We start from the raw sequence: 110,076 nt of genomic DNA, 5'->3' as shown, positions 1-110,076 counted from the left end.
GGGCGGTGCGCCGGGGGAGGCGGTCACCCTGAAGGCTGGAGCCACCCCCACTGAGCCGGTCACGGTAATAGTTGACGGCCAATATCAGATGAATATTGACAAGGGCAATCAGGCACAAGGGGGGAAAGACGCTTTCGCCCTAGGCAACATTGCCGGTACAAATACGGATTGCGATCAGCCAAGGTTTGAGTCGAAAACCTTGACAAGTACTGCTTCACTCAAAGCCAGGAGTGACTCACAGGGAGCCCTGTGGCTTATATTTGGCATTGATTCTGGGTTTGAGGCGGCGAGCGAAGTTTATTATCGGTCCGCAACCATTACGGCATCTCCAGCCAGCAATTAAAGACGGCTAGAGCCAGCGGACCAAGAACATAGATAGACAGTCCAGAACAGTTTGAGATCAATCGAATGGATCTCCAATTGATTTGGTGTGTTAGATGCAGAAGTTTGCGACAGCAGGGTTATCAGGCGCTGTCGCTCCAGTTTTTTACTTTCGTACCGGGTGCTTGAAGAAGGTCGCTTGCTAACATGCCGTCGGCTCGTTCAATCAATAACAGCAGCATCGCCATTATTGGAGCTGGTTTGGTTGGTGGCGCCATAATGCACGAGGTTGTTCTGGGATGGGTTCATGCTAACGGTGGAGCGAGCACGCTTTGGCAGCCGAGCAAAGTAAGACCAGCTGAACACCTGGGACTTGAAACAATCTTTTTCACTGCCACGGGTGAGGCTGGTGTAGCGGTCCAATTGCAAAAGCTCAAGGATATTCTCGGCCCGCTACCAGAAGTCCGCGTCACGCATCAGGCCCCGCTGGTTTTTATTGTGCGCTGTGGGGATACATCGCTTCGCATCGAGGCCGAGTCACTCGATATCCTCCCAGACGGACTTACGGTAGCCAACGTCGACGATGAGACATTCCGGAAACAGTCCGCATTCCATAGCTACATTGAGAAGAAGCAGCCGAGGTTTCTGGTGATCGGAGCGAACCTCGCCTCCATGATGGCTTACGGGATGCGGTCGGCGCAGGATCAGGCGCTGGTGCTCCCGTGGCTATTGACGACGCTAAAACGTGCGGCTGATACAGCGGGTGTCGAAGCGGTTGCGGTTATAGGGACTACGGCTTTGGGGGGTCAGGGCACCAATTTGGTTTGGACGCATCAGAGCCACAAGGAGATGGATGTACACCAGGTGGCAAAGGTCCTGGCGGCATACGGAATTTTGGGGGTATTGGACCGGGCGTCAAGCGATACTGACTCCAAAGTTCGTTACATTCTTCTGACCCCTGGAAGTCTGTTGGGCTGCGATCAGGTGGATTTTGGTCCGGTGAGATACTTTTTGGTTCCGCGTGGAATGCCGCCGGCTATTGAAGATGTTATTCGCGCTCATGACTTTTTTGTGCCCTTATATGAACCCGTCAAGGTAAATCTGCAACATCTCTCCGACGAGGTGATCGACTGGGAGAAGCGGCGAGCAGCAGAGGCGTTTTTGGTGGGCGCAAAAGTGAAGTGCGGGGAAACTGGCGATACTGCCCCCTTGCAATTTGCCTGTATATCCCATGCATTTCAGATGGGGTTTAATGCCGACAGCTACATCGCGAAGATTGCCATTGATGAACTGACTGGCAGAGCCACGGGCTACAACCAGGTGCCGCTTGGCAGCGGAAAGATCATAGAGCCTTCAGCCCAAGGGCAGAATGAACGTACTTGGGTCTTACAGAGGCTGGCTGCTTTGGAAACCCAGCACGGCAAGCGCTCCTGTCCGGTCTATCCAGCACTAGGCTCCGCTCGCGCGCAAAAAGAGATTGTCCTGGCCTATGTGATCCATGCGTTACTGGCAAAACAATTTGGTGAAGCAACTGTGCAGCAGTTGGCAGACTACAGCGCCGAGGTGCTTGCAAATCAACTGTGGGAGCATCTTCAGACTGATCGGCAACTGCTTGCGGAGATCACGGCGAGCATTCCGGTCATATCTCCGATCGGCGAAATTTATACCGGGCCTTCTCTTCCTTATTTGGGGAAAGGGGTTGTTCGAACGGCAGACTTGTCCGAATTAACCGATGTGGCACGTTTCGGGGAATTTGCCGCAGTCGGAGCGGTGGATCTTCGGCCGGTTCGGGACGTAGCGGGTGGCAACGGAAAAGTCTACGAGACCGGCGTAGGCGTTTTGATTGACCGCGCCCGGTTTATCCGTGATGAATGCGTAAACCGCTACCAAGCGGCTTCAGTCGACAAATGCGGCACTGTCCTGGATGCACGAATCCGCTTCTGGATAGCGCTTACTTCGGATTCAAAGACGTTTTTTGATCCAGCGCTGTTTGTCGTCCAGTTCTTGGGCGGAGAGCAGGCCTATCTTTGACGCGGACAGTTCAATCAGCGTGCACAGCACTACCATTGCCGCTCGCGCGATTTGATCGCGCTCATCAAAGCGGACAGCCACACCAGCGACGTGAAGAATCTCCGGTAAATCGTCAGCCGTCTTTACGAGATGACGCATGCACCCCTGGATCGCCGCCGCCTCGTATGGTGACCTTCCAGTCATGGGAATGGAAAGCGGCGGGCATGATCAATCAAATTTTGCCTCTTTGATCTTTACGCTGGTTCGTTTTTAAGTATCATGAATAATATTAAATAGCGGACCGAAGCCCAATCCATTAAAGCCCGACAAGGCATATTGGAATAAATTATGTTGGTAATAGCTCACCGGGGTTATCACGCCGCGGTTCCTCAAAATACGCTGGCGGCTTTCCAGGCGGCGGTAATGGTTGGTGCGAGCGGTATTGAAACCGACGTGCGCATTAGCCGTGATGGCTTGCCGATACTGATCCATGACCGTGTTACCGCATCAGGCCAGGCAGTGGCAGATCTTACCCGAAGCGAAATTGAGCAAATTGCGGGTTATGAGGTGCCGACCCTGGACGAGGCGCTGGAGCAATTCCCCGGCATCCTGTGGAATGTCGAGGTCAAGACCATGAAAGCATTACCTGCCGTGATGAGCGTTCTTGAAAAGCATCAGGCCGGCCACCGCATTGTGGTTACCTCCTTTCGTCACGATCTGGTCGCGATCTGCGCATCATCCCTTAAAATTAATTGTGGCATATTGGTAGCACATCGACCTCGAACACTAAGTTCACTATTGGCCGACTTTAACTGTAATGGCAATCCCCGGATCAATCATATTGTGTGGGATTACGAGGTACTGGATGGCGTCCTGCTGAAGCAGGCCGCGATAGACGGGTTCCGTAACCTTGTATATGGCGCGATAACCAAAGCCGAGCATGACGATTGCCGGCAACAGGGCGCTGATGGCGTGATTACCGATTATCCACTTCTGATGCAAACCGCATAACCGTTTCCACGGGACGCCAAATGCGGCGTTACCTGATAATTTTGATGATTTGGCCGGAAACCGGTTCGCCCTCGGGATACTGCCCATTGAGCAGGCGCAAGTAATTCTCGGCATTCACGCCCAAGGGGGATGTTCTGGCCAGTTCCGCATAGCTCAAGCCTTTCGTAGCAGTGATAGTTCCGATCTCGAGCGCCTTGATGGATTCTTTCTCCGTGTCTGAAAGCGCGCGAAAACTTTCTATTGCGCTGGAAATTGCCGAACGATGGCGGTCGAACGCAGCAGGGGAGTCGCCACGTCCGGCCAGGAGGTATGCCTTGTTGTCGTGATAAATCACGCCCGCCTTGAATGGCATTCCTTCCTGGGTAGTGGAGGTGACAATGGCAACGGGCAAGCCATTGTTGGTCGTTGAAGAGGCTTCACTTGAGAGTCCAAGACGGAAGCGTTCACGGGCAAGATCAGCAGGCGAACCGCGGACGCTATCAAAAAGGCTCAACACCATCAGTGCGTCTCCATCAGGGCTTATCGCTACAACTTCATCGGGTTTGTTGCGTATACGCCACTCAGGCGGAAACGATAACGTAAATCGCAATTCCTTGTGTTGAAATGTATTGTCTCGAACGATCCCTTGATCGGCGCTATCGCCAAAAATCATGCCTTTGGTGTGGCGCAGGAATTCCTTCCGTCCATCATCCACGGCGCCTGGCTGAACATATTGCTTCGCTTCGCCAACCACCTCCTGCAAGCGCGTATCATTATCGGGGTGAGTGGCAAAAATGCCATGATACCGGTGGGGCTCACGCCCTTCCTGCTTGGCAACCTCAATATCGAACAGTTCCTGGTTTTTGAGCACGCCGATAACTTTGATCATCGCTTGCGGATCGTAGCCGCTTCGCGCCAGATATTCCGCGCCAAGACGGTCCGCCTCCAGTTCGTGGCTGCGGCCATAGCCTGAAAGGAGAGCACTGCCCGTAATCCCTAAAAGGCTTTGAACGCCTTGCGCCACTTGTCCGCCCATTTGCGGCATGAATATTCCTGCCACCAGACCGCCAATAGTGGCGGCAACATTGGCGGCAGTGGCGGCGCTGTATTGTTGTACGCTATGACGCGCCGTGACGTGACCGATTTCATGGCCCAGTACAGCCGCGAGTTCGGCTTCGGAATTAAGGTATGCCAGGATGCCGCGTGTGACGTAAATATAACCGCCGGGCAGGGCAAACGCGTTTACCTGGGGACTATCCACCACTGTGAAATGGTAATCAAGCTCCGGCCGGTGGCTTTCCTTGGCGAGTTTCTGTCCAACCTCATTAACGTAATTTTGCAGCGTGGGAAAATTGTAAACGCCATATGCTTTACTGACCTCGGCAGCAGCGTCGCGTCCCTTACGCATTTCATCGGCTTCAGACATGAGGGTGAAGTTCTGGCTGCCCGTAACCGGATTGACAGCGCAACCGCCGAGCAGATATACACAGCCAAGCGCAGCGATGAATTGAAATGCAGCCATAGTCCTCATGGATTTATTTTAACTGCTGAAAATAAAAAATGCAGACGAAAAAAAAGGCAGCTTGAGCTGCCCTTTTTTGTCTGCCAACCTTGATCAGAACTTAGAAATCAATTCCTAAGCTGCCGGTTGTTTTTCCGCCTTTTTGCCGTATTTCTGGCGGAATTTTTCTACCCGCCCGGCGGTATCAACGATCTTTTGCTTGCCGGTATAGAAGGGATGACAAACCGAGCATACTTCGACATGCAAGGGCTTGCCCATGGTGGAACGGGTCTGGAACGTATTGCCGCAACTACATGTCACGGTGATTTCCTGATAATTGGGATGAATATCTGCTTTCATGGCATGTGTCCTTGAGCTGTGTCCGCCCGGCATGATTGGAGCGGAAAGCCGGGTATTATCCTCTAGTCTGAAGGGGGATGCAACATACGTTCGGTGGAAAGAATTGCGATGAATCTCTGCTAGACCCGCCGCATCGAATCGAAGAAATCCGCATTGTTTTTTGTGGCTTTGATCTTGTCGAGCAGGAATTCCATTGCGTCCATGTCGTCCATCGGGTAGAGCAGTTTGCGCAGCACCCAGATTTTCTGCAATACGTCGGGCTTGATGAGCAGCTCCTCCTTGCGGGTACCGGAGCGATTTACATTGATTGCGGGGTAAATGCGTTTTTCCGCCATGCGCCGGTCGAGATGGATTTCCATATTGCCGGTACCCTTGAATTCCTCATAGATCACATCATCCATGCGCGAGCCGGTGTCGACCAGCGCGGTAGCGATAATGGTAAGCGAGCCGCCTTCTTCGATGTTTCGCGCAGCACCAAAAAAACGTTTGGGACGCTGCAATGCGTTGGCGTCAACGCCACCGGTCAGTACTTTGCCGGAAGCCGGTACCACCGTATTGTATGCGCGTGCCAGTCGTGTAATCGAGTCCAGCAGTATCACTACATCTTTTTTATGCTCTACCAGGCGCTTCGCTTTTTCGATCACCATATCGGCCACTTGCACGTGGCGCACCGCGGGCTCGTCAAAAGTGGAAGAAACCACTTCGCCCCTGACTGAACGAATCATCTCTGTGACTTCTTCAGGGCGCTCATCTATCAGCAATACCATCAGGATAACATCGGGATGATTAGCTGCGATCGCATGGGCAATATGTTGAAGCATGACGGTTTTGCCCGACTTCGGGCTTGCCACCAGCAAGGCGCGTTGTCCTTTGCCAATCGGGGCAATGAGATCGATGATGCGGCTGGTGACGTTTTCTTCGGCTTTGATGTCGCGTTCAAGCAACAATCGTTCGGTGGGGAATAGCGGGGTGAGGTTTTCAAACAGTATCTTGTGCTTGGCCTGTTCCGGCGGCTCGCTATTGACCTTGTCCACCTTGACCAGCGCGAAATAGCGCTCGCCATCCTTGGGAGTGCGAATTTCTCCTTCAATCGAATCGCCGGTATGCAGGTTGAAGCGTCTTATCTGACTGGGAGAGACATAGATGTCATCGGGTCCCGCCAGATATGAAGTATCCGGAGAGCGCAGAAAGCCGAAACCATCCTGCAAAACCTCCAGAGTGCCCTCGCCGAAAATACTTTCGCCCTTGCGCGCCTGGTTTTTCAGTAGCGCGAAAATCAGATCCTGTTTTCGCAGACGGTTGGCGCCGTCTATTTCATTGGCGATAGCCATCTCTACCAGTTCAGTAACATGGAAGTTTTTGAGGTCGGATAAGTGCATTGAATGGAGCTCGTGGGTGAAGAACAGGGACGTAAAGCGTCAGCAAACGTTGGGAAAAACTGATGGGGCCGAACGAGAATTAAGCGGTGAATCTAATCGAACCGGAATCTAATCGGAGCGCTTGGGGAGGCGGATAGTTATCAGATTAGCTGTTTTAGATATGACTGTCAATAAAAGCGGTGAGCTGGGATTTTGATAAAGCGCCAACCTTGGTTGCCTCGATATTACCATTCTTGAACAGCATAAGAGTGGGGATACCGCGAATGCCATATTTTGGTGGCGTAGCCTGATTTTCGTCAATGTTCAGTTTTGCTATTTTCAGCCGGTCTCCATATTCCTTTGCAACCTCATCAAGAATCGGCGCTATCATCTTGCATGGCCCGCACCACTCCGCCCAGTAGTCAACTAGCACAGGCACGGCTGACTGCAATACTTCGGCTTCAAATGTTCCATCGGAAACGTAATGGATATGCTGGCTCATGGGGCTCTCATTCAAGTTGAGTATAATTCGGCTAATGCCCGCGAGGGCAGGGTTGCATTGATGCGACAGATTGGAAAACCAAAACAGTTGAGGTAGGTATGCAAAAATACCAGAAATTATATGTTTTTGCTATGCCGCGCGTCTGATATCCGCGTATTTTTTACTTTTACTATGCTAGCGAAAAAATGTGTGAAAGGGAAGCGTATTTTAAAGGAAATTCGCTACATCGAATTCGTATGATAGTACCTAAAACAGAAAATGGAGTAAAAGTGTTGCGTAATACCCCCGGTTCCGTGCTGCAAAATCGGCCATCATAAAGTTTTTCCCCATGAATCCCTTAGTGTTACCGCACGATTGAATACCGGCTTTCCCGATTTTGTATCCTTGAGGTCCACGATGAAATAACCGTGGCGCTCGAATTGGAAGCGATCCTCCGGTTGAGCCCGAGTGAGTGATGGCTCCACATGAGCGGTGATAATTTTCTTCGAATGTGGATTTAGGGACGCCTTGTAGTCCTGCCCGCCCGCGTCAGGATGGGCATGGCTAAACAAACGGTCATAAAGCCGCACTTCGGCCTGGTGGGCGTAGTTCGCCGAGAGCCAATGAATATTACCCTTGATCTTACGTTTGTCGGCTCCCGCCGTCCCGCTCTTGCTGCCCGGATCATAGGTACAGTGAATTTCCACGACTTCCCCGTTGGCGTCTTTCACGACCTCGACACACTTTACGATATACGCATAACGCAACCTGACTTCCGCGCCGGGCGAAAGACGGAAGTAGCCCTTGGAGGGGGTTTCCATGAAATCGCTGCGTTCGATATAGAGTACTTTCGACAGGGGCAAAATGCGATTGCCCAGCTCCGGCTTTTGCGGATGGTTGGGAGCGAGGCAGTCCTCTTCTCGATTTTCCGGATAATTATCGATAACGACCTTCAATGGCTCCAGAACGGCCACACGCCGGTGGGCACGTTCGTTCAGGTCTTCGCGTAGGCAGTCTTCCAGTACGTTCATGTCTATCCATGAATCGGCTTTGCTGACACCGATGCGTTCGGCAAAAAGGCGGATGGATTCTGGCGTGTAGCCCCTGCGCCGGACTCCGGCCAGCGTATTCATGCGTGGATCATCCCAGCCATCGACGAAATCGCCCTCAACCAATTCGTTCAGCTTGCGCTTGCTCATGACAGTATAGGTGAGATTCAACCGTGCAAATTCGATCTGCTGGGGGTGGCAGCGAACAATGTCCGCCAATTGATTCAATGTCCAGTCGTAGAGCGGACGGTGATCCTCGAATTCCAGTGTGCAAAGGGAGTGGGTGATTTTCTCCAGCGCATCGGAAATGCAATGCGTGTAGTCGTACATTGGGTAAATACACCATTTATTGCCCGTACGGTGATGATAAGCATGACGGATACGGTATATGACGGGGTCGCGCAGATTAATGTTGGGAGAAGTCATGTCGATCTTGGCGCGCAGAACGTGAGCGCCGTCAGGAAACTCTCCCGATTTCATGCGACGGAACAGGTCAAGATTTTCGTCGATAGAGCGTTCGCGGTAGGGGCTGTTCTCGCCCGCCTCGATTAACGTGCCGCGCAACGCGCGGATTTCCTCGGCAGTGAGGCTGTCCACGTATGCTTTCCCCTGTTTGATGAGGTACTCGGCAAACTCGTATAATTTATCGAAATAGTCGGAAGCATAATGAAGGTGCTCGCCCCAATCAAAACCAAGCCATCTCACCGATTCAAGTATTGAATCGACATATTCCTGTTCTTCTTTTTCGGGATTTGTGTCATCGAAGCGCAGATGGCAAATGCCGTTATAATCGCGGGCAAGGCCAAAATTGAGGCAAATGCTTTTGGCATGGCCAATGTGCAGATAGCCGTTGGGTTCAGGTGGAAAACGGGTTTCCACGCGCCCATTCCATTTGCCGGACTGGTTGTCTTCCTCGATGATGCTGCGGATAAAGTTGGAAGCGGTTGGCGCGTTGGAACCAGTTGCAGGGTTTTCTTTCAAGTTAGCCTCTCCAGATGTTATTCGTTATGCTTAGCTGCGATTCGCCTTATTATAGTGGCAATAGTGTATCAGGCTAAATCCGGTAAAATGCCGCGCGCCGGGTGAACAGTATGAGCTGTAGCATGGGCCAATGTATTTGCACTACACTGAATAACATGAAGCCGCTTGCTTTTTCCATTTTGCGTCTATTGAGTGCTAACGAATTCCTGTCGGGCGCAACCATTGCGCAGACTCTGGGGGTCTCGCGCGCGAGCGTGTCCAATGCACTTCGAGACATGGATGAAGTCGGTTTGACAGTGCATAAAGTTCAGGGGCGCGGCTATCGCCTGCTCGATCCGGTGCAATGGCTGGGGAAGGATATCATCCTGAAGCATTTGGGCGACGAGGCGAACAAATTTAATCTTGCCGTGCTGGATACGATCGATTCAACCAATAGCTTTTTGCTGCGGGAAACCGCAAACGGATCGGATTCAGGCAACCTCAGAATTCACGCGGCGGCTGCGGAGCTGCAAACGGTCGGACGCGGTCGGCGCGGCCGGCAATGGCATTCCGGTCTCGGGGACGGCCTTGCCTTTTCTCTATCATGGCGATTCCAGCAGGGAGCGGGTTTTCTGTCCGGTTTGAGCCTGGCGATTGGGGTGGCAATCATACGTGCGCTCGAAGCTTCCGGAATCGAAGGAGCGGTGTTGAAGTGGCCGAACGATGTGATGTTCAACTTTTGCAAACTGGCGGGCATATTGATCGAATTGCAAGGAGACATGCTTGGCCCAACCGTTGCGGTGATCGGGGTCGGCATGAACCTGAAATTGTCCAGTAATGTGCAGGCGCGCATAGACCAGGGTGCAACAGACGTGTTTTCCATTAGCGGCGACATGCCTGACCGTAATAAATTGCTGGCTGCGCTACTGATTAATCTTGCATCGGCATTAAGGGAATTTGAGCAAAAAGGCTTTGCGCCCTTCAAGGGCGAATGGATGGACCGTCATGCTTGCGCTAGCAAAGCAGTCATACTCAGGTTGGCGGACGGCTCAGGCCAGCAGGGCATGGTGTCCGGGGTGGCGGATGACGGATCGCTGCTGCTACAAACCGCAGCGGGTATTCGCAGTTACAGCGGCGGCGAGATCACCTTGTGCAGGATGGCGTGAATGAAGCCGCTTTTACTCGCGATTGATTCAGGCAACACCCAGGTTAAGTGGGGGTTGCATGACGGACGCAACTGGCTGAAACAAGGGACAGTGATCCAGGGAAAAAAGGCATTGCTGGAGCGGGAATGGTGGGATTTACGGGAGCCGTCTCGTGTAGTGATATCCAACGTCGCCGGTACGCAGATTGCAGCCGATCTGTCCGAGGTATTTACGCGATGGAAAGCCGAGCCGCAATGGATCACCGCTGTTGCGTACCAGTGTGGCGTGCGCAATTACTACACACACCCGGCACAGCTTGGCAGCGACCGCTGGGCAGCGCTGATTGCAGCATGGGGATTGCAGGGGCAGGGTTGTCTTGTGGTGGATGCGGGTACCGCCATGACAGTTGACGCGCTCTCTGACACTGGAGAATTTCTTGGGGGAATCATCACCCCCGGTATTGATCTGATGTTGAGAATACCGATAGGAGACATCGCACCCCTGGAACCCGCGGATGGAAAATTTTGCGATTATCCTGATAATACGGCTGACGCCATATACAGCGGAGCAGTGCAGGCAATGGCGGGTGCTGTCGAGCGCATGGCCGCGCTGCTTGCCAGCACGCTAGGCCATATGCCCGACTGTATCCTCAGCGGTGGCGCGGCGCAGCAGTTGCAACCTCAGCTTAATATAAATGCCAAAGTGATGGATAATCTGGTATTGGAAGGCCTGCTGGCTATTGCCCGGGAGAATTCGGAAACACTGCTGTAGACGGGTTTTTTCGAAATACAGCAATGGAATTTTATTTTTTTCCTGTACGTTTACGGATCTGGGTTGGAATATGTCGCTTTTTCAGCATGCGGTCTTTTATACCACTGTCAATCAAATACGCGACTTACCCCCGCCTGACGGGGTGGAAATAGCGTTTGCCGGCCGATCCAATGCCGGCAAGTCCAGTGCTATCAACTCGCTGGCCAATCGCGGCCGTCTTGCTTTTGTCAGCAAAACGCCGGGGCGCACTCAACATCTGAATTTTTTTCAACTGGGAAACGGTCGTTTTCTGGTCGATCTTCCGGGTTATGGTTATGCGAAAGTACCATTCGAAGTGCGCCAGCATTGGGAGCATCTGCTTAGCACTTATCTACAGACGCGGGAATCCCTGCACGGTATGGTGCTTATCATGGATGTGCGGCACCCTTTGACCCCGCTTGACCGGCAAATGCTGACCTGGTTCGGGTCAACAGGAAAACCAGTGCATGTGCTGCTCACGAAATCGGATAAGCTTGCCAGACAGCATGCGCAGAAGGTTCTCAAGGATGTGCTGGCTTTTTTGCGTGAAACTTATCCGCAATGCAGCGTACAATTATTTTCCAGTTTCACCAAGGAAGGTGTCGAAGAGGCCACAGCCTTGCTTGGCAAGTGGCTGGAAGGGGAAGGATTGGAAAGGGACCTGGTTCACGAACCAAATGCGGTTCCCAGACAAAATGGCAAGGTGAAAATAAAGGACCCCCGGTTAAAGGGAATAAAAACCGGGGGCAAAACAAACCCGCTCAGGGGAGGAAAAGCGGGAGAGACACAAGCACTAACAAAAACAAAAATAAAAAACCCCCGGTTAAAGGGGAATAAAACCGGGGGCAAACTACCTTAATAGGGATTAAGGTACCCGCTCAGGGAGGAAAAGCGGGAGACAAATAAACAACGTCTGCAAGTAAGATATAAAATTTGCCAACAAGTTCCCAAATTTTAATTTTTATCGATTTTTTTTCTTTTTAAGGTCGGTTCATGCCAGCTTTAAGCCAATTTCCACAGAACAGGATGCGCCGCATGCGCCGCGATGGGTTTTCGCGCCGCCTGATGCGCGAGAATCATTTGTATTCGGACGACCTGATTTATCCGGTATTTGTGCTGGACGGAAAAAAACGGGAGGAAGCAGTCTCCTCAATGCCGGGTGTTGTGCGTCAAAGCCTGGACGTGCTGCTGTATCAGGCTGAGAAATGCCTGCAGCTCGGTATACCGGCTCTTGCAATCTTCCCGGTTATCGAGTCCGACCTGAAAAATCTTACTGCATCTGAGGCAATCAACCCCACGGGACTTGTACCACGCGTAGTAAGCGAACTGAAGAGCCGGTTTCCCGAGCTTGGCATTATTACCGATATCGCGCTCGACCCCTACACGAGTCATGGTCAGGATGGCCTGATTGACGCCAACGGGTATGTGATGAACGATGAAACGGTGGGGATGCTGGCGCAACAGTCGCTTGTGCATGCCCAAGCCGGTGCCGACGTGGTGGCGCCATCCGATATGATGGACGGGCGCATCGCAGCAATTCGCGGCGCGCTGGAGGACAAAAAGTACATTCATACTCGCATTCTTGCTTACTCGGCGAAATATGCTTCGAGTTTTTACGGCCCTTTTCGCGATGCAGTGGGTTCCGCTGCCAATCTGGGTACAGGAAATAAATATACGTATCAGATGGACCCAGGTAATTCGGACGAGGCACTGCGGGAAGTAGGGCTGGATTTGGAAGAAGGCGCCGATATGGTGATGATAAAGCCCGGCTTGCCTTATCTCGATATTGTGCGGCGCGTCAAAGAGCGGTTCGGTGCACCGACGTTTGTCTATCAGGTAAGCGGTGAATATGCCATGCTCAAGGCCGCTGCGCAAAATGGCTGGCTTGATGAAAAAGCTTGCGTTCTTGAAGCATTGCTGGCCTTCAAGCGTGCGGGTGCGGATGGCATTCTGACTTATTATGCCCTGGATGTAGCGGAGTGGCTAAAGCAGGAAAAGGAAGGGCAGGAAAAATAGGAAGGGAGAAAAAACAGGAAGACATGGGGGACCCATCATGATTCTACTGCGAGAATAACTCTTTTATTATGTCTATCGCCTGATCTGCAGGTGTCTCCACCTTCTCCTCGGCCTCGGGCGGTAACTGCTCCTCAAGAAAATATTCGGTCAGCGTACCGTCGGCTTCCCTCAAACCGGTTTCGGGGTTGATTTTGGCCGTCGTGATACCCGCGGGGGGCGTATAGGTTGCCACCGGGGTACCTTTCAGTACCTTTCCCATATAACTCATCCACATCGGCAAGGCAGCGTGGCCTCCGGTTTCGTTGTTTCCCAATGATTTCGGATTGTCGAAGCCAATCCAGGCAATGGCGACCAGATCAGCCTGATAGCCGCAAAACCATGCATCGACGTAATTGCTGGTGGTGCCGGTTTTTCCGGCCAGATCGGTACGGCCCAACTGCTTTGCTCTGGTGGCGGTTCCTCGCTGCACCACATCCTGCATCATGCTGGTCATAAGAAACGCATTACGCGGGTCTATGATCTGCTTGGCACTTTCGCCTGCCACTGCGGGTTGTGATTGTTCCAGTACATTGCCTTTCACATCTTCTATGCGTTGAATGAAGTAGGGTGATACGCGAAACCCGCCATTGGCGAACGCTGCATAACCCACCGCCATCTGTAGCGGGGTCACCGATCCGGCGCCCAGTGCCATCGGCAGGTAGGCCGGGTGCTGCTTGGGGTCGAAACCGAAGCGGGCGACGTAATCCTGCGCATATTGAACGTCGATGGCCTGAAGAATGCGGATGGACACCAGATTCTTGGACTTGGCAAGCGCCTGGCGCATGCGCACTGGTCCCTCATAGCTTCCCTCAAAATTTCGAGGGTCCCACTGATCACTGCCCGTCTCCTCCGCGGTAAAGGAAAGCGGCGCATCGTTGATGACGGTTGCAGGCGTAAAACCCTTTTCCAGCGAGGCGGAATAAATGAACGGTTTGAAACTGGAACCGGGCTGACGCCAGGCCTGCATAACGTGGTTGAATTGACTGCGGTTGAAGTCAAATCCCCCTACCATTGCGCGAATTGCGCCGTCTCCTGGATTTATGGCAATTAGCGACGCCTCGACCTGAGGAAGCTGTACAATTTGCCATGCGCCTTTTTCACTCTTCCGTATACGGATTAACGAGCCTGGGCGAATAAGCTGCTGGCCGGCGCCAGCTTTGCCGGAAAGGAATTTTTGGGCGAACTTGAGGCCATCACCGCTAATCTCGATAATTTCTCCGCCCTTGCGATACGCCTTGACCAGCTTCGGATCGACAGCCAGCGCGACCGCAGCAAGAATATCATCGCTATCGGATACCTCCTGCAGCGCATCTTCCAGTATCTCCTCCCGCTCCAGATCATTTTCCGGCAACTTGATCGCTGCCTCCGGGCCGCGATATCCGTGGCGTCTGTCATAGTCCACCACGCCCTGCCGCACTGCCTTATATGCTGCTTCCTGATCGAGTCGCCGCACCGTGGTATAGACCTTAAAGCCTTTCGTGTAGGTATCTTCGTTATAGCGTTCATATACGGCCTGGCGCGCCATTTCCGCAACGTAGTCGGCGCGTACGAGGTATTCCTGCGATTCGCGCTTGACCTGCATCGGCTGTTTTTCCGCTGCCTTGAACTCCGGGTCGGTGATATAGCCCAGGTCGTGCATGCGCCGGAGCACATAGAGTTGCCGTGCTTTGGCCCGCTTGAGATTGACCACCGGATTAAAGCGCGAGGGTGCTTTGGGAAGGCCTGCAAGCATCGCGGCTTCGGCGAGGTTGATATCCTGCAGCGGCTTGCCAAAATAAACCTCAGAGGCAGCGGCAAAGCCATAAGCGCGCTGTCCGAGATAAATCTGGTTGAAGTAGAGTTCGAGAATTTCGTCCTTGCTCAAGCTGTGTTCAATCTTGAAAGCGAGCAAAGCCTCGCTGAATTTTCGAGTCAGCGTCTTTTCCTTGGTGAGGAAGAAATTCCGCGCAACCTGCATCGTAATGGTGCTTGCACCTTGCCGTACGCCGCCGGAAGTGAAATTGGAATAGGCGGCGCGCAATATGCCAAGATAATCAACTCCCCCATGATGATAGAACCGGTCATCCTCGGCGGCGACAATGGCTTGTTTAAGACGCTCCGGCGCGGCACTTATTTTGACTACCCTGCGTCGTTCTTCGCCAAATTCGCCGATCAGGACGCCTTCTGCGCTGTAGACCCGTAGCGGAATTTTCGGGCGATAGTCGGTCAACGCTTCCAGCGACGGCAGTGTGGGAATCGTAACCAGCGCCGCAAAACCGATCAGCAAGACGCCGATGAGACCCATCGCGGAAATTGCGGCAAGCGGGTAAACCCACCAACGCCAATGCGTTAGCATGTGAGAGGATTTTCGAAAAAAGGGTTCAAAATGAACATATGCAATTATACGGAGAATATTGCGTTGAACGCCATGCGAGGGAATACGCTGCCGAGATTGCTGGCAGCAAAATTGAAGTGGTTGTCAAAAAGCGTGAAGGCCGGATTCTGTCTGTTTATGATGTAAAGAAAAATACTGCCGGGTTTTTAGTCACGGCGACCAGTACGATATAAAGAAAGACCAGTTGAGCTGCAACCCATGCGGAGATTCTTGTTTTACGCGTCTTTCCGAATTTCAACGCCATCATGCCGAGACCGATGTAAACCAGCAGACCCACGACTTTGGCGCCGAGCCATGAATCATGTAGCGGATCCTGCTGAATCCTGATGGCCAGTGCAATGGCGCTCATCAGCAATACGGTATCCACGACGTGTGGCGTAACTTTTATCCAACGCCGTTGCAGGGCCGCGGAGCCCTGCATCTTCCAGGCACTGCGCAAAGAAAACAACAGGTAGCTGATTATAACGCTCGTGACATGGATCATTTTCAGAGCAGCATAACTCATGCTTATTCTCCCTGCAGCATCCAGCCGTGGCTGCCGGCCACTGCACCAGCAATGGTGACGAGGCTCAAGCTCAATAGTATCCAGTGCATGCGGTGAGCCAGCGCAAAACGCTTCGCTGGGTCGCTCGGTGCCGTGTTTGCGGGCTGCTTGCGCAGCACCAATGGTTCCACGACAAACAGCATCAGGGTAAAGATCAGCCATACGAGAACCATGGCGTGCATCCACCAGAAGCGCAGTTCGGTGAAACGGCTCCATGCATCGAGGATATGCACCATGTAGAAGCCGCTCAAGCCGACGATCAGCGTGGTTACGCGCGCCTGGGGAGCGAAGCGGCTTTCGATACGGCCGAAGAATTCTGTTCGTTCGGCCGCTGATTTTAATTGTGCCATGGCGGGAAACAGCACAATGGTGACCATTGCTACGCCGCCGATCCATAACACGATCCCCAGCACATGCAGTACCCTGGCAAATGCGAATTCGTTCATGATCCCCTCTGATGCTGGTGCTTGAAGCTGTTATGCAGGGATATTTCCAATGCATTACCGCAATTCATCGAAGCCATCCAAGTAACAGAAATTTTTTTCATACTCATCATGGCTGCTCTCAAGCAAGCCGACTGCCTTTTCTTCCATGAATATCAGCGCCGACGAGCAATCTCACACTTATTGACATACAGGGCCCTCCGATACTTGTGTTTGAGTTTGGCAGGCTGATCGCGAAAATGTTCCAGCAAGTTACAGATAAAGGTGCCGGCCGAATATCAACGTTTCCGTAGAAAATCTTTGCCGAATGCTTTTCGGTAAGGCGGTCGACACCGCTCACGAAACACATTCTTCCATTCGGTTTGTGAAACCATTCCCAACCGGCCGCAGCGCTAACCCATCGCTACACTGATAACTAATATTAGTAATCGGGGATACACCCAGTCAGGGGCAAAGTTCAATCAGCATTAATCCAGTGCCTCGGCATCGAAAGCGTCGCAGCCGGCCAAGTCGGATTCGCCGCAGGTGGGAAGCTGCCGTGAGAGATCGCGCAAAGCCGTGCGCAAGCCTTCTTCCAGGACAGGATGGTAAAACGGCAGTCGCAGCATATCATGCACGGTGAGCGAACGCCCCAGGGCTAATGCCAGCAAATGTGCCATATGCTCCGCAGCGGGCGCGCACATTTCGGCGCCAAGCAGACGGCCGCTTTCCGGTTCGGCATAAATGCGCAGGATGCCCTTGTTGCGCTGACCCGCAACGGCGCGGCCCTGGTGTTTGAACTGCACTTCTCCCGTCAGCGTTTTGTCCCCGTCGAGCGAGTTGAAGGGTCTGCCTACAGTTACGATACCGGGGTCTGCAAAAACTATCGCAAGCGGAGTGCGGCGGGGGAAACGGGACGGCGTAGGGCATGTGGCGTTGATTCCTGCAATGTGCCCGTCATCGGCCGCCTCATGCAGTAACGGTGTATGATCATTGATATCGCCCGCCATGAAAATAGGGAGATCAGCTATTTGCATAGTATGGGGATTGACCGGCGGCAAACCGTGCGCATCGAGTTCGATACCTAATGTTTCGAGCCCGAGGCCGTCAATATTAGGCTGACGGCCGAGGCTGACGAGAACGCTGTCAACCACGATTCCTTTAACATTGGTACGTACTTGCATCCCGCCATCGACTACGTCCAGATCAGCCTTTTCTCCCAGATACAAGGGGAATTCATGGTTCAGAAGATCTGTCGCGACGGTATTCACGTGCGGATCGCTCAATCCCCCAATAGTGGAGCGCTCACCAAACGCCACCACATCCACCCCGAGCCGGGACAGCGCCTGGGCCATCTCGACCCCGATGGGGCCAAGGCCTACTACGGCCATGCGGGAAGGCAGGGTTTTCTGCTCGAATAACGTGTCCGTGGTGAGCAATTTCTCGCCGAATGCGCGCCAGGGCGCAGGCACAACCGGGCGTGACCCCGTGGCAATGATGATGTTGTGCGCGCGGAGTTCCTTGCCGTTTACTTCCAGTCTCCCTGTCCCGAGCAGGCGAGCGCGGCCGGAAATCGCGCGGTCGCCCAGCGCTTCGGTAGTTTTCAATGTGCTGGCAACGAATTGGTCGCGCAGTCGGCGTACACGCCGCAGCGCAGCGGCAATATCGAGTGTTAGCGAGCCCGCGCCCCGGATACCGAATTCTTCAAACGTGTTGCGGCGGTGAAAAGCATTCGCTGCTTCGATTAAAGTCTTGGATGGCATGCAGCCCACCCGGGCACAGACTGTCCCCCATGGCCCGTCGTTGATGAGGAGGAAATTTCCTGTCCTTTTTTTTACTTCCCGCAACGCAGCCAGGCCTGCGGTGCCGGCCCCGATAATAATGACATCAAATGTTCCATTCATGACATTTCTCCGGAGATGTGTTTGTACGGAATACCTGGATGAGCAAGCAACTAGAGTCTGTCGCTACAAACACTAGAGTCTGTCGCTGCAAACATTGGATCAATCAGCTAAGCAGCAATGTGCAAATTTTCGCAGTGCTGCAAAAACTTGCAACGTTATGTGACTCCGAGACGGGAGTAAGGAACCGGAGAATATCCCCGCCGCAATCCGCTGATGTTCTTAGAATTACTGTCTGTCATGCAGAGGTAAGGCGGCCGCGTAGGATGCCGCGTTATGTGTCGGTGCTGACAACGCTTCTGGCTCAGCCTGATCAGAGCCGTTATTCATCGTTTTAGGCTTGGGTCGCGCGGCGAGCCACTCGCGAGAAATTTTTTGTGCTTGCGCAAGTTGTTTGGTGCTGAGAGAGCGCATGACTTCATCCCGAACCGTCACAGCTTCCTGGACGCCTGCAGCTGCCGCCAGATTTAGCCACACGTAACTCTGCACCTGATCAACAGCAAGACCATATCCGGTGCGATAGATGAGGCCCAGCTCATACTGTGCAAGCCCATAGCCTTGTTCCGCCGACAATTTAATCCATTTCGCAGCCTCTGCGAAATCCTGAAGAGCGCCATTTCCTGTCAGGTACAACAGGCCGAGTTTGTACTGCGCATCGCTATCCCCATTTTCCGCATTCTCCTGATACAGTCGCACTGCAAAGCGGTGATCGTCGGTGGCACTTTGCTGCGGAGAAGGGGTTGGCTTTGTCCCGGGACTTGATTGCGCGTTGCTGGAAGATTTGACGTCAGTTGTCGTCGTGTTTAAATGGTCTCCCTGGTTGCCTGCAAGTTTGCCAACGCTGGAAGCGGCGGGTTTCTCCGGCTCTATTTCTGATACTGGCGCGACGTACTGCTCAGCCATGTTCTGTTCTATGATCAGCCAGACCATTACGACCAGTAGCACACTGATGGTCAGGGCGCCTCCCAAGGCAAGATAGGCATTCGGATTTCTCACCCAGAAGCGTTCTCTGCATTCACGGCAGCGTATTGGCCGGAGAAACAGCATGGAGATGGTGCGTTCGCCCGGCCGCACACGAGAGCTGTGCGTTTTCTCACTCCCGCACTTGATGCATTTCGCGTACATAGTATCCGGTATCGTTGCTGTTCTGCTTTAAAAGCATTTTTTTGTAATTTTCCACACAGTCTAAGTATTGGCCGGCTGAGCGTCAACCCGACCGGCGCGCGCCGGGAGAATTTACCGCGCAATTCGGGCCACGGGGTTTCCTATTCCGCTGGCTTGAAGCCGGGTCTGAAAAGATGCGCCCCAGCCAATATAGTCCAGATACGGTGGCCACAGCATCAAGTGATGATACCGACGACTGGAATACCCGTCCTAGATTCCCGCGCCGCCATCAAATACTTCATTGCGTATCTGCGCCTGCGAGATAATGCTGCGGGGAGGAACGCTGCGCGTGAGCCACACATTGCCACCGATAGTCGAACCACGTCCGATGGTAATGCGTCCAAGAATGGTGGCGCCAGCGTAAATGACGACATCATCCTCGACAATGGGATGCCGTATATTGCCTTTTACCAGGGCCCCATGCTCATCCACCGGGAACCGCTTGGCGCCGAGCGTCACTGCCTGATACAAGCGCACGTGCTCGCCAATGATAGCGGTTTCGCCGATGACTACGCCAGTGCCGTGATCAATAAAAAAACTGCCGCCAATGCTTGCCCCCGGATGGATCTCGATACCGGTGGCGGAATGGGCAATTTCGGATATCATCCGCGCAATCAGTGGCGCGCCCAGACAATGCAATTCGTGGGCGAGCCGATAATGCGTAATGGCTGTTATTCCCGGATAACAGACGAGGACTTCGTCGATGCTTCGGGCAGCCGGATCCCCCTCGTAAGCGGCCTGAATGTCGCTTTCCAGCAGGGTGCGTATATGCGGCAATCGTTGCGCAAATGCCTGGGTAATGGCACCAGCCTGCTCCCGATCCGCAGTGCCCGGGGTTTCGATGCCGGATGTAAAGCGCAATTCACGCCGCACTTGCACCAGTAATTCGCGAAGTGTTACATCCAGCGTATGTCCCACGTAATAATCGACGCTCTCATTGGTGAGCTCCGGTAAACCCAGACGGTTGGGAAACAATACGGCGCTCAATCCGTCGGCGATCGCGACCAATACCTTGCGCGAAGGGAGCTTGGGCGGTCTATCGCGTCTTTGCCGGTTTTCCAGCGATTTCACACGCAATGCGCGTAACTCGGCAACAACCGAATCGATTTCCAGCCCTTTTCCTTTCAATGATGAGTGTCCCATTTTTTTTAATTTTGTCATCATTGCACCGGTTCTTGAGCGTCAAACACGTCCTCGAAGAGGATGGAGCTCAAGTAACGTTCCCCCGAATCCGGCAGAATGACGACAATCGTTTTGCCGGCGTTTTCAGGACGCTTGGCATAACGCACTGCCACTGCCACAGCAGCCCCGCATGAGATCCCCGAGATAATACCTTCTTCGCGTGCGAGGCGCCGCGCATACCGTATTGCGTCGTCATTACTGACCTGTTCGATATCATCCACCAGCGACAGGTCCAAATTTTCCGGAACGAACCCTGCCCCGATACCAGGGATCTTGTGCGGGCCGGGTCTCAGCGGTTCGCCTGCGCGTTGCTGGGCGAGTACGGGGCTCGCGGACGGTTCAACAGCGACTGAAACGATCGCTTTTCCTTTCGTCGTTTTAATGTAGCGCGAAACACCTGTTATGGTACCGCCTGTACCTACACCGGAAACAAAAATATCGATCGCGCCATCAGTATCGTTCCAGATTTCCGGACCAGTGGTGCTGTGGTGGATGGCCGGGTTGGCCGGGTTGGAAAATTGCTGAAGCAACACGTACCGGTCAGGATCGGAAGCGACAATTTCTTCAGCTTTCGCCACCGCGCCTTTCATCCCGCGCGCACCTTCTGTCAGGGTCAATTTTGCGCCATAGGCCACAAGCAGTTTTCGGCGCTCCAGCCCCATGGTTTCCGGCATGGTCAAGGTCAATGGTATGCCGCGAGCGGCTGCCACAGACGCCAGGGCAACGCCCGTATTGCCGCTGGTAGGTTCCACCAGTTCTTTTCCAGGCTGGAGCAATCCGCGATATTCCGCATCCTCGATCATTGCCGTGCCAATTCGACATTTTACAGAATAGGCAGGATTACGTCCCTCGATCTTGGCAAGCACCGTTGCCGGCGCACCGTCGGTGATGCGGTTGAGCCGGACCAGCGGAGTATGGCCGACGGACTGTGAACTATCTTTGAACCAATGCGACATTCTGGTGCTTCCTTCTGTATGAATTATCGCGCCCTTCCGTATGAATTATCGTGTTCGATTGCCGAGTATAAGAAGTATACGGAATCAACCTCTGGGCACGTATCCGTATTTTAAGAAAAGGTTCTTTGGCCCGAGATGATCGCGGAGAGCTATGGCAACCCCACGCTATTGTTGAGTCCTCGACTCAGGCGCTCAAAACAGTGAGCGCCTGATTTTATCGCAACCCGAGTGGCGGTGGCAGGTATGTAGCGGTCTCGGGGAAAGTTTGTTGTCAGGCTCCCAGGAAAGTGGAAACAAGGGAATGAACGATATGCGCCTCATTCTCACTCTCCGCGCGTTGCTCGCACATAACGAGGAAGCCGCGGCGGACCCTGCTGAGCAACGCCGGGAGTTATTCAGGTCTCTAGCAGGTGCCACAGTGCCCCGTGCAGGTCTCTTAGCCCATCTGAAGAAGCTACCGGCGGGGAAATTGCTCAGACTGGATTATAATGGGGCCCCGTCACGTATCGACATATTGTGAAGCTCATCCGCAAGGCAGAGTGTGAATTTTATTGATCTCCCGGCAGTCAAGGTTGCTCAGGGCACGGTGCGTTTGCCTGGCTCCAAGAGTATTTCCAATCGAATTCTGTTGCTTGCCGCGTTGTCCCATGGCGCCACAGACATACGCGATTTGCTTATTTCCGATGACACGGAACGAATGCTGGAAGCGCTTAAGACTTTAGGTGTGCCCATCGTTCAGATCAGTGAAAATCATTATCGTGTGCAGGGTGTGGGTGGACAGTTTCCCTTGCGTTTCCCGATCGGCGAAGCCGATTTATTTCTGGGCAACGCGGGCACCGCTTTCCGTCCATTGACCGCCGTGCTGGCGCTATCTCATGGATATTACCGGTTGTCCGGTGTGCCACGTATGCACGAGCGTCCCATCGGCGATCTGGTGGATGCGCTACGGCAGTTGGGCGCCGATATCACCTATCTCGGCAAGGAAGGGTTCCCGCCGCTTCAAATCAAGCCTGCTGGAAGTGGGGCAAAAGAGATAACCGTAAAAGGCGATGTATCGAGCCAGTTCCTGACCGGTTTGCTGATGGCGTTGCCTTTATTTGCGTCAGGTTCTTCTGGTGAAACGGCGGCGATAACGGTGATGGGGGAATTGATTTCGCGGCCTTACATTGAGCTGACGCTTGCATTGATGGCCCGTTTCGGCGTTCAAGTGGAGCGCGAGGAATGGCGGCGCTTCATTATGCGTCCAGATCAGCATTATGGCAGTCCGGGCGAGATATTCGTGGAGGGCGATGCATCCTCTGCTTCTTATTTCCTTGCCGCGGGTGCTATCGGTGCCGGTCCGGTACGAGTGGAAGGCATAGGGCATGACAGCCTTCAGGGAGATGTTCGTTTTGCTGAAGCACTGGAAGAAATGGGTGCGAAGATCAGGATGGGCGATAACTGGATCGAGGCGAGCGCACCTGAACGTGATTATCTGCGGGCAATTGATATGGACTGCAATCATATCCCGGATGCCGCAATGACACTTGCGGTGGCCGCGTTGTTTGCCAGCGGCGCCACCACGCTCAGGAATATCGCAAGCTGGCGGGTGAAGGAAACCGACCGCCTTGAGGCAATGGCGAATGAGTTGCGCAAGTTGGGCGCCGATGTGGAGGAGGGTGCAGATTTTCTGCGCATCACACCGCCCGCGAGGGGCCTTACCGCGCACGCGGTGATTGATACGTATGACGATCACAGGATGGCCATGTGCTTCTCTCTGGCGTCATTTGGCGCGCCTGTGCGTATCAATGATCCCGGTTGCGTAACGAAGACTTTTCCCGATTATTTCGAGAAGTTCGCGTCAATAATTCGTACCGACCGGGGCGAATCTCCAGTTGAAATTTATTGAGGTATTTTTCATGAATACTAATCACATTCCGGTGATCACGATCGATGGTCCCTCTGCCTCCGGCAAGGGTACCGTGGCGCAAAAGGTGGCGGCAAAGCTGGGGTTTCATTATCTCGACAGCGGCGCGCTCTATCGACTGGTGGCACTGGCGGCAATGCGGTCGGAAGTCGATCTGGGTGATGAAAAGACACTAAGTGAAGTCGCTGCACGGCTCAATGTCGTCTTTAAAGATACAGAAATTCGAATGGGCGATGAAAATGTGGCCGACGCGATTCGCTCGGAAGCATGCGGTAACTCGGCTTCCAGAATAGCTGCATATCCGCTGGTCAGAACGGCGCTATTAGCCCGGCAGCGCGCATTTTGCCAGCTTCCGGGCCTTGTGGCGGACGGGCGGGACATGGGGTCGGTGGTTTTTCCTGAAGCCGCTCTTAAAATATTTCTTACCGCAAGTGCCGAAACTCGCGCGGAAAGGCGGCATAAGCAGTTGATGGAAAAAGGGGTAGATGCTAATATTGCCACCCTTTTGCAGGATATACGGGAACGCGATGCCCGTGATTGCAATCGCAGCGTGGCACCGTTGCAATTAGGCGCAGATACGAATTTATTGGACACAACTTCGCTCGACATCACTCAGGCGGTAAATTGCGTACTCCAGCAGTATGCTGAGATTTGTGCAAAAGGGCATGTTTGAAAAATCGAAGATGCAGCCTGTTGATCCGCCCGATGGCTGGTCCTGGTTGGTCTTAAACCAGACTTAATCGGTCTTGATCATCGTCCAGGGTGGTCGGAAGTGATAAAGCGCGAACGAGAAATGCCGGTGCTCCCGTCGTCGTGATACGATATCGGCATTTCTGGCCGGCGCGTATATTACAGGCAAAGCGGCTTACTTGTGGCAAAATAGTTTCTTTGGAATCAGGAAACGCCAGTTGAAATAGATAGTTCAGGACAGTTAATACAATAGCATGCGTGTGCTGCCTCATCGCCCTCTTGCCCGAAGCGGAAAGAAGACGGTGTTATCAGGCAGTTATGACTAACCTTTAACCCCGTCAGAATTCATTTTTTGATGGGATCCCAAATCAGGTGTTTTTATAATGGCCACTGCTTCCCCCGCTGTAGATTCTTCCGAAAGTTTTGCAGCGTTATTTGAAGAAAGTCTTTCCCGCCAGGAAATGCGTGTCGGTGAAGTCATCACCGCTCAGGTTGTTCGTGTTGATTACAACATTGTGGTTGTAAACGCTGGACTGAAATCGGAAAGTTTCATTCCTGTCGAAGAATTCAAGAATGACAAAGGCGAAATCGAAGTCAAGCCCGGCGATTTCGTCAGCGTCGCCATCGAAGCCCTTGAAGATGGCTACGGCGAGACCCGCCTGTCGCGCGACAAGGCCAAGCGCCTTACGGCCTGGCATGATCTGGAAGCTGCCATGGAAAGCGGCGCCATTGTGGCCGGCGTGGTAAGTGGCAAGGTCAAGGGCGGCCTCACTGCCATGATTAACGGCATTCGGGCTTTTCTGCCTGGTTCGCTGGTGGATATCCGCCCAGTCAAGGATACAACCCCTTACGAAAACAAGGAGATGGAATTCAAGGTCATCAAACTTGATCGCAAGCGTAACAACGTGGTTGTATCCCGTCGCGCAGTTCTTGAAGAAAGCCAGGGTGCCGATCGACAGACTTTGCTTGCAAATCTGACGGAAGGCGCCGTGGTCAAGGGAATTGTCAAGAATATCACGGACTACGGCGCATTCGTGGATCTGGGCGGCATAGACGGGCTGTTGCATATCACTGACCTGGCGTGGCGTCGGGTGAAACACCCCTCCGAGGTCATCAGCGTTGGCGATGAAGTAACCGCCAAGGTGCTCAAGTTCGATCAGGAGAAGAATCGCGTATCGCTGGGTATGAAGCAACTGAGCGAAGACCCATGGGTAGGACTTTCCCGGCGTTATCCGCCTCATACCCGTTTGTTCGGCAAGGTCAGCAATCTGACGGATTACGGTGCATTTGTCGAGATCGAACAAGGTATTGAAGGACTGGTACATGTGTCTGAAATGGATTGGACCAACAAGAACGTATATCCCTCCAAGATCGTGCAGTTGGGCGATGAAGTGGAAGTGATGATTCTGGAAATCGATGAGGATCGGCGTCGCATTTCGCTCGGCATGAAGCAATGCAAGGTTAATCCGTGGGAAGACTTCGCCATGAATCATCAAAAAGGTGACAAGGTGCGCGGACAAATCAAATCCATCACCGATTTCGGTGTTTTCATCGGCTTGCAAGGCGGCATAGACGGCTTGGTGCATCTGTCCGATCTTTCCTGGAACCAGCCAGGCGAAGAAGCGGTTCGCAACTACAAGAAAGGCGATGAAGTTGAGGCCGTCGTGCTATCCATCGATGTCGAGCGGGAGCGTATTTCGCTGGGCATCAAGCAATTGGAAGGTGATCCATTCAACAGCTTCGTATCGGTAAATGACAAGAACAGCATCGTCAAAGGTACTGTCAAGTCAATTGATGCCAAGGGTGCGGTAATTGCACTGGAGAATGAGGTAGAAGGTTATCTGCGCGCGTCCGAAGTATCGCGCGACAGGGTGGAGGACATTCGTTCGCACTTGAAGGAAGGCGATACGGTTCAGGCGATGATCATTAATGTTGATCGTAAGAACCGGAGCATTAATCTTTCGATCAAGGCCAAGGATACGGCAGAGGAATCTGATACCCTTCAGAAGGTTGCGGCGGATAGCGCTGCCAGCGCGGGAACCACCAGCCTGGGCGCGCTGCTTAAGGCCAAGATGGATGTCAAGAATACTGAACAATAATAAGGGCGACATGACGAAGTCTGAACTGATCTCAAGGCTTGCAGCGCGTTATCCACAATTAGGAGCGAAGGATGCTGAACTTGCGGTCAAGGTGATACTTGATGCCATGGCCAAGAGCTTGTCACAGGGACAGCGCATTGAAATTCGCGGATTCGGCAGCTTCGATCTGAACTACCGGCCGCCGCGTATCGGGCGCAACCCGAAATCGGGAGAGAAGGTTCAGGTTCCCGAAAAGTATGTTCCTCATTTCAAGGCAGGGAAAGAAATGCGCGAACGGGTGGATCAGAAAAGCTAAAAATTCATATAGATGGATAGGTACGAGGCGGCAGGTCGCAGGATCATGCCGCTTTTTTTTCACTTAAGACTGAGGCAACTCGACCTGATAGGGAAGGCGATTGGTGTGTTCCTGTCGAGGTCATGTCCTGGCGTATGTTTGGCCCCTTCTGAAAAGGAATCATGCGTTATCTGAAATGGTTCTTGCGCATCGTGCTGTTTCTGTTGCTGCTCGGCTTTACCGTGAGGAACGCCGAAACGGTGACGCTGCATTATTATTTCGGCTACCAGTGGCATGCGCCGCTGGTATTGATAATATTGTTGTTTTTCGCCGTGGGGGTGGCGGTTGGTGTCGGGTCCTGCCTCGGCAAGATATTCAGGCAACGGCGGGAAATTGCTGCATACAGAAAAAAATATCCCGTACAGGGTGAACATGGATAAACACGGCGGTTATTCAAATACCTGTTTAGCCTTGGTGAAAAGACACTATGAGTGATCCCCGGATTATCGTTGCTCTGGATTTTCCCGCTGCGAAACAGGCATTAGAGCTTACGGCGAAGCTTGACCCAAAGTGGTGCAGGGTAAAAGTGGGCAAGGAGCTTTTTACCGCTGCCGGTCCGCAGTTGGTAGAAAAATTGATGGGGAGAGGATTCGAAGTTTTCCTCGATTTGAAATTTCACGATATTCCCAACACAGTAGCGAATGCGTGCAAGGCTGCAGCCGGCCTGGGTGTATGGATGATGAATATTCACGCCCTCGGGGGGAGAAGAATGCTATCGGCGGCGCGGGAGGCGGTGCCGACTGGCTTGAGCAAGCTAATCGCCGTCACTCTGCTTACCAGCATGGAACGCAGCGACCTGAACGAGATCGGCCTGAATGGCGATCCGCAGGATGTGGTACAGCGTCTGGCCTTGCTTGCGCACGATTGTGGAATGGATGGAGTAGTATGTTCCGCGCTTGAGGCACCGAGCCTCAGGAAAATGATGGGCAAGGATTTTTGCCTGGTCACGCCTGGAATACGCCCGGCTGATGCTTCCCTGAACGAGCAGAAACGGGTGTCAACCCCGCGCCAGGCAATCCAAAATGGTGTGGATTACCTTGTCATTGGCCGACCCGTCACGCAGGCGTGCGACCCGGTATCCATGTTGTGGCGATTGAATGAGGAAATCGAAGGAACGAAGAATGAGCAGGAACCAGGAATAGAACCCCCTCAACTTTCTCAGGAATAAGGTCTGACGTCCCGTTTTTTCTTGTTTCGATCCCGGTTATTTTCAGTATCGCCCCAAAATTTATTTTTATTCATTTTTGTGTGCTTGAATATTTTTGTCGTAGTCGTCTCAATCCAGTTATCAAATTCGGCAGGATTAAGATCAGACATATTTCGATATAATTTTTTCATATTGCACCCTCTATAAGAAATCCGGAGACAATCTTCCACAGTTTCAGTTGTCGCCTCTGTTCGTTTTCCCACATAACACCGAATCGAAAATGACCGTCAAAACCCTTGTGTTCACTACCGCCGAGACCGCAAGCCAGGGGCCCCTTATCGCCGCGATGCTGCTTGGCAGAAAGGAATTCAATGACTGGTAGATCGGCCTGGCGAGAATTTAATAGGATTTGATAAGTGCCCTTGCGGGCTCGAGATGGCGCAATGGATGGGCCTCCAATTGCATTGCGTAAGCGGTCTGCTTCTCTGGCTTTCGTCAGACTTTTGTCGGAAAAATCGGCTCTTCACGTTGCTGCTCCCCTCTCCCTTGGCCCCCTTGCTTTTGAGCATTCCAGCCCTAAAAGCCGACGTCGTGCCTGCTGATAATCCTGCAGACTAGTTGCAGAGGTTTCCTTGTTGGTCGCGAAAGTCGTATTGACCCTTCATTGTGGTGAGCGTAGAGTTTGATCGAGGAATGCTTGAACTTTATTTTGTCGAGTTCGGGTGTATTCCGCTTAACGCCGGAGGATAATGCCATGCCCGACTATCACCTCCTTCCCGCACAGCGTCTCACAGGTACTGTCCGGGTAGTTTTCTCCGCTCCGCCCAAACCTGTAACGCTGACGTCGCCCGCCCTTGATGTGATGACCGACCTGCGGAACATCCATGCCGCCATAATCGGTCCGCATATGACGATGGAGTCCGCTAACGCATACATGATGCAACGCGGCGTACGGTCCTTGCTCGTATTAGACCAGGATAAGCTTCTCTGCGGTATTATCACCGCAACCGATATTCTCGGTGAAAAGCCCCTGCGCTTCATCCAGGAGCGGTGTGTAAAGCATAATGAGATTCTGGTTTCCGATATCATGACCCCCCTAGACCGACTGGAAGCTATTCCTATCCAGGAAGTTCAGGGCGCCAAGGTTGGAAATGTCATTGCCAGTTTGCGGGATATGGGACGGCAACATACGTTGGTGATAGAGAAAGATGTAGACGGCACGTCAGCGGTATGCGGCATTTTTTCACTGACGCAAATCGAGAAGCAGCTCGGCGCCACAATTTCGTCCATGGAAATTGCCAAGACTTTTACTGAAATCGAGGCGGCATTAATCGCGGGGTAGTCTGGGACAATTGCAATTCCGCGATCACCACGTAGCGGTTTTCGGATCCGTAATTGTTTGTTCTCCTCGTAGAGCACTCTTGCCATTCCCGGTTCGGGAATGGCAAATCTCTGTCCTCGTTCCCCTCGCCAGGACGGTGAGCCCAATGACTTCGGGGAATTCGAGTCGCCTGCGCGCCCTATACCGATTTCGATTTCCGTTCGATGCGCACCCCCACTCTTTTCACACCGCGTATCACGCTGAGTTTCGCCACGCTAACTTTGACCCATGGCGATTTGAATTCCGTCAGGATGATCTGCGCAATGTGTTCGGCCAAGGCTTCCAGCAGGGAGAAATGTTTCTGCGCAAGCGTATCGTTGATGCGTTGGACAATAGCGGCATAATCCAGAGCGTCCTCGAAATTGTCTGTCTGGCAGGCCAGGTCCGTTGGCAACGCGATTTCCAGATCGAGCTGGATGGTTTGTTCGGCGTTGAGTTCCCACGGGTAAATGCCAACCAGCGTTTTGACCTTGAGTTCGTGCAGAAAAATGATATCCATGAGGATTTAAGACCCATTCAAGATGCATTATTGAAGCTGTTTATCACGTAGAATCAGCAGCGCAGGGATTCTATTCTATTTGCAAACATGGCGCTAACAAGATGACGCTGCTGGCTTTGATCCTGCTGGCCTATCTGCTGGGGTCCATTTCCTTTGGAGTACTGGCAAGCTGGCTCTTCCGCCTGCCCGACCCGCGTACGTATGGTTCGAAGAATCCAGGAGCGACGAACGTGCTGCGTAGCGGAAAAAAAGCGGCGGCCGTCTTTACACTGCTGGGCGATGCCGGTAAAGGCTGGCTGTCAGTAGCATTGGCACAACATTTTGCACCCGCACTGGAGCTGGGCGAAGAAGTGATTGCCATAGTGGCGCTAGCAGTGTTTCTGGGCCATTTATTTCCGGTGTTCTTGCGTTTCAAAGGCGGGAAGGGCGTGGCGACCGCGCTGGGTGTATTGCTGGGATTTAATCCATGGATGGGATTGCTGGCAGTCGCACTCTGGATTACAGTCGCGGCCATATGGCGCTTCTCATCATTGGCTGCGCTAGCCGCAGCCGCATTTGCCCCAGTTTATGCAGTATTTTTTCTCGGCTTCGAAGCGCGTACTCTCACCGTTCTTATAATGTCCTTATTGCTCATCTGGCGACATAAGTCAAATATTGTCAGCCTGGTCGCGGGTAACGAACCGCGTATCGGGAAGCGCAGCACATCATGATTCCGATGCCACCTCTTGCATTTCCAGATCCCACCGTGCATTTACCGTGAACCTGTTATCGGGCTTAAGCCTTGAGATTTCCGATGATTGCAATCGCATCGCTCCCGCAAATGCGATCATGGCGCCATTGTCCGTGCAGAATTCGAGTTCTGGATAAAAAACAGTAGCGCCGATTTTTTCAGCTTTGTCTCGGAGATTGCTGCGCAGTTGACGATTCGCCCCCACTCCGCCTGCCACTACCAGTTGAGTAAGGCCGGCCTTTGCAAGTGCAGAGAGTGATTTTTCCGTCAGCACTTCGACTACGGCCTCCTGAAAAGCATAGGCGATGGCGCCTCGGGTTTGCTGCGTCATTTCCTGTTTATTGACCAGTGTCAGCACGGCGGTTTTCAGGCCGCTGAAGCTGAAATTGAAATTCCCGCTGTGAAGCATGGGGCGGGGAAGCTGAAAGCGTGCAGGTTGACCTGACCGGGAAAATTCATCGGCAAGTTTTGAGAGCGCCGGACCGCCGGGATAGCCCAGCCCCAGCAGTTTCGCGGTCTTGTCAAAAGCTTCTCCCGCCGCATCATCCACAGTTTCGCCGAGTAATCTGTATTGCCCGAGACCATTCACTTCCATTAGCTGGGTATGGCCGCCCGACACCAACAATGCCACGAATGGAAAAGCAGGCGCGGGAGTCGACAACAGCGGAGACAGGAGGTGTCCCTCGAGGTGATGAATGCCCAGTACTGGAATTTCCAGCGAGAAGCCAAGGGCGGCCGCGATACTTGCGCCTACCAGCAGTGCTCCTGCCAGCCCCGGTCCCTGGGTGTAGGCAATGGCATCGAGATCACGCAGTTCGAGTCCGGACTCGCAGAGAGTGCGACTGATGAGGGGCAGCACCCGCCGTATATGATCCCGGGAAGCCAGTTCCGGGACCACACCGCCATACTCCCCATGCATTTCGGTCTGGGAATAAAGCGCGTGACTCAACAAGCCGCGCTCCGTTTGGTAAAGCGCTACGCCAGTTTCATCGCACGAAGTTTCAATGCCAAGTACGAGCAAGGGAGAGTAATGGAGGAATGACTCTTTTACGACAGTAATGAGTACTTGTTATATAATAATAAGCTGTCTATATTTAGAGTGATCACACTACCACACATGTGGTGGATGGTGATCAATTGTTGGTAATTTAACTTTTAGAGAGGAACCGCATCTTCATGACCACTGTTAAAGTCAAGGAAAACGAACCATTTGAAGTCGCTATGCGACGCTTCAAACGTACCATAGAAAAAACCGGGCTGCTCACCGAGTTGCGCGCCAGGGAATTTTACGAAAAACCGACTGCCGAGCGCAAGCGCAAGCTGGCGGCGGCGGTTAAACGTACTTACAAGCGTCTGCGCAGCCAGTTGCTTCCGCCGAAACTTTATTAGTCAAAGCCAGTCGAAAAAAGTAATTCCCCATATTCATAAAGGTCCTGCTTGGTTGCGTTCATTGTGAATCTGAAACAGCAAATCGCCGAAGACATGAAGGCCGCAATGCGCGAGGGCGATGCCAAACGTCGGGACGCAATCCGCTTGTTGCGGGCGGCAATCAAACAACGTGAGGTGGATGAGCGTATCGAGCTGGATGACGCTGCAGTCGTTGCCGTAATCGAAAAAATGCTCAAACAGCGCAGAGATTCCATTGCCCAATATGAGGCAGCTCAGCGCAATGATTTAGCGGATGCAGAGAAATATGAAGTAAGCGTGCTACAAGCTTATATGCCTCAGGCACTAAGTGATGTCGAAGTGGAAGGGGCCATAAACGAAGCGATTTCCGCTGTTGGAGCGAAAGGGCAGCAAGATATGGGTCGGGTGATGGCGGTACTCAGGTCCGAACTGTCCGGGCGGGCCGACATGGCCAAAGTATCGGCTCTGGTCAGAGCGAAGCTCGCCGCCTGATATCATCACCTCATTAATAGTCATCGCAGGGTTGTTGCAGCAAGCTCAATTACAAATATTGCGGGTATAGAACGCGTGGGAGTGCGTTTTTCCGTTTCCTTTAGTAAAAAAACAGCTTTTCTGTTTGCACTCCGCCCTGGGACACTATTGTTTGATCCGCTATAAATGATTTCGCAATCATTCATTCAGGAACTGCTCAATCGCGTAGATATCGTTGATGTCATCGAGCGTGACGTGCCGCTCAGAAAAGCCGGCGCAAACTATACTGCATGCTGCCCATTTCATAGCGAGAAGACTCCCTCATTCACGGTAAGCCCCACCAAGCAGTTTTATCACTGCTTCGGTTGCGGCGCTCATGGTAGCGCCATCGGCTTCGCGATGGAGTACGCCGGCATGAATTTCGTTGAGGCAGTGAATGATCTGGCAACTCGCGTCGGACTGCAGGTTCCTGTGCAGCAACCGGAGCTCCATCGAGGAACTGAAGAATCGGGGCCTGCGACCGGCTCGGCGCAGAGCAACGTTCGAGGAACAGAAAATTCTTCCAAGGATTTGCTGGAGGTAACGAGCGTTGCCGCACAATTTTACCGGGAACAGCTCAAGTATTCAAAAAGTGCCATTGCTTATTTGAAACGACGTGGCTTGACAGGCCAGACTGCTGCCCATTTCGGCATTGGCTATGCCCCATCCGGTTGGCAAAATCTGGAGGCTGCATTTTCTGGTTACGCGGCAAAGGCGAAAAAAACACTGCTGGTAGAGTCCGGGCTGGTAATTGAGAACGATGACGGCAAGTGTTACGACCGGTTCCGCGACCGCATCATGTTTCCCATTATTAACCTTAAAGGAAGGATTGTGGGTTTCGGTGGGCGAATCCTGGAGCAGGGAGAGCCCAAATATCTCAATTCCCCCGAAACACCTCTGTTTCAGAAGGGTCGCGAGCTCTACAACCTTTTTGCTGCGCGCAGGGCCATTCGTGCAGCAGGACAGGTTGTCGTGGTAGAGGGATATATGGACGTGGTGGCACTTTTTCAGCATGGCATTGAAAATGCCGTTGCTGCGCTGGGTACCGCGACAACGCCTTATCACATCCAGAAGCTCTTGCGCCAGACTGATAACGTTGTATTTTGTTTCGATGGAGACAATGCCGGCAGAAAAGCGGCATGGCGTGCATTGGAGGATAGCCTTGCCCAGCTTGGGGATAGCAAGACCATCGGCTTTCTCTTTCTGCCAGAGGGCGAGGACCCGGACAGTTACATTCGCAATTTCGGTAAAGAGGCCTTCGAAGGGCTGCTGAAACAGGCATTGCCCCTGTCCGTTTTTCTTTTTAGGGAACTGTCAGCCCGCGTCGACCTCAAAACCAGCGAAGGGCGCGCAAAACTCGTGCAGGATGCAAAGCCGCTGCTTGCCAAAATTACTGCGCCGGGGCTCGCGCTGATGCTGTTAAAAAGATTGGCGGAGATTAGTGGCTTCAGCCAGGGTGAACTGGAGAGTTTACTGAAGATCAGACGTGTTTCGACTTCCCCTTCCAGGGAAAGATTGCCACGACAGCAACCTGCCTCACCTTTCCGCTGGTTGATACAAGTATTGTTATACGACCCCGGTTATATCCGGAAACTGGATAGAGAATTGCTCCCGCAAGATCAGGAATACTCTGAAGAAGCAGTTGCGCTGGCGGCACTGGTTGAATTTATTGACATTCACCCCAATATTGGAGGAAACACCGCAATACCCTCGGCCATAGCCTATTTTCACAATAGTCCCCATCGTGTTCTTATGGAAAAGGCTGAGAGCCAAACTCTTGCATGGGATAGTGGTATAGACCTGGAAGCGGAATTTGCCGGAGCAATGGCACGGTTGCGCGAAATGAAGCGCAAACAACGAATGGCGGCGTTACACAGCAAGTCCTTGAGCGCTCTTACCCCCGAGGAAAAACAGGAACTCCAGCGCATGGTGATTTCTTGAAGCGGGCGCACGGACAGTGTAATCGGATTTTGATATAATAGAGAGTTTTTTAATTTCAACTGGCGATACTATCTGGAAGAGACATGGTAAAACCAAAAACACAAGTCAAAGCGCCGGAAAAAGCAAAGGCCGGGGCTGTCAGCCGTCCCGTCGTTAGGGCGGCAGCGAAAACGGAAGGAAACAATATGAGGAAATCGTCGAGAGGGCAGACAAAAGAAGCAGCGGCAAAAGCGCTGTTGAAAACGGCTGAGGAAACGCTGGACAATAATGTTACGTCCGTTAAAAAGGCGTCCGCTAAAGCCCCAGCTCGCGTGACTGAAATCGCGCGGGCAGTGATTGCGGCCAAGGAACCGAGTCTGCTTACTACCAAAATAGTCAAGGCCAAGGCGGTAAAGGAAGGGAAAACTGGCCAGGCAAAGGACGCCGAGAAAACTCTGCTCGCGCCACAAGACCTTGAAGCGCGGCGCATGCGCTTAAAGAGTTTGATTGTGCAAGGCAAGGAGCGCGGCTATCTGACTTATGCCGAAATCAACGATCATCTTCCTGATGATATGCTCGATGCCGAGCAGATTGAAAATATCATCAGCATGATAAATGACGTCGGCATCTCTGTTTACGATGAGGCGCCTGACGCAGAAACGCTGCTAATGTCCGAGACCGCGCCCACAGTGGCCGATGAGGATGTGGTGGAAGAAGCTGAAGCGGCGCTTTCCACAGTTGATTCCGAGTTTGGACGCACCACCGATCCGGTACGCATGTATATGCGAGAAATGGGTTCGGTGGAATTGCTCACGCGCGAGAGCGAAATCGAGATCGCGAAGCGTATCGAGGACGGGTTAAAACATATGATCCAGGCGATTTCCGCCTGCCCGACCACCATAGCCGGAATTCTCGATCTCGCGGATAAGGTAGCGAAAGATGAGATGCGCATCGATGAGCTGGTTGATGGATTGCTGGATCCCAATGCCGAGGAATTGCTCGGTGAAGAAGTCTCCGATGAATCGCTTGAGCAGGAACTGAGCGAGGAAAGCTCGGAAGATGAAGATATCGCCGCGATAGCAAATGCAAACCTGCTGAAATTGAAAAATGATGCATTGGAGCGTTTTGCGGTGATTCAGAAGGCATATGTCGAGATGCAGAAGGCGCTGGAAAAAAAGGGGTCGAGTAACAAGGCATATAAAGACATACAGGAACAGATTTCAGCCGAACTTATGGCGATTCGTTTCTCCGCGAAAATGGTTGAAAGGCTTTGCGATACCCAACGCGGACTGGTGGACGAAATGCGGAGCTACGAGCGTAAAATCATGGAATTGTGTGTGACCAAGGCGGGGATGCCGCGCAGTCATTTCATTAAAGCTTTTCCCGGCCACGAGAGTGATCTGGACTGGGTGGCGAGGGAAGTGGCGCTTGGCAAGCCTTATAGCCAGACATTGGAGCGTTACCTGCCTGATGTCGTGGAGCAGCAGCAAAACCTGCTGGCTCTGCAAAAGCAGGTTGGCATCCCCTTGAAAGACCTCAAGGAAATCAACCGCCGGATGTCTACCGGCGAAGCCAAGGCGCGCCGGGCGAAACGGGAAATGACCGAAGCCAACTTGCGGCTGGTGATTTCCATCGCCAAGAAATATACCAACCGGGGATTGCAGTTTCTTGACCTCATTCAGGAAGGTAACATCGGGCTCATGAAGGCCGTGGACAAATTTGAATACCGGCGTGGATACAAATTTTCCACTTATGCCACTTGGTGGATTCGTCAGGCCATCACGCGTTCCATCGCCGATCAGGCGCGCACGATTCGTATCCCCGTGCACATGATCGAGACCATCAACAAGATGAATCGGATCTCGCGCCAGATTCTGCAGGAAACCGGGCAGGAGCCGGAGCCCGCGCTTCTGGCACAGAAAATGGAAATGCCGGAAGAGAAAATTCGTAAAATCCTCAAAATCTCCAAAGAGCCGATCTCCATGGAAACGCCGATTGGCGACGATGAGGATTCTCACCTTGGCGATTTCATTGAGGACTCCGCCACCATGGCCCCGGCAGACGCGGCGGTTTACGCCAGCCTGCGGGATGTTACGAAGGATATACTGGACTCCCTGACACCGCGTGAAGCGAAAGTGCTGCGCATGCGTTTCGGCATTGAAATGAATACCGACCACACGCTGGAAGAAGTCGGTAAGCAGTTCGACGTGACTCGCGAGCGTATTCGGCAGATCGAGGCCAAGGCGCTGCGAAAACTGCGCCATCCTTCGCGTTCCGAGCGCCTGCGAAGTTTCCTGGATACCGAAGGCTGACCTGTTGTCGGTATTGCTCCATTTTTGGTTATAACCGGGGTCTGTAGCTCAGTTGGTTAGAGCAGGGGACTCATAATCCCTTGGTCGCTGGTTCGAGTCCAGCCAGACCCACCAATTTATTCAAGCACTTATGAACGATTGTTAGAATAACGTCATTACACGGGTGCGGATTTTTTTGTCGAAGGCAATCTCAGGATTAGCTCTTTTATCCTCTCCGGATACAGGTGGGAGTACCTTTCTGTAGACTGCACCGAGTCATGATTTAACACGCCCCCCACTTCTCCCAGGGTGGCGCCATACGATAGCAGGGCGGACGCGAGAGAGTGCCGCTCGTCATGCAACCGCAAATGATTCAGCCCCGCAGCCTTCCTCGCCTTCCAGAATCGCTTGTAATAGTAAGTCTCAGCCCACTTGAAAGGAATGAACGCGAGCGCGTCCATGGCGTCAGGGTGCACAGGTATCATGTGCGGCGTCCCGTTCTTGGAGTCAGGCAGGCTGATCCATGCTTGCTCGTGAGTCGTGATTACCTGCTCGGGCGTGAGCGTGAGTATTTCGGAGCGCCAGCGCAGCCCGGTATAAAAGGCGAGTTTGAATATTGCGGCCGCTTCCGGATCATCGCAATTCGCCAGCAACTTGTTATGGAGCTCGTCCTGATTGATATAAACCTGCCGCTTATTTTTGACGGTTGGCATGATCATTTTATCGGTATAGTCGCGGTCACCTAGATCGTGGTGCTTGTAGGCATATCGAACTGCCGCTTTTAGATAAGATAAACGGTTGCGTATAGTGGCCGGGGCTAGAGCGGGATTATCTTTCTGGTATTGCCTGGCGATTTTGCCAAGTTCATCCAGCTTTTTCCCGTTTATGAGAGGGTACAGAAGGAATAAATCTTGTGCGGCTTTCTTGCCGTTTTTCAGGCGCGGGATTCTGTGATCGAGATATAAATTTACCGCTTCAATTATCTCTGGCTTTGGTTTTTCGAGTCCACTAGCGACAGCGTAAATACGGCCGCTTTCCTGCCGGTCGTAGGCGTGGGCTTGATCCTGACTCCAGCTCGCCGGAAGGAGGCAAGAACGTCTGACCCTTTCGTTCCCGACGATTCGGTTGAACTCGAAACGCCAGCGTTTATTTTTCTTGTCGAATCTGATCGGCATGATTTTTTGAATGAATCGAGGTCTGATTGTTCGTAGCGCGTGACGCGGGGCCCGTAAATAATACGAGGAATCCGCCCCTGCTGCACGAAATAATAGAAGGTACGGAGAGGTAGGCCAAGATACGCTGCAGCCTCTGGCGCGGTAAGGTCGCTCATTCCCCCGCAATCCTCAACAGCTCCATACCCAACGAATATCTCGGCTCGCTCTTTCCGGCCTGCCAGTCGCGGATCGTGGATTCAGATACGCCAACTTGCGCCGCTATAGTCTTGCGAGGCCATTTCCGTGAGCGATTGATCGTTAAAATCACTTTGCGCCAGTCTGTGGAATATTTGCTCACTTCAACTTCCCCTCATTGCACAATCCACATCCCGATCCACTCCAGGGCGAAAACAACATAGCCCTCTTGTTGAGCGAATCGGTCAATGTAGCTAATCCGGCCACTGACTTGGCGCCCGGTGTAATAGTCATAGCAATATTCATGGAGCGTTACCGTATCGCCGACTTGGAAGTTCCGGTCATCCTTTCGTATCTCGAACGTTTTCCGGCCTTCTGTTGACGGCTGAAAGTGATCGGGAATGGATTTGAGATCATGGTGCTGTCTCATGTCGCCCGAGCCCGTTCATTTTGAAGAGATTGATACGCGTTCCACATGCGTAGGCTAGCTAGCCTTGCTATATCGACGGCGCTTTCCGGTGATAGTTTTTCTGCGTCAGGATTTGGCCTTGCTGGTCTCCGGCATTCGTACCGAACCTCTCCATGGTGTCCGCGGTATAGCAGCAGGATGCCGGATGCGGCCGGAATTTTTTCTGTCAGGGACTCATCCCATATTTCAAGGGGCGCGGCGTAGTAATGCTTCCACACCTTTTCTGGCCACGTCTTCGGCTCCGGCTCATCTAACCTACGATGAAATCCTGCAACCGGATCCATGGCATAAGTCTTCCACCATTTGTCCTTTTTGACATCAGCCCGGAGATCAGATCGGCTTATCTTTATCTCAACGTCGATAATGCGGAGATTTTTGGTTACAACAAGCAGGTCACATTCATAGCCAGTCCAGCCGCAATTAGGCACAACCACCAAATGCCGCCGCTGGAAATAATTCAAGGCAAGTTCTCTGCCGATCATGCCTTCGTTCCATTTAATATTATCCATTTGCTTCCCGCGCCTTCGCTTCAGCCTTCAGCGATGAGTAAGAAACGCCATCGAGCGTTGATACCTTGATCTTGCTCATGACTCAATCCTCTTAAACTCCACAACCCATACCCACGGATTGGCGTCCCAACTACCGGCGCCGTTGATTGATTCCCATAAATGCCGGTATGCCTGGACGTGACTGCCGTTCAAGTCCTCGGCACATCCAGTCCATTCATCCGTGATCTGAACACCTTCCGCAATCGCATCCTCTTCGCTTATATCCTGCAAACGCTCGACCCTAATGTCGGTAATTTCAAGCAGGATGCGGCTGGCCCACCGCGGCATGAAGATCGATGGGCGCCAAGGTCCATTAAACCGCTTTGCGTGAGGATATTCTGCTACACGCTCATCTTCAGATGCGGCGTAGCTCATACAGACGATCCCGCCTGGTTGTTCTTTCATGCGGCCAAGAATCGGTGTTTCAGAACCGGGTCTAAATACTTGCCACGTCTCTTTCACCCATAACCTGTCGCCCGGCCGTCCGTGGGGGCACAGGTGATTCTCAGGTGATGCCACACACTCGCACGTGAACATTCCAGGCGCGAGCCATTCCAGGGCTGCTCCTTTCACAATCCGCCTCGTCTGCGTCTTGCGGCCTTCAAGCAACGCCCGAACCATCGGCGCGCTGAATAAAATTGGGCGCTCTTTCACTTCCCCTCCTGGTATCGTGCGAGGATTGCTTTTGCGGCTTGATGTGCTGCCGCAAGTTTCTCCCTGTCTGTTTTCCAGTCACGCGGCTTTATGTCATCGTAGGGTTCAAGGGCGTTCTGACATTGCCGCAACGCCTTCAGCAGTTCGTCGTTGGCGGGGTGGGTGTAGAGCGGAATGGTGTAGTGCTCGACCCGTTTCGGCGAAACCTTTAGCCACAATCCTTTTGCCTCGGCATGAACTACGTCAACCCGGCGTGACTCATTGTGCATCCACGCAACCGGCTCAACCTCTGGCGTTGGCGGTGTCGGGGCGGCTTCGAGCGCGGCTTGGAGTACGGATCGCAAAGCATCGTAGCCAATACGGTTGAAGCCCGCAGGTAATACTAAGAACCCGGCCTGCGTCATTTCATCGGTCGGCCATCCTTCTGGTATTTTCATCCTATCCTCCGTTGACCTTCGTGGCTTTCGCAATATGAGTAACCGTGATCCCCTGGTCCGAACTCGCCGCCGCAGTTGGAGCAGAAAGTTTTATCGAACTTTGGTGTTTTCGTCTCCTTCATTGCGGCGTGAAGTGACTTGTAATGCATAAGAGCGGCTTGTCGGAAAACCTCTGGGACATTAGGGGAGCTTGTCAGTCCGAGCAGGAAAAAACTGGGAGCTTCTACCTTATTCCGCAACCGATCTACTTCGGCCTTGATCGCGGCGTTTTCTTGCTGTAGTGCGTAAACCTTATCAGCCAGAACTTTCGATGTTTCCCATGCTCCATCAAGTACGACCGACTCCGTCAATTGCTTCCGGAGCGCATCAATCTCGGGCTGGCGGGCTTGCCATGCGTTGAAAGGGGTTAAGAACCCTACGTTCTCATCCGACCACTTCTCGAATTGTTCTCTATCGCTCACTTTCCACCTCCCTCAAATTCTTAACACGAATGTAATTCCGGATCGGAGTTTCGCTCATTCCGATAGCGCGCCCAATCGCAGCTGCTGATTCACCGTCTTTAAGCATCTTGATGATCGTGCGTAGATGCGGCTCGAAACGCTCATCACGCCTTTGCTTCAAGACAGCAGCACCCTTGCGGCTTCCGATTATTCGACCCCATTCTGGGACTTCGTTTTTCGCTGGCGTGGGAGCAGGGAAAGTACAGCCGCACAAGAGGGCCATGGTTGAGTAGTGCGGGATGGGTTCGCCAGGACGCTGAGCGCGGGCTATTTGGATTGGTTCGCTCATAGCCGCACTTCCTGGATCGGCATACCCATTTCCATTGCCGGGGCGCAGTCGTATGTAATCACTGCTAACTGAGGCTCGGCGCTGGCTGGCTCTAATCGGACGGACAGGACGATTACGAGCGCGATAAAGAGTACGCAGGCTATGACGCGATCCCTGTTAATCTTGGGGCGAGCTTGGTAGTTTTTGAAGTCGTTGATCATTTCGTCTGTCTCCATCAGAACGGGCAATCGCCCAAATCACCAGCGTCAGCCGGGAATGGATCGCTCGTCTTGGCCTTGCCTTGCTGATTCGGCTCAAACTTGGGCTTCAGCGCAATGCTCATAAACTTGCCCTTTGCGCCTTCCTTGATCCAGGCCGAAAGCTAGAAATGCTCGCCGGATGGAGATAGCGCGTTGCCGGTATAGTCTGGAGCTTTCGGGTTATCACCCTTTTTTGTGTTGCGGAATAAAACCCCGTTGCCGGGGCGCTGCTCGAATGCCATGGTTATTTTCCTTCCTCTGCCAACTCACGCCGCTTAATTTGCTCTTGCTCTTCGGGTGAGGGCTGCCATTCGCCGGTTTCAGTATCCACTCCTGGCGCATCGTCCGGCATGATCATGAAGTCGCCGTCAATGCTGTCGTTGTGCTGGTCTTTACCGCCTTCGGCCATCCCATCAAGCGCGGCAGCTGTCTGGAATTCAATGGATAAGGGAAGATACTTGGCAAGGCGACGTATAACGGTCTTGCGGCCCATTTCGGTGAAGTGATCCTTCCATGGCCCATACTTGCCCTTGCTTTGGCTGGACCGCATAATCTCGTCCACCTGATACCGGCTCATGAACTCAAACGCATGTCCGCCGTCTTTGAGTTTGGCGATTGCATAAAAACCAACAATCTCTCCGCGTTCGCCCATGGCCGGGGTGTGATTCAGTTTTTCGTCCAATCCATACACGAGTTCAAACTCATCGTTCTCGCATACCTCATGCGCCGCAATACTCACAATCTGGCCGGAGCGCCGCGCAAGGTCTATTAGCCCCTTGTACCCGATGATTACCTGAACGCTGTTTACCCATTTTTCGTTGCCGTCTGCGTCCTTACGTTTGACGTTAAACGGCACCAGATAGGCGTGGCCGAGTACGGTATTCGGCTCCAATCCCATCTGGGCGCATTGCCCTATGGCTCCTACCAGGCTTGGCACATCGCACTTGGCAAGTGCCGGGGTAGTGGTTGCCGCAATTTGAGCAACCTTCATAAGCCGCTCCGCGTTCAGGTGCTTCGGAAGCATTTTGGCTATCTCGCCTTGCTTCACCTTCAACAAGTGGGCGATCTGCTCTTTCGGCTTCAAGTCCGAGAATTTAGGCGCCGGGGTTTGCCCGGTAACGGCCGATTTCAAGGCATTTGTGCTCATAATCCTATCTCCTGTCGGTGTGTTTTATTTGAGTCTCAGAACGCGAGATTCGGTTGTTTTTCTAAACGCTACGGCTATTTCAGGATGAGCCGTTTCAAGTGCTTTCGTATCGAGTCGGTTGGTTTGTTGTGTTTTCCACGTTGCTATGGGGCGATCTCGATACAGCAAGGTTGCCGCATTGCCAATCCGTATCTTTATGCTCGTTGATAGCTCCTCGATTTCCTCTTCAAGAGTCTTAAAGGATGTCTTTTTGTCTTTAAGCGCCTGGCATAGCAGAGCTAGACCATCATCTGCTTCCGCTACCGTTCCAAGGTCTTTCCCATAAAGCCACTTCACATCCGCTGCCTCTGTCGGCTCGGGCGCGACCCGATCTTGAACCCGTTGCCAAAACTCGATTTCCTTTGCCCTTATTCCGGTGATAAGATCATCATCGCGGACAACTTCGTGCAGCCGTAGATCGTCCGCCCCTATTAGCGCGGCGACAATTGCACGGCGGCGGGGCTTGATCATCAAGCCGTGCATCACCTGGGCGGTGTAATAAACCGGGATTTCATCGGTTCCCTCTTCACCCCAGTCCTTGGCCGCGAAAGGGTGAACGGTCTTTATTTCGCCGTTTACCTCTTCGCCGTCAATCAGTAATTCAAGGTCAATTTCTGCTGCTAGAAATGGGTGTTGGGGATCTTGGTATCGGGCATTGCGCCCAATAATCTTTACTTCGCGACCCTGTGATTCGAGTTCATCTATCAGCATTTCAACGACAACCGGCTCCCACCTTTTCCCGCGATTTAGCACCTTGTCGCGGAGTGGGTTGGACTCTTCGACATACGCACCGATCTTTTCGTGATAAAGCTGGAAGGGCGATTTCCATTTTGATATGCCCAGAATGGCCGCGACATCGGAACCTCCAATAAAGGTTTGGCGATCAGGGGTTAATATTTGAATCGATGCATTCATAATGATTTCCTTCTAAAATTAGTCCCGGCTGTCTACACCCATGCCGGGGGATGGTTAGGGAGGATCAGGTAGACTCTGGCGGTGTGATCTCGGCTTCTTGCCAGTCGCGGTGAATCCACTCTATGAATTCTTCTCCCATCTCAGGGTTCGCGTATGGCATCTTCTTTGGATCGGTGATCCCAGGCCTGATAGACCCATCTTTGTCTTTCCACAGATAAGCTCGATACCGCACAGTTACCTTTTTTGCGGCCATGCGGAGATCATCTTCTTCTGCAAATATCGGCATCCACGTATTTGTGTCTGGAGACTTAAAAACAACCACAAGCCGGCCAGCTCTATTTACAGCAACAAACTCGGCCTCAGTCCAGACGCCGCCTTTGTTGCAATACTCCACGGGATTCCCGGCCTTCGCTGCTTCTAAATCAAAGGGCTTGCTCTTATCGTTATTCACCGTCTATCTCCTTAAACTTCGCCTCTGCTCTGCACACCGCTTGATGCAGCGTGATGCCTTTTGTTGTGGGGAACGAATCCGATGTAAGCGTGACAACGCGCAATGTCTGTCTTGATGCTGGCGTCCAAGACACGCCGACTTCGTGCTCATCCAGGAATGATCTAATCTGTTCCGCTGTCATCTCAAGCGGGGCAGGGCGGCGCTCTACTAATGCGCTGTGCCAGTTGAGGGCTTCTAGGGCGCTCATGGTTGAGCCTCGTCCATTTCTGCGGCACGTCTTTTGTCCGCCTCACTGATTTCTTTCATAACCTGACGCCATGTATCCATAACCAAATCAGAGAAGGAGTCGTCCTTAACAATAATTCTCCCAATGGTTCTGCCGCCCTTGATCGTAGGCTTGAGAAGCCACACTTCCGCGTCGCCGTCTGAAACAATCGAGAGGCCACGAGGATGAATGTCGCGCAAAAATTCGCGCAGCCTTTCCTCATCATCGATTCCATTCATATGAAAAACTCGTGTTGCCATCTTCCCCTCCTGTAGTAACTGGTGAGTGTGGCCGGTACTGAACTCCGGCATCCTGCATTTCTCGTACCCAGGTTGTTAGTCTTCGGTATCAGGCGCTACAACTGCGGCGCATCAGCCTGCGCATTCACACTCATACGGCTGGGTACTGAATAGACCCGCCACGTTCAGAAGCTACTCCGACCCTCCCGGCAGCTACCGGGCCACGTAACAGATATTCCCCTTCAATAACCATGCGTATGAGCCGCGAGCCGGAATCGAACCGGACTTTGGTGTAAATACCAGCACCTAGCACCGCGGTGAACTTAATCTTCCTGATCCTGAGCTGCGATGAACTGGCCAGCTAAGGGGCCGAGAATCACTGATGCAAATAACCAGTAAATGATCCAATCCATGCTGTTTCTCCTTACAGTGGGCCGAGGGTAATCGTCTGAAATGCGCGTCTTGTTTCTGGATATTTCTCGGCCATGTACATGCGGAGGTCGTCCGCGTGAGCCGGGGTTACTCGATTCATGGCATTGGGTATGGATAGCGTTTCAGGAACGTAATTGCTCCAATAATCCCCGCCTGCTTTTACCGCTTCTGCGTATACGTTCACGTCCGCCTCCTTGTTAAATTCTTGCCGGACTCTCCCGGCTGTCACGCACCAGATTTGTGCTGTCGCCTAAAGGCTATCTTTCATCACTGGCGTAGTACGTTTAGCCGCTGATCGTTTAATCTTTACCTGTCTTTCCAGGCTGTCACCTTGCTCAAGGGATACCGGACTTGGCCTATCTAAAGGCCTCATGTGATTAACGTCTCCCACGCTCGACGAAGCTTGCTGCTCCGCTCCTTCCCGCGCTCGACGACTCATGGAAGGCAATTCATTTGTTCGTTGCCGTTTTGTTCGGCATGGGAGAACTATAAGGTATGCCTAACGTTAAGTCAAGATAAAAATAAGGACCACCTAATTATTTTGATACAATAGCCCCATGATGATTAGAGGGGGTTGGGCGGGCCAGGGAAAGTCTGGGCCTCTAAGCTAGAAGGTAAACCAGTTAGGGGATGAGGCTGTTAAGGGATATAATTGTGAGAGACATGACTGACCTAAAGCACATCCTAAATAAACCACCTATATCGCCAATTCGCGAAATGGGGGGCTACGAGGCGCTCTGGGCGCACGAAAATTCTTCCTTCAAGACCCTGGCGCAATGCTTTCGAGATAACCCCGATCTAGTGCCTTCTGAATTGGTAACCGAGCATGAGATCGAAGACGTTCTTCCGAAGGTACTAAGGGTTATTGAGAAAGCGGGAATAAAAGATTTAGGTATTCGTGTACACGGATCCGAGGAATACCCACTTAAGCTACGAGATGCAGCGAATCCGATCGAGTTCTTTTACTTTCGCGGTTGGTGGGACTTGGTCAACTCAAAGAAATCGGTAGCCGTTGTCGGGACGAGAAACCCGAGTGAAGAGGGTTTACGCAGGACGAAGAAAATCGTAAAGCTATTGATTCGAGATGGCTTCACCGTCGTTTCTGGTTTGGCCAAGGGAGTTGACTCTGCGGCGCATAAAGCAGCGATAGATTCCGGTGGCAAGACTGTCGCTGTCATTGGCACGCCCGTCACAGAGTCATACCCCGCAGAGAACGTTGACCTTCAAGAGCATATCGCAGAGAACTACTTGCTGATAAGCCAGGTCCCGATATTGCGCTACTCGCAGCAAACCTATCGCGGAAATCGTTTGTTTTTTCCAGAGAGGAATATCACGATGTCCGCCTTAACGGACGCTACAATTATTATTGAAGCGGGGGAGACATCCGGAACTCTTACTCAAGCGCGAGCGGCCCTGAAACAAGGGCGCAAGCTATTCATATTGGATAGCTGCTTCCAAAATCCAAATCTCTCATGGCCTGAAAGATTTGAAAAAATCGGAGCTATTAGGGTCCGATCTTACGATGATATAGCAGGGGCGCTTGAATAAGAGAATTATCGAGGTCGATGATTTAATCCGTCGTGACCATCACTATTTACTGCCCGGGGACAAATGTTATTTCCATGGCGAATACACAGCCGGGGAAGGGTTTGCCTATAGCGAAACAAATCAACTCATAATCAATTTTAAGAAAGAAGTTGACAGGAAAGGGCGTCCCGAGTGGCGTTACAAGGAACAGGCCATAGCTAAGGCGGCCCAAATCTTTAGAGCCGCATTGTCACCGAACGCTTTTGAATCAGTTACCTTCGTCCCCATCCCCCCGTCCAAGAAGAAAACAGATCCCTTATACGATGACCGTCTGCTTCGTATGCTCCAGAGTATGTGCGCTGGCTACAAAAGCGACATCCGCGAGCTTGTCATACAGCTTGAATCGAAATCACCCTCGCACGACCAAACTACCGGCCGGCCGCCGCCAGATGAGTTAGCTGAAAATTACCGGATTGATCAAAGTATTGTTAATCCAATACCGACTGTCGCGCTAATAATTGATGATGTGTTAACAACGGGCTCGCATTTCAAGGCAGTCCAAAAAGTAATTCATGCAGAGATGCCGCATGTACAAACGCTGGGGCTTTTTATTGCGCGAAGAGTACCAAAATCTGTTGATTTTGATGTCTGGGACGTTAACTAAGAGGCGCTGGCTCGAGCAAATGCCGTCCATTATTCGCAGGATCGGCCCGGTTCACCTGCGTACTCACACGCCACCACATAAATTCTTCCGTTGGCAAGGATCTGCTCTGGGCTATATGCGCCGCTTCCTCAACCGGCGTTTCAAGGTCCATCCAACGAAAGGCATCATCCGGTCCCAGCACAACAGGCCTGCGATCATGAATATCCACCATGCTGCCGCCACTATCCTCTGTGACAATGACGCATCCCACCTCAACAGCTTGCTGACTGTACAGCCGGAAGTTCGTTACCCCTGCCATGAAGATTGGTTTATCCACGTTCCGCGTGATGTACCACGGCTGCTTCTTGCCATTTTCAACGGTCCACTCATACCATCCGCCGGCAGGGATAATCACTCGGCCTTCCCTGAACATGTGGCGAAAATAGCGCCCAGTTAGCGCTTTCTCAATCCTGGCGTTGATCCAAGGTTTTTTCTTTTCTGCTGCCTCTTGCGGTGTTCTATAGCCCCAGGTGATACGGTCAGAATGAAGCGTGCCATCCAGCATGTGGAGGACTAGAAGCGCTTGCCCTGGGCTGACGTTATATTGAGGAATAGTGTCGCCTCCAACCCATTCTCGTGAAGGCGCGTCTGGATCAATGTGGCGAGCGTAATATTTCCGCGTTCCCGACTGTTCAAAGCGTCCGCACATTCTTTCGACGGTTATCTCGAAAATTCCAAGGAGCGATAGGGGAGGGCTCTGACCATAGTCCGCGTTTCTCTACTTTGGCGTTATGCTCCAGCACATACAGATCGTGATCCTTCGCATAGCGGCGGTAGACCCAAGCCATGCCCCGACCAACTTGCTCTGCGTTTGCATCGGTCCCATCGCATTTGATGCGCGCGACTATGCGCTTATATCGATCCTTTGCTTGGGGTATTACCTGGGCTTTCTTGCCGAAGCATAGATCAGAAAGGGATTGTTTGGAACGCGCACCAAAAGGCTGCCGCTTCTCGGGGGCATCAATCTCGGCGAGACGGATCTTGATCTGTTGTTTACTCTCGTTCAGGACCGTTAAGGTGTCTCCGTCGGATATGCCTATCACGGTCGCCAAAAAGAGAGCCGTGAGCATTCGACGGAAAGAGGGGGTTAATAGCCGATAGGCGGAATAGGTCTGATACCTCCAGACCTATCGCCCAGCATCTCCAGGGATTGCAGGTCGTTTCTCAGATCCTGGCTGCGCATCATTCGCCGCTGCTCGTCAAGAGCCTTACTTTGCTTTTCCATGAGCTCCATGCGCAACTTACGCTCTTTCGTCTCCAACTGCTCGGCCGTATCCGAGTAGGGGTTTGTCCATCCTTGGGCCTGAGCAATGCCGGGCAGGGAAAAGGCGAGAAGGGCGGCGACGATAGTTTTCACGATTGTTCTCCTTGTGTTTCTCGTTTAGATAATACCCTGGCCCTTGGCGCCTTCAATGCCTCGGCGCGAGCATTTCATTTATTAGAAGCGCGTCCCTGAGTTCCGATGTTGAACCCCGTCTGCGTTGTTCCTCCAATGCGCGTTTTTGTTCTTCCATCAGCTCCATGCGAGCATTTCGTTCCTGATCACCCTGAAAGCTCTGCATGACTCCAGCTACATCCTTAACTGGAGCTGTGCGTGCGTACGTTTCATACAAACTCTGCACGTTGATTACCGTTTCTGGTGACCCTTCGTACAGAACGCGCCACTGGTAATCGTTCGGATTGGCGGGGTGAACTTTATCAGGACGGTCCGCGAAGGGCGTGCCGCCTCTTCTAGCCATATCCATTGCGCGCTCTACATTGCCCATCATAAGGTTTTGCATGACCTCAACCTGGGCACGTTGTTTGGCTTGGCTCGCAAGCTCGGAAAACTTTATTGCTTCATTCATCATTCCATGATCTGCTGAGATAGCCGCCATCTTCGACAGTTTTTCGGGATCATCAAGCAGGTCAGTCGTAGCCATTGCCTTCATGATTCTTACCCTAGCGTCCGGCTGCTTGCTTTCGGTCTGATGCACCTGCTCAAGCCAATCTTCATCGCTGCCCTCCTGTTTCGAAGATCGCTGCTGTTGCAATTCGAGAAATTGACGCTGCATATTTAACTGCATTCCTCGTTGCAAGCCTTCGGCCAAGCCGCCCGCAAACCCGCCCCCGCTCCACGTTGGAGTAACAAAGGCGGTTGCTAGAATAAAAAGCCCTAATTGAACAATGCGCTTCAATTAAACGCTCCCCTCAAAAGACAATATCATAACGCTTACCTGATCCATCCGATCCGGTTCCGCGTCCCGTTGGTCTGATTCCTGGCTCTATTAAAAGGCGTAACTTGATCTTCTTGCCTCTGTCTCCTATCAGCATGCCTTCCCCCCGTGCGTTCTGGCCGCTGTAATAGGCGGAGTAATTTCCTGTGAATTTTTCCCCAGTCTGTTTATCGAACGCCTGCATCTTTCCCCTGCCGCTACTTTTTTCGATGCTAAATTCCATAACCTTGTCGTCAGGGGAAACGTGTATGCGGCCGGGCAGCATTGTCCCAGCGCAACCGACCAAAAAGGTCGTCAAAATTATCAGAAGAAATACGTTTTTCATAGAGCGTTTAATTAGGAGTACCGGTCCGCTCGTCCTTGTGGCATCCACATGTTGGACTCAGCGATCCATCGCAGCAAGTAGCCCTGCCGCCTGAGCACCCACAAACTCCGCTATGATGGGAGCAGCATCCACGTCCCGCGAGTACTTCCTTGGATTCGTGGGATTTAATCGACTTTTGGCACTCATGCGATTGCTGCGCTTCGATAGCAGGGTGAAGACTTTCATTTGCGGAAAAAACTGAGGAGGCAAAGATAAATAAACATAAAACCAGCAACAATCTCGTCATTTTTCTTTCCCAGAGGGACGGCATTAAACGCTGTCGTGTACGCCTTTGGAATTGTTGCCGAATGCGCCTTGCGCTGCTATTGGACTTTGGTACTACTTAGCTCGCGCAAAATTTCCCGTAACCGATCGTCCAGAGCCTTGACCATGCCGCGCGCAAAGGTCGGGCTTTCGTACGCTTCGCCAGCTGCATCGGTTATATATCCACCTTTGCTGTACATGACCGCGAAGGCAATACCAATTAAGTCGCCTTTTTCGGCCTCATCTAGCAGAGTTTGAAGCGCCCCTACCGTGTCGTGCGAGATTGTTTTAGTGACGAGTCTAAAAGGTCCGGTCATGTCCCTCTCTTCCTTTTTTCGTTGATCTTATGGCCATGGTTTAGCAATCGCCCTTTGGTCACGCTATCTCTGTAATTAATTTCACCCAATCTGCGGCCTTCGTTGGGCAAGGTATTTTCCTTTCGCCTCTCTGGTATTAGCTTTGAAAGAATCGTTAAAACTGCGCTCCGAGTTTCTTTGTCGATGCCGGCTATCAGAGAAAGTATCTGCTTTTGCTCGCCGGAAAGCTCCGTCTCGCTCTCTTCGACAACTTGGACATCAGCCGCTTTGCTTGAATCTTCTAGTCCGCTTGGAAGCTTTCCGTGCAGCAGCCAATCAATATTAATTTTTAAAAAACCGCACGCCTTTACCGCATTCCCAGCGCCAATATTTTTGGTTATTCCATCTAACCATTCCTTTACAGAAGGCGGTTTTGTTCCGGTAGCGCGCGCCAACTCAGCCGGTGTTTTATTTCGGACTTTGAGCGCGTAATCAAGCCTGTCATTCCATTTTTTCATTTTTATTATGCTAACAGTTTGTCCGTTAGGTATGCCTTGACAAGGCTATTAGGTATGCCTTATAGTATTGCCTATGGACAAAGAAAATCTTGCTAATGAAATCATTGATGCACTTGGTGGAACCAATGCCGTAGCGCGCCTATGTAATGTCAAACCGCCTTCAGTGTCAGGTTGGCGCGAAGATGGCATCCCTAATGCCCGGCTCATGTATTTAAAAGTAATTCGCCCCGAGGTCTTCCGCGCCCCCTCCAAATCAAAGGAGGTTGCGTGAGTCGATTACCCATAAGCCGAATCTATCGTTGCTATCTGTCCGTTCTTCAAGGCAGAGATTTTCGACCCGCAACCGTGGCAAACGTACCCTATCCGGTGCTCGCGTTGAAGGACAAGCAGCTTGCGGTCATGAAAGCACTTTGCGCAAGCCCAGTGCCGCTCCTTGGGCGTCTCCACAGCCGGCTTATAAACATAAGCAAAAATACCAGTGCCGATCTGCTGCAACGAGTAATCGGCCGCTGTTCTTTCCCAGTTCTCAAGTTGCAGTTTTTCTTCTTCGAGCATGCGTATACGTTCCAGCAAAAGCGCTTGCTTCTCGGTGCTAGCCAGATTCGCAGCGATAGCTTGAGAAAGCTTTTCCTCGACTGCACGGACAGCTACTTGCAGTTCGAATTGTTGGGAGAAAGAACTGGCGCTCTTGGCCAGGTCGATTAACGTTTTGACGCTCTGAAGCGCGGCAGAGATTTCTGAGTACATGGATGCTTATCTTGTGATTGTTATGGAACCCAAACTCTACCACGGCAGAAACCTCCCACCATTCTGTTCTGCCCGGCCGTTTCCCCCCCTCTTGTGCCGGGTGGTTTTATCCCCCTCTTCGGAGGGGGCTCTTTTTAAGGATTGAATCATGACCATCGAAATCGACGGCGACAAACTGGACGAAAACACACTGTTCAGCCTTCGTGAAAACCACACCGTGCGGGTATCTACCCTTTTAACTCCGGATGAATTCACCTGGAGCCGCGACGAGGCTGAAGGCCGGGGTGTTTCGCAAAGCGCATATATCAGAGAGCTCATCCGTCAGGATCGCCGCAAGGTCGAGATGAGCAAATTATCGGCCGAATCGCTCGGTGTTGATACACCAGAGAGTGCACAAATCCTGTACAAGCTCGCGCGGCTTATCAAGGATCAGCGGGTATGAAAACGGCCGTGCAAGACAGTTCGATAGCCGCTTACCGCGCATTGCCGGTCAAGCATCTGGCGACTCAGGCGGATCGTATCTGCGACATCGTAACTCGCTATCACGGCTGGCTCGGCGGCAATATCAGCCTCAAGGAAATACAGAGCCTTTACCGCCGCTATCACGGCGAAATTGACTTGAGCACGGTATCTGCCCGAGTGAACGCACTCGTTGCAGCAGGGCGCCTGGAGCGACTTGAGACGACGCGCAAATGCAGCATAAGCGGTATCAGCATTCATCCGGTGAGGGTGGCGCTGCAATGAACTACCAACACTTTCTCTCAAGCAAGAAGATACGAGAGATTGCAACCGGCCACGATATATCGCTGGCAGCCATCAACCCCAATCTGTTCGACTTCCAGAAGGTTCTGGTTCGCTGGGCAGTTGGTCGGGGCAGGGCGGCAATATTTGCCGATACCGGGCTCGGCAAGACCTTTATGGAATGTGAATGGTCGCGCCTGGTGGTTGATCAAACGGGAAGGCCGGTAATCATAGTCGCGCCTCTTTCTGTGGCACTTCAAACCGTCCGGGAGGCTGCCAAGTTTGGGATCGAAGTTTCCTACCACCGCAGCCAGCCCAAAAACCCCTCCGGAATCATCATTACGAATTACGAGATGTTGGATCGGTTCGATCTATCGTTATTCGTTGGCCTGGTGCTTGACGAATCAAGCATCCTCAAATCGCACGATGGCAAGACTCGCAGCGCGATCCTGGAAGCATCAAAGCTCGTGCCTTATCGTCTTTCCTGCACCGCGACGCCTTCCCCTAACGACTTCATGGAACTTGGCAATCAAGCTGAGTTTGTGGGTGTCATGAGCCGAGAAGAAATGCTTGCCATGTTCTTTACCCATGACGGCGGCGATACCACTAAATGGCGTCTCAAGGGCCATGGCGAGGTTAAGTTCTGGGAGTGGTTATCTACCTGGGCTGTTGTTATTCGCATGCCGTCGGACATTGGATTTGACGACGGCGCATACGACCTGCCGCCCCTTGTTATCCATGAGCACATCATCGAGACAGAAAAGGCTGCAGAAGGGCAATTGTTCTACAAGCCCGCAATGGGGCTGAGCGAGCAGCGGGCAGCCAAGCGCGAAAGCATGGATGAGCGGGTTAGCTCCGTTGCGTCTCTGGTTAATAACTCTTCCGATCCTTGGCTCGTTTGGTGTCATCTGAACGCCGAGAGCGAGGCGCTAGGCAAGCTGATCCCGAGCGCGGTAACGGTGTCTGGTTCCGATTCCATCGAACACAAAGAGTCAGCGATGGAGGGATTTACGACTGGCGATCATCGAGACCTGATCAGCAAACCGTCCCTGTGCGGCTTTGGAATGAACTGGCAGCACTGCTATAACATGGCCTTCGCTGGTCTGGATAACTCATTCGAGTCCATGTATCAGGCTATCCGCCGGTGCTATCGCTTCGGGCAAACAAAACCGGTCAACGTTCACATTTTCCTGTCTCAGGCAGAGCTTCCAATCCTGGAAAACATCAAGCGCAAAGAACAGCAGCACAACGAAATGAGTGCCCGCATGGTGGAGCATATGAAGGAATTCATGCAAAGGAGCGTATTCGGCATGACAGCAGATAAATCGGAATACCGGCGGGATTTAGCAACCGGGAAAGATTGGACGATACACCTGGGCGACTGCGTAGAAGTGGCAAGCGAATTGGAAAGCGACTCGATAGGGTTTTCTGTATTCAGTCCTCCCTTTGCCAGCCTGTACACCTACTCAAACTCTGATCGGGACATGGGTAATTGCAAGACCAAAGAACAGTTTATGGAGCACTTCGGCTACTTGGTCGAGGAGTTGCATAGAGTGACCATGCCGGGGCGCTTGTGTTCAGTGCATTGCATGAATCTCCCGACCAGCAAGCAGCATCATGGGTACATCGGTATTGATGATTTCAGGGGCGACATTATCCGGCTATTCCGTGCTCACGGATGGATATATCACTCCGAAGTCTGCATCTGGAAGGACCCTGTAACCGCAATGCAGCGTACTAAAGCTCTCGGGTTGTTGCATAAGACGATCCGCAAGGACTCGAGCATGAGCCGGCAGGGAGTTCCTGATTACCTCGTGACGTTCCGTAAGCCGGGCGTTAACTCAGATCCGATACGCCACTACAGGGATGAGGATGAAGTTCTTGAGGTATGTGAAAAGGAGCTACTGGACTACGCGGAAGAAGAGCAAAAGATATTCCCTGTAGAGCTTTGGCAGCGATACGCCTCGCCGGTCTGGTTCGACATTAACCCAACTCGGACCCTGCAATACCAATCCGCAAGGGAGAACGAGGACGAGCGGCATATTTGCCCATTACAACTTGATGTAATTGAGCGAGCTATGGAGTTATGGAGCAAACCGGGAGATCTGGTTTTCTCGCCATTCACTGGCATCGGTAGCGAGGGATACACCGCTGTAAAGATGGGCCGCAGGTTTGTTGGCGCCGAACTCAAGCGCAGCTACTTTAACCTAGCAGTTAAGAACATGAAGTCGATAGCGCAGCAAGACTCCCTGTTCGCATTCGAGCAAGAGGAGGCGATAGCGTGAACTACTACCCACATCACATCGGCGACTTCAATAGCGCCACAAGGCATTTAACTCGCACAGAGCGGAGTATCTATCGTGACCTAATCGAGCTTTATTACGACACCGAGGGTCCGCTTACCGCCGATATGAAGGCTTTGTGCAGGAAAGTTATAGCAAGAACAGACGAAGAAGTAACAGCCGTTCAACAGGTGTTGACCGAGTTTTTCACAGAAACAGAACATGGCTGGTATCAGGAACGCTGTGAGAAAGAAATCGAGAAGTATCACAGCAATATCGAGTCGAAATCTGCGGCGGGCCGCGCAAGCGCTGCAAAAAGGGCGAACAAAACGCCTATTTCTCAACAGCCGTTGAATAGGGGGGTAACAGATGTTCAACAGCCGTTCAACGAATGTTCAACTAACCAAAACCAAGAACCAAGAACCGTAAACCAAGAACCATTAAAACCAGAGGTAATACACACAGAGTCTATTACTCATCCTGAGTACGTAGAACTTGCCGATCAAGCGCGTGTGATTCCAATCAAACCAGGATTAGCCGGAGCTTGTTGCAAAACCATGATGAGCAACGGCATCCATGGCTGCAATCCGCATCATCCAACACTGCTGGCATTGCTGGAAGCCGGGGCAACGGAAGATGAGTTTGCCTACGCAGCCAGGAACGCTGCATCCAAGGGCAACGCAAAGTTTGCCTACGTACTCGGAACCGTCAAACGCCAGCGCGAAGAGGCCGCAAAACTCGTTCTCCACCATGGCCGCTTACCCAACAAACAAGAAGCACTCGAAGAATCAAACCGCGCAGCAACAGCCGGCTGGATGCCGCCAGAACTGAGGGAGAGACAGCATGCAAACTGATGACTTTTCTAAATTCCACGAAGGTATTTCCGGCGTGATGGGTTTCTACGGAAAAGGCGTTTCCACCTTCGCGCTCGATGTCTGGTGGAACGCGCTGAAGGGTTATGACTTGGCGGCAGTAGTCGATGCATTCAATCGCCACCTTGCAAATCCCGACGCTGGACAGTACGCGCCAAAGCCCGCCGACATCATCCGCATGCTGCAAGGCTCAACTCAAGATTCGGCCTTACGTGCCTGGGCGAAGGTCGATAAAGCAGTGCGGCACGTCGGCACATATGCTGATGTGGTTTTCGATGATCCTCTCATCCATCGAGTAATCCAGGACATGGGCGGCTGGATCGGATTCGGGACAAAAAACGAGGATGAATGGCCGTTCGTTGCAAAGGAATTCGAGAACCGTTACCGCGGCTTTCGGGTGCGCAGCGAGATCCCGGAATATCCGGCAAAGCTGATGGGAATCGCAACTGCGCACAACGAGAAACAGGGATTCAAGGCTGATGCACCGGTGCTGATTGGCAACGAATTGAAGGCTCGGCAAGTGCTCAACGGCGGGACGGATAAACCTTCGATTGGATTCAAGCGGCTGAGTGATGCGGTCGAGCAACCGGAAATGAAGCAACTGCGGAGCGTTGGGTGAATGAGCTGGCTCTTTTCGCAGGCGCTGGTGGCGGAATACTCGGCGGCAAGCTCCTCGGATGGCGAACAGTCTGCGCAGTTGAACGTGATGCCTACGCAGCACAAGTTCTGGCGCAACGACAAAACGATGGAATTCTCGCGCCTTTCCCAATTTGGTCTGACGTTGAATCTTTTGACGGAAAGCCGTGGCGCGGAATTGTTGATGTCGTATCTGGAGGCTTTCCCTGCCAGGACATTAGCGTTGCAGGAAAGGGCGCCGGAATCACAGGAGAGCGAAGCGGATTGTGGTCGGAAATGGCGCGGATCATTGGCGAAGTACGACCCCGTTTCGCGTTCATTGAAAACAGCCCAGCTCTCGTTAATCGAGGACTTGACCGGGTGCTCGCTGACCTTGCCGCGATGGGGTTTGATGCGGAATGGGGAGTGTTATCCGCAGCCGATGTTGGTGCACCCCACTTGCGAGAGCGAATCTGGATTGTGGCAAACGCTAACGGCGGACGATGCGCACGACAGGGTGAACGGCAAATGGAACAGCAGGGGAGAGCCGAAGCTGAGCGCGCAAGTAAAGCTCTATCCCACAATTTGTGCCAGGGACTACCGTTATCCGGGGAAAAGCAGGATGGAAAGAACGGGTGGCAAGCAGGGAGAAGTGCTGCCACAAGTGATAGGTGGCCCGCTGAACCCAACGTGGGCCGAGTGGTTCATGGGGTGGCCCATCGGATGGACAGAATTCGATCCCTCGGCAACGGGCAAGTTCCCTTATGCGCAGCAACAGCATTCCGTCTGCTCGCAGAAAGAGCCGGAATTGAGTGAGTCGTGAATGACTCCGAACAACACCGCCGCGAATGCGAGGCCCGATACGTTATGAAAATGGATGATACCCGCCGCCAAACCTATTACGAAGGCGTCCTGAAACATCGCGGGAAAGCAAAGGCGAATGAGTTGATCGATGACGTGAATGCTATGCGCAAAATAATGAAGGAGGTTGAGAGTGTCTGATTTTGCGAAAGGGATGATGGTGATACTGCTTTCGGTCGCGGTATTTTTCTTGGCATTCGGCGCTGGCGTCGTGGCAGACAAATCCGCTACATCTGCCGACTGTGAGAATTACGGCGCAGTCAAGCTCAACGGCAAATTGTACGAGTGCAAGCTGAAATGACCTTCCGCCGCGCCGCCAAGGTAGACGCCAATCAACCCGAGATAGTCGAAGCATTCCGCAAGATGGGCTGTTCTGTGCTGATCATTAGCCAGCTAAAGGGATGCTTGGATTTGGTTGTGGCAAAGAACAGAAAGACAGTGATTGTAGAAGTCAAGGATGGCAGCAAGCCGCCCAGCGCTAGGCAACTTACGCCACTGGAGAGAGTGTTCTTGGATGCTTGGCGAGGAGAGGCTGTAATAGTCGAGTCGCTGGATGACGTGTTGCGAGTTGTGAAGGAGTTGGAGGCGTGAAAGCCGAATGGGACGGAGAGGGTAATCCCCTGAACCTTCTGGCTGCCGCTGAGGATGCTCATAAATGGCTCGAGATGTTCGCGGATAGGCCGATGTCCTCGTTTAATAGTTTGAAGGCCGCGAGAGACGAGCTCAGGAAGTTTCTTGACGAGGCGCAAAAGTGAACGACAAACAAACCATCTTTCTAGTCGGCCTCAAGCAAAAGCAATTCGCTCATCAGTGCATAGATCGGGCTCCAGCGGATTTCATGTGCCAGATTAAACCAAAGACGCGCAAGGAAATTCAGAGCGGGCGTTTCCACGCGATGTGCGGCGATGTGGCGCGCCAACTGAAATACATGGGCAGGACGCTCACCAAGGATCAGTGGAAGGTGCTGTTTATTTCTGGCCACGCCATAGCGACAGGGTTGGGCGCTGACATCGTGCCTGGGCTGGAAGGAGAGTTTGCCAATATCCGGGAAAGCTCGGCGCAGATGTCTGTAAAGCGCATGGCCAGCCTGATCGAGTACGTTGCTGCCTATGGTAGCGAGCATGGTGTGCAATGGAGCGAACCGGAGCGGCCAGAGGATGAGGAAATGATGAATAGGAGGTATGCGTGATTCATTACCACGGGCTGCCGATCACGAATCAGGGCGCTACAGCTGCCGTTGCGGCGATTAATGCCGGCCATGCTTTCATCTCCTTTCGCTCGCCCGAACAACTCAGTTTAGCTCTCGAAATTTGCCAATCCTTTGCTGTAGACAATGGGGCTTTCAGCGCGTGGAAAAGCGGGAAGCCCGTTACAGACTGGAGTAGGTATTACGCATGGGTTGGCGGATTGCATCGAGTCCCGACATTCGACTTTGCCGTAATCCCCGACGTTATCGACGGCGACGAAGCGGCTAACGATGAGTTGCTAGAAGAGTGGCCCTGGCGCACTACCGCGCCCTGGATTGGCGCCCCTGTTTGGCACATGCACGAATCCATAGAGAGGCTAGTCAGATTGGCAAATACTTTCCCGCGCGTTTGCATCGGGAGCAGTGGCGAGTTTGCAGCGGTAGGAAATGCGCGTTGGTGGGATCGCATGGCTGAGGCGATGAATGCTATTTGCGACCGATCCGGTTTGCCGATCTGCAAATTGCACGGCTTGAGGATGCTCAACCCTGACGTTTTCAGTCGCTTGCCGTTCGCATCGGCTGATAGCACCAACATCGCACAAAACATTGGAATCGATTCAGCTTGGCGAGGTACCTACGCGCCACCATCAAAGGAGGCTAGGGCATGGGTAATGCGGCAGAGGATAGAGAGCGTGCAATCAATGACATTCTGGAGGAAACAAGAGATCCAAGAGTCCTTGCTGAGAGACTTGTTATCGCCAAAAGAGAAATGCGCTTTATGAAAATGGCTTTAGATAAGCAGGCCGAAAGGTTAATAGTGGACACAACAGATCCCGCATTAATGGGAAAGCGATGACCTATCGCAACCGATCGTTCCTTGACCTTGCCCACAAAGCCCCATGCTTCGCCGACTTCCCGCATGAGTGTCACGGCTGGCAAGGATGCGATCCGGCGCATAGCGATAGTCAGATATTCGGACGCGGGCATGGGCATAAAAGCAACGATTGGGCTGTAGCGTTCCTCTGCAACACGGCTCACAAGATGCTTGATTATATGGACCGGGAAGACAAGCAGGCAACTTGGCTACGCGCTTTCGTTAAGACGCAGAACTATCTATGGGAGAGCGGAAAATTGAAGGTGGTGAAATGAGCTTAAGAAGTGTCTTAAACGCGATCGCTTTTGCTATGTCTTCAATGCCACAACATGGCGAGCAGAGAAGAGCCAACCCATCCGGATCACCCAAACGCAATCAAGAGCGCTCCATCAAGCGCATGGCTCAGCGGTCGCGGGTGATTAACAGGATGCGTAAACGATGAGAACTTCGTCCTGGATGAGTTTGTCTGCGCTGCTATTTATTGTGGTCGAGTCGCTTGGCGATCAGCCGGCGACATTGGTGCCCGTAATCCTTGCGTGCACTGGATTAATTATCAGGGAGATAGAGCGGAAATGAAAACGGCCATTCTCCCATCTTGGATGTACAGATCGCCAGAAGAGATTTGTGATGGCCTTATTGCCCGATCAAACCGCCAGGACCAGCCCGCACCCAAACCGCAACCAAAACGGCAGCGCAAGGATCGTTACTACAGCCAAAGCCGGTCAATTCATTTGCGGGAACTCGTACGCATCGCCAAACGTGGAGGATTACGCAATGTTTCATAGCGCTCACAGCGCCCTTGCCTGGGCATATCAGGTTTCTGCAACGCCGATCGTAAAGCTATCGAGCGTCAACGCAATGTGCGGTACTCCGCGGCGATCCGGTCAGAATCTGTTGCTGTCGCACTTATCGGTGCATGAGCAACACGCTCAAGCCGCGGCGATAATCGGCATAGCAGAGCGGTTAGAGGATCCGGCTTACCGGGAGTACATCGCGGCGAGGTTCGGGGGCATGACGAAGCCGGAAGATGTCACTGTGATGATGAACAGGATATTCCAGGCGCTGGGTACCGGGATTCACGGCAGGCGAGGGGCGTATAAACTGTTGTTGTGTTACTTTGGAAAAACCATTAGCCACAAATCCATCAGATATGACCTCGCGTGCGGGAATGACATGGTGGTTGCTATTCGACGTGGGGTTTATAACATGCTTGACGTGATCCACAGTCGCGCCATGGCTGATATGGCAGAAGATTTAGAGTCGCACGGGTTGATTGCGCGCGAATGGAATTATGCGTAGCGATCTAATCGAAGGAACGGTGCGCTCTTAAGGGTTTTTTTGATCCTTGCATGACTGAGAGACTCGGGTGAACATAAAACTCTCGCCTTTATGGAAGCCAATACATACCTCCCACTTCGAACCACATTCACCCCACATCGGGACAACAGTGAGATCTCCTCTTCCGCCCCATTTGGCATCGTAGTTGTCACCTCCATCCTTTAAATACGAAGGTTCCATATGATTATATGAGCCACTGCAAACTGGGCACAGAAGTTTCCGGACGTCTGAACCACCCCACCCTGCGTCATTTATATCGATGCATGGAAGGATGTCGCCAATCGGCAGTGGATCAATATCCATTTGTTGCTTCTCCATAAAAGAGGGGCATCATATAGGTTCAGTTAGTTACGGGTCAAATTTAAACGAATAAGGCTTGCTTTTTCTCGGGAACGTGATAGAAGTATTTATATAGAGTGCGAAATATTCACTCCGAAACCTAACCCACCCCTAACCCGGTGGGTTTTTACATTTCTGGCCTGCCAATTTCGGCGGGCTTTTTTTATGGGCGAAAACAAAATGAACTCCAGCGGCGGAATGGTGGGTCTGCGTGCAGCGAAGATTCGGGTGGATAGCGGTCTTAACGAAGAGGCCGTAATGCGGGAAAAGTGCAGCGGACGCGTATTGGAGAGTCTAGATCATCAGGCGCAGCGGCTTGAAATGCTCGCTGCCAGTTTGGAGAAAGCTTTCGCTGGCGTGCTTCGGCCTGATTCTGTATCCAGCGGCAGCGTTAACGGCTCGGAGCCAGCGTTGCCCCCTATGCCAGAGTTTCTTGAACAACTCAATCAGCGTATTAATTCCATCGACTCAAGCCTGGACCGCATCCAGTCCTTAATCCATCGTAGCGAGCTGTAGAAACAATGTTTGCGAGTCCCGCTATCACTGCAATCATCATCGCTGTCTTTGCTGCGCTATCTTTCGGTGGCGGCTTCGTCGTTAGCGATTGGCGCTCTGGCAAGGAGGTGCAGCGGCTCGGATCAGAGAATGTAGTGCTGCGAGCATCGAACGATAAATGCGCTACCGACATTGGTACGGTTCAGGCTGGGGTAAAAGAAGTCACCGACGCGCTGGAAGCCAAAGAACTCGAAGCTCAGGCGGCGATGAAGTTGGCTCAGGTATCTGCCAAGAAGCATTCAGACTTGGCCGCGGAGCTTCGTAACGGGTTGCCCGTTCGCCCAGGTGAGACTCAGTGCCAGGCAGTAGAGAGGGAGCAGCGGGAATATGTGGGAGGTCGCCGTGCGGCCGAGTAGCTTAATCCTGGTGCTGGCGCTAGTGGGATGCGCAGGTAAACCGGTTGTCGAAACGCACGTAGTTGAAAAGCTCGTGCCTGTACCGTGTGAAGTCACGCTTCCCGCTGAGTGCAAGGATGCTTATGCGGTAGACAAGGTATCCATCAAAGACGACGCCTTGACGATCAATAGGGCGTTGCGGTCGGAGATCGAAGAGCGTTCTGCCTGTGAAGTGATGCTCAGGGCTGCGGTACGAGGCTGTAATCATTCGTTAGGAGATAAGTAATGGCGCAAAGTAGCGGCGTAATCCTTTGGAAGCGCGCATGGCGGACCTCAGATGGCGTTGTCTTTTCAACGCGCCCGTACGCAACAGAAGAGGATTTGCTTAAGTCAGAGCCTGCGGATGGCAGATGGTGCGGTGATCCGTTCAGTTTCGTTGCCGATGATTTTGCGCTAGCAGATTTCGAAAGATGCGAAGCCAATGACCGGAAGCGGCAAGAGTTGTTTGACTCACAGAATGGCATGTGCGCGTGTTGCGGGGAACCGCTGGAGCGTTCGTTCAACATGCAGCCAGTTACCCCGCCGCGCCTTGTGAGGATTGAGTGCGTGCGTAACGGCTCGGCTTTACTGCACGCGTTGCCGTGACTGGGGAAAAGAAACCGACGGAAAAGCGCAAGCCCGGCACCGTCAAAAGAAAGGCGGGAGCGCCATCGATCAAGACACCCGCTTTACGCTCCGCTATCTTTGAAGGCATCGCTCTCGGTAAGTCCGCAAGGTCGATGTGCATAGAACTCGGTATCAGCCAGCGCGCTTTATGGAACTGGCTTGATTCTGATCAAGAATTTATGCAGCAATACATAAAGGCCAAGGAGCTCTCGGCTGATGTTCATTTTGAAGCCATCATTGATATTGCTGATGACGCCGCAAACGATGTCATTGTTGCCGAGGACGGACGCGAGGTAACGAACCACGAAGCTATCGCCCGCTCCAGGCTGAGAGTCGATGCGCGTAAGTGGGTCGCCGCAAGATTGTCTCCAAAGAAATATGGGGATCGTACAACTACCGCCCTTGAAGGCGGTGATCCCGACAAGCCGATTCTATCGAAAATCGAGATTTCCTTCATCCCCGCTCAAAAACCTCAATCGTAGAGGCGATATGAGCGATTTAAATTAGCCGGTTGATACTCAGGTATAGGGTGAAGTGGGAAACCATCATCCTTTTTTCTGAGTTGGTATCGAAATTAGCGGGGTTATATTTTCAGAAGTGGGAAATGACATTAAAAAGGAGTGAAAAATGAAGGGTTATTACAAGGTTCCGTTTCGTAAGGTTTATTGCGAAACCCTGCGGTTGTGGCTCGCGGCCACGATTAACTGTCATGTGGTGCTGCGTTTAGCCCCGCCTTGTTTGCCCGATGTGTCAGAGTAAATGACAGTCATTGCCTGGGACGGCCGCACTCTAGCGGCCGACAAAAGGTCTATTAATTCCGGCCTTGCTCGCACCGTAACCAAAATCTACCGAGTTGGTGACTCCGTTGTGGCGATTGCTGGAAACCTTGACCAAGGCCTGCTGATGGTCGAGTGGGTTCGTAATGGATGCAATCCAGAAACGTTTCCAGGTAGCCAGAGAGACAAAGATGATTGGGCGACAGTTGTTGTGGCTGATGCGAACGGTGTGCGCAGCTACGAACGGACACCATACCCAATCGCCGTTGAGGATAAGTTTTGGGCTGCGGGGTCAGGCAGGGACTTTGCGTTGGCCGCAATGCATCTCGGCAAATCTGCAATCGAGGCTGTCCAGGTTGCTTGTGTGTTTCAGTCTGATTGTGGGAATGGTTGCGACTCATACGAAATATGACCTCCCATAGAGCCGAATTCCCCGAGAAACTTGAGTTCCTGTTTCACCCGGCTAGATACAAGGTTCTCTACGGTGGTCGTGGTGGCGCGAAGTCGTGGGGAGTCGCAAGAGCATTATTGATCCAAGCCGCCGCTTCACCGCTTCGCATACTGTGCGCTCGTGAGTTTCAGAACTCCATAGTTGAGTCAGTGCATCACTTATTGCAGTCGCAGATCGCCTCTCTTGGCCTGGATTCGTTTTACGAGATACAGAACGCCACTATCAAGGGAGCCAACGGCAGTGAGTTCGTATTCGCCGGCCTGAGAAACAACGTTACCAAGATCAAGTCATTTGAAGGCGTGGATCGAGTCTGGGTTGAGGAAGCGCAGACCGTTTCGAAAACATCCTGGGAAGTATTGATCCCCACCATCCGGAAGAATGGCTCAGAGATATGGTTGACGTTCAACCCTGAGTTGGATTCAGACGAGACTTACCAACGTTTTGTCGCAAAGCCGCCGAGTGACGCTGTCGTGGTCAAGATCAATTGGGACGATAACCCATGGTTTCCTGAGACGCTGCAGAAGGAAAAGGATGAGCTGAAGGCGCGTGATCCGGATGCTTATCAGAATATTTGGGAAGGAAACTGCAGGGTAACGCTCGATGGGGCGATTTACGCGAAGGAATTGAGGCAGGCCCAGGAAGAGGGGCGGATTGGCAGGGCTCCATATGACGCGGCCAAGCAAGTACAAACGTTCTGGGATCTTGGTTTCGCAGACAACACCAGCATTTGGTTCGCGCAGAGCATCGGCGCCGAACTGAGGCTCATAGATTATTACAGTAATAACCAGATGCCATTGAATCACTACATCGGCGTGTTGCAAAACAAAGGGTACATATATGGGACCGATTATTTACCCCACGATGCCCGCGCAAAGACACTCTCAACAGGGCGAAGCGTGGAGGAGTTGATGGTATCAGCCGGACGGAAAGTTCAGATAGTGCCGAATCTTTCCATCTTCGACGGCATCAACGCCGCCAGAACCGTGTTCAATCGCTGTTATTTTGATGAGCAGAAATGTGCTGAAGGATTGCAATCGTTGAGACATTACCGGTTCGAAGTTGACAAAGATACCAAGCAGTTTAGCGGAAGGCCATTGCATGACTACCACAGTCACGCGGCCGACGCTTTCAGATATTTCGCTGTGGCGATTGAAGAGGATAAGCCGGCATCGAGCGCTCGCGGTATCAGGATGCCAGGATGGAGGGCGTGATCAAGTTTCCTGTTGCCATAGTTCGGCGAGCGATCGAGTTGAGCGCTAACGCGCACTCAATGTTTCAGGGGCGCGCAGAACCGGTCCGGGTAACCACAAGCGAGATCCTTGAGTTGGTCCTTGAATGGCGGATCGGCGAAAAGAAGCTCGCTATATGCCTCAGCGACAATGCTCGGCGAATACGTAAGGGTGTCAGGGTATGGAATGGAAGATTCCGCGAGGCTGTCCGATGATGCATCCAAAAAACTGTTCGACTGGTTCCTTAGCTAATGACAACTGAAGCCCCGATCACCAAGGATATTGATGTTTCCGCATACGACAAGATATGCCGCGACATCAGAAACTCTCCAAAGTGGCGCCTCGACTCCGATACCGATTGCGATTACTACGATGGCGCCCAGACGAGCGTCGAGGTTAACCAGCGCCTCAAGGATGCCGGAATTCCGCCGCAAGATAGCAACCTGATCAAGCCGACGATAAACGCCGTCCTGGGCCTTGAAGCGCGCTCACGCACCGATTATAAAGTAACCTCCGACGATGAACAGCAGGCCGAGATAGCCGAGGGTCTGTCCGCGAAGATCAAAGAAGTAGAAAGCGAGAGCCGCGCTGATCGGGCAATGTCCGACGCCTATTCCAGCATGATTCGCTCCGGTATCGGCTGGGTTGAAGTATCACGCGAATTCGATCCGCTGAAGTACCCGTATCGGGTCCGCGAAGTACATAGAAACGAGATCCATTGGGACTGGACGGCCAGGGAACCCGACTTGTCCGATGCGCGTTACTTGCGCCGTGATAAATGGGTAGACCGAGAACAGGCGTTGCGCATGTTTCCGGAAGAATCTCAGTTGATCGGGAACTCGTGGAATCGCTGGAACACGTTGGACGTTTACGACGGTGGCGATACGAACATGGCTCGGGCGTACGAGATCGAGCAGACCTGGGGAAGGAATCAAGAGGATTACCTGAATCAATCTTCTGGCATGGTGCGCTTGTCTGAGCTCTGGTACCGGCATTACGAAGATGCGCACGTTCTGGCGCTTCCTGACGGCAAGTCCATAGAGTACGTTGAGGAGAATCCATATCACCAGGCGGCGGTCGCTCAAGGGCTCGTGCAGGTCCAGAAGGCGCTGCTGTCGAGATTGCGTGTCTCAATATGGCTCGGGCCACATAAATTGATGGACGTGCCTACGCCTCTCCCACACAGCAATTTCCCCTACGTGCCTTTCTGGTGCTTCCGTAAAGACAGAAGCCGCACACCTTACGGCCTGATTCGCGATATGCGCGGGCCGCAGGATCAGATCATTGATCTGGATATTCTGCTTTATGAAGTCCTGAATTCGGTCAAGGTAGAGGTCGATAACGACGCGCTGGACCTGTCTCAAAACACGTATCAGGAAGTCGCGCAGAACATGAGCAGTCTGAGGTCGATGACTGTGTTGAATTCGCAACGGCGCAACGCGAACGGCTTTAGAGTCACCCGGGAACACGCTCTTGCGGCTCAAGTGTTCCAATTGGTCCAAGAGCGCAAGAAACGGATTGAAGAGGTTGGCGGCATCTACCGCGCCATGCTCGGGGCTGATTCTTCGGCGACCAGCGGCGTTGCAATCAATAATTTGGTCGAGCAGGGATCCACGGTACTGGCTGAGCCGAACGACAATTTCCGTTATGCCCGGCGGATGGTAGGCGAGCAACTGCTGGCATTAATCAAGCAAGAGATGATCGGCAGGCCTACGGCTATCGCTGTTAAGCAGGGAGCAAAGCAAAAGACCATCTACTTTAATCGCAAGTTGGACGATGGAACGGTAGAGAACGACATCGCGAGCGCGGCGGTCAAGGTCGTGCTTGAGGACATTCCCGCTACTCCGACGTTCAGGGCGCAACAACTGCAGGCGATGAGTCAGATCGTGCAGGCAGCGCCGCCTCAGTTCCAGGCTGTGCTCTATCCGGTAATGCTCGAACTGTCCGATGTGCCGAATCGTCATGAGCTTGCTGATCAACTGCGGCAAGTAGCGGGCATCGCTGAGTCTGATCAGCAAATGCAGGCCATGCAGCAGCAGGCGCAGGTTGAGATACAGCAGCGGGATCAAGTTATCCAAGGATTGCGGGGCGAGTTGACCAAGACTCAGCAGCAACTATCCGACAGATCCCGCGAGTTGGACATCAAAGAACAGGATCTTGAACTCAAGGATAAGAAGATCGACGTTGACGCGGAACTGAAAGCGCGGGAACTGGACATTAACTCCAGGCTTAAAGCAGAGGAAATAGTGTCAAAGCATATAGATAGCGCGCATATTTAAACAAAAATACGAAGGACAGACATGATTCGATTATTGGAAGCAAAAACAGTAGCGGGCGTTCGTTATGGCGCCGGCGATGTCGTTAATTTTTCCTCTGAGATCGAGTCGCAACTTGTATCTGCGGCAGAGGCGGAATCTCTACCTCTAGTACTGACTTACACTTGGAATACGCGCCCGAATTACTCCGTTACTGCGGTCGGTACGGTCATCAATATCTCAGATGTTGGGGGTGAAGCGGGATCTTTCTGGAAGGCGACCTCGGCGGGATGGATGCCGCTTAATGGTCAAGTAAAACTGGCCGGCAAGCAGGGATCGATAGCGGCTCCAGTAGCCACCATTACAGGATCAGCCGATGCTCTATTCAACCTGAGCGGTGGATTCGGCTCTCTTGTCATCCCTGCCAAGATGCTTATCCCAGGGCATTCAGCGCTTCGGCTGCGCGCTTTATTCTATCGCCGCGGAGCAACAGCTGCAGCCACGGCGACTATCTATATCGGCACTGCCGGGACTTCCGCTGACCCAAGGGCGTATTTCCTGAGCCTAACGGCCACGAACCTACAGCAGAACAGGGCAGATGCAGAGCTGGTTGTTGCAACTGCGACCACAGCATGTACTACCGCGTGGCTTGCTCCACAGCAGCAAACGACTGGTGCAGCGTCTGATCTAACTACCAATATCAATACTGACGCGGCTATGACAGTTTCAATCGGCGTGGCGACCGCGAGCGCCTTGGATTCCTTTGACTTGATCAGTTACTCAGTGATTCTCGAATCGATATGAGTTTGTTGGTCGTCAATCTCGCTCCGGTAGCGCCTTTCGCTGGCCATCACGAAAACTGGATGCTCCCGGATTCTTACGACGTTGCGATGAGCTCATCTCTGAGTTGGCATCATCAGTGCGTCTTGGATACGGAAGGCATTTTATATCCCTGCTCGTGGGTAGCGATGGAGACAGCGGAAGGCGTTTACGACTTCTCGGCGTTAACGACGACCCTTAATTACGCGGCTACATACGGAAAAAAGGTAATCGTTCGAATCTTCACGAAAACCGTTTCCGCCGCCAAGCCGAAGCCTTTGCCAGCGTATATTCTGAACGATGAAGTCACCTACGGGGGTGATGCAACAACAGGTGGATTACGGATAAACAGATTCAGCGCATGGTCTCCGCGGCTAGACAATCCGAATGTAATGGCGCGTTACAAAGCGTTGATTACAGCGATGGCGGCAGCAGTCGGAAACCACTCGGCCCTTCAGGGTATTGGCCCTGACGAATCCGCATGGGGATTTGGCGAGCTATGGCCTGTTGCCGGGTTGACGACAGGGCAGATTAGAGACGCTCATCGCGAGATGTGCTTACACATTCAGAGCTGCTTCCCCGGTAAGGAGATTTATCCCTTCTATAACTATTGCGATGGGAGCGAAGACGCGGAGGTCGTGGCCGAGCTTAACTGGTCTATCGGGCAGGGAATGTATGCCGGTCTCTCTGACACGCACCGAATACCTGATATGCAGTCAGGAATACCGCCGGTTGCGACAGCCTTCCCGATGGCCGCCAAAACGATCATGTGCGTCGATTACATGAGCGTCGGGGAGGATGATTCGGGCGTAACCGAAAGGATGCTGGAAAACGCAAGAACTACGGCTCTGCGCGGAGCTGACATTACAGTTTGGCTCAATTGGGGCGGAGCGTCGGGTAATTGGTGGGCCGCAGCCAAAAACGCTATGGCTATTATCGGATAAGAATTACTTAAATATCAACACACTAAGCCGCCCCTGGAAACTCGGGCGGCTTTTTTAATGGGTATCAACTTCAGTTACTCGAAATCTTCGAATAACTGTTGATAGTTTCACGCGCTAACGGCGATACCGCAGTCTTTTATTAACCCCGAAAGGGCGCGCTCACTGCGTTAAGAAGTGGAGATGAAGGCAATGGAAGTAGATCAACTTACGGATGAGCAAATAGCAAATCTCACGCCGGAACAAATCGAGGAACTGGAGAACGACCCCAGCAAAATCGAGGAGATTCTAGGCAAGCAAGCGGCAAAGGATGAGCCCGAACAGGAAGTGGATAGCGCGGCTAACGGCGCGGGCGAAGATGTGCCGGTCGTTCTGAACAAGAGCGGCAAAGGGATTATTCCCTACGAGAAGCACAAGGAATTGCGGGTGGAGAATTCTACGCTCAGGCAGGAACTCGAGGATGCCAAAGGCAAACTGGACGAACTGCTGAAGGCTAAGGATGAGGCCAAGACTGGCAAGGATGAGGCGAAGGTAGATGATGCCATAGCCGCGCACCTTGAGAACATCAAGGAAAACATGCCGGAACTCCACGAAGTGATTACCTCAGTTCTCAAAGGAAGCCGAGAGCAAGGCGAAAAGCTGGAAAAGACGCTGCAAGAGTTGAAACGCGAAAAGGAGGAATCCGAGCGCGTGAAGCAATTGAGCGTTGCCGAACAGGTTGCCGAAGCCAAGGACAATAACCCTGACTTGACACATTGGGAGAGCAACGATCCGGAAGCCTGGGACGAAGCGCTTAAGCAGGACGAGATTCTGAGAACCGCCAGCAAGTGGGCGAGCAAGCCATACGCTGAACGATTCGAGGAAGTCGCCCGCCGGGTGCGCGCCATTATGCCTGACGCCTCCGCACCGAAAAAAGCAGATGAGCCGGAGCAGATCAAAGTCAAGGCGAAAGCCAAGCTTGACGCTGCACCGGCGAAGAAACCCACAACCCTATCGGATATTCAAGGCGGCGCAAATCCTGCATCCGAAAGTGAGCAACTTGAGAACCTGAGTCCTCTGGAACTCGTCAAGAAGCTCACCAGCATGCCGGAACATAAAGCGCGCGCCCTGAGAGCCGAATTTGATTAAGGAAATTTGAAATGGCTGAAACAAACGTAGCGAGCGGAAGTTCGTTAGCAGTAAAACACTATAGCGCGGCGCTGTTTGCCAATACGCTGAAAGGCTCCACCGCGATCGATCAGTTGGTCGGGGCGATTGAACCGAGCTCAGGGATGGAAATGGTAGCCGGGCAGACTCATGCCGGCATGCCGATCGTGCGCATCGACAACCTGATGAAGAGCGCAGGCGACGTTGTATCTCTCGACTTGGTTGATACGATCAGCGGCGAACCCCTGATGGGAGATGTAAACCGCGAAGGCCGCGGCAGCGCGCTCTCGTTTTCTTCGATGGAAATCAAGATCGACTTGTCCAGCAAGGTCATTGACGCTGGCGGCTCGATGTCGCAGCAACGCACGAAGCACAATCTGCGCGAGATTGCTCTTGCTCAGTTGTCTGGTTATTTTCCGCGGCTGAACTCCCAGCAAGTGCTCGTGCATCTGGCTGGTGCCCGGGGATCGCAAATTGGTACGGATTGGGTTATCCCTCTCCAAAGCGCATCGAACTTCGGCTCGATCATGGTTAACTCGGTTAAGGCCCCTACCTACAACCGGCATTATGTGGTGAACGGCGCGAACCTTACGCAAGGTGGCCAGCAATTGGGCTCCATCGTATCTACCGATGCGCTGAAGCTTGCTCACCTGGACGGATTGCGCAAGCTCATCGACGATATGGATCAGCCTCTGCAATCCATCAAACTCGCCGGTGACAAGGCCTCGCAAACCTCGAAAATGTGGGTATTCCTCGCAACGCCGAATCAATACTCGATTCTGCTGAGCGAAGGGTCTCTCCGCGCTTTCCAGCAAAACGCCGTGAACCGTGCCGCTTATTTCGACACTCGCCATCCGCTGTTTGCCGGCGAAGTTGGAATGTGGAACGGCATCCTGGTGGTGAAGAACGAGCGTGCCGTGCGCTTTGCCCCGAGCGAGTCCACGAAGATCATCACTTCGGCCAATGCCGCAACCGCCACTGAAACCGATCAGACTGTGAATGCTTCTATCGGCGCCGGTTACGGGGTAGAGCGCGGCCTGTTGCTTGGCGCGCAAGCCTTGGGTATCGCCTACGGCAAGACCAAGACCAGCGGCATGCAGTTCGGCTGGAAAGAGCACTGGTACAACTTCGAGAGCAATCTGGAAGTCATGGGCGAGAAGGTTTGCGGCCACATGAAAACCCGCTTCTCCATCGACGACGGCACCGGTTCCAAGGTTCCGACAGACTTCGGCGTGATAGCGGTTGACTCGGCCGTCCCTCTCTAACCTGAAATGACATAAGCGGGGCTTTCATAGCCCGCTAGTCCCTTAATTCGCAAGGAGTTTTATCAATGGCTACATTTAGCGCAACAGACTTGAATACCAAACCCATGCACATGGGCGGGTATGGAAACATGGCACTGGCCTGGGGCTCGGTTACGCCGACCGCTGGCGCATTGGCTGATGTGTACAAACCACTTCGCATTCCTGCTGGAATGACTTTGACTGGCCTGGAAATCGTGAATGATGACCTGGACAGCAACGCAACGCCTCTTATGGCCTGCAAGATCGGCTACGAGCCGGTGAATTCGACTGATGGGCCTACCGCTGACGATGATTATTTCGTCGCTGCTGGCAGCACGATCCTGCGGAGCGCCGCTCGCACGTCGATGAATTTCCAGCCGGTGAAGTTCGAAAAGGATGTGTGGGTAACAGTGACTCTGACAGCCGCCGCCGCAACGTTCGCATCGGGCAAGGTTACGGCAATAGCAACCGGCGAAGCGACCGGCGTCAAGTAAGTTTCCTTTGAAGCGGTGGGGCAACTCTTCGGGGTTGCCCTTTTTTTGGAGTGCAAATGCCACAAGTTAAATATATAGCCCAAGGCGTAAAGGTAGACAGCATACGCGGCGTAGGGCTGCGTTGGGAGCCCGGGCAAGTGCGCAATGTAAGCGCAGAGGTTGCTGAAAGACTGTTGGTCTACGTCGACACATGGACGCCGGTGGATAACGTCGACTCAAATCAAGAGCCTGATAACACAGAAAAAAAAGATGTCGACACTACGTCGACGCAAGCCGAAGAAATAGGCCTGTCGACTGAAGAAAAGGCTGTGGAAGAGCCACTTCCTGTAGTCGACTTCCATGCCATGGACAAGGACGCTCTGATCAAATTCGCTGAAACGAAATACAACGAGCGGCTGGATAAGCGCAAGAACGAAGAAACGATCCGGCACAGAGTCATTGCGCTGTTCGGTAAACATGAGACGGATAACTGATGGCGTTCACCTACCAAAGCGTGGTGGACCTGGCCAGGATCCCGCTCAACGATTCCGATAAAGCCCGGTACACGGACGTTAATTTGCTTGCTTACGCCAATCATGGCGTTCTTGCTGTCACCAAGCGCAGGCCGGATTTGTTCGTGGGGCAGTATTCGAGCCTCCCAACCGGAGAGGCTTTGCTGGGAGATGCGTTTCCGCTGGATGCTGAGTATGTTCAGACGCTTGCAGATTATGTCGTAGCAAGGGCTGAACTCGCAGACGATGAGCACACAAACTCAGGCAGAGCTGCAGCATTCGCTCAACTATTCGGAGCGGAGGCACCAGTATGAAGGAATTGATCCAGACCATTGTTATCTGCTCTGTGCCTGTATCAATCATGGGTATGGCGGCATTCCTGATTTATAAGCAAGTGGATGGGTGGGGCTGGTTTTTGTTAATCGCTGCCTTGATAGTGGGATCATTTAAGGGTCAGGTGGATTGATATGAAGTTATGGAGCGAATTCTACGATCTGATTATTCCTGACGTCCCTGGCTGTCCGTTTGCCGCCGCTGACATAGCCCTACGCCAATCCGCGATCACGTTCTGCGAGCAGTCTCTAGCATACAAAGCAACCCACGGCGACATAGCGGTAACGAGCGGTACCGCCTCATATGCATTTGTTCCTCCTGCTCAAGCCGTAATCCACACGATCACTTACGCACAGTTCGATGACGACGAGTTACGGATAACCGGCGAGTCTGGAATTCACATTGCCGACTGGCGCAACGAAACCGGTACGCCAGAATACATCATGGGAGGCGCTACATCGCTCACGCTCGTGCCTGAGCCTGACGTTTCCGGAACGCTGACCATGATTGTCGCGCTCAAACCTTCGGTTGACGCAACAGGCGTTGATGATCTGCTGTTCAACGAATACCGCGAGGCGATTGTTCATGGGGCTCTGTCGAGGCTGATGCTATCGCCCAAGAAGCCGTACAGTAGCGCGCAGCTTGCTGCCTATCACGCGCAGCAATTCACGATTAAGACGGCTGCTGCCGGGATGCGCGCGGCCAGAAATTACACAAGATCGCCGCTGCAAACATCGATCTTGAGAAGGGGTTAATACATGGGACTTAAGTTTTCCAATTTCGGTAAAGCAATCGTAGGCTCAGCACCCAGCGGCACAACCGGTCTAAGTTTCACAGTCGAAGCCGGCAAAGGTCTGCTCTTTCCTAGCTTAGCCGCCGGAGACTACTTCTACGGAATCTTCAAAGACGCTTCCGGTAACCGTGAGGTAGTGAAGATTGAGGCTCGTTCGACCGATGCAATGACCATTGCCGTAGGTGGGCGCGGGCTGGATGGAACGACTGCGCGAACGTGGAGTGCGGGGGATTATTTCGTTGCCGGGCTCTGCAATATCGCGTTGGAAGAATCGCTGTCGAATGCGAATCTGATTGCTTTAGGCGGACTCGCTTCTGCCGCTGACAAATTACCTTACTTTACTGGATCGGGGACTGCTTCTGTAGCTGATTTGACGGCCGCTGCGCGCGCTCTTCTGGACGATGCGGACGCGGCAGCAATGCGGGCAACGTTGGGCGTGGCTACAAGCGCTGAGATTATACCTACGGGCACGGTTATGTTTTTTTTCCAAGCCGCCGCGCCCACCGGGTGGACGCAGGTAACAACACATAACAACAAGGCGCTAAGAATTGTAAGTGGGGCAGGTGGAGGGTCGGGCGGAACCAACACCTTTACCGATACGTTCGGAGTACGCCCTGTATCCGGCACGGTTGGGGGCACTACGTTGACTATAGCGCAGATACCAGCGCATACGCACACAACCACTCATTACGGATTAAGCGGGGGTGGAAGCAGTCCAGGAAAAGGAAATTCCGACGGGTCTAGCGCGGTGGTTACGAGCGACAGCGCCGGAGGAGGCGGCTCCCACACCCACACATTCACCGGCACGTCCATTAGCATGGCTGTGCAATACATTGACATGATCATAGCGAGCAAAAACTAATGAAAGTAAAAGAAGCGGAGTGCCCACTTGGGGCAAAGTGCGAAGAGGTCAAGGTCAATAAGGATGGGGAGCAGGAGTTGCATCGCTGCCCATGGTACGTGCAAATTCGTGGCGTGGACAACAACACCGGGCAGGAAACCGATAGTTTTGCCTGCGCCATTGCCTGGATGCCAATGCTCATGATCAACACAGCCAATGAGTCGCGCAAAGGGGTTGCGGCCACCGAATCGTTCCGGAATGAAATGGTGAAACAGGGTGAGCAGACACAACAGTTGTTGCGACTGCCGGTTGAGTGCCGCACCCCACTAAATCCTTACTCTCACAATCTGGACCGGAGCAACCCTTACTCCCTCACCGTCGATCAATTGCCGAAACACGCATTATGACCGTCTGCACCTGCAACCCGCCGCGCGTCAAAACATTCTGGACAGGATGTTTGGATCAGGCTGCCCATATGCTCTACGGCCTATGCCTGCTGATCGCTTTCACTCAGCCTGTACCGGCATGGGGCGCGACGATCCTTGTGATGGCAGTCGCAACCATCCGCGAGCTTGAGCAAAAGAAGTGGAGCGTGCTGCTGATCGGCCGCATTGATTTGTTCTTCTGGTTCCTGGTCTGTCTCATATTCGATATTTGGTATTATTATTTCCGTTAAGAAACAAAGCACTGTAACGAAACTACTGCCGCCAATGAGCGGCTTTTTTTATGGAGATTCAGATGACGATGTTCCAGCGCCAGAAGCTCAAGGAGTACGCGGAGAAGATGAATGCAGAGGCCGACAAGGGAGCGGATTCTCTGCTGGACAGGCTGAAAGCATCGAAGTGGACTGCGGTAATGCTGTTGGGCGCGGCCGTAGTGATGATCATATTTCTGTGGGCCATTTCCTAATCATGAACTGTGATGACGAAAAGCCGCGTCCAAGAGGGCCGTCTACCTACGCTTTGTCGTTCAGCGGAATTATTGCTGTTGCTGGCCTGCTTGCCTCGGGTGTAGCGACATATAACGCCGTACAAAACGACATCGCCAGTTTAAAGCGCGGCGAAATGTATCAAGAACGAACCAATGAACGGCTGAGTGAAGAACTCAAATCCACAAGAGTTGAGCAGCGTGAATCCATGCAACTACTCAATTCAAAAATGGATCGGCTGATTGAGCAGTGGCCGCACGGGAGGAGATGATGAAATATTTATTCATTCTGTGTGTTCTCGCAGGCTGCAGCGTCCCGCCGCAAACACCAATTCCTGAACTCGCATCGATGTCACCAATGATTGAAGTCCGCGCGACACGGGAAGAGCCGAAAGAGAAAGTAACCGTGATTCGTAACGGAAAGAGTAAGCCGTGCGCAGACATCGATGCCGGCGACGCAGAGGAGTCGGTGCACTTGAAGTTTGATTGCCTGTTGAGTTTGAAGCGCTAAATCATGGACGAAGCGGAGAAGGCTGAGCAGCAAGAGGCGATACACAGAGATGCGGCATTGCGCCACAGAAAGCCGGTACCGGAGCAAGACGGACACTGTCTGAACTGCGGCGAAAAGTCCATTGGCGCGTACTGCAATAAGGAGTGTGGGGATGACCACGAGAACCGAGAAAAATCAATATCAAGATCAGGGCCCCGAATCAAAGCCAAAGAAGAAGAGCAAGACGCTTTGGTACAACGGGATATTGGGAGTCCTGTCTACGTGCATCGCGGGGGTGGAGTTCTTTACCGGGTTCCTTAAAGAGCTCGTGCCCGGCTGGGCTTACATCGTCCTGTTGCTGGTGTGCGCCGGGAACAACGCTGTGAACTGGTATTTGCGCACCGTTACTAGAGAGCCGGTTAAATAAATGCCAACTCCAAGACTGCCGGATTCGATGCTGATCCAGGCGTTGAATCTGATCGAGGAATACGGGAGTCCTTTTTTAGCAGCAAAAGCAGGATGCGGGATACCGAAAGGAACACTTGAAAGCCGGGTCGCCACCGCGAGAATCAGAGGATTGCAGCCGACGTTCAGGAAAGAAGCGCCAAGGATCCATTCGAGGCAGCGGATCGGCAAGATGCACCTTGTTATCCCTGATGGGCAAGTCAAGGAAGGCGTGAATACCGACCATTGGGAATGGATCGGGAATTACATCGTTGAGAAGAAGCCAGATGTAATTATCAACATTGGCGACTTCTGGGATATGCCGAGCCTGTCCATGTACGACAAAGGCAAGCTGCCATTCGAGGGGCGGCGGTATGTCAAGGATGTGAAAGCGGGGCGGGATGCGATGGAGCGGCTGCTAAAGCCTATTCATGACTACAACCGAACCGCGCCCAGGCATGAGCAATACAGGCCGGAAATGGAGTTTACGGAAGGCAATCACGAGCAACGCATCACGCGGGTTGCCGATAACAATCCGGAATACAGCGGGAAGATTGACCGTCTGGATTTGGGTATTGAAGAGTATGGCTGGAATTTTCACCCGTTCCTGAAAGTGATCAAGAAGGACGGCGTTGAATATTCTCACTTCTTCACGTCTGGCGTCATGGGCAGGCCGGTGAGTTCCGCAGCGGCTTTGCTGCGTGAGCGGCAGTGCTCTGCAACGATGGGGCATGTTCAGCATATGGATATTGCTATCCACAAGAAGACACAACAGACGGCTTTGTTTTGCGCGACTTGTTACTCACATGACGAAAGTTATCTTGGGCCGCAGGGCGATGATCATAAGCGGGGAATCATAGTGAAGCATGAAGTTGACGCGGGCAGGTACGACATTATGAGCGTGAGTCTCGCGTTCTTAAAAAAGGCATATAGCTGATGGAATACCCAAGTGAATTTGCCGATGAGAATAAAAAAGAGTCGGCGCTAAATGTGCAGATAGGCGGCAGCCATTACAAGGATATGGGCGCGTTTCAGCCGTGGGAGGTATTGCGTGCCTGGCTGACGCCGGAAGAGTTTAGGGGTTACATGAAAGGCACGGCCATCGCTTATCTTGCGCGGGAGCAGAGCAAGGGCGGCTTTCAGGACATCGAGAAGGCCGCGCACACCCTACAAGGATTGATTGAATTGGAAACCAAGAAATGAAGCTAGTCGAGAACTGGAAAGTAATCATGACCAAGGCCTGGAGCGTAAGGCTTGCGGCCATTGCTGCGCTTATCATTAGCGCGTCGGAATCAGTTCATCTTTTGCCGACCGGCGTTTTTGGCATAACCCCCGAAGCACTCGAGCTTGCTGCTCCGGTGCTGAAGTACCTCGGGTATCTGATCGGTGCTATCGGTGCGTTTCTTGCGCGGCCTACCGATCAGGGAATAGCCGTGGCACAGATTAAAGCTGCGCTCGATGCGGCCAAGAATGGAGGAACGCAATGATTAAGCCATCCGTAAATCAGGCCCGCTCTGCTATCGCTGCCTTGGTACTGACGGCATCTACCCTTGTTGGGCTTGCCGTGCATGAGGGTTATGAGGAGGAAGCGTATGTTCCCGTTTCCGGTGATGTACCTACTATTGGTTTCGGAACTACTGCGGGCGTCAAGATGGGTGATAAGACTGACCCTGTTCGCAGCCTTATAAGGCTTATGGATGAGGTTGAGGATGTTTATGCCGCGGGAGTGAAGCGCTGCGTTAAGGTCTCGCTCTATCAGCATGAGTATGATGCGCTGGTCAGCCTTACATACAACATAGGCGTGTCAGCCTTCTGCGGATCAACACTCGTTCGCAAGCTTAATTCGGGCGACTATGAGGGCGCGGGCAAAGAAATCTTGCGCTGGAATAAGTTCAACGGCAAGCCACTCAAGGGCCTAACCATCCGACGCGAAACTGAATACAAGTTGTACATGGGGCTGGCGTGACCTACCACTACGACTACCGTAACGGGCGAGCAACGCTTAACTGGATTACCCCGAATGTCGGACTGGTGCGCGTGCATGATGATGCCAATGCAATCCCTGGGCCTTACAACTGTGTCGTAACAGTCTACGTGGAAAACGGAGTCTATGAGTTTATGGGATTGTGTGGCCAACGACCAACATTGGCCGAGTTCAAGCACTTTTATGCTTACCTGCGCTCGCTAGGGCTAAAAGGTGGACATCGCCGGGCGAAACCTGGCAAACAGATTTATGCGGTCGAAACTGCTTAAAAACTAGACAAGCGTAGAAGCCCTACAATCGATTTAAATCAGTGAGTTGAGGGGTAGACATAGGCCGCAATAGCGGCTTTTTTGTTGCCTATCGTCTATTTATGCGGAATGGCTTAAACAATCTATTAGGCATAAGATAAATGAATCAAGTCATGGAGTATTTCACTTCGGACATCCTAACTGGGCTGATTTCCGTATCGGTGATCGCCGGGGTGATTGCGTTCAGCATCGTTTCGTTCTTTGACTGGCTGGAAGGTAAATAACAGATGGCTGCTTTCCGAATTGCCGGTTTCTCCGGTCTTGTCCCCCGACTGGCGAAGCAGTTGCTTGGCCCTAGTCAGGCCCAGATTGCGACGAACTGCATCCTCACGTCCGGTGACTTGCGTCCGCGCAATGGTCCGCTGCTCATCGCTGCTCCGGTAATCGACAATGATATTAAATCGATGTTCCGCATGGAGAAGGACGGTAACGAGAAGTGGTTGGCCTGGGATAAGGATGTGGACGTTGCGCGCTCGCCTATTGCGGACAATGTCGATCGGCGCTTCTATTACACCGGAGACGGCGAACCAAGGGTATCGAATTACGACACAGCAACCGCTGGGGTGGGACCGTATCCTTCTGGTTGTTTCGTGCTGGGCGTATCCCCACCGGTTACCGCCGCATCTGTATCTGCAACTGGCGGCACTGGCGCTGATGTCACCAGGGCATACGTTTATACCTTCGTTACGCCCTGGGGCGAGGAATCAGCGCCTTCTCCGGCATCGACCCTTGCTACCGGCAAGGAATCGGGCGCGACCTGGGCATTAACAGGTCTGGATACTGCGCCTCCGAACTCTGGAACTGTAACCGCTGCGGTCAAGGATACGCCTTCTGCGGGTTACGTTGAGATCACCCTTGATACAGTATTTGGGTTGCGCGAAGGCGAAACACTGACATTCGCCGCAGTAGCTGGCATGACGGATATAAACGAAACCTTCACGCTTGAGAGCGTCGATTCGGCTACGAATAAAGTCACGATCATTTTATCCACGACCCAGACTTATACCTCCGGCGGCACGTGGATGCGGCAAGCGCCCCACAATACCGCGTCGATGAACAAGCGCATCTACCGTACGCTCACGACCTCTTCCGGCACTGAATATCACTACGTTGTAACCATATCCGCGATTACCACGACGTATGACGATACAGCCAGTGATGAAACTGTCGCATTAGGCGAAGTGTTGCCCTCAACGACTTGGCTTATGCCGCCTGCAGATATGAAGGGCATCATCATCATGGCGAACGGCATAGCCTGCGGATTCTTCGGCAACGAGATTTGCTTCTCGGAACCATTCAAACCCTATGCCTGGCCGACTGCTTACCGGCAAACTTACGATCAGGACATTGTGGCGATAGGCGTCATCGGCACGACCCTTGTTGGAATGACGAAAGGCAATCCCTTCACCATTACCGGCGTTGAGCCCGTGACGATGGGCGGCGGCATGGAGAAGATGGGTGTTGCATGGCCGTGCATGGCGAAACGCGGTGTTGCGAGCTTTGCCTTCGGCGTGGGCTATCCTGCGCCGCAAGGGCTGGTGATCGCCGGAGTGAGTACGGATATTGTGACCAAAGACCTATTCACTCAGAAGGAATGGGCGGAACTCAATCCTGATACCTTCATCGCGGCATCTGCCGACAACCGCTATTACTGCGGGTATACCGTTGACGACAGTTCTCTAATGTTTGTCATCGACAAGGCTGAGTCAGCGTCTTTCATCAAGGTTAATCAGAAAATCACGGCGATATGGGCTGACCCTTGGACCGGGAAGCTCTACGTCGCGGCTGACAAGAAAATCTACCACTGGGAAGGCGATGTAGGGACGAAACTATCCTACGAGTGGAAGAGCAAGAAGTTCATCACGGCCCCACCTATCAACTATGGCGCGGCAAAGATCGATGCTGATTTCGATATGACAGAAGCGGAGCAGTCAGGCGCTTCTTCATCGCAGGACGCAATCATTGCCGCAAATCAAGCGCTGATGACAAGCGGCGAGACGAATGACGGGCTGGCTGACCAGTACCTTGGTGAGTATGAAATTGGCGGGGATGCGATGGAGGCCTTGCCGCCTTTATCGATAGATTCCTTGCAGTTTCAGCTATGGGCCGATGGTCAGTTGAAGCATACGAAACAGGTGACAAATACACGCGCTTTCAGGCTGCCGGGTGGGTACAAGGCGGATAACGTTGAGGTTGTGCTGTCGGGTAATGTGAAAGTGACAGGGGTTGTTCTGGCTGAAACGATGGATGGATTAAAGCAGGCGTAGTTACATTGATTTAAAAGAAACTGGCCGCTCATTTGGGCGGCTTTTTTATGGAGAAATGAAAATGGCTAAAAAATACTACATTTGCGACATCATCGGTGACGGACAGGACGTGCCGCCCACGCCCACAACCGGCCCATTCCGTCCCGTCATCGCTGATCTTGGCGTGTCATGGGTAGGCAGCATCCCGTCCGATCCTGTAACCGGGCATCCGCTACATACTTGGACGCTGGTGTTGGTTAACACGGACAATCATGCAAAGGTTATCGACGCAAAAGGTGTTGACGCGCTCCCTGATTTTCCGCTAGACGGCAAAGTCAACGCGATCAACAACGTTACAAAATCCAGGATGAACGAAGCTCTTGTTAGGCGGGGGATTAACACTGATTTCGTTAGCGGCTCCGATGGCTACCGAGATGTTATTCGCGGCATAGGTCAGAAACTTGAAGCAGCGTTCGACGAAAATAACTTTGATGTAGCGTAATGGCTCAGTTCGCATCAGATAGTTTCACTGGCACCACAGGAGACACGCTACAGGTCTATAGCGCGAACTGGAGCAGGCATCCGAGTTATTCCAATAATGTTCTTATTGCGAATAATCGATGTCAGCTAGACCCTGTTGGGGCGGCAAGTTCTGCCTATTGCCACTCCGCTACCCCGGCGACAGCCGACTATAGCGTATCAATCGACATCTACGTAGCGTCTTACACAGCCACAAATAATCTCGTCGGGGTGGTAGGAAGGGCCTCAACCTCCGTAAATACGTTCTACCACGCCAGGCACTCAATCGGCGCCGGCTGGCAAATGTATAGGTTCGTTTCTGGCGCGGCGACGCAACTCGGAAGCGCCGTAGCTGCCACGCTGACTCCGGGCAATACATACAATCTCAAGCTCGATATGTCGGGCAGCGCGATTAAGCTATACGTGGATAGCGTGGCGACGATTGAGGCTACTGATACAGGAATTACTTCCGCAGGAAAAGCAGGTATACGGGCATTTAATAATGCATACGGCACCGCCATAAATGCCGAGCAGCTTCATATAGACAACTTCAGCGCGGACGAGGCTGGGGGCGGCGGCGGGGGAGCGGCAATTCCAGTATTTGTTAATCACTATCGCAATCAGGGGATCATGTAATGGATGTTGCGCTTATACACACCTTTTATGCCGCCTTCAGTGAGCCCAAAGCGTTTGGCGATCTCCTTCCGTGGCGTGTTGCCACGAAGGCGAAGAATCTCCGCTTCATCCGCGAGCGTAATCTTACGCCTGACAGCGGTACTGCCTTTGCTGTTGCGGCATTTCATAGAACAGAACTTCGCTCGTTTATGGTTTCCAATTATCGGTTTTATGAACTTCTTTCCACAACTTATGCATGTTTTAGGCTTCTTCTCAACCCTCTTAAATTGATTTGGGTCATGTTCTTTTATATGGTCGCGCGGCGTTATGACTTCCAGATTAGTTGTCGAATTGTCCAGCTTCACATGATTAACGTGATGAACAATTTCGTTTGGGGTAAGCGGTCTCCCAAGTTTCTCGGATGCAACCGCCCTGTGTTCGAGAATGTACCCGCTCTTTCTTGCATTGGGGTGGCCCGGTCTCTTGATAAGTCTGTATCCGTTTGCAGGATGAGCTACCCCGCCTTTCCAGTTGCAATTAAGGGAGCCGTTGCCGCGATGTCCCTTTATCCACCCCGCATTCCCGTAACCACCAATGAGACGGTAATAGGTAGATTTACTCACCCATCCAAGTGCAGTTCCGCATCCACACCTACATTTATCTTCAACAAATTTAAAGCTCATATGCGTGGCTCATTCATCGATAATGGAAATACGAATAATACTATAGTTTGCGAGGAGTTGCCATGCTTTGGTTAAGACAGTCAACGGCAAGTCAAGAGGTTTTACTGGGGCCGTTTTTAGATAAGCTAGATGGGGACAGCGCCGAAACCGCGCTCACCATTGCCAACACTGATATTAAGCTATGGAAAGAAGGCGGTACGACAGAATCGAGCAAAAATTCAGGTGGAGCTACCCACATCGCCAATGGGCGCTACTACACCGTGCTCGATGCGACAGATACCAATACCCTTGGAAAACTGGAAATAAACGTCCATGTAGCGGGCGCGCTCGCGGTTCGCCGTGAATTCATGGTTCTGCCCGCTAATGTTTACGATGCGCTGGTGCTGGGAACAGATTATCTGGACGTGTCCGCCATTCAATTGGCTGGACAAACGATTACTGCGGCGGCTGGCGTTACCTTCCCCTCAAGCGTGGCGAGCCCGACGAATATTACTGCCGGCACGATCACGACCGTAACAAATCTAACCAATCTTCCGTCCATTACTGCTGGGTGGATTACGGCTGCCGGCATCGCCGCTGGTGCGCTTAACGGCAAGGGCGACTGGAACGTTGGTAAAACCGGATATTCGCTTACCCAGGCATTCCCGACGAATTTCAGCGCAATGTCCATCACTGCTGGCGGCCTGGTTGACATGGGCGCTTCCGTAGTAGCTACGGCGGTATGGGATGCGGCGACAGCTACCTACGGTAGCGCCGGCAGTTATGGCCTGCTGATCGAAACGAACCTTGATGCGCAGGTGAGCACGGTAGGCGGAGGAAGCCTGACCGAAGCCGGGATTGCTGATGCGGTATGGGATGAGGTTCTGTCCGGCCACTTGACCGCTGGCAGCACAGGGTATGCTCTGAATGCATCAGGTTCCGCTGGTGATCCTTGGGCAACTGCCTTACCTGGTGCGTATGGCGCTGGCACGGCTGGCAAGATCATGGGCGATAACATCAATGCCACTATATCCAGCAGAGCTTCACAGACGAGCGTTGACACGGTTGACGACTTGATTGATACCGAAGTGGCAGCGATCAAGACAGTCGTTGACGCGATCCTAGTGGACACCGCTGTAATCGGCGCGGCGGGCGCGGGCTTAACGGCACTCGCAACTCAGGCCAGCGTCAATGCGATTGATGATCTGCTGGATACGGAGATTGCGGCAATCAAGGCTGAGACCGCAAGCATCCAGGCAGATACAAACGATATTCAAACCCGCTTACCCGCTGCCCTTGTTGGTGGGCGCATGGACGGCAATCTGTCAGCGATTAATAACTCCACAACAACGCTCAATGCATTCGAACGGGCGGTCAAGGGTAATGTGATCGGGACGGTGGGGTCTGGATCAACCACAACCAGTATTGTCACATCATCAGTAACTCCCGCCGCATCGGTTGCCGATCAGTTCAAAGGTCGCTTACTTACCTTCGCGGACGATACGACGACCGCAGCGCTACGCGGCCAAAGCACGGACATTACCGCCAGCACGGCATCTGCCACGCCGACGATCACAGTAACAGCTTTGACCACAAGCCCGACTTCCGGAGATCGCTTTGCCATTACTTGATTGTGGAACATGCAAGCTAAAAAAAACGCCCGAGCAGTTTTGGAAAGCCAAGACGGCACGTGGGCGCCGTTTGCGATGCATAGATTGTGAAAAGAAAATCCGCGGCACTGTTGAATACAAAGAGTATTCGGCTAAAGCGCAGGCGGAATACCGGGAAAGAGAAAAGGCAAAAGACAAAGCAGCATTTAGAGAACGCGAGCGAAGGTATAACTTGCGTCGCTACGGACTGACTGTGGATCAATACGATGCCTTGGCGGCTGCGCAGAATGGATTATGTGCCATTTGTCGCAAGCCACCTGAAAATGGTGTAGGCAAGAAGCTTCATGTTGACCACGATCACGCCACAGGAGTAGTGCGTGGCTTGTTGTGTCATGGATGCAATACAGGGCTTGGCGGTTTCGACGAAGATGCGAGTGTCCTGATGAAAGCCGCACGGTATCTTGGCGGCGATCAGACTAATAGTCATGGCATCTAAATCAAGGTTAGGTTCCGGTGGATATGGAATACGCCGGAGGGGTAGCTTCGCGGGCAAAGCGGTTGACAAAGGAATCGTTGCCGATGCGTTCCTGTCATCGATGGCGGTATCGACGGCAATCAAGAAACCTGGCATTCCAGTCGGAACCGCGCCGTGGCTCAAAACCCTTTTGGAAATTCTCACAGGGCGTCGCGGTAACAAAATCACTGTACCTAAATTTGAGGAATTGACCTTCTCCACCATTCCGACAAAAGCCGAATGCGAGGCGCTTTATTCATATGTCAATAGCGTAAGAAGCTCGCTCGAAAGTCTTATCAATAGATTCGATAGTTAAGGAATTACTATTATGTTACAATATGTTATCGCAAGGAGAGCCGATTGAATCATCATTTAGTAGAGATTCTTAAAGCGAATATCGGGCAATCTCTAACACCTGATCTGGCAGCAGATTTGATGCTCGCCGCCGACCAAATTCCGACACTTGTTTCTTTTGATGTGCTGGACCGGATCAAGCCGCAGCAGTGCGGCGAGTTCGTGTTTGCGCACGAAAAACTTGAGGATATTCTGGAGGAAATGAAACCTCTTCATGTCGAGCACTGGAAGCAGACGGAACAGCACCGTCATTCGATTGAATTCAATCCGGACTATGAGACTTTCTTCCGCCATGAGCGGGCTGGGCGCGCAGTTGTGTTCACGCTGCGAAAAGAAGGAAGATTGCTCGGGAATTTCTCGGTTTATGTAAGCAAGTCGATGCATACCCAAACGCTCTTTTCACGAGAGGATACTCTTTTCCTAATGCCGGAAGCGCGAAAGGGGCGCACGGCGATGCGCTTCATCGAATACGGGGAAAGGGCGCTGCAACAGATAGGCGTTCGCGAGATTAACGTGAGCGTGAAGGTAATCAACAAGGCCGGTAGATTTTTCCAGATGATCGGTTACAGACACACAGAAAACGGGCTCTCTAAAATATTGGAGGTTGCAAATGCGTGAGATGAGAAAGCGTAGATTGGCAAGGCTGCGTGACATCGAGTTCCTGAATCCGAATATTTGCTACTGCGCACCTGACGTGCCTGAGCCGGATCCTGCAATTGGCCAGGCCGCTAAATCAAACGTTGAGCTCGGAAAGGAACAGGCTGCCGTTGCCCGAGAGCAACTTGCCTGGGAAAAAGACCGGGCGGCGAAGCAAGATCCTCTCATTGAGAAAATCGTCAATCAGCAAATCGCTGCGGGCGATGCGAATGCTGGCCGCGCCGAATCACAATGGCAAATCTACCGTGACCTCTTTGCTCCAGTTGAAGAGAAAATGGTCCAGGATGCGAATAACTTCGATTCTGACGAACGCAAAAGCCGCATGGCGGCTGAAGCTGCCGCCGACGTGGGGCTCGGCTATCAAGGCGCGCGCGAGCAGAACGAACGCGCAATGGGACGCATGGGCGTCAATCCCAATTCAGGCCGATTTCAGGCGCTACAGAAGGAGGCCAGCCTTGGTCAGGCAAAAGATACTGCGGGAGCAATGAACAAGGCTCGGCGCGATACGGAATTACTCGGAATGTCGCAACGGCAAAGTGTTGCCAACTTTGGCCGGAATATGCCGAACACTGGATTAGCCGCTGATGCCGCGGCTTTGAACGCCGGCAACTCGGCAACCGGAAATATGGCGAGCGGCGCCGGGATACACAACGCCGGGATGAACTCGGCGCAAAACTGGTTCGGCGGGGCGCAGTCCGGAAATACGGCTGGGGGCAATCTCATGCTTGGACAGCACAATGCTCAACTTCAGTCATGGCAAGCGAATCAAGAAAGACTTGCTGGTTTGGGGCAACTCGCCGGCATGGGCGGCAGCATGGCTTTGATGGCTATGCGCAAGGGTGGCATGGTTCGCCACAATGCAGCGTACAGGCTGACGCCGGGGCGGTACAGCGGCGGGCTTGGCTCATTGAAGCGTAAGGGTTATGCGGAAGGCGGGATGATCTCGGGGCCGGGCACGGGTACGAGCGATTCCATCCCGGCAAGCATCGAGGGCAAGCAGCCCATCAGGTTATCAAACGGCGAGGCGGTGCTGAATGAGGAAGCCGTGAATCTGGTCGGGGAAGATTTTATTCATCGCATTAATGCAGGTGGACTGGCAATGCTGAACAAAGGGGGTGCGTAATGGCTTCAGGTGGATTCGCGGGCGGTTTGGCACAAGGGATTACTTCTGGTGTCGGCCTTATGAATCAGAAAGGCTTGATGGATTTGCGCCAGGGATTTGCTGATCGTGACGCCGCAGAACATGAGTGGAAGAAAGCAGACCGGGATAAAGCGGCTGCCAGTGAAGCGGAATGGAAAAAGGCGACCAGTGCAGAATTGATGACCTTTCGTACCGATGGAAGCGGTCAGCCCATGAATGCCGCTGCTCCACAACAACCCGTAATGATGGACCCGGGGTTCAAGCGCATGCCCGGCTTTGCTCAGGGCGGACTCGTATCGCTCAAGCGATTTGCGGAAGGCGGTGTAGTGCAGATTCCAGACGAGGCGTTCGCTGGTAACGATGCGGCCGCTTATCAAGTTGGCGGACTCGCCCAGGCGTCGCGTCCACAACAGCAACAACAGCCGCAACAGCAGCAAGAAATCGATCCGGCGAATATGACTCAGGAATTAACCCGGCAAATGCTAGGCACTGATCTTCTCAGCAACCCGGACAAGCTGAACCGGTTGAGTGCAATTGCTGAAGCGCACGGCATGGGTGACAGGTTCAAGCCGTTCCTTGAGCGCGCCTACACAGCAAAGAAACAAGGATTGATAGAAGGCGGTATGCAACTGATGCGCGGCCAAGTGGACGAGGCCATTGACTCGTTGGCAAAGGGCGGGATCAAACTGGAAGATAGACCTACGCCTGCGGACCCGAATAATCCGCGTATGTGGAAGATTAATATTTCCGGTGCGGGCGAAAAGGTTATGGACATTGGCGACCTGCTGCAAACCACACTTGATGTCGATAAATTTCTCAAGCACCAGATGGACCGTAGCGAATCGGAAGGGAAGCGGAGCGTGTCAGATGCTCAGGTTCGGAATTATGACTCCAGCGTACGTGATAACGATGCAAGCGTGAGAGTCAGAAACGCTCAGGTTGGCAAGTTGGGCGAAGAGACGAAGAGCATCAGGGAAGAGCGTAATTCTGGTGCGCTCGGGGGGCGCGGCGGAAAACTCCCTTCTGACGCCCAGATGGTTGAGTATCTTGTTGAGAAGGGGATCGTTGACAGCCCGGCAGAAGGATGGCGGCAAGTTAAGACGAATGGCGACAAGTCATCCGAAGCATGGAGGATGTCGCTCATAGAGGCGAATGTGAAAGCTGGCATGTCTACCGCAGAATCAGCCAAAGATGTTGATGCTTTCCTTGCGCAATCAGGTCAAGGTTCGCCCGCGCCGAAGGCTGGCGCAGTCCGAAAATACAATCCTCGCACCGGAGGTTTTGATTAATGGTTCAACGTGTAGAAGCCTGGGGTAACGTGCTGGAATTCCCTGCCGATATGTCCGATGCGGACATCGCCGCCGCTATCCAGAAGAATGAAGCGCACCTTAATCCTGACGCTTCGCTGATGGTGAAGGGCAAGTCTGCTGTATCGAGCGCCATCGACGCCGGCCTCTCCATGTTCGCGCCCAAGAAGAGTATTGCGGAGCAAGCAGAGGAACGGTCTGCTGAAACCGCTGGACTTGCCGCGCCTCAAGTCAAAGGCGCTCCGGTACGCCGGGACTTCTACAATCGGATGGCTTCCGAAACGCCGCAAGGATCGAGCGAACCGGATACAGGGATTGTTGCGCGAACTCGCAATGCGGCCGCGAATGATACAAAGGCGCAAGGCAATAAACAGGCTGTAGCAGGCGCATTGGCCAACACAGAACCGGAAGAGGAAGGCGGATTTGTTGCATCGGCTGCGCGCGCCGCTGGCGCCGGCATCAAGGGCGCCGGTCAAGTCGCCGCCGACTTCATCCCCGGAGTCGATCAAGACAATGCTCTTAAACGTGCAGGGCAGGGAATCATCGACGCCAATCCCACGGCGGTAAATAGCCTTGATGATATTGCCGACAAGCCCGGTACCGCCGTGGCTGAAGCTTCGGGCAACGCAGCCTCATCCATGGCCGGTATTGTTGGAGCCCGAGCAGTAGGCCAGGGCATTACCGCATTATCCCCATTGGCCGGTCCCGCTGCGCCGCTGGTTGCCGCCGCCGGGCAGGTTGTGTCATGGCTCGGGCCTGCCGCTATTGCCGCGCTACCTTCCTTCGGCGGTATTCGTGACAAGCAGATTCTGAGCGATCCGAATAATCAGGATTCCGCGAAAGCGAAGGCTGTTGCCGCGCTTGGTGCCGCAACCGTGGGCGCTATCGAATCCCGCTTTGGTCCGCAGAATTGGGCGCTTGCCGCGATGACGAAAGAGGGTAGGGCGAAGTTGGCCGAGAAGTTTGCGGCCACTACCCTGAAAGGATCGATCGGCAAGGGCATCGGCAAAGGCATGATGGCGGAAGGCACGGAAGAGCTAGTTCAGAATCCAGTCGAGCAACTTGCTGCATTTGACAATCCGACCACGCCAGAGAATATAGATGAAACGCTGTTCGGCGGCGCCATGGGCGCTATTGGCGGCGGGGTAATGGGCGGCGGAACTGGCGCAGTATTCCGCGGAAACCCGGCACAAGAAGATGCTGATCACACAGCAACCATTCTCGGCAAACCAATAACAGAAGTTTCCAATTCCGTCCTGAAATACACCGCTGCCCGTGGCGGAGAGCGTGCAAAAGCTGCGGCACAGGCTGAATTGAGCCGCCGGGCAACGGAAGGCATTGATCCTGAAATTGCGAACGCCCCTGAGTCCACTTCTGAGGCCGTAGACCGCATTATTTCTACGGGCAAGGATAAGGCTGACGAGATTCGGCAAAGCCAGCAGGCGGCTCCTGATGCGATTCAGGATGATGTTTTCGATGAAGAGCCTGACCATGTTCCTGACGTCGGGAATATGGTTGACGCGCCAACTCCCGAGCGCATTGAAACGCTCAACGCGCAAATGGACGCGCTTGCTGAAGGCCGTAAGCCTGGCGTGTTGCTGACTCCCGGCGAGCCTATGCCTGACACTCTACCGGAAGGCGTACAGGCCGCAGAGATACCGGGCCGGGGAACTCTTCTATATCGCGATGACGCTACCCTGCAAGCTGCGCTCGATAATCGCATGGGCGAGGCGCTGGGGTATGGGATTGATGAGAAGCCGGAAACGGATCAGGTTGTCACTGCGCGGGATGCGAACGGAACGGTTATTCAGGACGTGGCGACCGATGGAAGGCCGGGAGTTGAACGGGCTGCGGCTGCTGTGGCGGGGGAGAATGGAACTGTTGAGGTCAGGCCGGTTGCAGAGGCGATGGCGGAGCGGGCAGCTAATTCCCCCGAATTCGAGGGAGTTAAAACTCAGGCCGATGTCGTGATTCCGACATCGAATATAGATCAGTCAGTTACGAACGGTACGACGAATCCCATATCGCAATCTGGTCCTGCCAGGGAGACCCGCCCCGCGCCCAAGCCCTCAATCGAAAGCAAGTCACGCGAGGCGAAATCTCCCGCAGGGAATGAAAGCGTAGCAGAGGGAAAGCAAGCCGTCCAGCCTGCAAAGAAGACGCCAAAACCGAAGAAGTCCAGTTTGCGCGCCGAACTGGAGGAGCATTTTCGTCCCGGCAGTATCATCCGCAGCAACTACTGGGGGACGTATGACCGGGTAGAGTCGTTCGATTGGAATGATGGCAATTGGTCTGTGACCGTTCGAAAGGTCGCGAAGGATAAAGATGGCGGCTGGGCTAATGTTGAGCGATCGCGTGTACATAACACCCTTCCAAACAAAAAGGATTCGGTAGTTGAGCGCGCATCCGCAGGGACACAAGCCGCCCACCCCGTCCGCTCACACGTAGAATCCCTTATCAAGCGCCGGGCCGCTGCCAGACAAGGTGGCAAGGACTTGTCCAAAGCAATTGAACGCGCCAAGGAAGTGATGGAAGGCAAGCGCACGGATGCGAAAGTAGAGGGAAGGTATTTCAGCCTGCAAGCCAAGGCGTTCGAGAAGGCTGATGCTGAAGCGGCGAAGATTTTGCGGCAGATTGCGGAGGCGGTGAAGGCGAAGGAATCAACTACTGATGCGCCAAAATTCAGTCGCGCGCCACAACCGGCGGATTTTGTAGAGACCCCAGACGGCGGGATTGACTTTGGTCATATAAACAAGGAAGTGGGGAGCAAGATTAAGCGCCAGGCCGCGCCCATTCGCCTCGCGCATGGGGTACACAAGCCTGATGGCTCAGGGCATGGCCTCGTGCATATAGAGGCCAACCATGGAAAACAGATTAGGAACGCCGGGTTTGAATCAGTTGAATCTTTTGTCGCGCATGTAGCGAAGAACTTCAATGAAATTCTTCATGCTAGCGGCCGTCAGCTACTTGTTGCTGTAGAGAATGGCCGGAAAGATGTGATGTTTGTGCAGCTTGAGCCGAGCGAGAACGGAGACTATTACCGGATAAACACGGCGTTTCCAACCAGCCGAGATTATCTTGAGAAGCAACTACAGAAAGGGATGAAGGTGCTTTGGAGTGGGAGCGAACCCACACTCGCTGTCACTGGAAAACAGCCCGCATACGCTGCCAATCCTGAAGCAAGTTCCAGTCAGGACGACCCCATCGCTCGCGGCCAAAGTAATTCTAATATAGCAGATGAAGGCATTAAATTCAACCGTGAAAGAATCGCCGAAACCCGTAAGCGCCTAAAAGCAGCATCCACCAAATCCAAACAGGCCACCCATCGCGGTGGCCTTTCTGTTTCCGGCGTCGAGAAACTCATTGAGCCCCTGCAACAAGCCGGGTTCAAGAAGATCAATATTGCCGCCACCCAAAGCGACTTGCCGAAAGCCGTTAAGGAGCAGATCAAGTCTCAAAATGCAGGGGGTGTGCGTGGCGTTTACATTCCTGCCCCAGACGAAATATGGCTCGTCGCCGACCAACTGAATGATGCGTTCGAGGTTTTCCTGGTGACAATGCATGAGGCGCGTCACCGTGGGTTTAGGAAGATGTTTGGTCCCGGTATTGATCCGATCATGCGGCAAATCTACGCGACGAATAAGCGTGTACGCGATGCCGCGGACCGGATGATGCGATTGCACAAAGACATGTCCAAGGAAACGGCCGTCGAGGAAGTTCTTGCCGATATGTCGATTGACCGGGCAAAGGCGCTTAACGGCTGGAAGAAACTCGTGCGCTTCATCAAGCAATGGATCGCGGAGAGATTTAATCTCACCTTTACTGATGAGATGGTTGAACAGTTGGTGGCTGGGGCGGAAGTTGTTGGAATGGCGGAGAACGAGGTATCGCTGTTTGATGACAAGCAGGCTGAGGCTTATAGGGAAGCGTCGAGCGGAACGATGTTCAGCCGCAAACCATCCCGGCCCGACAATAACGCCTCATCCGGCCCCTCCAGAACCAGCCGTATCGTTGACTCTCTGATATTCAACTTCCAGGATCGGTTCATGGATCTTCGGGATATTCAGAAAGAAGCGGGGCCGGTGAATGAGGATATGGACGCATCGCTTGCTGAGATTAACTATCCTGGCCGTGTTCGCGCGCGCACCGATGACTTCCATGATGATATGCGTGATCCGCTTATTCAGGCTATCCATGACGGTAATCTGAAATATGAGGAGGTTGAAGAGTTCCTGCACGCGATGCACGCTCCATCCCGCAATGCGGCCATGAAGGACATCAACCCGACCGTTCAGGAGTTGGATGAGCGCATCAAGAAACTTGCGGCGACTCGTGACAGGCTGGCCAAGGATAAAAATGTTGTCGAGTTCATCCAGAAGCGGCGCGAGTTGAGACAGGCGCAATCTGACGTTGAGGATGGTCTTGTCGATCCCACCGACGAGATTCTGTTGGATAGAGAAGTATCTGAGCTGCGGAAGAAAAAAGCCGTTCAGGATTACGTGCAGTCAATTGAGCAATTGAAGCGGTTGCAAAATATGAAACCGTTCGATGGCGACAATACGGCATTGTCTGGAATGAGTGACGCCGCGGCAAAAGCAGTAATCCAGAAAGTCAAGGAAACGGGCAAATTAGAGGCCCTGCAGCGCGCTTCATCCATGGTTGATGAGATAACTACTGCAACCAGAAAAGTGATCGTGGATGCCGGTTTGGAGACTCCCGAGATGATCGCCGCATGGGAGGCGAAGTACGATCACTATGTTCCTTTACATCGCGATGAAGTTGGTGGAAACACGAATCCGCCTGTAGGCCGGGGCTTTAATATCCGAGGCAAGGAAAGCAAGCGGGCTACCGGATCGAATAGGGCGGTAACGGACATTCTCGCTCATGTGGTTGCGCAGCATGAAACTGCAATTATTCGGGCCGAGAAATCCAGAGTGGACAATGCTTTATTTGAATTCGTTATGGCGCACCCGGATCCGGAGCTGTGGAAGGTGGATGATCAGGATACCAAGCGCGAAATGGATCCGGTAACAGGACTTGTAGTCGAGCGTGTTGATCCCTTGTATAAGCAGCGCGATGAAGTGTTGACGTTCAAGATCGACGGCGAAGAGCATACCATCGAATTCAATAAACAGAATCCGGCAGCAATGCGGCTTGCCTCATCCATCAAGAATCTGAGCACTCAGCAACTCGGGGAAGTGACTCAGGCAGTCGGTAAATTCACGCGCTTTCTGGCAACGATGAATACCACGGCAAACCCGGTGTTTGTTGCTCGTAACTTCTTACGCGACCTGCAGACGGCTTATGTCAATTTGTCAGATACCGAACTTGCGGGGATGAAAAGACAGGTATTTGCGGATGTGCCAAAGGCTATCCGGGGCATGTGGCAATTAACCCGCGGCAACATGAATTCTCAGTGGGCGAAAGATGCCCGGGAATTCAGGGATTCCGGCGGGCAAGTTGGCTGGATGGACAACTACCGGGACATTGGCGAGCGGGCAGATAAGCTCAGGAATCAACTTGAGGTCATGGGGCCGGGCAAGTGGAATTTTACCCGGCGGCTTGCGAAGGACTGGTGGGAATTGATCGAAGACGCGAATAGTGCCGTCGAGAATGGAATCCGCCTGGCGGTTTACGTGAATGCGCGCAAGCGCGGGTTATCGGAGGGTAAAAGCAGCTCAGTTGCCAAGGGGCTCACGGTTAACTTTAATCTGAAGGGCGCCAAGAGCACGGAACTGAATATGTGGTACATGTTCATGAACGCATCCATTCAGGGCACGGCAAGGCTCATCCAAGCATTGGGCAATAAGCAAGTTCAGAAGATCGTGGGCGGCATAGTCGCTTCCGGCTTCCTTATGGATATTCTTGCTCGTTCAATGGCGGGTGACGATGACGACGATGGTGAGAACGATTACGACCAATTGCCCGAACATACAAAAGCCATGAACTTTGTCTTTATGGCGGGCAGCAGGCCGGTAACTGTTCCCATGCCTTACGGTTACAACTTCTTTGCCTCGGTTGGCCGGAAGATGAGCGAGGGTATGTTCAGGGAGAACTATAGTCCTGCAAATAGCGCGGTTGAGCTCGCAGCCGTATTCTTCGATGCGTTCAGCCCGGTAGGGCAGGCAGGTTCAGTAACACAATTAATTGCGCCGACCATCGGCGATCCTCTTGTGCAGTGGGGCGAAAACAAGAACTTCGCTGGCAATCCGATGAGGCGCGAGCAATCGCCCTTTGGTGTGCCGAAGCCTGAATATCAAATGGGGTTTAAATCAACCAGCGCGCCGGCTAAATGGCTGACTGAGTTTCTGAACGATGCAACGGGGGGGAATGAGGTTCGGCCTGGATTCATAGATACCAACCCCGCGCTATTGGACTTTGCGGTTTCATCGCTTGCCGGCGGCGCTGGGCGCACTTATCTGCAAGCATTCAGCCTGCCGATAAAAGCCGCCCAGGATGAAGAGATTCAGGCAAAGGAAGTTCCGTTCGCTAATATCTTTCTGAGCGCGAAACCGGAATACCAGACTGAGCGCAAGTTCTACCAGAACCTCAAAAGCGTGAACCTGGCGGAAGAGGAGTTAAAGAACTTCCGCGGCGATCCAGAAAAGCGGGCTGCGCTGCGTGATGAATATGGGGAACTTAAACTCTCCGGTCGGGCAAAGTTCGTATCGAACATTCTGGAAAACATGCGGAAACGTGAACGCGCGATCGAGAAATCGAATCCGGATGATAAGCGGGAAAAATTGAAAGAACTGGCGGAGCGGAAAAGGGTGCTAATGTCCGACTTCAATAAGCGCTATGTCGAGGCTACCAGATAACGCCGAAGATTATTATTGCCGCAAACATGATCCCGACAATTGGGAGCGCGTCACTGTGTTTCAGAATCGCGCCGATAAGGGCCGGGGTCATGACAAGGACCATGGCGATACCGAGAAGGGCGGCTAAGAATGTCAGCATCGGGCTATGAAGAAGAGGATGGACGGGACCATTAGGGGAGTATAGCACTGGTTTAATCTGGTGGAATTGTGCCAAATTAACTTATGACAAATGTTGGTGCGGATTATTTTGCCATCCAATAGCACTTTTAGCGGTTTATTGCTTTTGTCGCATCTTGTAAGTATCTGATATTATTGATTTCATTTATATTCAACCAGCAGAAAGAGTAACTCATAATCCCTTGGTCGCTGGTTCGAGTCCAGCCAGACCCACCAATTTTACAAAGGCTTACGATTGCTATCGTGAGCCTTTTCTTTTTGTTGGGCTGTAAACGCGCGTTTTGCTTGAGACTATTTTGCGCGTAATTTGGGACTGAGGGCGGAAACGTTTCCGCCATTTTAACGGCCATCCACCTCCTCCTGCGCCGGTGTTAATAAATCACACCATACAGAATGGTCAGAAAACTTAACATGCCGATGCTCACCAACTCCTGATGATCAGCTCGGCACGCTTCCCGCACCTCTGCGCTCCACCGACCGTGTAGTTGATATCGACTGACTCCATCGTCAGTCCAGCGAAGGCGTTTCGCATCTCAGGGATATCGTTGACGCTGATGATCATGTTTCCCTTTATCGTCTTGGCCAGTTTCGCCATCTCATCATATTGCTCCAGACCGAACCCGACGCCATATCCCTCGGTCCCCCAGTACGGCGGATCGAGATAAAAAAGAGTGTGCGGCCGGTCGTACTTGCTGATGCATTCCTGCCAATCCAGATGTTCGATGTAGGTTCTGGCCAAGCGCAGGTGAGCCTGGCTCAGATCCTCCTCAAGCCGTAGCAAGTTAAGTCTGGGCGGTGAGGTAGTGGCTGTGCCAAAGGTCTGGCCTTCCACTCGGCCGCCGAATGCCAGTTTTTGCAGGTAATAGAACTTGGCCGCACGTTGGATATCGGTCAGCGTTTCCTCTGGTGTTGCCTGCAGCCACTTGAATATTTGTCTGCTGGTTAACGCCCACTTGAATTGCTTGGCAAGCTCTTCCATATGATGCTTGACCACTCGGTATAAATTCACCAACTCGCCATTGATGTCGTTGAGCACTTCGACCTGTGCCGGCGCCTTCCGGAAATACAACGCGGCCGCGCCGGCAAACGGTTCGACATAGCATTCATGGGCTGGGAAAAGCGGCATGATCTTGTTTGCCAGGCGGCGTTTACCGCCGATCCACGGAATAATAGGGTTGTGCATTGTGAGCCTCTCTCATGGTTATGCTAGACTCCCGTTGCCGGTCGACTGGCAGGGAGCCTTGGCTGTGGCTCACAGGTGTGTCCTGTGGGTTACGGCGGCCGGGACCATGTTACAGCATGATTTCGGCCGCTCTCTCTTCTTTACTTTCATTGCAGTCACCACCGAATTGCGTCCAGCTGCTGCTGCGTAGGACTTGCTCCGAGTGCCCCTATTTGATCCCGGAGTTTCTGCCTTTTCCCGGTCAGCTCACCGTGCATGGGCGCAAAAAGGTTAGCATTCTCGATAATTTTGGTAACGAGATCGGCCTTCGCTATGCCACGTGCCAAGACCGCCCCATCAATCCATGGCGTTGCCGTGGCCGGGTCCTTAAGCCACTCCCTGGCTTCCGTTTCCTGCTTTGTCCAGCTTCTTACCTCATCTTCCGGGTAGCCCGCTGTCATTGACGCTACTGCCCCTTCATAGGCAGCATTGATGCGTGCCAGCGCGGCGGCAATCATCACGGTAGCGGTCGGCGGCAGGGGATCGGCGAGAACCGGGCGGCCCAACTGGTCTGCAACGATACGTTTGCCTTGGGACTGGCCATAGAGCAGTGCGGCATGCTCATCAATAGTGATTTCGACGGCATCAACAGGAATGTTGTCGCCGTGTATAGAAGGGTGGTAAAAACCGAAGGTTGATGGTGAGTAGAACATGGCAGTTATCCTTATTAGCGTCCTATGGCGAACCAGAAATGAGATTGGCTTCCGGTATGATTCGATTTCCAGTGAAACTTCGATGTGGTATGTGGAGTTGTGTTGGAAATGATTACATTTACAGTCTCTATCGCGCCGATATGACAAATAAAAATACCAAAAATGGCATTCGGGAAAGTGATCGGAAACATAACGGCTGCGCTCTCTATTCCAGCGGTTATGTTTTGCGCATTGATTCCCCATTGAATAATAGATCCACTCGGTAGCAGCTGATAATCATTTGCAGAGATAGGCTTCCTCGAAAAGTCAACCATCAATGGGTCAAGGATCACCATATCCACGCCGTCATACTCGACATCTGTCAATTGTCCAGACACGACCATCGCTGGCACTTTCGCACCGAAGGCATCGTACTGTTTCAGGTTCTTGACACCCAGCGCAGACACGTTCAGCGTGTTGCTACCCGTGGTTCCGGTAGCATGAAAATTGATCCGATACCGCTGCCCGGCGACGTACGCGGCAATCGCTGGTGACGGTGTCAGGGTAAAGGTCGGCGCGGCACCGGCGCTGGTGATCGTCGCGTTGCTGAACAATGTTTTTATGGCCGCATGCAGCTGCGTAAGATCGGCAGCGCTGGGTATGATGGACGCCTGTGTCAGCAGGTTTCGCAGCTCCTCGCCAATCTGGTGGAACCACGCGGCGCCCGGCACGGTGGCCGGCAGTGCGAGGGACGGGTTGCCATCGGTCGGGTACCCGGTCGATGGGGCTGCCTCGGCGGGCGGCGGGCTGGCGGAAGCGGCGGTCTGAAACTTTCTATTGTCCATGCTGTTCCTCTTCTTTCTATGTGTAAGCGAATAAAACTTTCGTATGTGCCGGGCTGTATTTTGAAATAACACACTCCAGCGCCGCATTCCCCCACGACCGAAGCGGATCATTAACCGCTGCGGCCACGGTGGAGGCGCGCACCGTAATCAATGCGGAATTGACCTGCCAGGCAAACCGCCATTGCTCGCCCCGGAGGGCATCGTTTACTTCTGAATTAACTTGGAATGGCCGAAACTCGGTTAGGGTGACCGTATATCCGAGCGCGGCCGCAATACCAATAAAATACTGCCTGCTCTGTCCACCCACGCCGATCAGTTTGGAGAGCAGCGCAGAGCGACGCTCTCCCGTCGTCTGGGCGATTGCAGCCAGGCAGGCTTCCGGCAGTCCCGCCACCCGCTCCCAGTCGGCTAATAGCTCGACCGTGGTGCGCGGGTCGGCTTCGTCGAACAGCCTCTGGGTGCGGGCATCAAAACGGGCAAATTCCTCGGCCAGCGCTGCCATCAACTGGGTAAGCGTGGCGTCCGGTTCGCGCGGCCATGCCTGCCCCTGCGGTAGCAACGATTGCAACTGGCTCAGATAATCGTCAGCCGTTATGCCCATGTGATGGTCCCCATCGTCGCCAATTTGCCTGCGGTATGCGTTACGTCCGCACTCGGCACATTCAACGTGTAATCGTTGTCTCCCGCCGCGACGCTGATAGCCTGGTGAATGCGCGAGAGAAGGATGGTGCCGCCCGGCTCGGCCTCACGGAGCAGCATGTCAGTAAGCGCAGCAGCGATCGCGTCCCGGACTGACGTAACTGCCGAGATGGTAAAATTCAGCGCCGCCGCTACCGGCGCGACCACCGTTACCACAGCTGTTACCGGACGGCGAGCGTCGATATAGTCTTGCACCGCTGTCACCTCGGCGGCGTCTGGAATGATGCTTGCATCATCATCGCGCACGAAGCGCACCGTAACGGTGCCAAGGCCGAGCTCCTTCGGATACACCCATGCACGGGTTACGCCAGCGACTTCAAGCGCCCAGGCGATATAGTCATAATCCGCGCCGCCGTGCGGCGGCTGCCGGATGCGCGCTATCAGCCTGGCGCGCAGATTGGCATCCGCCTCAGTGTCGGAGCCTTGGGAAAGTCCGCCCACAGCAACGGTGGCGGCGGCGTTAACCCCGGCAATCGGCACCACCATATTTAACGTCGCGGCGGCATCCGTATTGCCAGCGGTACCGGCAAGCGAAGCCGTGACTGCGGCGGTGGCGGTGCCTGCGGAAATGGTAGCAGCGGCATTGGTGGTGAATGCCGCGCCGTCGGCGCGCTGCAGCAGAGTTCCCGTCGGTATCACCGCGCCATCGGTACCGGTAAAAGTTATATCGCCAATGGCCGATACGGCGGCCTTGCGCGGCTGTGCCAGCCAGATCGTTGCCCAGCGGTCGAGGATTTCCGCTTCGGCGGTGTCGTAAATCACCTGTTTGGACAGCCAGTCAAGATAGCCATACAGGCCATGAATTGCTCCGGCATGCACCCGCGAGAGAACGTTGAGGTTGGATCGGCGCAGGCGGGCGTCCACGCCTGGCAGGCGCGCTTCGATATCGGAAATCGAACGCTCTATCAGATCGGCAAGTGTAGGGCGGGAAAATGGCATTTACGCAGCCTTCCAGAAATTATCAAAACGGAATTTAGCAACAGTGCTATCGGGCCGGACAATCTCGATGGATAGACCTAACACACCCGTGCGCACGACTTCTGCAGTGACAGTCACTGCCTTGGCCACGCCATCATCCACCAGCCAGTCGAGCGACTCCTGGGCATACTCACGTGCGCGGTTCACCACGGACTGGAGTTGTTTTTCCCGATGGAGCAACCATAATCGGCTGCCTATCTTGTCCGCCGGCACATCGGCAAAAGCATCCGCCCACCAGCCGCGCTGGTCAGTTGTGCCATCCGGGATGATGTCCGCCGGCTCAGCCTGGCGGTCTGTGAAAAGCGAGAGGATTACGGCGGTTTCCAGCCCATCGTCTGACGTCAGGCCAAGGGCATCGAGCGCATAATCCGCGCCCCGCTCGAACCCGAAGAATAATGTGCGAATATCGCTCACGGCTGAAGACCCTTGATCTCGCCCGTCACTTCGAGAAGCGGTGTCACCATGCGCACTTTCGTGCCCGCAGTTATCTCGATAATACGTCCACGCTTCATTACAACCTTGTCACCCTCATCCGTATAGATGGCCACCTCGCCGGACTTCAGTCCCTTGACGCGGTAGCGCCGGTCATCGATGCGGATGGCAATGCCGTGATCCCGGTTGCCGTCGACAAATACCGCCGCAACTTCCGCCCCGACATGAGGTACAGAGGTAAAGCCGTAGTCCTGGAAACGCTCCAGATCCCGCACTTCATCAGCGAGCAATTGAACCTGCACGCCCTGCATCTTGAGCCCATCGTTTACCAGGGAAAGCACCCCGCGCCCGACCATCAGCCGTACCCGGCGGGTCAGTGGCGCCAGCAGCTTATTAATAGCGCGCATCAAAACCCGATACTCCAATCATCGCTTTTTGCCTTTTTGGCTTTATTCTGCTTGCCGGTCAGGCTAACTCCGGCTACCAGGTCAAAGGCTTCGCGGCGCACGAGCTGCAGCTCCGTGCGGGTACCCTGCTCATCAAGGAGAAAAACCACCGAGGCGATCAGCAAATCATGGTCTGCATAAAGCATGGGCGATCGCAAATGCACCATTGTGTTCGGCTTCCACAAATTGCCGTCGTGCGCCCAGCCTTGCACGGTAATCGTGGCGCGATTGCCGCGTCCCATACGCACGTTGCGCTCCCATTGCGCCCGCTGGGAAAGGGTAGCACCTGTGCCCTGGTCTTCGGCCAGCACCGTCAATGGCCGGTAGCGGGTAATTGTTGAGTCTATCGATTCAGCTTGCTGATGCGCGACCTGCGGGCCGTTAAAATCATCGGTGCCCACACCTTGGCCCTTGACGACATAGCGGCTGTGCCGGTCTATCCACGAGTATTCTCCCTTGCCGGCGAGAATATTTTCGCCTTCGGTCAGCACTGCCACCGAAGCGCCGGAGCCGGCACGAGTAAGCACCAGGTTACCCAGGCCGTCGGATACCAGCAGCACTGCTTTCATCCGGGCAGCGCGCTCCAGGCAGTTGAATACCGTCTCGCTTTCTTCTATTGAAAATGGGGGATTGAAAGCACTCCCGACGTCTGTATTGCGAAAAACCGTAATCCCGAACGGCTGGCAGAGATCGGCGGCGATCTGGTCCAGCTTGCGGCCGGACCACTGTCCGCTCTTGTGAATCGCTGAGCAGTCAACCAGATCTCCAGTCTTGTCACGGCCGCTCACAGTAATGGTGTGCTGCTGCTTATCGTATTGCGGCGCCACTGTGTCGACGTAACCGGTAATTACCACGGCTTCGTCAATTCTCACTTCGCATGGTTGGCCTGGATTTATTTGCCGCACCGCTGATTGTTCCGCCCAGCGATCGGTCACGCTCAGCTCGAATGTGCCGGCAATCTGCTCGATACCGCGCTCGATGCGGATGGTTTTCCACCCGCCATAGAAAGCACCATTAACCCGGAGCTCAACCTTGCTCATGTCAGCACCTTAAGCGGCTGTCCGCCGGTAATAAAGCCAGGGTGGCGGATGCGGTTGCGCGCCACGATCTCAGTCTCCCGCTCAGCATCGCCATATAGCTGATGCGCCACCACCAGGGCAGGCAGTGTCGTGTTAGGCGTGAATTGCACAATGCGCGACAGATCGGCGCCACGGGTGGTGATATCGCGTACCACTGCCACCCTCAGGTCAATCAGGGTAGCGTAAGTAGCGTCCGGGGCGGTCTCGGCGGCGGCTTCCAGCTGATCGGCCAAGACAACGCGGGCATCAATCGCGTCATCGTAGCTGGCAAACTCCGTTTGGCTGCTGGCGCGGGATGCCTCGATCAGCGCCGCATTGCGGGTAAGGTTGATCACGGCCTGCTGGTTTGCAGCGCGTTGCTGATAGGCGGCCGTGGTACCGGTGAGCGGTGAAAAACCAGTAGTCCCGAAGTCAAACAACCCGGATAGAGAGTGAAACGCCGCTGCCGGCGAAAGCGCGATCGCGCGCAGGCTGCGCACCTGCGAGAACAGACTTCCCGCCAGGCTATTTGGAAACCGTATCAGGCTGGCGCTGGTAGTGCTGATCGCGGCGAGATCGCGCAGAAACTGGGGCATGGTCGCGGAATTTTGCAGAACGCCATTTGCTGAAGCCTTGATTTCATCCAACGCCGTTGCGACGTTGGCCAGCGCCGCAGTACTCACAAAATCGGGCTGACCGTCGACGGTAAACGCCTCCTCAAACTCAGAAATCACCGCACTCTCGGCGTTATCGGCGGCAACCTCCACACCTGCCTGGGTATCGGCGCGCACCGTCGGCTGCACCACGTCCCTCGATTCCTGAAACGTGATCGAAAAGCGGACAATGCCCCCTTGATCGAGAGACTGCGACCAGCGCCCGTTCGGTACCGCCACCTTCATGCGGCCCTTATAGGGATGCACCAGCTCGCCGGTGCCTGGCTCCTCAAGGGCGGCGATCAGCGCATCGCGATCGCGCATGACATCCGCGCCCAGCACAAATGCCTCCAGCGTGAATTCACGCGCGCGGCGACCCAGATCCTCGACGTATGGGACGTCCTTCCCTGGATACTCATGCGAGACCGTGCGGCGCCCGATCGTGCCGTCACCCGAGCGCACATGAAACGGCACCCCTCGGAAGGTCGCGGCCTGGAGCTGATCGCGCCAGCCGGCCATTAGTACGCCCCCGCCATTGTCATGCCGGCATCTACATTGAAGCGCACGTTTTTGTTACTTGAAGATGTGCTTATCACGGCGGCACGGCCTTCAGAGTCAATCTTGATATTGATCGTGCCGCCGATATCAGTGGATTGCAGCTTCTGTTCAAGCGCGATCGCCTGTTCAGCTTGCTGGCTACCAAAGAACGCCATTACCTTATCGAAGGTCGCGCCGATTCTGTCACCGATTGCGGTGCCCTCGGCTACCTTGTAAACCCCGTAGCCGGCCGCACCTACTGCCGCAGCGGCAAGCCCTGCCTTGGCCAACATCGCGCCTCCGGCCAAGCTGCCCAGACCGGTCACTCCGCCAAGCAGGCTTCCGGCTGCCCCCGCTACGCCTCCCTCTGGCATATTGACCACATACACTGGCGTCACGCCGGCAGCTGCTTCCAGCGCCTTGCCTTCGGCCACGCCAGCAGCCGTTCCGCCAAACCGCTTGGCAAGTGCACCGACCGCCTTTCCGCCGTAGCGCGCCAAGCCTAAGGTCGCGAGCAGTGCCGCGCCGCCGCCGAGGATCATATCCTTGCCGTCGAGCCCCATGCCGCCATCCGCCTTGCTGTCCATAGCGCGCTTGACGGATCTGGAAAGCGTCTCGTTGATAGGCTGCACGAAACTATCCGCTGCCTGGCGCAACGCAGCCTTGAGCCTCCCCACCTGGTCGACCGAGTTGCTGATCGCCGCCGGCAGATCTCGTCCGATCGCACCACCTGCGGCAGCAATCTCACCTGAGAAGTTACTGACCATGTTCAGCATGTCGCCGGATAGGAGCACACGCATGCCCTTGATGGTGTCGAGATCCGCCTGTCCAAACGCTTTCTGCACAAACAGCGCACGATCCCGCTCTGTACCAAGCTTGTCGTATTGAACCTTGATATCTTTCAGCACTGTGACCGCATCGCGACGGCTACCAGAGGCATCGAAGAACTTCACGCCGGTCGCTTTCTGCGCATCCTTCATGTAGCGCAAGTTAGTAAACAAGCGGATCGTGCTATCCGCTAACGTGGCCAAGCGCTCCGGTTGGCGCTCGATTTGCGATAAACCTTCTACAAACGCCAGCGTCTGGTCGAACCCAAAACCAGCCGCGGCCGCGTTCGGGCCAACCCGACCGAATATACTTGAGAGATTTTCCAGCTCTGCGTTGCCCAGCCGACCCGCCACAGTCATCTTATCGAGTAGGGTTACCGCCATTTCTGGTTTCGATAGGTCGAATTCGAACGCGGTGGCCGCAACAGTCAGCGCACCGGTTAGAATGTCCGCCTTTGCGCCGGTTACCGCGACCGCCTTATTGGTGGCATCGATCACCGGCAGAGCCTCTTTGAATTGCAACCCGGACTGCACCGCGTTATTGAACCCTTGCTGCAGATCATCCACGTCCTGCCCGGTATCCCTGGACATGCGGAACAGCTCACTGCGCAACCCTGCCACATCAGCCCGGCTTGCGCCTGCCGTCTGGCCAATTTGCGTCAGGCTCTTGTCCATGCGCGCCGATTGCATTATCGTGGCCACAGTGCCAACGGACACACCAATCGACGCCAGTCTGCCCTCGACACTGCTCAGCGCGCCCTTCAGCGCTTCGAACTCACGCTTGACCCCGCCCGTGAATCTGCGTACCCCGCCTCCAGCCGAAGTCAACCCGGTGACAAACCGGGTTGCGTCCGCATGCAGTTTCATTGCCAGGGTGAGATCGCGATTAGCCATTCTTGGTTTTTGTCAGATGCGATAGAAAATGATTAAATTCGAATACTGGGAGAGCCTTGATTTCCCGATAGGACCAGCCGGTTTTTAGCGCAAGCAAAAAAATGCTATCCAGCATTCCCTTTTGCTGCGCTACCCGGCTTCCCCCAGCTCATCCAACTCCTGCTGCGTCCTGCGCAGCTCCCAGTAATCGGCGGGCTTCAGCCGTTGCAGCATGGCGAAAGTGAATGGCCCTTCGTAGACTTCGCCATCCTTGTTGGAGACAGCCTGCAGTTGCCGCACCATCACATGCGCATTGAATGTTATCGGTGTGTGCACGCCGCCGCCTTGCCGGGTGGCCGCCACCTCGGCATCGGTCATATCCTGCACCGTTATTTCACGCATCACGAAATCGGTGTAGACCTTCTCGCCGATCTTGAAGCCGTGCTTGAATTTTCCGCCTGTGGTTTCCATGGATTTACGCTTCCTCCGCGCTCATGCCTTCGAAACGCAATGCGACCTCACCTTTGTCCAACTCGATCGCTTTTGCATTCCAGGCATTACGCAACATGTATACTTTGCCGGTATCCGCCTCGAACGTAATGGATGCGTCGGTGGTGTCCTGCAACTCTTTGAGCGACGTATCGCTCTTGTGCGCGATGGTGCACTCGACATATGGTACGGTCGACTTTTCGCTGTAGCCCAGCACGCCGCTATCGCCCAGCACTGCCTCTCGCTCGACTGTTCCAAAGCCGAGCTTCCCACCCTCTTTGGATGCCAGGCGTTTGCCGTTGATGCTGACAAATACTCGACCGGTAATTTGATTCGCCATCTAACTCTCCCGTTAAAAGTTGTCCTGGTTTAACTGCTCTTTATTACAGCCGGAACTGAACCGCAGCTGCAAACACGCGGAACTGGTTGACGATATCCGGAGGAATGACCGCGTTGATCCTGTTCGGATCGCTGTTGGAACGCACCACCAGCAAGTCCGCTTTGAACTGGTCGAAGTTTTCCACCAGGCCGGACTGCTCAAGCTCGCGGAATAAACCGAGCAGCTCGGCCCGTATCACGCGCGGTGTGACAATTGCCTGGCCGGGAGCAAAGTTGGTGCCGTCATTTGCCAGCTTGTAGCGGGGAAAACGGAGTGCGATGCGGGCTCGCACGGCATAGCGGATATAGTCCACCGTCCACTTGGTTTCCAGGTCCAGGTAACTGATATCCTCAACGCCGAAAGAATTGGTCTGATAAGTCGTGATGACACGCTCGATCAGAACACGTCCGCCCGCATCGACCAGGAAGGTGCTGATGCCATCCTTCAGCAACAGATTGCGTTCGTCGCGCGTAAAGCGCTCTTTCTCGCTCGGCGGCAGCAAGCCGGGCAGCAATAACGTCTGGAAAGGCCGGGCCGGATCTATCGCGCCGTTGAACTCGCAAACGGCTGCCAGTATCGAGGCCCAGATCCACGGTGCGCTCGGCGATTTGCCGGAACCAACCACAGTGGAGTGCAGCGAGTTGCGTGCAGCGCCGTAGGTGGTAAGCGTGCCATGCGTACCCGACAGCCCGGCAAAGGCGTGGCCGGTTTTCTGGCTCATTGGCCCCCAGCGAGTACCCAGTTCGGACTCCAGCGCCACCATATTGGCCGAGTCGGTCCAGGGCGTGGCAATGGTGTAATACTGATCGCTGCCGATCGCGGAGAGCGCGTCCGCCATGGCAGGATTGCCGGTGCCGCCGGACATCGCCGCGATCGCGAGGGTGATGCCTTTCGGCGTCGCCTCGCCCATGTAATAGTTGAAACGCACATCGATGGCGTTTCCGGTCTCGCCCTTGTGCCGGGCAGTAATGGTCGCCACGCCAAGCGCGGAGGTTGCCGTCACCGGAAGATCGGCTGCAGCATTGATCGCAGCCGCGATAGCGGCAGCCACAACCGTCACCGAATCATTGGCTGCAACGCCCGCCTGCAGCCGGACACCGCCGATATAGAGATTGATCGTGCCAGCCTCGGTCGGGGTGCCAGTCACCGTAATGGTTCCGGTTGCCGCCACCCCGGCGCCAGCATCGTCCAGCGCCACCGCCCACATGTCGGTATAAGGGTTTGCAGCTTTGGCCGCCGCGATCATGCCGTGCAGCAGAGATCCACGGCCAAAGTATCCGGCCGCCTGATCGGCATTGAGTACGCGCATGGGGACTTTCTGTGCAACGGTACCGGCCGCCAGCCGCTGGCCGAGAATGAGGATCTTCCGATCCTGAGTAGGTAGTCCCTGCACCGCCTTGCTGTTGTCGATCTCGATGTACTGGCCGGGTGTGCGAATGTCCACCGGTATCTCGGCAAAACTTACATTTTCTGGCATAGCTTATTTCTCCTGGTTAACTGTCTGGTCAAGCATTCCGTTCAGTTTGCGATTTTGCGCAAGTTAGCTTTTTTTGCCTTTTACCGTCCTGACCACATCAATGTCGCCGTCTTCCAGGCGACGCAGCCAGTAACTGTTCATCTCAACTTCAGCCCCTTCTGCCGGCAGAACGTTTCCGTTTGGCATGCGCACAAGCAAGCCTGGTGCTGGCTTGATAAATCTGGTTTGCATCATTTCTCCAATTTTCTGGTTTTAAACCACTCGAAGGCGTCGCCGGGCAGGCCAAGCGATCCTGTGGCGCGGCGGCGCATAACCATTACACCGCACTGGCGTAACGTGATTTCAGCCGCCCCTGCAGCAACCGCAAGGGCGCGCCTGGACAAGGAAATGTCATAGTGATCGCCTTGATACCAACGATGCGCGATCCCGATTCTGCCCGCCATTTCATGCAGTTCAGCTTCTGTATCTGCAATCATGTGGCACATAATCATCCTGCCAAACCACGCTTTCATATCGTCGACGTAAACCATCACTCACCCAACCCCACCTGGTCTTCCGCATCCGGCTTGGATGCCGTTTGATCTGGCGGCTCCTGCAACCACTTCTCATGCTCGGCCCCAGCCTCATGTGGCGGGATGTCTATATCGCTGTGGAACGTGATAAATGGCGACAGCGTTGCCTCATCCACCGGCGCGGGCAGGTCGACCGTACCGTATGTCTCGATCTGGACCACGCCGGCATAGACGCCGGCCTTGTAAAGCGTTTCGTCTGTTATGAAATCGATGGCGGTCACTTTCCAGCTGCTGCTCCCTGCCGACGCGCCGTCAAGCAGGCCCGAGACAGTTTCCAGCATTTCATACAGGCCAATCGGGCCAATGGCGCCATCGCCCTGGCGGGCGGCATCATGTCCCCTGCTGTTGCGCGCGACACATGCCGCGCCAAAGCGCAACTGAGCCGAGCGGTCCGACACCCGCAGAGATCCCGCAGCCAGATATACCGCTGGTGCAGCGATCCCGAATTTCTTCACCAGGCTTTCCCCAGACAGATCCGGCAGGCTTGCAACCTCGCGCAGCTTGGCCCCAAGGGGTGAAGCCTTGATCAGGATGATTAACTCGTTTTCGGCTTCAGCCAGCATTGACAAACCCCTGAATCCTGCTTTGCAAAATGTCCAATATGTCCGCCTCATCCCCAGCATCAATGCCCAGATAGGGCCGCGCTGGGATAGTCACCGATTTAGCGCTGACAAATGCGCCGTTAGCCAGCCTGAAACGGAGCGATGCGGCGCTCTTGGGTTTGATCTTGCCGCCGAACTGGTGGATGGCGGCATAAATGCGGTTAACGCCCCATTCCGCGAAATCGCGTCCGGAACGGATATTGATGGAATCGCCCAGGTGCCCGTCCTGAGTTAGCGTCCTGCCCCCACTGATCTGAACGCGGAGGCTGGGCTTCCAGCGTTTGCCGTCCGGTCCGACTTCGGTGCGGAAGCGCTCGCGCGTGCTGCTTCCTCCCAGAATGGCAATGTCGCGCATCGCATCGCTTTGGTCGCGGCCGAAGGCGAGCAGGTTAAGCAGCTTCGCGCGGATCTTCGCATCGTTATGCTCCATACGAATGGCGATACCAGGCACGGCCATCAGATAAACCCTCCCGCATCGCCACGTCGAAATACCGGAGTGGTGGATGATATTTGTGCCGCATCGTTGGCGGCTGGCCGGTTGCCGGACGTATCGACGCCCAGGCTGATCATGCCTTTTGCGATCGCTTCCAGCTGCTTGATCGCGTTCTTATTACGATCGGTTACAGTCTCGGTGGCAGCGTCGTCGTATAGCGCATAGCGGGCAAGGTCGCATGCCGCCACCATTACCAGGCGCGGCACCGTAATCAGAGGTACGGAGTAGCGCGTAGCGAGATAGCCATTGATCGTGCTATCCGCATCGAGCAGCCTGGCGTTGACCAATGCCAGCGCCACCACCGTTGCCGCCTGCTCGGCCGCCGTGTAAGCGGCCAAGCTTCCTCCGGTAGCTGCGGTCTTGAGCATGTCTTCCGTCACCAGGCGCGGCGTGCCGCGATCGGCCCGCTGCGCGATTTCCTCGGCGCCGAACTGGTCAAGCAGATTTGTGGCGGTGGCGTAGGTCATTATTCCGCGACACCCTCAATCGGGGTAACGGTCAGCATCGGCTCGTTGATGATCTGGTCCACTTGCTCGGGCGTCAGATCATGCAGGTTTAGAGTGACCGGTTCCTTGCCGAACTGAATTCCCGCACGCCGGAACCCGCCTCGCGCTGCCACAACAATCAACGCTTTCACAGAATTGTCCGGTTCAGCTTCAATAGCGGTTTTCGTCTCCGGAGCCTGTTCAGCTTCGGAAACGGCTTCGGTCTGCGGCGCCTGTTCAGTTTCAGAAACGACTTCGCTCTGCGGTGCCTGGTTGCTCAGAGGCGCGGCCTCAGCGGGTGCCGTGCCTTCGCTTTCCTTCACTTCTTTCTGTTTTTTTGCCATATCAATCTCCGTTAATCCTATCGGGGGTTACGCCCCGATTTAACGGGGCGCCTGCATTTGCATCCGCTTGGGTTAACCCGGCTTAGGTGGTACCGTCCGAACCATAAGCCAGTTGCCAGAAACCGTAGCCGCCGGCTGCCCGCGCTTCCGCCCCGAATTTGAATTTCTTGCGGTTGAATACGTCGTCGGATTCGGAGGCCGTCTGCTCGACAAACACCGGGGCCTTACGCTCCTGGTAGATGAAGGGCTTGACGGCCTTGGTGGTATCCAGCAGGTACCATGCGGTGTCCGAGGTGATACGTGCGTCAACCACAACGGTGGCGGTGCCCTTGTACGGGTTGGGCTTGCCGTCTTCCAGGCGGTCCACCGTCATCAATGCGTTGGCGGTATCTTCCAGAGAGGGGCCAACTAGCAGAATATTCGGATTGACGTTAAGCGGGCGGCCTTCATCATCTTTGAATTTCTTCATCGCGGTGCGGTAAGCGCCGTAGCTGGCTTGCGCCAATGCCAGGGTGGCAATGGAAAGTGCTTTAGTGCCCTTATTGGATACGCTGGCGCCGGCCACAACGTGGTCAGTATCGAAAAAATACTGGCCATCGAAGCACAGGTTGGTGAAACCGTTGTTCACCAGATCCATCACGATCTCATCCGGCAACTGCGCGGCAGACTCGCCAGCCATCTGTGCCTGGGGACCATAGATGCCAAGGTTGTCGTCTTCGATATCGTTGCGATCGACTTCTACGGTTGCCTCGAAGTCATCGTTGACGACGGTGTATTTGAACGCCTCCAGCGACTTGACGGCCTTGTCCCCGATCCATTTACGCATCTTGGGAAACTTGGAAAGCCATGCGTAATCGTTCTGGCCCGTGGTCGATGTCACCTTCATGGCGATTTTCTGCCATACGGTCGGCGCGGCGCCAAAAGCATTGTTGAAAGTCGTTTTCAGACTGATGAAAACATTGCTGATGGTTGCCTTGTTTACCAGGAGGCCAAGGAGGCCGATCACTTCCACGTCCGTGTCAGGCATTGGCAGGGGCAGCGCAGCCATCGCACCGAACGGTATTAATGCCATGGCGAGCAAACCAGCGCAGGCCAGGACGAGTATCTTGCTTGGATTCATGTTTGTATATCTCCTGAAGATTGATCAATAATTCAGTTGGTCGATCAGTTGATCGATGAGGCTTTACAACTTGTGCACCGTGACACGGTACGTCGCGGACGCCGCATCGACTGCCCCGGCTGTAATGTTTGTGGCGCGCACAGTGACGATGCCGGCTGCGGATACGAACGTCTGGAAAATGAGCCCCGCCGTCGGCGCTGCGGGCAATCCCAGAGATACCGCGTCGCCTACTGCAGCACCCGCCACTGCGATAGTGAGATCCGCGCTGGCAGCAGCGGCGATTGATGCAAAATCCAGTGCTGCAGTGGCGGTCAGATTGCCTCGCACCGAAGCCGCCACCCAGACACCATCCGAATCAATTGCAATCACCGTGCCTGCGGCAGAACGGGTTCCATTGCCGTTGGTCTTGGCCACGGTTTGATCGTCGACGATATAACAAGGCTTGCCGAGGTCAGCCTGAACCACGGGATCAGCGCCGTGGTTGAGCCACTTGAACGTTTTCCCGACACGCACCAGCACCGACTTCGCTCCGTCAGCGCC

General features: G+C 53.5%; 135 protein-coding genes, 1 tRNA gene and 2 pseudogenes (2 of these 138 only partly in view). 78 read left to right on the top strand and 60 right to left on the bottom strand.

The features are described from left to right. The 3 genes from CRO05_RS13550 to CRO05_RS13540 form a co-directional block, all read left to right on the top strand. Positions 1 to 343: the final stretch of a hypothetical protein gene (locus tag CRO05_RS13550; RefSeq protein ID WP_097067658.1), read on the top strand. 368 nt of this gene lie to the left of the window's left edge; the window shows 343 of its 711 coding nt (coding positions 369-711); its start codon lies beyond the left edge, outside the window; it ends in the stop codon at positions 341 to 343. Positions 344 to 528: 185 nt separating this feature from the next. Beyond that, complete coding sequence (locus tag CRO05_RS13545) at positions 529 to 2,352, top strand: hypothetical protein (RefSeq protein ID WP_097067657.1); 1,824 nt, start codon at positions 529 to 531, stop codon at positions 2,350 to 2,352. A gap of 327 nt (positions 2,353 to 2,679) precedes the next feature. Continuing rightward, positions 2,680 to 3,342 carry a glycerophosphodiester phosphodiesterase gene (locus CRO05_RS13540; protein WP_097067656.1) on the top strand — a complete coding sequence of 221 codons (663 nt, stop codon included), beginning with the start codon at positions 2,680 to 2,682 and terminating at the stop codon, positions 3,340 to 3,342. 28 nt (positions 3,343 to 3,370) lie between these two features. Here CRO05_RS13540 and CRO05_RS13535 read toward each other — a convergent pair whose 3' ends face one another. The 5 genes from CRO05_RS13535 to CRO05_RS13515 all read right to left on the bottom strand — a co-directional run bounded on the left by CRO05_RS13535 (position 3,371) and on the right by CRO05_RS13515 (position 9,051). Beyond that, positions 3,371 to 4,843 carry a M48 family metalloprotease gene (locus CRO05_RS13535; RefSeq protein WP_235001441.1) on the bottom strand — a complete coding sequence of 491 codons (1,473 nt, stop codon included), beginning with the start codon at positions 4,841 to 4,843 and terminating at the stop codon, positions 3,371 to 3,373. A 114-nt stretch (positions 4,844 to 4,957) separates the two neighbouring features. Next, on the bottom strand, positions 4,958 to 5,182 hold the full coding sequence (gene rpmE / locus CRO05_RS13530; RefSeq protein WP_090879116.1) for a 50S ribosomal protein L31: 225 nt from the start codon (positions 5,180 to 5,182) through the stop codon (positions 4,958 to 4,960). 119 nt (positions 5,183 to 5,301) lie between these two features. Continuing rightward, on the bottom strand, positions 5,302 to 6,561 hold the full coding sequence (rho, locus tag CRO05_RS13525; protein ID WP_097067655.1) for a transcription termination factor Rho: 1,260 nt from the start codon (positions 6,559 to 6,561) through the stop codon (positions 5,302 to 5,304). A 154-nt stretch (positions 6,562 to 6,715) separates the two neighbouring features. Further along, a complete protein-coding gene (trxA, locus tag CRO05_RS13520; RefSeq protein ID WP_090879112.1) occupies positions 6,716 to 7,042 on the bottom strand; it encodes a thioredoxin TrxA in 327 nt (108 codons plus the stop codon). Positions 7,043 to 7,353: 311 nt separating this feature from the next. Further along, positions 7,354 to 9,051, bottom strand: coding sequence for a glutamine--tRNA ligase/YqeY domain fusion protein (locus CRO05_RS13515; protein ID WP_097067654.1), 1,698 nt, complete (start codon positions 9,049 to 9,051; stop codon positions 7,354 to 7,356). Between the two features lie 110 nt (positions 9,052 to 9,161). Between CRO05_RS13515 and CRO05_RS13510 the strand changes: the two genes are divergently transcribed. The 4 genes and pseudogenes from CRO05_RS13510 (at position 9,162) to hemB (ending at position 12,980) form a co-directional block, all read left to right on the top strand. Continuing rightward, complete coding sequence (locus tag CRO05_RS13510) at positions 9,162 to 10,196, top strand: biotin--[acetyl-CoA-carboxylase] ligase (RefSeq protein WP_235001440.1); 1,035 nt, start codon at positions 9,162 to 9,164, stop codon at positions 10,194 to 10,196. Continuing rightward, the gene (locus tag CRO05_RS13505; RefSeq protein WP_097067652.1) at positions 10,197 to 10,946 is read left to right on the top strand and encodes a type III pantothenate kinase; all 750 of its coding nucleotides are present in this window, start codon (positions 10,197 to 10,199) and stop codon (positions 10,944 to 10,946) included. It abuts the gene before it with no gap. 70 nt (positions 10,947 to 11,016) lie between these two features. Then, positions 11,017 to 11,613 (top strand): annotated as a pseudogene (yihA, locus tag CRO05_RS13500) (ribosome biogenesis GTP-binding protein YihA/YsxC); the annotation flags it as partial. Positions 11,614 to 11,957: 344 nt separating this feature from the next. Continuing rightward, positions 11,958 to 12,980, top strand: coding sequence for a porphobilinogen synthase (hemB, locus tag CRO05_RS13495; protein WP_097067650.1), 1,023 nt, complete (start codon positions 11,958 to 11,960; stop codon positions 12,978 to 12,980). 43 nt (positions 12,981 to 13,023) lie between these two features. On the opposite strand, the gene CRO05_RS13490 is transcribed toward hemB, so the two are convergent. The 7 genes from CRO05_RS13490 to cysK form a co-directional block, all read right to left on the bottom strand. Further along, positions 13,024 to 15,354 carry a penicillin-binding protein 1A gene (locus CRO05_RS13490; RefSeq protein ID WP_097067649.1) on the bottom strand — a complete coding sequence of 777 codons (2,331 nt, stop codon included), beginning with the start codon at positions 15,352 to 15,354 and terminating at the stop codon, positions 13,024 to 13,026. Positions 15,355 to 15,508: 154 nt separating this feature from the next. Then, entirely contained in the window at positions 15,509 to 15,898 is a 390-nt protein-coding gene (locus CRO05_RS13485) for a SirB2 family protein (RefSeq protein WP_097067648.1), read from the bottom strand. Positions 15,899 to 15,900: 2 nt separating this feature from the next. Beyond that, positions 15,901 to 16,383 (bottom strand): hypothetical protein, encoded by a 483-nt coding sequence (locus CRO05_RS13480; RefSeq protein WP_097067647.1) that lies wholly within the window; start codon positions 16,381 to 16,383, stop codon positions 15,901 to 15,903. A 464-nt stretch (positions 16,384 to 16,847) separates the two neighbouring features. After that, positions 16,848 to 18,263: a dihydrolipoyl dehydrogenase gene (locus tag CRO05_RS13475; RefSeq protein WP_097067646.1), complete on the bottom strand. Its 1,416-nt coding sequence runs from the start codon at positions 18,261 to 18,263 to the stop codon at positions 16,848 to 16,850. Between the two features lie 225 nt (positions 18,264 to 18,488). After that, positions 18,489 to 19,256 carry a tetratricopeptide repeat protein gene (locus CRO05_RS13470; protein WP_235001439.1) on the bottom strand — a complete coding sequence of 256 codons (768 nt, stop codon included), beginning with the start codon at positions 19,254 to 19,256 and terminating at the stop codon, positions 18,489 to 18,491. Between the two features lie 378 nt (positions 19,257 to 19,634). Then, positions 19,635 to 20,585, bottom strand: coding sequence for a serine O-acetyltransferase EpsC (gene epsC, locus CRO05_RS13465; RefSeq protein ID WP_235001480.1), 951 nt, complete (start codon positions 20,583 to 20,585; stop codon positions 19,635 to 19,637). Next, entirely contained in the window at positions 20,585 to 21,562 is a 978-nt protein-coding gene (gene cysK, locus CRO05_RS13460; RefSeq protein WP_097067644.1) for a cysteine synthase A, read from the bottom strand. The genes epsC and cysK overlap by 1 nt, the downstream gene beginning before the upstream one ends. A gap of 301 nt (positions 21,563 to 21,863) precedes the next feature. On the opposite strand from cysK, the gene CRO05_RS13455 reads away from it, so the two are divergent. The 8 genes from CRO05_RS13455 (at position 21,864) to CRO05_RS13415 (ending at position 29,080) form a co-directional block, all read left to right on the top strand. Continuing rightward, on the top strand, positions 21,864 to 22,082 hold the full coding sequence (locus CRO05_RS13455) for a hypothetical protein (RefSeq protein WP_097067643.1): 219 nt from the start codon (positions 21,864 to 21,866) through the stop codon (positions 22,080 to 22,082). A 21-nt stretch (positions 22,083 to 22,103) separates the two neighbouring features. Next, the gene (aroA, locus tag CRO05_RS13450) at positions 22,104 to 23,450 is read left to right on the top strand and encodes a 3-phosphoshikimate 1-carboxyvinyltransferase (RefSeq protein WP_097067642.1); all 1,347 of its coding nucleotides are present in this window, start codon (positions 22,104 to 22,106) and stop codon (positions 23,448 to 23,450) included. A 10-nt stretch (positions 23,451 to 23,460) separates the two neighbouring features. Continuing rightward, positions 23,461 to 24,141: a (d)CMP kinase gene (cmk, locus tag CRO05_RS13445; protein WP_097067988.1), complete on the top strand. Its 681-nt coding sequence runs from the start codon at positions 23,461 to 23,463 to the stop codon at positions 24,139 to 24,141. 400 nt (positions 24,142 to 24,541) lie between these two features. Next, on the top strand, positions 24,542 to 26,257 hold the full coding sequence (gene rpsA, locus CRO05_RS13440) for a 30S ribosomal protein S1 (protein ID WP_097067641.1): 1,716 nt from the start codon (positions 24,542 to 24,544) through the stop codon (positions 26,255 to 26,257). 10 nt (positions 26,258 to 26,267) lie between these two features. After that, positions 26,268 to 26,552 carry an integration host factor subunit beta gene (locus tag CRO05_RS13435; RefSeq protein ID WP_097067640.1) on the top strand — a complete coding sequence of 95 codons (285 nt, stop codon included), beginning with the start codon at positions 26,268 to 26,270 and terminating at the stop codon, positions 26,550 to 26,552. Positions 26,553 to 26,713: 161 nt separating this feature from the next. Next, positions 26,714 to 26,971: a lipopolysaccharide assembly LapA domain-containing protein gene (locus CRO05_RS13430; RefSeq protein WP_097067639.1), complete on the top strand. Its 258-nt coding sequence runs from the start codon at positions 26,714 to 26,716 to the stop codon at positions 26,969 to 26,971. 47 nt (positions 26,972 to 27,018) lie between these two features. Beyond that, positions 27,019 to 27,759: an orotidine-5'-phosphate decarboxylase gene (pyrF, locus tag CRO05_RS13425; RefSeq protein WP_097067638.1), complete on the top strand. Its 741-nt coding sequence runs from the start codon at positions 27,019 to 27,021 to the stop codon at positions 27,757 to 27,759. Positions 27,760 to 28,492: 733 nt separating this feature from the next. After that, entirely contained in the window at positions 28,493 to 29,080 is a 588-nt protein-coding gene (locus tag CRO05_RS13415) for a CBS domain-containing protein (protein WP_097067636.1), read from the top strand. Between the two features lie 178 nt (positions 29,081 to 29,258). On the opposite strand, the gene CRO05_RS13410 is transcribed toward CRO05_RS13415, so the two are convergent. After that, on the bottom strand, positions 29,259 to 29,618 hold the full coding sequence (locus tag CRO05_RS13410) for a dihydroneopterin aldolase (protein ID WP_097067635.1): 360 nt from the start codon (positions 29,616 to 29,618) through the stop codon (positions 29,259 to 29,261). A 101-nt stretch (positions 29,619 to 29,719) separates the two neighbouring features. On the opposite strand from CRO05_RS13410, the gene plsY reads away from it, so the two are divergent. Continuing rightward, a complete protein-coding gene (gene plsY, locus CRO05_RS13405) occupies positions 29,720 to 30,328 on the top strand; it encodes a glycerol-3-phosphate 1-O-acyltransferase PlsY (RefSeq protein ID WP_097067634.1) in 609 nt (202 codons plus the stop codon). On the opposite strand, the gene tsaD is transcribed toward plsY, so the two are convergent. Continuing rightward, positions 30,323 to 31,369, bottom strand: a complete 1,047-nt coding sequence (gene tsaD, locus CRO05_RS13400) for a tRNA (adenosine(37)-N6)-threonylcarbamoyltransferase complex transferase subunit TsaD (RefSeq protein ID WP_097067633.1) — start codon at positions 31,367 to 31,369, stop codon at positions 30,323 to 30,325. The genes plsY and tsaD overlap by 6 nt on opposite strands. A gap of 155 nt (positions 31,370 to 31,524) precedes the next feature. Here tsaD and rpsU point away from each other — a divergent pair, with 155 nt between their 5' ends. From rpsU to CRO05_RS13375, 5 genes are all read left to right on the top strand, one after another. After that, positions 31,525 to 31,737 (top strand): 30S ribosomal protein S21, encoded by a 213-nt coding sequence (gene rpsU / locus CRO05_RS13395; RefSeq protein WP_097067632.1) that lies wholly within the window; start codon positions 31,525 to 31,527, stop codon positions 31,735 to 31,737. A gap of 63 nt (positions 31,738 to 31,800) precedes the next feature. Beyond that, positions 31,801 to 32,247, top strand: coding sequence for a GatB/YqeY domain-containing protein (locus CRO05_RS13390; protein WP_097067987.1), 447 nt, complete (start codon positions 31,801 to 31,803; stop codon positions 32,245 to 32,247). Positions 32,248 to 32,412: 165 nt separating this feature from the next. After that, positions 32,413 to 34,206: a DNA primase gene (gene dnaG, locus CRO05_RS13385; RefSeq protein WP_097067631.1), complete on the top strand. Its 1,794-nt coding sequence runs from the start codon at positions 32,413 to 32,415 to the stop codon at positions 34,204 to 34,206. 83 nt (positions 34,207 to 34,289) lie between these two features. After that, positions 34,290 to 36,497: an RNA polymerase sigma factor RpoD gene (rpoD, locus tag CRO05_RS13380; protein ID WP_097067630.1), complete on the top strand. Its 2,208-nt coding sequence runs from the start codon at positions 34,290 to 34,292 to the stop codon at positions 36,495 to 36,497. Between the two features lie 37 nt (positions 36,498 to 36,534). Further along, a tRNA-Ile gene (locus CRO05_RS13375) sits at positions 36,535 to 36,611 on the top strand. A 41-nt stretch (positions 36,612 to 36,652) separates the two neighbouring features. On the opposite strand, the gene CRO05_RS15920 is transcribed toward CRO05_RS13375, so the two are convergent. The 14 genes and pseudogenes from CRO05_RS15920 to CRO05_RS13295 all read right to left on the bottom strand — a co-directional run bounded on the left by CRO05_RS15920 (position 36,653) and on the right by CRO05_RS13295 (position 44,633). Next, a complete protein-coding gene (locus tag CRO05_RS15920) occupies positions 36,653 to 37,651 on the bottom strand; it encodes a site-specific integrase (RefSeq protein WP_097067629.1) in 999 nt (332 codons plus the stop codon). A gap of 56 nt (positions 37,652 to 37,707) precedes the next feature. Next, positions 37,708 to 37,806 (bottom strand): annotated as a pseudogene (locus CRO05_RS16180) (helix-turn-helix domain-containing protein); the annotation flags it as partial. A gap of 194 nt (positions 37,807 to 38,000) precedes the next feature. Beyond that, on the bottom strand, positions 38,001 to 38,255 hold the full coding sequence (locus tag CRO05_RS13355; RefSeq protein ID WP_097067627.1) for a DUF3850 domain-containing protein: 255 nt from the start codon (positions 38,253 to 38,255) through the stop codon (positions 38,001 to 38,003). Next, positions 38,252 to 38,803 (bottom strand): hypothetical protein, encoded by a 552-nt coding sequence (locus tag CRO05_RS13350; protein ID WP_200814405.1) that lies wholly within the window; start codon positions 38,801 to 38,803, stop codon positions 38,252 to 38,254. Before CRO05_RS13350 ends, CRO05_RS13355 begins: the two co-directional genes overlap by 4 nt. A 75-nt stretch (positions 38,804 to 38,878) precedes the next feature. Next, the gene (locus CRO05_RS13345) at positions 38,879 to 39,496 is read right to left on the bottom strand and encodes a hypothetical protein (RefSeq protein ID WP_200814403.1); all 618 of its coding nucleotides are present in this window, start codon (positions 39,494 to 39,496) and stop codon (positions 38,879 to 38,881) included. Continuing rightward, positions 39,493 to 39,933 (bottom strand): hypothetical protein, encoded by a 441-nt coding sequence (locus CRO05_RS13340; protein WP_097067626.1) that lies wholly within the window; start codon positions 39,931 to 39,933, stop codon positions 39,493 to 39,495. The genes CRO05_RS13345 and CRO05_RS13340 overlap by 4 nt, the downstream gene beginning before the upstream one ends. Continuing rightward, positions 39,930 to 40,394, bottom strand: a complete 465-nt coding sequence (locus CRO05_RS13335; protein WP_097067625.1) for a hypothetical protein — start codon at positions 40,392 to 40,394, stop codon at positions 39,930 to 39,932. The genes CRO05_RS13340 and CRO05_RS13335 overlap by 4 nt, the downstream gene beginning before the upstream one ends. Further along, positions 40,384 to 40,722: a hypothetical protein gene (locus tag CRO05_RS13330; protein WP_097067624.1), complete on the bottom strand. Its 339-nt coding sequence runs from the start codon at positions 40,720 to 40,722 to the stop codon at positions 40,384 to 40,386. Before CRO05_RS13330 ends, CRO05_RS13335 begins: the two co-directional genes overlap by 11 nt. Before the next feature lie 483 nt (positions 40,723 to 41,205). Then, complete coding sequence (locus tag CRO05_RS13320; RefSeq protein ID WP_097067622.1) at positions 41,206 to 42,108, bottom strand: recombinase RecT; 903 nt, start codon at positions 42,106 to 42,108, stop codon at positions 41,206 to 41,208. 24 nt (positions 42,109 to 42,132) lie between these two features. Beyond that, positions 42,133 to 43,062, bottom strand: coding sequence for a YqaJ viral recombinase family protein (locus CRO05_RS13315; RefSeq protein ID WP_097067621.1), 930 nt, complete (start codon positions 43,060 to 43,062; stop codon positions 42,133 to 42,135). A 64-nt stretch (positions 43,063 to 43,126) separates the two neighbouring features. Then, positions 43,127 to 43,513: a hypothetical protein gene (locus CRO05_RS13310; RefSeq protein ID WP_097067620.1), complete on the bottom strand. Its 387-nt coding sequence runs from the start codon at positions 43,511 to 43,513 to the stop codon at positions 43,127 to 43,129. Further along, on the bottom strand, positions 43,506 to 43,760 hold the full coding sequence (locus tag CRO05_RS13305; protein WP_097067619.1) for a hypothetical protein: 255 nt from the start codon (positions 43,758 to 43,760) through the stop codon (positions 43,506 to 43,508). Before CRO05_RS13305 ends, CRO05_RS13310 begins: the two co-directional genes overlap by 8 nt. After that, a complete protein-coding gene (locus CRO05_RS13300) occupies positions 43,757 to 44,038 on the bottom strand; it encodes a hypothetical protein (RefSeq protein WP_143860938.1) in 282 nt (93 codons plus the stop codon). Before CRO05_RS13300 ends, CRO05_RS13305 begins: the two co-directional genes overlap by 4 nt. A 403-nt stretch (positions 44,039 to 44,441) precedes the next feature. Then, entirely contained in the window at positions 44,442 to 44,633 is a 192-nt protein-coding gene (locus CRO05_RS13295) for a hypothetical protein (RefSeq protein ID WP_143860937.1), read from the bottom strand. A gap of 479 nt (positions 44,634 to 45,112) precedes the next feature. On the opposite strand from CRO05_RS13295, the gene CRO05_RS13290 reads away from it, so the two are divergent. Beyond that, positions 45,113 to 45,997 carry a DNA-processing protein DprA gene (locus CRO05_RS13290; protein WP_097067983.1) on the top strand — a complete coding sequence of 295 codons (885 nt, stop codon included), beginning with the start codon at positions 45,113 to 45,115 and terminating at the stop codon, positions 45,995 to 45,997. Next, entirely contained in the window at positions 45,990 to 46,640 is a 651-nt protein-coding gene (locus CRO05_RS13285) for a hypothetical protein (RefSeq protein WP_097067616.1), read from the top strand. The genes CRO05_RS13290 and CRO05_RS13285 overlap by 8 nt, the downstream gene beginning before the upstream one ends. Here CRO05_RS13285 and CRO05_RS13280 read toward each other — a convergent pair. The 8 genes from CRO05_RS13280 to CRO05_RS13250 all read right to left on the bottom strand — a co-directional run bounded on the left by CRO05_RS13280 (position 46,633) and on the right by CRO05_RS13250 (position 50,337). Next, on the bottom strand, positions 46,633 to 47,328 hold the full coding sequence (locus tag CRO05_RS13280; protein ID WP_097067615.1) for an SOS response-associated peptidase: 696 nt from the start codon (positions 47,326 to 47,328) through the stop codon (positions 46,633 to 46,635). The two genes, CRO05_RS13285 and CRO05_RS13280, sit on opposite strands and share 8 nt — an antisense overlap. Further along, the gene (locus CRO05_RS13275) at positions 47,312 to 47,722 is read right to left on the bottom strand and encodes a thermonuclease family protein (RefSeq protein ID WP_235001438.1); all 411 of its coding nucleotides are present in this window, start codon (positions 47,720 to 47,722) and stop codon (positions 47,312 to 47,314) included. The genes CRO05_RS13280 and CRO05_RS13275 overlap by 17 nt, the downstream gene beginning before the upstream one ends. 44 nt (positions 47,723 to 47,766) lie before the next feature. Further along, a complete protein-coding gene (locus tag CRO05_RS13270) occupies positions 47,767 to 48,036 on the bottom strand; it encodes a hypothetical protein (protein WP_097067613.1) in 270 nt (89 codons plus the stop codon). Positions 48,037 to 48,088: 52 nt separating this feature from the next. Then, on the bottom strand, positions 48,089 to 48,856 hold the full coding sequence (locus CRO05_RS13265; protein ID WP_097067612.1) for a hypothetical protein: 768 nt from the start codon (positions 48,854 to 48,856) through the stop codon (positions 48,089 to 48,091). 13 nt (positions 48,857 to 48,869) lie between these two features. Further along, positions 48,870 to 49,118, bottom strand: coding sequence for a hypothetical protein (locus CRO05_RS13260; RefSeq protein WP_143860936.1), 249 nt, complete (start codon positions 49,116 to 49,118; stop codon positions 48,870 to 48,872). A gap of 159 nt (positions 49,119 to 49,277) precedes the next feature. Next, entirely contained in the window at positions 49,278 to 49,406 is a 129-nt protein-coding gene (locus CRO05_RS16055) for a hypothetical protein (protein ID WP_255405920.1), read from the bottom strand. Positions 49,407 to 49,582: 176 nt separating this feature from the next. Next, entirely contained in the window at positions 49,583 to 49,840 is a 258-nt protein-coding gene (locus tag CRO05_RS13255; RefSeq protein ID WP_097067610.1) for a hypothetical protein, read from the bottom strand. After that, positions 49,837 to 50,337, bottom strand: coding sequence for a helix-turn-helix transcriptional regulator (locus CRO05_RS13250; RefSeq protein WP_097067609.1), 501 nt, complete (start codon positions 50,335 to 50,337; stop codon positions 49,837 to 49,839). The genes CRO05_RS13255 and CRO05_RS13250 overlap by 4 nt, the downstream gene beginning before the upstream one ends. 73 nt (positions 50,338 to 50,410) lie before the next feature. Between CRO05_RS13250 and CRO05_RS13245 the strand changes: the two genes are divergently transcribed. Beyond that, positions 50,411 to 50,608, top strand: a complete 198-nt coding sequence (locus tag CRO05_RS13245; protein ID WP_097067608.1) for a carph-isopro domain-containing protein — start codon at positions 50,411 to 50,413, stop codon at positions 50,606 to 50,608. A 5-nt stretch (positions 50,609 to 50,613) separates the two neighbouring features. On the opposite strand, the gene CRO05_RS13240 is transcribed toward CRO05_RS13245, so the two are convergent. Then, positions 50,614 to 51,084 (bottom strand): hypothetical protein, encoded by a 471-nt coding sequence (locus CRO05_RS13240; protein WP_097067607.1) that lies wholly within the window; start codon positions 51,082 to 51,084, stop codon positions 50,614 to 50,616. Between the two features lie 148 nt (positions 51,085 to 51,232). On the opposite strand from CRO05_RS13240, the gene CRO05_RS13235 reads away from it, so the two are divergent. The 47 genes from CRO05_RS13235 (at position 51,233) to CRO05_RS13020 (ending at position 81,154) form a co-directional block, all read left to right on the top strand. Next, the gene (locus CRO05_RS13235) at positions 51,233 to 51,526 is read left to right on the top strand and encodes a hypothetical protein (RefSeq protein WP_097067606.1); all 294 of its coding nucleotides are present in this window, start codon (positions 51,233 to 51,235) and stop codon (positions 51,524 to 51,526) included. Continuing rightward, positions 51,523 to 51,828: a hypothetical protein gene (locus CRO05_RS13230; protein ID WP_097067605.1), complete on the top strand. Its 306-nt coding sequence runs from the start codon at positions 51,523 to 51,525 to the stop codon at positions 51,826 to 51,828. The genes CRO05_RS13235 and CRO05_RS13230 overlap by 4 nt, the downstream gene beginning before the upstream one ends. Then, entirely contained in the window at positions 51,825 to 54,110 is a 2,286-nt protein-coding gene (locus tag CRO05_RS13225; RefSeq protein ID WP_097067604.1) for a DNA methyltransferase, read from the top strand. Before CRO05_RS13230 ends, CRO05_RS13225 begins: the two co-directional genes overlap by 4 nt. After that, positions 54,107 to 54,961 carry a YdaU family protein gene (locus tag CRO05_RS13220; protein ID WP_097067603.1) on the top strand — a complete coding sequence of 285 codons (855 nt, stop codon included), beginning with the start codon at positions 54,107 to 54,109 and terminating at the stop codon, positions 54,959 to 54,961. Before CRO05_RS13225 ends, CRO05_RS13220 begins: the two co-directional genes overlap by 4 nt. Further along, positions 54,951 to 55,598, top strand: a complete 648-nt coding sequence (locus CRO05_RS13215; protein ID WP_097067602.1) for a DUF6475 domain-containing protein — start codon at positions 54,951 to 54,953, stop codon at positions 55,596 to 55,598. Before CRO05_RS13220 ends, CRO05_RS13215 begins: the two co-directional genes overlap by 11 nt. Continuing rightward, positions 55,595 to 56,410 (top strand): DNA cytosine methyltransferase, encoded by an 816-nt coding sequence (locus tag CRO05_RS13210; protein ID WP_097067601.1) that lies wholly within the window; start codon positions 55,595 to 55,597, stop codon positions 56,408 to 56,410. Before CRO05_RS13215 ends, CRO05_RS13210 begins: the two co-directional genes overlap by 4 nt. A gap of 3 nt (positions 56,411 to 56,413) precedes the next feature. Continuing rightward, positions 56,414 to 56,596, top strand: coding sequence for a hypothetical protein (locus CRO05_RS13205; RefSeq protein WP_097067600.1), 183 nt, complete (start codon positions 56,414 to 56,416; stop codon positions 56,594 to 56,596). After that, on the top strand, positions 56,589 to 56,756 hold the full coding sequence (locus tag CRO05_RS15620) for a hypothetical protein (protein WP_159462748.1): 168 nt from the start codon (positions 56,589 to 56,591) through the stop codon (positions 56,754 to 56,756). The genes CRO05_RS13205 and CRO05_RS15620 overlap by 8 nt, the downstream gene beginning before the upstream one ends. Next, positions 56,753 to 57,046 carry a hypothetical protein gene (locus CRO05_RS13200; RefSeq protein ID WP_097067599.1) on the top strand — a complete coding sequence of 98 codons (294 nt, stop codon included), beginning with the start codon at positions 56,753 to 56,755 and terminating at the stop codon, positions 57,044 to 57,046. Before CRO05_RS15620 ends, CRO05_RS13200 begins: the two co-directional genes overlap by 4 nt. Next, entirely contained in the window at positions 57,043 to 57,210 is a 168-nt protein-coding gene (locus CRO05_RS15615) for a hypothetical protein (RefSeq protein ID WP_159462747.1), read from the top strand. Before CRO05_RS13200 ends, CRO05_RS15615 begins: the two co-directional genes overlap by 4 nt. Further along, positions 57,207 to 57,644, top strand: coding sequence for a recombination protein NinB (locus tag CRO05_RS13195; protein WP_097067598.1), 438 nt, complete (start codon positions 57,207 to 57,209; stop codon positions 57,642 to 57,644). Before CRO05_RS15615 ends, CRO05_RS13195 begins: the two co-directional genes overlap by 4 nt. After that, complete coding sequence (locus tag CRO05_RS13190) at positions 57,641 to 58,423, top strand: hypothetical protein (RefSeq protein ID WP_097067597.1); 783 nt, start codon at positions 57,641 to 57,643, stop codon at positions 58,421 to 58,423. Before CRO05_RS13195 ends, CRO05_RS13190 begins: the two co-directional genes overlap by 4 nt. 70 nt (positions 58,424 to 58,493) lie before the next feature. After that, positions 58,494 to 58,790: a hypothetical protein gene (locus tag CRO05_RS13185; protein WP_097067596.1), complete on the top strand. Its 297-nt coding sequence runs from the start codon at positions 58,494 to 58,496 to the stop codon at positions 58,788 to 58,790. 352 nt (positions 58,791 to 59,142) lie between these two features. Next, the gene (locus CRO05_RS13180; RefSeq protein ID WP_097067595.1) at positions 59,143 to 59,814 is read left to right on the top strand and encodes a hypothetical protein; all 672 of its coding nucleotides are present in this window, start codon (positions 59,143 to 59,145) and stop codon (positions 59,812 to 59,814) included. A gap of 558 nt (positions 59,815 to 60,372) precedes the next feature. Continuing rightward, positions 60,373 to 60,708 carry a hypothetical protein gene (locus tag CRO05_RS13170; protein WP_143860934.1) on the top strand — a complete coding sequence of 112 codons (336 nt, stop codon included), beginning with the start codon at positions 60,373 to 60,375 and terminating at the stop codon, positions 60,706 to 60,708. Between the two features lie 5 nt (positions 60,709 to 60,713). Then, the gene (locus CRO05_RS13165; RefSeq protein WP_097067592.1) at positions 60,714 to 61,103 is read left to right on the top strand and encodes a hypothetical protein; all 390 of its coding nucleotides are present in this window, start codon (positions 60,714 to 60,716) and stop codon (positions 61,101 to 61,103) included. After that, positions 61,090 to 61,368, top strand: coding sequence for a hypothetical protein (locus CRO05_RS13160; RefSeq protein WP_143860933.1), 279 nt, complete (start codon positions 61,090 to 61,092; stop codon positions 61,366 to 61,368). The genes CRO05_RS13165 and CRO05_RS13160 overlap by 14 nt, the downstream gene beginning before the upstream one ends. Then, positions 61,368 to 61,727 (top strand): hypothetical protein, encoded by a 360-nt coding sequence (locus CRO05_RS13155; protein ID WP_097067590.1) that lies wholly within the window; start codon positions 61,368 to 61,370, stop codon positions 61,725 to 61,727. Before CRO05_RS13160 ends, CRO05_RS13155 begins: the two co-directional genes overlap by 1 nt. After that, complete coding sequence (locus CRO05_RS13150) at positions 61,724 to 62,230, top strand: hypothetical protein (protein ID WP_097067589.1); 507 nt, start codon at positions 61,724 to 61,726, stop codon at positions 62,228 to 62,230. Before CRO05_RS13155 ends, CRO05_RS13150 begins: the two co-directional genes overlap by 4 nt. 277 nt (positions 62,231 to 62,507) lie before the next feature. Then, complete coding sequence (locus CRO05_RS13145) at positions 62,508 to 62,936, top strand: hypothetical protein (RefSeq protein WP_097067588.1); 429 nt, start codon at positions 62,508 to 62,510, stop codon at positions 62,934 to 62,936. Continuing rightward, complete coding sequence (locus CRO05_RS13140) at positions 62,933 to 64,186, top strand: PBSX family phage terminase large subunit (RefSeq protein ID WP_097067587.1); 1,254 nt, start codon at positions 62,933 to 62,935, stop codon at positions 64,184 to 64,186. The genes CRO05_RS13145 and CRO05_RS13140 overlap by 4 nt, the downstream gene beginning before the upstream one ends. 269 nt (positions 64,187 to 64,455) lie before the next feature. Next, complete coding sequence (locus CRO05_RS13130; RefSeq protein WP_097067585.1) at positions 64,456 to 66,483, top strand: phage portal protein; 2,028 nt, start codon at positions 64,456 to 64,458, stop codon at positions 66,481 to 66,483. Positions 66,484 to 66,504: 21 nt separating this feature from the next. Continuing rightward, positions 66,505 to 67,263 carry a hypothetical protein gene (locus tag CRO05_RS13125; protein WP_097067584.1) on the top strand — a complete coding sequence of 253 codons (759 nt, stop codon included), beginning with the start codon at positions 66,505 to 66,507 and terminating at the stop codon, positions 67,261 to 67,263. Next, positions 67,260 to 68,222 (top strand): hypothetical protein, encoded by a 963-nt coding sequence (locus CRO05_RS13120; RefSeq protein WP_097067583.1) that lies wholly within the window; start codon positions 67,260 to 67,262, stop codon positions 68,220 to 68,222. The genes CRO05_RS13125 and CRO05_RS13120 overlap by 4 nt, the downstream gene beginning before the upstream one ends. Positions 68,223 to 68,411: 189 nt before the next feature. Then, positions 68,412 to 69,347, top strand: coding sequence for a hypothetical protein (locus tag CRO05_RS13115; RefSeq protein ID WP_097067582.1), 936 nt, complete (start codon positions 68,412 to 68,414; stop codon positions 69,345 to 69,347). An 11-nt stretch (positions 69,348 to 69,358) separates the two neighbouring features. Next, positions 69,359 to 70,630, top strand: coding sequence for a DUF4043 family protein (locus tag CRO05_RS13110; protein WP_097067581.1), 1,272 nt, complete (start codon positions 69,359 to 69,361; stop codon positions 70,628 to 70,630). A 65-nt stretch (positions 70,631 to 70,695) separates the two neighbouring features. Next, entirely contained in the window at positions 70,696 to 71,142 is a 447-nt protein-coding gene (locus tag CRO05_RS13105; RefSeq protein WP_097067580.1) for a hypothetical protein, read from the top strand. 56 nt (positions 71,143 to 71,198) lie between these two features. After that, positions 71,199 to 71,615: a hypothetical protein gene (locus tag CRO05_RS13100; protein ID WP_097067579.1), complete on the top strand. Its 417-nt coding sequence runs from the start codon at positions 71,199 to 71,201 to the stop codon at positions 71,613 to 71,615. Beyond that, positions 71,615 to 71,947 carry a DUF6682 family protein gene (locus tag CRO05_RS13095; protein WP_097067578.1) on the top strand — a complete coding sequence of 111 codons (333 nt, stop codon included), beginning with the start codon at positions 71,615 to 71,617 and terminating at the stop codon, positions 71,945 to 71,947. Before CRO05_RS13100 ends, CRO05_RS13095 begins: the two co-directional genes overlap by 1 nt. Next, positions 71,944 to 72,099, top strand: a complete 156-nt coding sequence (locus CRO05_RS15610) for a hypothetical protein (protein WP_159462746.1) — start codon at positions 71,944 to 71,946, stop codon at positions 72,097 to 72,099. The genes CRO05_RS13095 and CRO05_RS15610 overlap by 4 nt, the downstream gene beginning before the upstream one ends. Before the next feature lies 1 nt (position 72,100). After that, the gene (locus CRO05_RS13090; RefSeq protein WP_097067577.1) at positions 72,101 to 72,721 is read left to right on the top strand and encodes a hypothetical protein; all 621 of its coding nucleotides are present in this window, start codon (positions 72,101 to 72,103) and stop codon (positions 72,719 to 72,721) included. Between the two features lie 3 nt (positions 72,722 to 72,724). After that, on the top strand, positions 72,725 to 73,621 hold the full coding sequence (locus tag CRO05_RS13085) for a hypothetical protein (protein ID WP_097067576.1): 897 nt from the start codon (positions 72,725 to 72,727) through the stop codon (positions 73,619 to 73,621). Beyond that, entirely contained in the window at positions 73,621 to 74,007 is a 387-nt protein-coding gene (locus tag CRO05_RS15915) for a hypothetical protein (RefSeq protein WP_235001435.1), read from the top strand. The genes CRO05_RS13085 and CRO05_RS15915 overlap by 1 nt, the downstream gene beginning before the upstream one ends. 68 nt (positions 74,008 to 74,075) lie before the next feature. Beyond that, positions 74,076 to 74,276, top strand: coding sequence for a hypothetical protein (locus CRO05_RS13075; RefSeq protein WP_143860932.1), 201 nt, complete (start codon positions 74,076 to 74,078; stop codon positions 74,274 to 74,276). Between the two features lie 62 nt (positions 74,277 to 74,338). Further along, on the top strand, positions 74,339 to 74,509 hold the full coding sequence (locus CRO05_RS15605) for a hypothetical protein (RefSeq protein ID WP_159462745.1): 171 nt from the start codon (positions 74,339 to 74,341) through the stop codon (positions 74,507 to 74,509). 2 nt (positions 74,510 to 74,511) lie between these two features. Then, positions 74,512 to 74,799: a hypothetical protein gene (locus CRO05_RS13070; protein ID WP_097067574.1), complete on the top strand. Its 288-nt coding sequence runs from the start codon at positions 74,512 to 74,514 to the stop codon at positions 74,797 to 74,799. Further along, positions 74,796 to 75,038 carry a hypothetical protein gene (locus CRO05_RS13065; protein WP_143860931.1) on the top strand — a complete coding sequence of 81 codons (243 nt, stop codon included), beginning with the start codon at positions 74,796 to 74,798 and terminating at the stop codon, positions 75,036 to 75,038. Before CRO05_RS13070 ends, CRO05_RS13065 begins: the two co-directional genes overlap by 4 nt. 151 nt (positions 75,039 to 75,189) lie before the next feature. Continuing rightward, entirely contained in the window at positions 75,190 to 75,444 is a 255-nt protein-coding gene (locus CRO05_RS13060; protein WP_097067572.1) for a hypothetical protein, read from the top strand. Then, entirely contained in the window at positions 75,445 to 76,398 is a 954-nt protein-coding gene (locus tag CRO05_RS13055) for a hypothetical protein (RefSeq protein ID WP_097067571.1), read from the top strand. It begins immediately after the preceding gene. Beyond that, a complete protein-coding gene (locus tag CRO05_RS13050) occupies positions 76,398 to 76,664 on the top strand; it encodes a DUF3310 domain-containing protein (RefSeq protein ID WP_097067570.1) in 267 nt (88 codons plus the stop codon). The genes CRO05_RS13055 and CRO05_RS13050 overlap by 1 nt, the downstream gene beginning before the upstream one ends. Next, complete coding sequence (locus CRO05_RS13045; protein ID WP_097067569.1) at positions 76,661 to 76,948, top strand: hypothetical protein; 288 nt, start codon at positions 76,661 to 76,663, stop codon at positions 76,946 to 76,948. Before CRO05_RS13050 ends, CRO05_RS13045 begins: the two co-directional genes overlap by 4 nt. Further along, positions 76,945 to 77,427: a lysozyme gene (locus CRO05_RS13040; RefSeq protein ID WP_097067568.1), complete on the top strand. Its 483-nt coding sequence runs from the start codon at positions 76,945 to 76,947 to the stop codon at positions 77,425 to 77,427. The genes CRO05_RS13045 and CRO05_RS13040 overlap by 4 nt, the downstream gene beginning before the upstream one ends. Further along, positions 77,424 to 77,714, top strand: a complete 291-nt coding sequence (locus CRO05_RS13035) for a hypothetical protein (RefSeq protein ID WP_097067567.1) — start codon at positions 77,424 to 77,426, stop codon at positions 77,712 to 77,714. Before CRO05_RS13040 ends, CRO05_RS13035 begins: the two co-directional genes overlap by 4 nt. Positions 77,715 to 77,854: 140 nt before the next feature. Continuing rightward, on the top strand, positions 77,855 to 77,977 hold the full coding sequence (locus CRO05_RS16050; RefSeq protein WP_255405910.1) for a hypothetical protein: 123 nt from the start codon (positions 77,855 to 77,857) through the stop codon (positions 77,975 to 77,977). A gap of 3 nt (positions 77,978 to 77,980) precedes the next feature. Beyond that, on the top strand, positions 77,981 to 80,020 hold the full coding sequence (locus CRO05_RS13030) for a hypothetical protein (protein ID WP_097067566.1): 2,040 nt from the start codon (positions 77,981 to 77,983) through the stop codon (positions 80,018 to 80,020). A 61-nt stretch (positions 80,021 to 80,081) separates the two neighbouring features. Continuing rightward, on the top strand, positions 80,082 to 80,501 hold the full coding sequence (locus tag CRO05_RS13025; RefSeq protein WP_097067565.1) for a hypothetical protein: 420 nt from the start codon (positions 80,082 to 80,084) through the stop codon (positions 80,499 to 80,501). After that, positions 80,501 to 81,154: a hypothetical protein gene (locus tag CRO05_RS13020; RefSeq protein ID WP_097067564.1), complete on the top strand. Its 654-nt coding sequence runs from the start codon at positions 80,501 to 80,503 to the stop codon at positions 81,152 to 81,154. Before CRO05_RS13025 ends, CRO05_RS13020 begins: the two co-directional genes overlap by 1 nt. Here CRO05_RS13020 and CRO05_RS13015 read toward each other — a convergent pair. Continuing rightward, entirely contained in the window at positions 81,139 to 81,816 is a 678-nt protein-coding gene (locus CRO05_RS13015) for an HNH endonuclease (protein WP_097067563.1), read from the bottom strand. The two genes, CRO05_RS13020 and CRO05_RS13015, sit on opposite strands and share 16 nt — an antisense overlap. A 62-nt stretch (positions 81,817 to 81,878) precedes the next feature. Here CRO05_RS13015 and CRO05_RS13010 point away from each other — a divergent pair, with 62 nt between their 5' ends. The 7 genes from CRO05_RS13010 to CRO05_RS12980 are packed head-to-tail and all read left to right on the top strand — an operon-like array spanning position 81,879 to position 94,196. Then, complete coding sequence (locus tag CRO05_RS13010) at positions 81,879 to 83,426, top strand: hypothetical protein (RefSeq protein ID WP_097067562.1); 1,548 nt, start codon at positions 81,879 to 81,881, stop codon at positions 83,424 to 83,426. Continuing rightward, positions 83,413 to 83,901, top strand: coding sequence for an endonuclease VII domain-containing protein (locus CRO05_RS13005; protein WP_200814400.1), 489 nt, complete (start codon positions 83,413 to 83,415; stop codon positions 83,899 to 83,901). Before CRO05_RS13010 ends, CRO05_RS13005 begins: the two co-directional genes overlap by 14 nt. After that, on the top strand, positions 83,891 to 84,235 hold the full coding sequence (locus CRO05_RS13000) for a hypothetical protein (RefSeq protein WP_097067560.1): 345 nt from the start codon (positions 83,891 to 83,893) through the stop codon (positions 84,233 to 84,235). The genes CRO05_RS13005 and CRO05_RS13000 overlap by 11 nt, the downstream gene beginning before the upstream one ends. A gap of 44 nt (positions 84,236 to 84,279) precedes the next feature. Further along, a complete protein-coding gene (locus CRO05_RS12995) occupies positions 84,280 to 84,891 on the top strand; it encodes a hypothetical protein (RefSeq protein ID WP_097067559.1) in 612 nt (203 codons plus the stop codon). Beyond that, on the top strand, positions 84,884 to 86,053 hold the full coding sequence (locus tag CRO05_RS12990) for a hypothetical protein (RefSeq protein ID WP_097067558.1): 1,170 nt from the start codon (positions 84,884 to 84,886) through the stop codon (positions 86,051 to 86,053). The genes CRO05_RS12995 and CRO05_RS12990 overlap by 8 nt, the downstream gene beginning before the upstream one ends. A gap of 59 nt (positions 86,054 to 86,112) precedes the next feature. Continuing rightward, the gene (locus CRO05_RS12985) at positions 86,113 to 87,360 is read left to right on the top strand and encodes a hypothetical protein (protein WP_143860930.1); all 1,248 of its coding nucleotides are present in this window, start codon (positions 86,113 to 86,115) and stop codon (positions 87,358 to 87,360) included. Further along, on the top strand, positions 87,360 to 94,196 hold the full coding sequence (locus CRO05_RS12980) for an LPD38 domain-containing protein (RefSeq protein WP_097067556.1): 6,837 nt from the start codon (positions 87,360 to 87,362) through the stop codon (positions 94,194 to 94,196). Before CRO05_RS12985 ends, CRO05_RS12980 begins: the two co-directional genes overlap by 1 nt. Here the strand turns inward: CRO05_RS12980 and CRO05_RS15600 are convergent. The 22 genes from CRO05_RS15600 to CRO05_RS15910 all read right to left on the bottom strand — a co-directional run. Next, positions 94,186 to 94,335, bottom strand: coding sequence for a hypothetical protein (locus tag CRO05_RS15600; RefSeq protein ID WP_159462744.1), 150 nt, complete (start codon positions 94,333 to 94,335; stop codon positions 94,186 to 94,188). The two genes, CRO05_RS12980 and CRO05_RS15600, sit on opposite strands and share 11 nt — an antisense overlap. A 459-nt stretch (positions 94,336 to 94,794) precedes the next feature. Continuing rightward, a complete protein-coding gene (locus CRO05_RS12970; protein ID WP_097067554.1) occupies positions 94,795 to 95,556 on the bottom strand; it encodes a DNA adenine methylase in 762 nt (253 codons plus the stop codon). A 155-nt stretch (positions 95,557 to 95,711) separates the two neighbouring features. Further along, entirely contained in the window at positions 95,712 to 96,248 is a 537-nt protein-coding gene (locus CRO05_RS12965; protein ID WP_097067553.1) for a hypothetical protein, read from the bottom strand. Positions 96,249 to 96,262: 14 nt separating this feature from the next. After that, a complete protein-coding gene (locus tag CRO05_RS12960) occupies positions 96,263 to 97,072 on the bottom strand; it encodes a hypothetical protein (RefSeq protein ID WP_097067552.1) in 810 nt (269 codons plus the stop codon). Between the two features lie 16 nt (positions 97,073 to 97,088). Further along, complete coding sequence (locus tag CRO05_RS12955) at positions 97,089 to 97,673, bottom strand: YmfQ family protein (protein ID WP_097067551.1); 585 nt, start codon at positions 97,671 to 97,673, stop codon at positions 97,089 to 97,091. After that, positions 97,664 to 98,710, bottom strand: coding sequence for a baseplate J/gp47 family protein (locus tag CRO05_RS12950; protein WP_097067550.1), 1,047 nt, complete (start codon positions 98,708 to 98,710; stop codon positions 97,664 to 97,666). The genes CRO05_RS12955 and CRO05_RS12950 overlap by 10 nt, the downstream gene beginning before the upstream one ends. Further along, positions 98,711 to 99,163: a phage GP46 family protein gene (locus CRO05_RS12945; RefSeq protein WP_097067549.1), complete on the bottom strand. Its 453-nt coding sequence runs from the start codon at positions 99,161 to 99,163 to the stop codon at positions 98,711 to 98,713. After that, entirely contained in the window at positions 99,160 to 99,588 is a 429-nt protein-coding gene (locus CRO05_RS12940) for a phage baseplate assembly protein V (protein ID WP_097067548.1), read from the bottom strand. Before CRO05_RS12940 ends, CRO05_RS12945 begins: the two co-directional genes overlap by 4 nt. Then, a complete protein-coding gene (locus CRO05_RS12935; protein ID WP_181319782.1) occupies positions 99,588 to 100,667 on the bottom strand; it encodes a phage baseplate assembly protein in 1,080 nt (359 codons plus the stop codon). Before CRO05_RS12935 ends, CRO05_RS12940 begins: the two co-directional genes overlap by 1 nt. Then, positions 100,664 to 101,857, bottom strand: coding sequence for a DNA circularization protein (locus tag CRO05_RS12930; RefSeq protein ID WP_097067547.1), 1,194 nt, complete (start codon positions 101,855 to 101,857; stop codon positions 100,664 to 100,666). Before CRO05_RS12930 ends, CRO05_RS12935 begins: the two co-directional genes overlap by 4 nt. Then, on the bottom strand, positions 101,857 to 103,596 hold the full coding sequence (locus CRO05_RS12925; RefSeq protein WP_097067546.1) for a phage tail tape measure protein: 1,740 nt from the start codon (positions 103,594 to 103,596) through the stop codon (positions 101,857 to 101,859). Before CRO05_RS12925 ends, CRO05_RS12930 begins: the two co-directional genes overlap by 1 nt. 129 nt (positions 103,597 to 103,725) lie before the next feature. Further along, positions 103,726 to 104,046, bottom strand: coding sequence for a hypothetical protein (locus tag CRO05_RS12920; RefSeq protein WP_097067545.1), 321 nt, complete (start codon positions 104,044 to 104,046; stop codon positions 103,726 to 103,728). A 4-nt stretch (positions 104,047 to 104,050) separates the two neighbouring features. Further along, entirely contained in the window at positions 104,051 to 104,404 is a 354-nt protein-coding gene (locus CRO05_RS12915; protein ID WP_097067544.1) for a phage tail tube protein, read from the bottom strand. Positions 104,405 to 104,447: 43 nt separating this feature from the next. Beyond that, on the bottom strand, positions 104,448 to 105,920 hold the full coding sequence (locus CRO05_RS12910) for a phage tail sheath subtilisin-like domain-containing protein (protein WP_097067543.1): 1,473 nt from the start codon (positions 105,918 to 105,920) through the stop codon (positions 104,448 to 104,450). A 63-nt stretch (positions 105,921 to 105,983) separates the two neighbouring features. After that, the gene (locus tag CRO05_RS12905; protein WP_200814397.1) at positions 105,984 to 106,154 is read right to left on the bottom strand and encodes a DUF2635 domain-containing protein; all 171 of its coding nucleotides are present in this window, start codon (positions 106,152 to 106,154) and stop codon (positions 105,984 to 105,986) included. Further along, entirely contained in the window at positions 106,151 to 106,450 is a 300-nt protein-coding gene (locus CRO05_RS12900; RefSeq protein WP_255405938.1) for a DUF4031 domain-containing protein, read from the bottom strand. The genes CRO05_RS12905 and CRO05_RS12900 overlap by 4 nt, the downstream gene beginning before the upstream one ends. After that, positions 106,450 to 107,055, bottom strand: a complete 606-nt coding sequence (locus tag CRO05_RS12895) for a phage protein Gp37 (RefSeq protein ID WP_097067540.1) — start codon at positions 107,053 to 107,055, stop codon at positions 106,450 to 106,452. The genes CRO05_RS12900 and CRO05_RS12895 overlap by 1 nt, the downstream gene beginning before the upstream one ends. Further along, a complete protein-coding gene (locus CRO05_RS12890) occupies positions 107,045 to 107,551 on the bottom strand; it encodes a phage virion morphogenesis protein (protein WP_097067539.1) in 507 nt (168 codons plus the stop codon). The genes CRO05_RS12895 and CRO05_RS12890 overlap by 11 nt, the downstream gene beginning before the upstream one ends. Then, positions 107,551 to 108,054, bottom strand: a complete 504-nt coding sequence (locus tag CRO05_RS12885) for a gp436 family protein (RefSeq protein ID WP_097067538.1) — start codon at positions 108,052 to 108,054, stop codon at positions 107,551 to 107,553. The genes CRO05_RS12890 and CRO05_RS12885 overlap by 1 nt, the downstream gene beginning before the upstream one ends. After that, a complete protein-coding gene (locus CRO05_RS12880) occupies positions 108,054 to 108,416 on the bottom strand; it encodes an HI1506-related protein (RefSeq protein WP_097067537.1) in 363 nt (120 codons plus the stop codon). The genes CRO05_RS12885 and CRO05_RS12880 overlap by 1 nt, the downstream gene beginning before the upstream one ends. Positions 108,417 to 108,498: 82 nt before the next feature. Then, the gene (locus CRO05_RS12875) at positions 108,499 to 109,536 is read right to left on the bottom strand and encodes a Mu-like prophage major head subunit gpT family protein (protein WP_235001433.1); all 1,038 of its coding nucleotides are present in this window, start codon (positions 109,534 to 109,536) and stop codon (positions 108,499 to 108,501) included. 63 nt (positions 109,537 to 109,599) lie between these two features. Then, on the bottom strand, positions 109,600 to 110,076 hold the 3' portion of the coding sequence (locus tag CRO05_RS15910; RefSeq protein WP_235001432.1) for a hypothetical protein. The gene runs 192 nt beyond the window's last position; only the last 477 of its 669 coding nucleotides appear in the window; its start codon lies off the right edge, out of view — the gene reads right to left on this strand; its stop codon occupies positions 109,600 to 109,602.

This window comes from Nitrosovibrio sp. Nv4, from assembly GCF_900215485.1.
Taxonomy (GTDB): domain Bacteria; phylum Pseudomonadota; class Gammaproteobacteria; order Burkholderiales; family Nitrosomonadaceae; genus Nitrosospira.
The sequence above is the reverse complement of the archived record's forward strand: the minus strand, read 5'-3'. Positions and strand labels throughout refer to the sequence as shown.

Bases quoted from the DNA above. Each gene is read 5' to 3' on its own strand.
- CRO05_RS13485 (WP_097067648.1), bottom strand. From the start codon at position 15,898: ATGAGTTATGCTGCTCTGAAAATGATCCATGTCACGAGCGTTATAATC.
- CRO05_RS13025 (WP_097067565.1), top strand. From the start codon at position 80,082: ATGGCTAAAAAATACTACATTTGCGACATCATCGGTGACGGACAGGAC.
- CRO05_RS13050 (WP_097067570.1), top strand. From the start codon at position 76,398: ATGGAATACCCAAGTGAATTTGCCGATGAGAATAAAAAAGAGTCGGCG.
- CRO05_RS13065 (WP_143860931.1), top strand. From the start codon at position 74,796: ATGATGAAATATTTATTCATTCTGTGTGTTCTCGCAGGCTGCAGCGTC.
- CRO05_RS13020 (WP_097067564.1), top strand. From the start codon at position 80,501: ATGGCTCAGTTCGCATCAGATAGTTTCACTGGCACCACAGGAGACACG.
- CRO05_RS13255 (WP_097067610.1), bottom strand. From the start codon at position 49,840: ATGACCGGACCTTTTAGACTCGTCACTAAAACAATCTCGCACGACACG.
- CRO05_RS13430 (WP_097067639.1), top strand. From the start codon at position 26,714: ATGCGTTATCTGAAATGGTTCTTGCGCATCGTGCTGTTTCTGTTGCTG.
- CRO05_RS12905 (WP_200814397.1), bottom strand. From the start codon at position 106,154: ATGATGCAAACCAGATTTATCAAGCCAGCACCAGGCTTGCTTGTGCGC.
- rpsU (WP_097067632.1), top strand. From the start codon at position 31,525: ATGACCACTGTTAAAGTCAAGGAAAACGAACCATTTGAAGTCGCTATG.
- CRO05_RS13480 (WP_097067647.1), bottom strand. From the start codon at position 16,383: ATGAACGAATTCGCATTTGCCAGGGTACTGCATGTGCTGGGGATCGTG.
- CRO05_RS15915 (WP_235001435.1), top strand. From the start codon at position 73,621: ATGAAAGTAAAAGAAGCGGAGTGCCCACTTGGGGCAAAGTGCGAAGAG.
- CRO05_RS12885 (WP_097067538.1), bottom strand. From the start codon at position 108,054: ATGACCTACGCCACCGCCACAAATCTGCTTGACCAGTTCGGCGCCGAG.
- CRO05_RS16050 (WP_255405910.1), top strand. From the start codon at position 77,855: ATGAATCAAGTCATGGAGTATTTCACTTCGGACATCCTAACTGGGCTG.
- CRO05_RS13185 (WP_097067596.1), top strand. From the start codon at position 58,494: ATGACCTATCGCAACCGATCGTTCCTTGACCTTGCCCACAAAGCCCCA.
- CRO05_RS12920 (WP_097067545.1), bottom strand. From the start codon at position 104,046: ATGGAAACCACAGGCGGAAAATTCAAGCACGGCTTCAAGATCGGCGAG.
- CRO05_RS13350 (WP_200814405.1), bottom strand. From the start codon at position 38,803: ATGGATAATATTAAATGGAACGAAGGCATGATCGGCAGAGAACTTGCC.
- CRO05_RS13030 (WP_097067566.1), top strand. From the start codon at position 77,981: ATGGCTGCTTTCCGAATTGCCGGTTTCTCCGGTCTTGTCCCCCGACTG.
- dnaG (WP_097067631.1), top strand. From the start codon at position 32,413: ATGATTTCGCAATCATTCATTCAGGAACTGCTCAATCGCGTAGATATC.
- CRO05_RS13260 (WP_143860936.1), bottom strand. From the start codon at position 49,118: ATGGAATTTAGCATCGAAAAAAGTAGCGGCAGGGGAAAGATGCAGGCG.
- CRO05_RS13415 (WP_097067636.1), top strand. From the start codon at position 28,493: ATGCCCGACTATCACCTCCTTCCCGCACAGCGTCTCACAGGTACTGTC.
- CRO05_RS13165 (WP_097067592.1), top strand. From the start codon at position 60,714: ATGTTTGCGAGTCCCGCTATCACTGCAATCATCATCGCTGTCTTTGCT.
- cmk (WP_097067988.1), top strand. From the start codon at position 23,461: ATGAATACTAATCACATTCCGGTGATCACGATCGATGGTCCCTCTGCC.
- CRO05_RS13225 (WP_097067604.1), top strand. From the start codon at position 51,825: ATGAACTACCAACACTTTCTCTCAAGCAAGAAGATACGAGAGATTGCA.
- CRO05_RS13545 (WP_097067657.1), top strand. From the start codon at position 529: ATGCCGTCGGCTCGTTCAATCAATAACAGCAGCATCGCCATTATTGGA.
- CRO05_RS13540 (WP_097067656.1), top strand. From the start codon at position 2,680: ATGTTGGTAATAGCTCACCGGGGTTATCACGCCGCGGTTCCTCAAAAT.
- CRO05_RS13105 (WP_097067580.1), top strand. From the start codon at position 70,696: ATGGCTACATTTAGCGCAACAGACTTGAATACCAAACCCATGCACATG.
- CRO05_RS13315 (WP_097067621.1), bottom strand. From the start codon at position 43,062: ATGAATGCATCGATTCAAATATTAACCCCTGATCGCCAAACCTTTATT.
- CRO05_RS13475 (WP_097067646.1), bottom strand. From the start codon at position 18,263: ATGAATGGAACATTTGATGTCATTATTATCGGGGCCGGCACCGCAGGC.
- CRO05_RS15600 (WP_159462744.1), bottom strand. From the start codon at position 94,335: ATGCTGACATTCTTAGCCGCCCTTCTCGGTATCGCCATGGTCCTTGTC.
- CRO05_RS12940 (WP_097067548.1), bottom strand. From the start codon at position 99,588: ATGCGCGCTATTAATAAGCTGCTGGCGCCACTGACCCGCCGGGTACGG.
- CRO05_RS12985 (WP_143860930.1), top strand. From the start codon at position 86,113: ATGAATCAGAAAGGCTTGATGGATTTGCGCCAGGGATTTGCTGATCGT.
- rho (WP_097067655.1), bottom strand. From the start codon at position 6,561: ATGCACTTATCCGACCTCAAAAACTTCCATGTTACTGAACTGGTAGAG.
- CRO05_RS12980 (WP_097067556.1), top strand. From the start codon at position 87,360: ATGGTTCAACGTGTAGAAGCCTGGGGTAACGTGCTGGAATTCCCTGCC.
- CRO05_RS13145 (WP_097067588.1), top strand. From the start codon at position 62,508: ATGACAGTCATTGCCTGGGACGGCCGCACTCTAGCGGCCGACAAAAGG.
- CRO05_RS13435 (WP_097067640.1), top strand. From the start codon at position 26,268: ATGACGAAGTCTGAACTGATCTCAAGGCTTGCAGCGCGTTATCCACAA.
- CRO05_RS13535 (WP_235001441.1), bottom strand. From the start codon at position 4,843: ATGGCTGCATTTCAATTCATCGCTGCGCTTGGCTGTGTATATCTGCTC.
- CRO05_RS12955 (WP_097067551.1), bottom strand. From the start codon at position 97,673: ATGGGCATAACGGCTGACGATTATCTGAGCCAGTTGCAATCGTTGCTA.
- CRO05_RS13170 (WP_143860934.1), top strand. From the start codon at position 60,373: ATGAACTCCAGCGGCGGAATGGTGGGTCTGCGTGCAGCGAAGATTCGG.
- pyrF (WP_097067638.1), top strand. From the start codon at position 27,019: ATGAGTGATCCCCGGATTATCGTTGCTCTGGATTTTCCCGCTGCGAAA.
- CRO05_RS13410 (WP_097067635.1), bottom strand. From the start codon at position 29,618: ATGGATATCATTTTTCTGCACGAACTCAAGGTCAAAACGCTGGTTGGC.
- CRO05_RS12880 (WP_097067537.1), bottom strand. From the start codon at position 108,416: ATGGCAAAAAAACAGAAAGAAGTGAAGGAAAGCGAAGGCACGGCACCC.
- CRO05_RS13070 (WP_097067574.1), top strand. From the start codon at position 74,512: ATGAACTGTGATGACGAAAAGCCGCGTCCAAGAGGGCCGTCTACCTAC.
- CRO05_RS13280 (WP_097067615.1), bottom strand. From the start codon at position 47,328: ATGTGCGGACGCTTTGAACAGTCGGGAACGCGGAAATATTACGCTCGC.
- CRO05_RS15610 (WP_159462746.1), top strand. From the start codon at position 71,944: ATGAAGGAATTGATCCAGACCATTGTTATCTGCTCTGTGCCTGTATCA.
- CRO05_RS12875 (WP_235001433.1), bottom strand. From the start codon at position 109,536: ATGAATCCAAGCAAGATACTCGTCCTGGCCTGCGCTGGTTTGCTCGCC.
- CRO05_RS13155 (WP_097067590.1), top strand. From the start codon at position 61,368: ATGGCGCAAAGTAGCGGCGTAATCCTTTGGAAGCGCGCATGGCGGACC.
- CRO05_RS12900 (WP_255405938.1), bottom strand. From the start codon at position 106,450: ATGGTTTACGTCGACGATATGAAAGCGTGGTTTGGCAGGATGATTATG.
- CRO05_RS13230 (WP_097067605.1), top strand. From the start codon at position 51,523: ATGAAAACGGCCGTGCAAGACAGTTCGATAGCCGCTTACCGCGCATTG.
- CRO05_RS16055 (WP_255405920.1), bottom strand. From the start codon at position 49,406: ATGAGTGCCAAAAGTCGATTAAATCCCACGAATCCAAGGAAGTACTCG.
- rpsA (WP_097067641.1), top strand. From the start codon at position 24,542: ATGGCCACTGCTTCCCCCGCTGTAGATTCTTCCGAAAGTTTTGCAGCG.
- CRO05_RS12890 (WP_097067539.1), bottom strand. From the start codon at position 107,551: ATGGCCGTGCCTGGTATCGCCATTCGTATGGAGCATAACGATGCGAAG.
- CRO05_RS12965 (WP_097067553.1), bottom strand. From the start codon at position 96,248: ATGTTCTACTCACCATCAACCTTCGGTTTTTACCACCCTTCTATACAC.
- CRO05_RS13510 (WP_235001440.1), top strand. From the start codon at position 9,162: ATGAGCTGTAGCATGGGCCAATGTATTTGCACTACACTGAATAACATG.
- CRO05_RS13015 (WP_097067563.1), bottom strand. From the start codon at position 81,816: ATGAGCTTTAAATTTGTTGAAGATAAATGTAGGTGTGGATGCGGAACT.
- epsC (WP_235001480.1), bottom strand. From the start codon at position 20,585: ATGACAAAATTAAAAAAAATGGGACACTCATCATTGAAAGGAAAAGGG.
- CRO05_RS13125 (WP_097067584.1), top strand. From the start codon at position 66,505: ATGATTCGATTATTGGAAGCAAAAACAGTAGCGGGCGTTCGTTATGGC.
- CRO05_RS12970 (WP_097067554.1), bottom strand. From the start codon at position 95,556: ATGCACAACCCTATTATTCCGTGGATCGGCGGTAAACGCCGCCTGGCA.
- CRO05_RS13505 (WP_097067652.1), top strand. From the start codon at position 10,197: ATGAAGCCGCTTTTACTCGCGATTGATTCAGGCAACACCCAGGTTAAG.
- CRO05_RS13140 (WP_097067587.1), top strand. From the start codon at position 62,933: ATGACCTCCCATAGAGCCGAATTCCCCGAGAAACTTGAGTTCCTGTTT.
- CRO05_RS13355 (WP_097067627.1), bottom strand. From the start codon at position 38,255: ATGAGACAGCACCATGATCTCAAATCCATTCCCGATCACTTTCAGCCG.
- CRO05_RS13330 (WP_097067624.1), bottom strand. From the start codon at position 40,722: ATGAGCGAACCAATCCAAATAGCCCGCGCTCAGCGTCCTGGCGAACCC.
- CRO05_RS13235 (WP_097067606.1), top strand. From the start codon at position 51,233: ATGACCATCGAAATCGACGGCGACAAACTGGACGAAAACACACTGTTC.
- CRO05_RS13240 (WP_097067607.1), bottom strand. From the start codon at position 51,084: ATGTACTCAGAAATCTCTGCCGCGCTTCAGAGCGTCAAAACGTTAATC.
- CRO05_RS13045 (WP_097067569.1), top strand. From the start codon at position 76,661: ATGAAGCTAGTCGAGAACTGGAAAGTAATCATGACCAAGGCCTGGAGC.
- CRO05_RS13320 (WP_097067622.1), bottom strand. From the start codon at position 42,108: ATGAGCACAAATGCCTTGAAATCGGCCGTTACCGGGCAAACCCCGGCG.
- CRO05_RS13305 (WP_097067619.1), bottom strand. From the start codon at position 43,760: ATGAGCGCCCTAGAAGCCCTCAACTGGCACAGCGCATTAGTAGAGCGC.
- cysK (WP_097067644.1), bottom strand. From the start codon at position 21,562: ATGTCGCATTGGTTCAAAGATAGTTCACAGTCCGTCGGCCATACTCCG.
- CRO05_RS13200 (WP_097067599.1), top strand. From the start codon at position 56,753: ATGACCTTCCGCCGCGCCGCCAAGGTAGACGCCAATCAACCCGAGATA.
- hemB (WP_097067650.1), top strand. From the start codon at position 11,958: ATGCCAGCTTTAAGCCAATTTCCACAGAACAGGATGCGCCGCATGCGC.
- CRO05_RS12910 (WP_097067543.1), bottom strand. From the start codon at position 105,920: ATGCCAGAAAATGTAAGTTTTGCCGAGATACCGGTGGACATTCGCACA.
- CRO05_RS13100 (WP_097067579.1), top strand. From the start codon at position 71,199: ATGCCACAAGTTAAATATATAGCCCAAGGCGTAAAGGTAGACAGCATA.
- CRO05_RS13340 (WP_097067626.1), bottom strand. From the start codon at position 39,933: ATGAAAATACCAGAAGGATGGCCGACCGATGAAATGACGCAGGCCGGG.
- CRO05_RS12895 (WP_097067540.1), bottom strand. From the start codon at position 107,055: ATGCTGGCTGAAGCCGAAAACGAGTTAATCATCCTGATCAAGGCTTCA.
- CRO05_RS13110 (WP_097067581.1), top strand. From the start codon at position 69,359: ATGGCTGAAACAAACGTAGCGAGCGGAAGTTCGTTAGCAGTAAAACAC.
- plsY (WP_097067634.1), top strand. From the start codon at position 29,720: ATGACGCTGCTGGCTTTGATCCTGCTGGCCTATCTGCTGGGGTCCATT.
- trxA (WP_090879112.1), bottom strand. From the start codon at position 7,042: ATGAGCCAGCATATCCATTACGTTTCCGATGGAACATTTGAAGCCGAA.
- CRO05_RS13010 (WP_097067562.1), top strand. From the start codon at position 81,879: ATGCTTTGGTTAAGACAGTCAACGGCAAGTCAAGAGGTTTTACTGGGG.
- CRO05_RS13290 (WP_097067983.1), top strand. From the start codon at position 45,113: ATGACTGACCTAAAGCACATCCTAAATAAACCACCTATATCGCCAATT.
- CRO05_RS13000 (WP_097067560.1), top strand. From the start codon at position 83,891: ATGGCATCTAAATCAAGGTTAGGTTCCGGTGGATATGGAATACGCCGG.
- CRO05_RS12930 (WP_097067547.1), bottom strand. From the start codon at position 101,857: ATGGCCGGCTGGCGCGATCAGCTCCAGGCCGCGACCTTCCGAGGGGTG.
- CRO05_RS13250 (WP_097067609.1), bottom strand. From the start codon at position 50,337: ATGAAAAAATGGAATGACAGGCTTGATTACGCGCTCAAAGTCCGAAAT.
- rpoD (WP_097067630.1), top strand. From the start codon at position 34,290: ATGGTAAAACCAAAAACACAAGTCAAAGCGCCGGAAAAAGCAAAGGCC.
- CRO05_RS13055 (WP_097067571.1), top strand. From the start codon at position 75,445: ATGCCAACTCCAAGACTGCCGGATTCGATGCTGATCCAGGCGTTGAAT.
- CRO05_RS13245 (WP_097067608.1), top strand. From the start codon at position 50,411: ATGGACAAAGAAAATCTTGCTAATGAAATCATTGATGCACTTGGTGGA.
- CRO05_RS12990 (WP_097067558.1), top strand. From the start codon at position 84,884: ATGCGTGAGATGAGAAAGCGTAGATTGGCAAGGCTGCGTGACATCGAG.
- CRO05_RS15605 (WP_159462745.1), top strand. From the start codon at position 74,339: ATGACGATGTTCCAGCGCCAGAAGCTCAAGGAGTACGCGGAGAAGATG.
- CRO05_RS13300 (WP_143860938.1), bottom strand. From the start codon at position 44,038: ATGGCAACACGAGTTTTTCATATGAATGGAATCGATGATGAGGAAAGG.
- CRO05_RS13075 (WP_143860932.1), top strand. From the start codon at position 74,076: ATGCTCTACGGCCTATGCCTGCTGATCGCTTTCACTCAGCCTGTACCG.
- CRO05_RS13085 (WP_097067576.1), top strand. From the start codon at position 72,725: ATGGGACTTAAGTTTTCCAATTTCGGTAAAGCAATCGTAGGCTCAGCA.
- CRO05_RS13120 (WP_097067583.1), top strand. From the start codon at position 67,260: ATGAGTTTGTTGGTCGTCAATCTCGCTCCGGTAGCGCCTTTCGCTGGC.
- CRO05_RS13130 (WP_097067585.1), top strand. From the start codon at position 64,456: ATGACAACTGAAGCCCCGATCACCAAGGATATTGATGTTTCCGCATAC.
- CRO05_RS13180 (WP_097067595.1), top strand. From the start codon at position 59,143: ATGGCCTTATTGCCCGATCAAACCGCCAGGACCAGCCCGCACCCAAAC.
- CRO05_RS13115 (WP_097067582.1), top strand. From the start codon at position 68,412: ATGGAAGTAGATCAACTTACGGATGAGCAAATAGCAAATCTCACGCCG.
- CRO05_RS13215 (WP_097067602.1), top strand. From the start codon at position 54,951: ATGCAAACTGATGACTTTTCTAAATTCCACGAAGGTATTTCCGGCGTG.
- CRO05_RS13090 (WP_097067577.1), top strand. From the start codon at position 72,101: ATGAAGTTATGGAGCGAATTCTACGATCTGATTATTCCTGACGTCCCT.
- CRO05_RS13490 (WP_097067649.1), bottom strand. From the start codon at position 15,354: ATGCTAACGCATTGGCGTTGGTGGGTTTACCCGCTTGCCGCAATTTCC.
- CRO05_RS13060 (WP_097067572.1), top strand. From the start codon at position 75,190: ATGACCACGAGAACCGAGAAAAATCAATATCAAGATCAGGGCCCCGAA.
- CRO05_RS13040 (WP_097067568.1), top strand. From the start codon at position 76,945: ATGATTAAGCCATCCGTAAATCAGGCCCGCTCTGCTATCGCTGCCTTG.
- CRO05_RS12960 (WP_097067552.1), bottom strand. From the start codon at position 97,072: ATGGACAATAGAAAGTTTCAGACCGCCGCTTCCGCCAGCCCGCCGCCC.
- CRO05_RS12935 (WP_181319782.1), bottom strand. From the start codon at position 100,667: ATGAGCAAGGTTGAGCTCCGGGTTAATGGTGCTTTCTATGGCGGGTGG.
- rpmE (WP_090879116.1), bottom strand. From the start codon at position 5,182: ATGAAAGCAGATATTCATCCCAATTATCAGGAAATCACCGTGACATGT.
- CRO05_RS12915 (WP_097067544.1), bottom strand. From the start codon at position 104,404: ATGGCGAATCAAATTACCGGTCGAGTATTTGTCAGCATCAACGGCAAA.
- CRO05_RS12950 (WP_097067550.1), bottom strand. From the start codon at position 98,710: ATGCCATTTTCCCGCCCTACACTTGCCGATCTGATAGAGCGTTCGATT.
- CRO05_RS13095 (WP_097067578.1), top strand. From the start codon at position 71,615: ATGGCGTTCACCTACCAAAGCGTGGTGGACCTGGCCAGGATCCCGCTC.
- CRO05_RS15920 (WP_097067629.1), bottom strand. From the start codon at position 37,651: ATGCCGATCAGATTCGACAAGAAAAATAAACGCTGGCGTTTCGAGTTC.
- CRO05_RS13455 (WP_097067643.1), top strand. From the start codon at position 21,864: ATGAACGATATGCGCCTCATTCTCACTCTCCGCGCGTTGCTCGCACAT.
- CRO05_RS12925 (WP_097067546.1), bottom strand. From the start codon at position 103,596: ATGGCTAATCGCGATCTCACCCTGGCAATGAAACTGCATGCGGACGCA.